The 115,343-nt window shown below is 52.6% G+C and carries 106 protein-coding genes, 3 tRNA genes and 1 rRNA gene (1 of these 110 cut by a window edge); 49 read left to right on the top strand and 61 right to left on the bottom strand.

Annotation, left to right across the window (positions count from 1 at the left end; genetic code table 11):
* The 12 genes from mtr to OGW16_RS19010 all read right to left on the bottom strand — a co-directional run.
* On the bottom strand, positions 1–314 hold the 5' end (the start) of the coding sequence (gene mtr / locus OGW16_RS19065; RefSeq protein ID WP_043017782.1) for a tryptophan permease. It extends 931 nt beyond the left edge of the window; only the first 314 of its 1,245 coding nucleotides appear in the window; its start codon is at positions 312–314; its stop codon lies beyond the left edge, outside the window.
* A 269-nt stretch (positions 315–583) separates the two neighbouring features.
* Complete coding sequence (locus OGW16_RS19060; RefSeq protein WP_003828643.1) at positions 584–2,512, bottom strand: DEAD/DEAH family ATP-dependent RNA helicase; 1,929 nt, start codon at positions 2,510–2,512, stop codon at positions 584–586.
* On the bottom strand, positions 2,505–2,585 hold the full coding sequence (yrbN, locus tag OGW16_RS19055; protein ID WP_010723222.1) for a protein YrbN: 81 nt from the start codon (positions 2,583–2,585) through the stop codon (positions 2,505–2,507). The genes OGW16_RS19060 and yrbN overlap by 8 nt, the downstream gene beginning before the upstream one ends.
* A 106-nt stretch (positions 2,586–2,691) precedes the next feature.
* Positions 2,692–3,576 carry a lipoprotein NlpI gene (nlpI, locus tag OGW16_RS19050; RefSeq protein WP_003024982.1) on the bottom strand — a complete coding sequence of 295 codons (885 nt, stop codon included), beginning with the start codon at positions 3,574–3,576 and terminating at the stop codon, positions 2,692–2,694.
* Positions 3,577–3,685: 109 nt separating this feature from the next.
* The gene (pnp, locus tag OGW16_RS19045) at positions 3,686–5,818 is read right to left on the bottom strand and encodes a polyribonucleotide nucleotidyltransferase (RefSeq protein ID WP_008785911.1); all 2,133 of its coding nucleotides are present in this window, start codon (positions 5,816–5,818) and stop codon (positions 3,686–3,688) included.
* A 246-nt stretch (positions 5,819–6,064) separates the two neighbouring features.
* Positions 6,065–6,334 (bottom strand): 30S ribosomal protein S15, encoded by a 270-nt coding sequence (rpsO, locus tag OGW16_RS19040; RefSeq protein WP_000059465.1) that lies wholly within the window; start codon positions 6,332–6,334, stop codon positions 6,065–6,067.
* Between the two features lie 273 nt (positions 6,335–6,607).
* A complete protein-coding gene (gene truB / locus OGW16_RS19035) occupies positions 6,608–7,552 on the bottom strand; it encodes a tRNA pseudouridine(55) synthase TruB (RefSeq protein WP_043017783.1) in 945 nt (314 codons plus the stop codon).
* Positions 7,552–7,956, bottom strand: a complete 405-nt coding sequence (gene rbfA / locus OGW16_RS19030; protein ID WP_003024988.1) for a 30S ribosome-binding factor RbfA — start codon at positions 7,954–7,956, stop codon at positions 7,552–7,554. Before rbfA ends, truB begins: the two co-directional genes overlap by 1 nt.
* A gap of 146 nt (positions 7,957–8,102) precedes the next feature.
* A complete protein-coding gene (gene infB / locus OGW16_RS19025; protein ID WP_032945099.1) occupies positions 8,103–10,793 on the bottom strand; it encodes a translation initiation factor IF-2 in 2,691 nt (896 codons plus the stop codon).
* Positions 10,794–10,817: 24 nt separating this feature from the next.
* Positions 10,818–12,305 (bottom strand): transcription termination factor NusA, encoded by a 1,488-nt coding sequence (nusA, locus tag OGW16_RS19020; RefSeq protein WP_043017784.1) that lies wholly within the window; start codon positions 12,303–12,305, stop codon positions 10,818–10,820.
* A gap of 28 nt (positions 12,306–12,333) precedes the next feature.
* Entirely contained in the window at positions 12,334–12,786 is a 453-nt protein-coding gene (rimP, locus tag OGW16_RS19015) for a ribosome maturation factor RimP (RefSeq protein ID WP_003024996.1), read from the bottom strand.
* 207 nt (positions 12,787–12,993) lie between these two features.
* Positions 12,994–13,070: transfer RNA gene (locus OGW16_RS19010), tRNA-Met, on the bottom strand.
* Positions 13,071–13,404: 334 nt separating this feature from the next.
* On the opposite strand from OGW16_RS19010, the gene argG reads away from it, so the two are divergent.
* Positions 13,405–14,748: an argininosuccinate synthase gene (argG, locus tag OGW16_RS19005; RefSeq protein WP_087052960.1), complete on the top strand. Its 1,344-nt coding sequence runs from the start codon at positions 13,405–13,407 to the stop codon at positions 14,746–14,748.
* Between the two features lie 196 nt (positions 14,749–14,944).
* Here the strand turns inward: argG and OGW16_RS19000 are convergent.
* The 3 genes from OGW16_RS19000 to OGW16_RS18990 all read right to left on the bottom strand — a co-directional run bounded on the left by OGW16_RS19000 (position 14,945) and on the right by OGW16_RS18990 (position 16,434).
* Positions 14,945–15,031: transfer RNA gene (locus tag OGW16_RS19000), tRNA-Leu, on the bottom strand.
* Between the two features lie 9 nt (positions 15,032–15,040).
* On the bottom strand, positions 15,041–15,373 hold the full coding sequence (gene secG / locus OGW16_RS18995) for a preprotein translocase subunit SecG (protein ID WP_003025000.1): 333 nt from the start codon (positions 15,371–15,373) through the stop codon (positions 15,041–15,043).
* A 167-nt stretch (positions 15,374–15,540) separates the two neighbouring features.
* On the bottom strand, positions 15,541–16,434 hold the full coding sequence (locus tag OGW16_RS18990; RefSeq protein WP_043017786.1) for a LysR family transcriptional regulator: 894 nt from the start codon (positions 16,432–16,434) through the stop codon (positions 15,541–15,543).
* 148 nt (positions 16,435–16,582) lie between these two features.
* Between OGW16_RS18990 and iadA the strand changes: the two genes are divergently transcribed.
* Positions 16,583–17,716: a beta-aspartyl-peptidase gene (gene iadA, locus OGW16_RS18985; RefSeq protein WP_221922884.1), complete on the top strand. Its 1,134-nt coding sequence runs from the start codon at positions 16,583–16,585 to the stop codon at positions 17,714–17,716.
* Between the two features lie 10 nt (positions 17,717–17,726).
* Positions 17,727–19,193 (top strand): C4-dicarboxylate transporter DcuC, encoded by a 1,467-nt coding sequence (dcuC, locus tag OGW16_RS18980; RefSeq protein WP_286518692.1) that lies wholly within the window; start codon positions 17,727–17,729, stop codon positions 19,191–19,193.
* A 46-nt stretch (positions 19,194–19,239) separates the two neighbouring features.
* On the opposite strand, the gene glmM is transcribed toward dcuC (OGW16_RS18980), so the two are convergent.
* From glmM to rlmE, 4 genes are all read right to left on the bottom strand, one after another.
* Entirely contained in the window at positions 19,240–20,577 is a 1,338-nt protein-coding gene (gene glmM / locus OGW16_RS18975) for a phosphoglucosamine mutase (protein ID WP_043017789.1), read from the bottom strand.
* Positions 20,570–21,418, bottom strand: a complete 849-nt coding sequence (gene folP / locus OGW16_RS18970; RefSeq protein ID WP_042311280.1) for a dihydropteroate synthase — start codon at positions 21,416–21,418, stop codon at positions 20,570–20,572. Before folP ends, glmM begins: the two co-directional genes overlap by 8 nt.
* A 98-nt stretch (positions 21,419–21,516) precedes the next feature.
* Complete coding sequence (gene ftsH / locus OGW16_RS18965) at positions 21,517–23,451, bottom strand: ATP-dependent zinc metalloprotease FtsH (RefSeq protein WP_043017790.1); 1,935 nt, start codon at positions 23,449–23,451, stop codon at positions 21,517–21,519.
* Between the two features lie 99 nt (positions 23,452–23,550).
* Positions 23,551–24,180: a 23S rRNA (uridine(2552)-2'-O)-methyltransferase RlmE gene (gene rlmE / locus OGW16_RS18960; RefSeq protein WP_003025015.1), complete on the bottom strand. Its 630-nt coding sequence runs from the start codon at positions 24,178–24,180 to the stop codon at positions 23,551–23,553.
* Between the two features lie 125 nt (positions 24,181–24,305).
* On the opposite strand from rlmE, the gene yhbY reads away from it, so the two are divergent.
* Positions 24,306–24,599, top strand: a complete 294-nt coding sequence (gene yhbY, locus OGW16_RS18955; protein ID WP_003025016.1) for a ribosome assembly RNA-binding protein YhbY — start codon at positions 24,306–24,308, stop codon at positions 24,597–24,599.
* A gap of 153 nt (positions 24,600–24,752) precedes the next feature.
* Here yhbY and greA read toward each other — a convergent pair whose 3' ends face one another.
* Positions 24,753–25,229 (bottom strand): transcription elongation factor GreA, encoded by a 477-nt coding sequence (gene greA, locus OGW16_RS18950; RefSeq protein ID WP_016154674.1) that lies wholly within the window; start codon positions 25,227–25,229, stop codon positions 24,753–24,755.
* A gap of 248 nt (positions 25,230–25,477) precedes the next feature.
* Between greA and dacB the strand changes: the two genes are divergently transcribed.
* The gene (dacB, locus tag OGW16_RS18945) at positions 25,478–26,911 is read left to right on the top strand and encodes a serine-type D-Ala-D-Ala carboxypeptidase (RefSeq protein WP_047408339.1); all 1,434 of its coding nucleotides are present in this window, start codon (positions 25,478–25,480) and stop codon (positions 26,909–26,911) included.
* Between the two features lie 105 nt (positions 26,912–27,016).
* Here the strand turns inward: dacB and cgtA are convergent, their stop codons facing one another.
* From cgtA to rplU, 4 genes are all read right to left on the bottom strand, one after another.
* Positions 27,017–28,189: an Obg family GTPase CgtA gene (cgtA, locus tag OGW16_RS18940; RefSeq protein ID WP_043017792.1), complete on the bottom strand. Its 1,173-nt coding sequence runs from the start codon at positions 28,187–28,189 to the stop codon at positions 27,017–27,019.
* Between the two features lie 15 nt (positions 28,190–28,204).
* Positions 28,205–29,170, bottom strand: coding sequence for a DMT family transporter (locus tag OGW16_RS18935; RefSeq protein WP_043017793.1), 966 nt, complete (start codon positions 29,168–29,170; stop codon positions 28,205–28,207).
* A 127-nt stretch (positions 29,171–29,297) separates the two neighbouring features.
* Positions 29,298–29,555 (bottom strand): 50S ribosomal protein L27, encoded by a 258-nt coding sequence (gene rpmA, locus OGW16_RS18930; RefSeq protein WP_003025030.1) that lies wholly within the window; start codon positions 29,553–29,555, stop codon positions 29,298–29,300.
* Positions 29,556–29,574: 19 nt separating this feature from the next.
* Positions 29,575–29,886, bottom strand: coding sequence for a 50S ribosomal protein L21 (rplU, locus tag OGW16_RS18925; RefSeq protein ID WP_042325074.1), 312 nt, complete (start codon positions 29,884–29,886; stop codon positions 29,575–29,577).
* 258 nt (positions 29,887–30,144) lie between these two features.
* Between rplU and ispB the strand changes: the two genes are divergently transcribed.
* Together ispB and sfsB are read left to right on the top strand one after the other, a co-directional pair.
* Entirely contained in the window at positions 30,145–31,116 is a 972-nt protein-coding gene (gene ispB / locus OGW16_RS18920; protein WP_043017794.1) for an octaprenyl diphosphate synthase, read from the top strand.
* Between the two features lie 221 nt (positions 31,117–31,337).
* Positions 31,338–31,622, top strand: coding sequence for a DNA-binding transcriptional regulator SfsB (gene sfsB / locus OGW16_RS18915; RefSeq protein ID WP_043017795.1), 285 nt, complete (start codon positions 31,338–31,340; stop codon positions 31,620–31,622).
* Positions 31,623–31,681: 59 nt separating this feature from the next.
* Here sfsB and murA read toward each other — a convergent pair whose 3' ends face one another.
* The 7 genes from murA to mlaF form a co-directional block, all read right to left on the bottom strand.
* Positions 31,682–32,941, bottom strand: coding sequence for a UDP-N-acetylglucosamine 1-carboxyvinyltransferase (gene murA, locus OGW16_RS18910; RefSeq protein WP_003839949.1), 1,260 nt, complete (start codon positions 32,939–32,941; stop codon positions 31,682–31,684).
* A gap of 53 nt (positions 32,942–32,994) precedes the next feature.
* Positions 32,995–33,249: a BolA family iron metabolism protein IbaG gene (gene ibaG, locus OGW16_RS18905; protein ID WP_003025040.1), complete on the bottom strand. Its 255-nt coding sequence runs from the start codon at positions 33,247–33,249 to the stop codon at positions 32,995–32,997.
* A gap of 169 nt (positions 33,250–33,418) precedes the next feature.
* The gene (gene mlaB, locus OGW16_RS18900) at positions 33,419–33,712 is read right to left on the bottom strand and encodes a lipid asymmetry maintenance protein MlaB (RefSeq protein WP_005121315.1); all 294 of its coding nucleotides are present in this window, start codon (positions 33,710–33,712) and stop codon (positions 33,419–33,421) included.
* Positions 33,712–34,347: a phospholipid-binding protein MlaC gene (mlaC, locus tag OGW16_RS18895; RefSeq protein ID WP_043017796.1), complete on the bottom strand. Its 636-nt coding sequence runs from the start codon at positions 34,345–34,347 to the stop codon at positions 33,712–33,714. The genes mlaB and mlaC overlap by 1 nt, the downstream gene beginning before the upstream one ends.
* Positions 34,348–34,365: 18 nt before the next feature.
* Positions 34,366–34,923, bottom strand: coding sequence for an outer membrane lipid asymmetry maintenance protein MlaD (gene mlaD / locus OGW16_RS18890; RefSeq protein ID WP_003025050.1), 558 nt, complete (start codon positions 34,921–34,923; stop codon positions 34,366–34,368).
* 4 nt (positions 34,924–34,927) lie between these two features.
* Positions 34,928–35,710 carry a lipid asymmetry maintenance ABC transporter permease subunit MlaE gene (gene mlaE / locus OGW16_RS18885; protein ID WP_003025053.1) on the bottom strand — a complete coding sequence of 261 codons (783 nt, stop codon included), beginning with the start codon at positions 35,708–35,710 and terminating at the stop codon, positions 34,928–34,930.
* A gap of 7 nt (positions 35,711–35,717) precedes the next feature.
* A complete protein-coding gene (mlaF, locus tag OGW16_RS18880; RefSeq protein WP_006687865.1) occupies positions 35,718–36,530 on the bottom strand; it encodes a phospholipid ABC transporter ATP-binding protein MlaF in 813 nt (270 codons plus the stop codon).
* 214 nt (positions 36,531–36,744) lie between these two features.
* On the opposite strand from mlaF, the gene OGW16_RS18875 reads away from it, so the two are divergent.
* The 11 genes from OGW16_RS18875 (at position 36,745) to npr (ending at position 44,664) form a co-directional block, all read left to right on the top strand.
* Positions 36,745–37,722, top strand: a complete 978-nt coding sequence (locus OGW16_RS18875; RefSeq protein ID WP_043017797.1) for a calcium/sodium antiporter — start codon at positions 36,745–36,747, stop codon at positions 37,720–37,722.
* Between the two features lie 13 nt (positions 37,723–37,735).
* Positions 37,736–38,722: an arabinose-5-phosphate isomerase KdsD gene (gene kdsD, locus OGW16_RS18870; RefSeq protein WP_043017798.1), complete on the top strand. Its 987-nt coding sequence runs from the start codon at positions 37,736–37,738 to the stop codon at positions 38,720–38,722.
* A gap of 20 nt (positions 38,723–38,742) precedes the next feature.
* Positions 38,743–39,309 carry a 3-deoxy-manno-octulosonate-8-phosphatase KdsC gene (gene kdsC / locus OGW16_RS18865; RefSeq protein ID WP_047408330.1) on the top strand — a complete coding sequence of 189 codons (567 nt, stop codon included), beginning with the start codon at positions 38,743–38,745 and terminating at the stop codon, positions 39,307–39,309.
* On the top strand, positions 39,306–39,881 hold the full coding sequence (gene lptC / locus OGW16_RS18860) for an LPS export ABC transporter periplasmic protein LptC (protein ID WP_043017800.1): 576 nt from the start codon (positions 39,306–39,308) through the stop codon (positions 39,879–39,881). Before kdsC ends, lptC begins: the two co-directional genes overlap by 4 nt.
* On the top strand, positions 39,850–40,398 hold the full coding sequence (gene lptA / locus OGW16_RS18855; RefSeq protein WP_032945118.1) for a lipopolysaccharide ABC transporter substrate-binding protein LptA: 549 nt from the start codon (positions 39,850–39,852) through the stop codon (positions 40,396–40,398). The genes lptC and lptA overlap by 32 nt, the downstream gene beginning before the upstream one ends.
* A 6-nt stretch (positions 40,399–40,404) precedes the next feature.
* Entirely contained in the window at positions 40,405–41,130 is a 726-nt protein-coding gene (gene lptB / locus OGW16_RS18850; RefSeq protein ID WP_003828761.1) for an LPS export ABC transporter ATP-binding protein, read from the top strand.
* Between the two features lie 46 nt (positions 41,131–41,176).
* Entirely contained in the window at positions 41,177–42,610 is a 1,434-nt protein-coding gene (rpoN, locus tag OGW16_RS18845; RefSeq protein WP_043017801.1) for an RNA polymerase factor sigma-54, read from the top strand.
* 22 nt (positions 42,611–42,632) lie between these two features.
* Positions 42,633–42,920, top strand: a complete 288-nt coding sequence (gene hpf / locus OGW16_RS18840) for a ribosome hibernation promoting factor (RefSeq protein WP_003025078.1) — start codon at positions 42,633–42,635, stop codon at positions 42,918–42,920.
* Positions 42,921–43,003: 83 nt separating this feature from the next.
* A complete protein-coding gene (gene ptsN / locus OGW16_RS18835; RefSeq protein ID WP_006687857.1) occupies positions 43,004–43,495 on the top strand; it encodes a PTS IIA-like nitrogen regulatory protein PtsN in 492 nt (163 codons plus the stop codon).
* 45 nt (positions 43,496–43,540) lie between these two features.
* On the top strand, positions 43,541–44,395 hold the full coding sequence (gene rapZ, locus OGW16_RS18830; RefSeq protein ID WP_003025085.1) for an RNase adapter RapZ: 855 nt from the start codon (positions 43,541–43,543) through the stop codon (positions 44,393–44,395).
* On the top strand, positions 44,392–44,664 hold the full coding sequence (npr, locus tag OGW16_RS18825) for a PTS phosphocarrier protein NPr (RefSeq protein ID WP_003828770.1): 273 nt from the start codon (positions 44,392–44,394) through the stop codon (positions 44,662–44,664). The genes rapZ and npr overlap by 4 nt, the downstream gene beginning before the upstream one ends.
* A 66-nt stretch (positions 44,665–44,730) precedes the next feature.
* Here the strand turns inward: npr and mtgA are convergent, their stop codons facing one another.
* The 4 genes from mtgA to mnmL all read right to left on the bottom strand — a co-directional run bounded on the left by mtgA (position 44,731) and on the right by mnmL (position 49,800).
* Entirely contained in the window at positions 44,731–45,450 is a 720-nt protein-coding gene (mtgA, locus tag OGW16_RS18820) for a monofunctional biosynthetic peptidoglycan transglycosylase (protein ID WP_286518691.1), read from the bottom strand.
* The gene (elbB, locus tag OGW16_RS18815) at positions 45,447–46,100 is read right to left on the bottom strand and encodes an isoprenoid biosynthesis glyoxalase ElbB (RefSeq protein ID WP_043017803.1); all 654 of its coding nucleotides are present in this window, start codon (positions 46,098–46,100) and stop codon (positions 45,447–45,449) included. Before elbB ends, mtgA begins: the two co-directional genes overlap by 4 nt.
* Before the next feature lie 230 nt (positions 46,101–46,330).
* The gene (arcB, locus tag OGW16_RS18810) at positions 46,331–48,667 is read right to left on the bottom strand and encodes an aerobic respiration two-component sensor histidine kinase ArcB (protein WP_286518690.1); all 2,337 of its coding nucleotides are present in this window, start codon (positions 48,665–48,667) and stop codon (positions 46,331–46,333) included.
* A gap of 203 nt (positions 48,668–48,870) precedes the next feature.
* Positions 48,871–49,800 (bottom strand): tRNA modification radical SAM protein MnmL/YtqA, encoded by a 930-nt coding sequence (mnmL, locus tag OGW16_RS18805; protein ID WP_100194892.1) that lies wholly within the window; start codon positions 49,798–49,800, stop codon positions 48,871–48,873.
* A gap of 684 nt (positions 49,801–50,484) precedes the next feature.
* On the opposite strand from mnmL, the gene gltB reads away from it, so the two are divergent.
* The 4 genes from gltB to OGW16_RS18785 all read left to right on the top strand — a co-directional run bounded on the left by gltB (position 50,485) and on the right by OGW16_RS18785 (position 59,168).
* Positions 50,485–54,945 (top strand): glutamate synthase large subunit, encoded by a 4,461-nt coding sequence (gltB, locus tag OGW16_RS18800; protein WP_123915741.1) that lies wholly within the window; start codon positions 50,485–50,487, stop codon positions 54,943–54,945.
* Between the two features lie 12 nt (positions 54,946–54,957).
* Positions 54,958–56,376, top strand: a complete 1,419-nt coding sequence (locus tag OGW16_RS18795; protein ID WP_003828781.1) for a glutamate synthase small subunit — start codon at positions 54,958–54,960, stop codon at positions 56,374–56,376.
* Between the two features lie 271 nt (positions 56,377–56,647).
* Positions 56,648–57,898 carry a cytosine permease gene (codB, locus tag OGW16_RS18790; RefSeq protein ID WP_043017806.1) on the top strand — a complete coding sequence of 417 codons (1,251 nt, stop codon included), beginning with the start codon at positions 56,648–56,650 and terminating at the stop codon, positions 57,896–57,898.
* Positions 57,888–59,168 carry a cytosine deaminase gene (locus OGW16_RS18785; protein ID WP_286518689.1) on the top strand — a complete coding sequence of 427 codons (1,281 nt, stop codon included), beginning with the start codon at positions 57,888–57,890 and terminating at the stop codon, positions 59,166–59,168. The genes codB and OGW16_RS18785 overlap by 11 nt, the downstream gene beginning before the upstream one ends.
* 58 nt (positions 59,169–59,226) lie before the next feature.
* On the opposite strand, the gene nanQ is transcribed toward OGW16_RS18785, so the two are convergent.
* The 5 genes from nanQ to nanR all read right to left on the bottom strand — a co-directional run bounded on the left by nanQ (position 59,227) and on the right by nanR (position 64,216).
* Entirely contained in the window at positions 59,227–59,694 is a 468-nt protein-coding gene (gene nanQ / locus OGW16_RS18780) for an N-acetylneuraminate anomerase (RefSeq protein ID WP_047408316.1), read from the bottom strand.
* 2 nt (positions 59,695–59,696) lie between these two features.
* Positions 59,697–60,566, bottom strand: coding sequence for an N-acetylmannosamine kinase (gene nanK, locus OGW16_RS18775; RefSeq protein WP_286518688.1), 870 nt, complete (start codon positions 60,564–60,566; stop codon positions 59,697–59,699).
* A 105-nt stretch (positions 60,567–60,671) separates the two neighbouring features.
* Complete coding sequence (locus OGW16_RS18770; RefSeq protein ID WP_043017810.1) at positions 60,672–62,162, bottom strand: MFS transporter; 1,491 nt, start codon at positions 62,160–62,162, stop codon at positions 60,672–60,674.
* A 110-nt stretch (positions 62,163–62,272) separates the two neighbouring features.
* Positions 62,273–63,166: an N-acetylneuraminate lyase gene (gene nanA, locus OGW16_RS18765; RefSeq protein WP_047408311.1), complete on the bottom strand. Its 894-nt coding sequence runs from the start codon at positions 63,164–63,166 to the stop codon at positions 62,273–62,275.
* A 258-nt stretch (positions 63,167–63,424) separates the two neighbouring features.
* Positions 63,425–64,216, bottom strand: a complete 792-nt coding sequence (nanR, locus tag OGW16_RS18760) for a transcriptional regulator NanR (protein WP_075145571.1) — start codon at positions 64,214–64,216, stop codon at positions 63,425–63,427.
* 359 nt (positions 64,217–64,575) lie between these two features.
* On the opposite strand from nanR, the gene dcuC (OGW16_RS18755) reads away from it, so the two are divergent.
* Positions 64,576–65,943, top strand: coding sequence for an anaerobic C4-dicarboxylate transporter DcuC (gene dcuC / locus OGW16_RS18755; protein ID WP_075145570.1), 1,368 nt, complete (start codon positions 64,576–64,578; stop codon positions 65,941–65,943).
* Positions 65,944–65,986: 43 nt separating this feature from the next.
* Here the strand turns inward: dcuC (OGW16_RS18755) and sspB are convergent, their stop codons facing one another.
* The 5 genes from sspB to zapE form a co-directional block, all read right to left on the bottom strand.
* Complete coding sequence (gene sspB, locus OGW16_RS18750) at positions 65,987–66,490, bottom strand: ClpXP protease specificity-enhancing factor (protein WP_043017814.1); 504 nt, start codon at positions 66,488–66,490, stop codon at positions 65,987–65,989.
* Between the two features lie 5 nt (positions 66,491–66,495).
* Positions 66,496–67,134, bottom strand: a complete 639-nt coding sequence (sspA, locus tag OGW16_RS18745) for a stringent starvation protein SspA (protein WP_003025132.1) — start codon at positions 67,132–67,134, stop codon at positions 66,496–66,498.
* A gap of 315 nt (positions 67,135–67,449) precedes the next feature.
* Complete coding sequence (gene rpsI / locus OGW16_RS18740) at positions 67,450–67,842, bottom strand: 30S ribosomal protein S9 (protein WP_003025138.1); 393 nt, start codon at positions 67,840–67,842, stop codon at positions 67,450–67,452.
* Positions 67,843–67,857: 15 nt separating this feature from the next.
* A complete protein-coding gene (gene rplM / locus OGW16_RS18735; protein WP_003025141.1) occupies positions 67,858–68,286 on the bottom strand; it encodes a 50S ribosomal protein L13 in 429 nt (142 codons plus the stop codon).
* Positions 68,287–68,504: 218 nt separating this feature from the next.
* The gene (zapE, locus tag OGW16_RS18730; RefSeq protein ID WP_043017815.1) at positions 68,505–69,632 is read right to left on the bottom strand and encodes a cell division protein ZapE; all 1,128 of its coding nucleotides are present in this window, start codon (positions 69,630–69,632) and stop codon (positions 68,505–68,507) included.
* 192 nt (positions 69,633–69,824) lie between these two features.
* On the opposite strand from zapE, the gene zapG reads away from it, so the two are divergent.
* The 3 genes from zapG (at position 69,825) to degS (ending at position 72,916) form a co-directional block, all read left to right on the top strand.
* The gene (gene zapG / locus OGW16_RS18725; RefSeq protein WP_003025147.1) at positions 69,825–70,223 is read left to right on the top strand and encodes a Z-ring associated protein ZapG; all 399 of its coding nucleotides are present in this window, start codon (positions 69,825–69,827) and stop codon (positions 70,221–70,223) included.
* Between the two features lie 168 nt (positions 70,224–70,391).
* A complete protein-coding gene (gene degQ / locus OGW16_RS18720) occupies positions 70,392–71,759 on the top strand; it encodes a serine endoprotease DegQ (RefSeq protein WP_043017816.1) in 1,368 nt (455 codons plus the stop codon).
* A gap of 89 nt (positions 71,760–71,848) precedes the next feature.
* Positions 71,849–72,916: an outer membrane-stress sensor serine endopeptidase DegS gene (gene degS / locus OGW16_RS18715; protein ID WP_003025154.1), complete on the top strand. Its 1,068-nt coding sequence runs from the start codon at positions 71,849–71,851 to the stop codon at positions 72,914–72,916.
* A 146-nt stretch (positions 72,917–73,062) separates the two neighbouring features.
* Here degS and mdh read toward each other — a convergent pair whose 3' ends face one another.
* Positions 73,063–73,998, bottom strand: a complete 936-nt coding sequence (gene mdh / locus OGW16_RS18710; protein WP_003025158.1) for a malate dehydrogenase — start codon at positions 73,996–73,998, stop codon at positions 73,063–73,065.
* A gap of 436 nt (positions 73,999–74,434) precedes the next feature.
* Between mdh and argR the strand changes: the two genes are divergently transcribed.
* Complete coding sequence (argR, locus tag OGW16_RS18705) at positions 74,435–74,905, top strand: transcriptional regulator ArgR (protein ID WP_003025162.1); 471 nt, start codon at positions 74,435–74,437, stop codon at positions 74,903–74,905.
* 375 nt (positions 74,906–75,280) lie between these two features.
* Positions 75,281–75,547: a peroxide/acid stress response protein YhcN gene (yhcN, locus tag OGW16_RS18700; protein WP_003025165.1), complete on the top strand. Its 267-nt coding sequence runs from the start codon at positions 75,281–75,283 to the stop codon at positions 75,545–75,547.
* Positions 75,548–75,604: 57 nt separating this feature from the next.
* Here yhcN and OGW16_RS18695 read toward each other — a convergent pair whose 3' ends face one another.
* From OGW16_RS18695 to aaeX, 4 genes are all read right to left on the bottom strand, one after another.
* Positions 75,605–75,883, bottom strand: a complete 279-nt coding sequence (locus tag OGW16_RS18695) for a barstar family protein (protein WP_043017817.1) — start codon at positions 75,881–75,883, stop codon at positions 75,605–75,607.
* 119 nt (positions 75,884–76,002) lie between these two features.
* Positions 76,003–77,970, bottom strand: a complete 1,968-nt coding sequence (aaeB, locus tag OGW16_RS18690; protein ID WP_075145567.1) for a p-hydroxybenzoic acid efflux pump subunit AaeB — start codon at positions 77,968–77,970, stop codon at positions 76,003–76,005.
* 5 nt (positions 77,971–77,975) lie between these two features.
* Positions 77,976–78,908, bottom strand: coding sequence for a p-hydroxybenzoic acid efflux pump subunit AaeA (aaeA, locus tag OGW16_RS18685; protein ID WP_220772097.1), 933 nt, complete (start codon positions 78,906–78,908; stop codon positions 77,976–77,978).
* Between the two features lie 7 nt (positions 78,909–78,915).
* The gene (gene aaeX / locus OGW16_RS18680) at positions 78,916–79,119 is read right to left on the bottom strand and encodes a p-hydroxybenzoic acid efflux pump operon protein AaeX (RefSeq protein ID WP_003025177.1); all 204 of its coding nucleotides are present in this window, start codon (positions 79,117–79,119) and stop codon (positions 78,916–78,918) included.
* 184 nt (positions 79,120–79,303) lie between these two features.
* Here aaeX and aaeR point away from each other — a divergent pair, with 184 nt between their 5' ends.
* Positions 79,304–80,218, top strand: coding sequence for an HTH-type transcriptional activator AaeR (aaeR, locus tag OGW16_RS18675; RefSeq protein ID WP_043017820.1), 915 nt, complete (start codon positions 79,304–79,306; stop codon positions 80,216–80,218).
* A gap of 228 nt (positions 80,219–80,446) precedes the next feature.
* The gene (locus OGW16_RS18670) at positions 80,447–81,061 is read left to right on the top strand and encodes a YagU family protein (protein WP_080626035.1); all 615 of its coding nucleotides are present in this window, start codon (positions 80,447–80,449) and stop codon (positions 81,059–81,061) included.
* A 48-nt stretch (positions 81,062–81,109) separates the two neighbouring features.
* Here the strand turns inward: OGW16_RS18670 and tldD are convergent, their stop codons facing one another.
* The 8 genes from tldD to csrD form a co-directional block, all read right to left on the bottom strand.
* A complete protein-coding gene (gene tldD, locus OGW16_RS18665) occupies positions 81,110–82,555 on the bottom strand; it encodes a metalloprotease TldD (RefSeq protein WP_003828819.1) in 1,446 nt (481 codons plus the stop codon).
* 163 nt (positions 82,556–82,718) lie between these two features.
* Positions 82,719–86,519 (bottom strand): AsmA2 domain-containing protein YhdP, encoded by a 3,801-nt coding sequence (yhdP, locus tag OGW16_RS18660; RefSeq protein ID WP_286518687.1) that lies wholly within the window; start codon positions 86,517–86,519, stop codon positions 82,719–82,721.
* 114 nt (positions 86,520–86,633) lie between these two features.
* A complete protein-coding gene (gene rng / locus OGW16_RS18655) occupies positions 86,634–88,103 on the bottom strand; it encodes a ribonuclease G (protein WP_003025190.1) in 1,470 nt (489 codons plus the stop codon).
* Positions 88,093–88,686 (bottom strand): Maf family protein, encoded by a 594-nt coding sequence (locus OGW16_RS18650; protein ID WP_080626033.1) that lies wholly within the window; start codon positions 88,684–88,686, stop codon positions 88,093–88,095. Before OGW16_RS18650 ends, rng begins: the two co-directional genes overlap by 11 nt.
* A 7-nt stretch (positions 88,687–88,693) precedes the next feature.
* Positions 88,694–89,182 carry a rod shape-determining protein MreD gene (mreD, locus tag OGW16_RS18645; RefSeq protein WP_003025196.1) on the bottom strand — a complete coding sequence of 163 codons (489 nt, stop codon included), beginning with the start codon at positions 89,180–89,182 and terminating at the stop codon, positions 88,694–88,696.
* A complete protein-coding gene (gene mreC / locus OGW16_RS18640) occupies positions 89,183–90,205 on the bottom strand; it encodes a rod shape-determining protein MreC (protein WP_047408294.1) in 1,023 nt (340 codons plus the stop codon).
* A 64-nt stretch (positions 90,206–90,269) separates the two neighbouring features.
* Positions 90,270–91,313 carry a rod shape-determining protein MreB gene (mreB, locus tag OGW16_RS18635; RefSeq protein ID WP_000913396.1) on the bottom strand — a complete coding sequence of 348 codons (1,044 nt, stop codon included), beginning with the start codon at positions 91,311–91,313 and terminating at the stop codon, positions 90,270–90,272.
* A gap of 306 nt (positions 91,314–91,619) precedes the next feature.
* Complete coding sequence (gene csrD, locus OGW16_RS18630; protein WP_043017825.1) at positions 91,620–93,560, bottom strand: RNase E specificity factor CsrD; 1,941 nt, start codon at positions 93,558–93,560, stop codon at positions 91,620–91,622.
* A 225-nt stretch (positions 93,561–93,785) separates the two neighbouring features.
* On the opposite strand from csrD, the gene acuI reads away from it, so the two are divergent.
* The 12 genes from acuI to OGW16_RS18570 all read left to right on the top strand — a co-directional run bounded on the left by acuI (position 93,786) and on the right by OGW16_RS18570 (position 104,259).
* Positions 93,786–94,760 (top strand): acrylyl-CoA reductase (NADPH), encoded by a 975-nt coding sequence (acuI, locus tag OGW16_RS18625; protein ID WP_043017826.1) that lies wholly within the window; start codon positions 93,786–93,788, stop codon positions 94,758–94,760.
* Between the two features lie 119 nt (positions 94,761–94,879).
* Entirely contained in the window at positions 94,880–95,884 is a 1,005-nt protein-coding gene (msrP, locus tag OGW16_RS18620; RefSeq protein WP_043017827.1) for a protein-methionine-sulfoxide reductase catalytic subunit MsrP, read from the top strand.
* A complete protein-coding gene (gene msrQ / locus OGW16_RS18615) occupies positions 95,885–96,484 on the top strand; it encodes a protein-methionine-sulfoxide reductase heme-binding subunit MsrQ (protein WP_286518686.1) in 600 nt (199 codons plus the stop codon).
* A gap of 392 nt (positions 96,485–96,876) precedes the next feature.
* On the top strand, positions 96,877–97,347 hold the full coding sequence (accB, locus tag OGW16_RS18610; protein WP_003025210.1) for an acetyl-CoA carboxylase biotin carboxyl carrier protein: 471 nt from the start codon (positions 96,877–96,879) through the stop codon (positions 97,345–97,347).
* 10 nt (positions 97,348–97,357) lie between these two features.
* A complete protein-coding gene (gene accC, locus OGW16_RS18605; protein ID WP_043017829.1) occupies positions 97,358–98,707 on the top strand; it encodes an acetyl-CoA carboxylase biotin carboxylase subunit in 1,350 nt (449 codons plus the stop codon).
* 107 nt (positions 98,708–98,814) lie between these two features.
* On the top strand, positions 98,815–99,057 hold the full coding sequence (locus OGW16_RS18600; protein WP_047408285.1) for a YhdT family protein: 243 nt from the start codon (positions 98,815–98,817) through the stop codon (positions 99,055–99,057).
* Positions 99,047–100,498 (top strand): sodium/pantothenate symporter, encoded by a 1,452-nt coding sequence (gene panF, locus OGW16_RS18595; RefSeq protein ID WP_047408282.1) that lies wholly within the window; start codon positions 99,047–99,049, stop codon positions 100,496–100,498. The genes OGW16_RS18600 and panF overlap by 11 nt, the downstream gene beginning before the upstream one ends.
* A gap of 11 nt (positions 100,499–100,509) precedes the next feature.
* Positions 100,510–101,391, top strand: coding sequence for a 50S ribosomal protein L11 methyltransferase (gene prmA, locus OGW16_RS18590; RefSeq protein WP_043017832.1), 882 nt, complete (start codon positions 100,510–100,512; stop codon positions 101,389–101,391).
* A 360-nt stretch (positions 101,392–101,751) separates the two neighbouring features.
* Positions 101,752–102,717: a tRNA dihydrouridine synthase DusB gene (dusB, locus tag OGW16_RS18585; protein ID WP_008785970.1), complete on the top strand. Its 966-nt coding sequence runs from the start codon at positions 101,752–101,754 to the stop codon at positions 102,715–102,717.
* A 25-nt stretch (positions 102,718–102,742) separates the two neighbouring features.
* On the top strand, positions 102,743–103,039 hold the full coding sequence (gene fis, locus OGW16_RS18580) for a DNA-binding transcriptional regulator Fis (RefSeq protein ID WP_000462905.1): 297 nt from the start codon (positions 102,743–102,745) through the stop codon (positions 103,037–103,039).
* A gap of 88 nt (positions 103,040–103,127) precedes the next feature.
* Entirely contained in the window at positions 103,128–104,012 is an 885-nt protein-coding gene (gene yhdJ, locus OGW16_RS18575) for an adenine-specific DNA-methyltransferase (RefSeq protein WP_286518685.1), read from the top strand.
* 82 nt (positions 104,013–104,094) lie between these two features.
* On the top strand, positions 104,095–104,259 hold the full coding sequence (locus OGW16_RS18570) for a DUF2556 family protein (protein WP_003025279.1): 165 nt from the start codon (positions 104,095–104,097) through the stop codon (positions 104,257–104,259).
* Positions 104,260–104,305: 46 nt separating this feature from the next.
* Here OGW16_RS18570 and envR read toward each other — a convergent pair whose 3' ends face one another.
* Complete coding sequence (gene envR, locus OGW16_RS18565) at positions 104,306–104,962, bottom strand: acrEF/envCD operon transcriptional regulator (RefSeq protein WP_286518684.1); 657 nt, start codon at positions 104,960–104,962, stop codon at positions 104,306–104,308.
* 413 nt (positions 104,963–105,375) lie between these two features.
* On the opposite strand from envR, the gene OGW16_RS18560 reads away from it, so the two are divergent.
* From OGW16_RS18560 to OGW16_RS18530, 7 genes are all read left to right on the top strand, one after another.
* On the top strand, positions 105,376–106,536 hold the full coding sequence (locus tag OGW16_RS18560; RefSeq protein ID WP_043017837.1) for an efflux RND transporter periplasmic adaptor subunit: 1,161 nt from the start codon (positions 105,376–105,378) through the stop codon (positions 106,534–106,536).
* 11 nt (positions 106,537–106,547) lie between these two features.
* Positions 106,548–109,661: an efflux RND transporter permease subunit gene (locus tag OGW16_RS18555; RefSeq protein ID WP_043017838.1), complete on the top strand. Its 3,114-nt coding sequence runs from the start codon at positions 106,548–106,550 to the stop codon at positions 109,659–109,661.
* Between the two features lie 271 nt (positions 109,662–109,932).
* A complete protein-coding gene (locus OGW16_RS18550) occupies positions 109,933–110,154 on the top strand; it encodes a lipoprotein (RefSeq protein ID WP_043017839.1) in 222 nt (73 codons plus the stop codon).
* 461 nt (positions 110,155–110,615) lie between these two features.
* Positions 110,616–111,641 carry an amino acid ABC transporter substrate-binding protein gene (locus OGW16_RS18545; RefSeq protein ID WP_047408269.1) on the top strand — a complete coding sequence of 342 codons (1,026 nt, stop codon included), beginning with the start codon at positions 110,616–110,618 and terminating at the stop codon, positions 111,639–111,641.
* Positions 111,642–111,710: 69 nt separating this feature from the next.
* Positions 111,711–112,892, top strand: coding sequence for an amino acid ABC transporter permease (locus OGW16_RS18540; protein ID WP_286518683.1), 1,182 nt, complete (start codon positions 111,711–111,713; stop codon positions 112,890–112,892).
* 9 nt (positions 112,893–112,901) lie between these two features.
* A complete protein-coding gene (locus OGW16_RS18535) occupies positions 112,902–114,005 on the top strand; it encodes an amino acid ABC transporter permease (RefSeq protein ID WP_047408263.1) in 1,104 nt (367 codons plus the stop codon).
* Positions 114,006–114,012: 7 nt separating this feature from the next.
* Entirely contained in the window at positions 114,013–114,771 is a 759-nt protein-coding gene (locus OGW16_RS18530; RefSeq protein ID WP_047408260.1) for an amino acid ABC transporter ATP-binding protein, read from the top strand.
* A 256-nt stretch (positions 114,772–115,027) separates the two neighbouring features.
* Here the strand turns inward: OGW16_RS18530 and rrf are convergent.
* Together rrf and OGW16_RS18520 are read right to left on the bottom strand one after the other, a co-directional pair.
* Positions 115,028–115,143, bottom strand: a 5S ribosomal RNA gene (gene rrf / locus OGW16_RS18525).
* Between the two features lie 38 nt (positions 115,144–115,181).
* Positions 115,182–115,257: transfer RNA gene (locus tag OGW16_RS18520), tRNA-Thr, on the bottom strand.
* Positions 115,258–115,343: the final 86 nt, after the last annotated feature.

The raw sequence follows: 115,343 nt of genomic DNA, 5'->3' as shown, positions 1-115,343 counted from the left end.
GCGTAGGTCAGGATATAGAGAACGAAGGCGATCGAGATGCCGTTCACAACGTTCCAGCCTTTGCCCAGCAGATCTTTCGTGATGGTGTCGAAGCTCGAACCAATGCGGTAATTGAGGTTAGCTTCGAGGATCATCAGCCCGGAGTGCAGCATGCAGAACCAGGTGAAGATCAGTGCCGCCATTGACCAGAAGAACCACGCCCCGGACATGACCACAGGCAGAGAAAACATCCCCGCGCCAATAATGGTGCCGCCGATGATCACCACGCCACCGAGCAGCGAAGGTGACGTTTGGGTGGTGGTTAGTGTTGCCATTTAGCCATCTCTCCAGTGTATTTCCCCGTCATATTTCAAGCTGTAGATGCGTTGGCTGCACTCCGCCATCCCAGTCACTTACTTAAGTAAGCTCCCGGAATGTCCTCGTTTGCCGCCTTCCTACAACTCGAATTATTTAGGGTAACAATTAGCTAATACAGTTTAATGTGCTGCACTGTACCAGTACACGAGTACAAATGAAATAAAAAAAGCCCCAATCATTTCGATCGGGGCTGTATATATTACTTTACGCTGTTAAACCGTGAGGTTTATGCGTCACCGCCGAAACGACGACGACCAGCAGAGTCATCACGACGCGGAGCAGAAGAATCGTCACGACGCGGGCCACGGTTGCCTTCACGACGTTCGCCGCTGAAACGACGACCATCGCCACGACCGCCTTCACGACGTTCGCCGCTAAAGTTACGACCTTCACCGCGACCGCCTTCACGACGCTCACCGCTGAAACGGCCACCGCCACGACGCTCGCCACCGGTGTGCGGAACTGCATCGCCAACCAGCTGCATGTTCATCGGCTTGTTCAGGATGCGAGTACGGGTAAAGTGCTGCAGCACGTCGCCCGGCATACCTTTCGGCAGTTCGATGGTGGAGTGGGAAGCAAACAGCTTGATGTTACCGATGTAACGGCTGCTGATATCGCCTTCGTTAGCAATCGCACCAACGATATGACGAACTTCAACACCGTCATCACGACCCACTTCAATGCGGTACAGCTGCATATCGCCAACGTCACGACGTTCACGACGCGGACGGTCTTCACCACCACGGTCATTACGGTCACGCGGGCCACGATCGTTGCGGTCACGCGGGCCACGGTCATCACGGTCGCGGAATTCGCGTTTCGGACGCATCGGCGCATCTGGCGGCAGGATCAGCGGACGTTCGCCCTGAGCCATCTTCAGCAGTGCTGCTGCCAGGGTTTCGATATCCAGCTCTTCTTCCGGCTGCATTTTCGCCAGCAGAGCACGGTACTGATCCAGATCGCTGCTTTCCAGCTGCTGCTGTACTTTAGCAGCGAATTTTTCCAGACGGCGTTTGCCCAGCAGGTCTGCGTTCGGCAGTTCTACTTCCGGAATAGTCAGCTTCATGGTGCGTTCGATGTTACGCAGCAGACGACGCTCGCGGTTCTCAACGAACAGCAGCGCACGACCCGCACGACCCGCACGACCGGTACGGCCGATACGGTGAACGTAAGACTCGGAATCCATCGGGATGTCGTAGTTAACAACCAGGCTGATACGCTCAACGTCCAGGCCACGGGCTGCAACGTCGGTTGCAATCAGAATATCCAGACGGCCATCTTTCAGACGCTCCAGAGTCTGCTCACGCAGAGACTGGTTCATGTCGCCGTTCAGTGCAGCGCTGCTATAACCGCTACGCTCCAGCGCTTCTGCCACTTCCAGGGTCGCATTTTTGGTACGAACGAAGATAATCGCCGCATCAAAATCTTCTGCTTCCAGGAAACGCACCAGCGCTTCATTTTTACGCATGCCCCATACAGTCCAGTAGCTCTGGCTGATGTCAGGACGGGTAGTAACGCTGGACTGGATGCGTACTTCCTGCGGCTCTTTCATAAAGCGGCGGGTAATACGACGAATCGCTTCCGGCATAGTCGCGGAGAACAGAGCGGTCTGATGACCTTCCGGGATCTGCGCCATGATGGTTTCAACGTCTTCGATGAAGCCCATACGCAGCATTTCGTCAGCTTCGTCCAGCACCAGACCGCTCAGTTTGGAGAGGTCCAGAGTACCGCGCTTCAGGTGATCCAGCAGACGACCCGGCGTACCGACGACGATCTGTGGTCCCTGACGCAGGGCACGTAATTGCACGTCATAACGCTGGCCGCCGTACAGGGCAACCACGTTCACGCCGCGCATGTGTTTAGAGAAATCCGTCATGGCTTCTGCAACCTGAACCGCCAGTTCGCGGGTCGGTGCCAGCACCAGAATCTGAGGTGCCTTCAGCTCAGGATCAAGATTGTTGAGCAGCGGTAAAGAGAACGCTGCAGTTTTGCCGCTACCCGTCTGGGCCATACCCAGAACATCGCGGCCGCCCAGCAGATGCGGAATGCACTCTGCCTGGATTGGAGATGGTTTTTCGTAACCCAGATCGTTAAGGGCTTCAAGGATAGGAGCCTTCAGGCCCAGATCTGCAAAAGTGGTTTCGAATTCAGCCATGTAGTACGTGTGCCTCAAAATTAATGGCGGCCAGTCTACATAACTCATCATGAAATTGATCTGCAATTTTCATTGAAAAGTGTGAACCGGCTCAAAGTAGGTGTATTAACGAACAACAACGCCCTCACCCGTGAAGGTGATGGCAATCAAAAAAGATTACGGGCTGATGTGTACGTCAGCTATTGCTGGTCCGATTCTGCCAGGTCATCTTGGTCCTGGCCCAGGAGCGATAATTCCAACAATGCGTATCGGTGCTCAACAAAGTTATGAACGTTGTTAGCCACCGCCAGTTTGAACAATGCCGTAGCGTTGTCCAAATCCCCCAGACTTAGGTAGTACTTACCTAAATAGAAGTTGGTTTCACTGAGATGCTCAGCGAGCGAGGTGTTATCCGTTGCGTCCGCCTTCAGGCGTTCCATCAGCGTTGCTTCGCTAATGTTGCCCAGGTAGAACTCGACAATGTTCCATCCCCATTGCTCTTTATCCGATTTCTCAAAGCGTTGCTTCAACGCTTCTTTAGCCTGCTTCTCATCGAGCTTCTGCTCGGCAAGATAAAGCCACAGACTACGGAAAGGATCATTGGGATCGTCTTGATAAAACGCTAGCAGATCATCTTGCGCTAACTTGTCGCGACCGCCGTAATACAATGCGATACCGCGATTTAAGTGCGCGTAGTTGTAAGTTGGATCAAGCTCAAGTACAGAATCAAACGCTTCATAGGCAGCATCAAAATTGCCTGCCTGCGTTAAATATATACCTAAGTAATTGAATACTTCAGGCATATCTGGTCGGATTGCCAGCGCTTGTGAAAAATCATTTCGCGCCAGTGCCCTCAGACCGAGACTATCATACAACACTCCGCGCTCATATAAAAGCTGTGCGCGTTCATCATCGGTTAAAGCCCGACTGGCAAGAATTTGTTCCATACGTGCCAGAATCACTTCCTGCTGCAAAGTCGGTTGCAATGGTACTGCGAGGACTTCACTCTTACGCCAGGCGGAATTACTGCATCCAGCCAGCGTGAGTGCTGTCGCAACGAAACACCAGCGCAAAAAAGGCTTCATTTCCCACTCCCGAAGACAACGATTGAATGAACGTCCAGGTTCCCCGGTTGCTAACAAGGCATCCTGCCGGGTTAAAAGCCCTCCGCTTTCACGGAGGGCAATGGCAACCTTACTCGCCCTGGCTTGCCGGAGCTTCCGGTTCGCCTGCAGGCTGAGACTGCTCAGTTGCTTCTTTAATGCTCAGACGTACACGGCCCTGGCGATCAACTTCCAGAACTTTGACCGGTACTTCCTGACCCATCTGCAGGTAGTCAGTCACTTTCTCTACGCGCTTGTCAGCGATCTGAGAGATGTGTACCAGACCTTCTTTACCGCCACCGATGGCAACGAATGCGCCAAAGTCAACGATACGGGTCACTTTACCATTGTAGATACGGCCTACTTCGATCTCTGCGGTGATTTCTTCGATACGACGGATAGCATATTTCGCTTTCTCGCCGTCGGTCGCAGCAATCTTCACAGTACCATCATCTTCGATTTCAATGGTGGTGCCGGTTTCTTCGGTCAGAGCACGGATAACAGAACCGCCTTTACCGATAACGTCTTTGATCTTGTCCGGGCTGATCTTGATAGTGTGGATACGCGGAGCGAACTGAGAAATGTCGCCACGCGGTGCGTTGATCGCTTGTTCCATCACACCCAGGATGTGCAGACGCGCACCTTTAGCCTGGTTCAGAGCAACCTGCATGATCTCTTTGGTGATACCTTCAATTTTGATATCCATCTGCAGTGCAGAGATACCGTCGCGGGAACCCGCCACTTTGAAGTCCATATCGCCCAGGTGGTCTTCGTCGCCCAGGATGTCAGACAGAACAACAAAGTTGTCGCCTTCTTTCACCAGACCCATCGCGATACCCGCAACGGCGGCTTTGATCGGCACGCCTGCGTCCATCAGCGCCAGGGAAGCGCCACACACGGAAGCCATAGAAGAAGAACCGTTAGATTCGGTGATTTCAGAAACCACACGCACGGTGTACGGGAATTTATCCAGTTCCGGCATTACTGCCAGTACGCCACGCTTCGCCAGACGACCGTGACCAATCTCACGACGCTTCGGAGAACCGACCATACCGGTTTCGCCTACGCAGTACGGAGGGAAGTTGTAGTGGAACAGGAAGTTGTCAGTACGCTCGCCCATCAGTTCGTCGAGGTTCTGTGCATCACGCGTGGTGCCCAGGGTCGCAGTAACCAGCGCCTGAGTTTCGCCACGGGTGAACAGTGCGGAACCGTGGGTACGCGGCAGAACGCCAGTACGCACGTCCAGGCCACGGATCATGTCTTTTTCACGGCCATCGATGCGCGGCTCGCCTGCCAGTACGCGGCTACGAACAACATTTTTCTCGATAGCGTGCAGGATTTCACCCAGTTCGTTAGCGTCCAGGGTTTCGTCTTCAGCCACCAGAGTCGCGATGGTTTCAGATTTGATCACGTCAACCTGAGCATAACGCTCTTGTTTGTCGGTGATACGGTAAGCATCGCTCAGGCGAGCTTCTGCCAGTGCGGCAACGCGAGCATTCAGCGCTTCGTTGACGGCTTCTGGCTGCCAGTCCCAACGCGGTTTGCCGGCTTCTTTCGCCAGCTCGTTGATAGCCTGAATAACAACCTGCTGCTGTTCGTGACCGAATACTACAGCGCCCAGCATCTGGTCTTCGCTCAGCAGTTCAGCTTCGGATTCAACCATCAGTACGGCAGCTTCAGTACCCGCAACAACCAGGTCCAGCTTGCTTTCTTTCAGTTCGTCCTGAGTCGGGTTCAGTACGTACTGGTCATTGATGTAACCAACACGTGCAGCACCGATCGGGCCGTTGAATGGGATACCAGACAGAGTCAGCGCAGCAGATGCGCCAATCATTGCTACGATGTCCGGGTTAACCTGCGGGTTAACGGAAACAACGGTCGCGATAACCTGAACTTCGTTAACGAAACCTTCAGGGAACAGCGGGCGAACCGGGCGGTCAATCAGACGCGCGATCAGGGTTTCGCCTTCGCTCGGACGGCCTTCACGACGGAAGAAGCTACCCGGGATACGGCCAGCAGCGTAGGTACGCTCCTGATAGTTAACGGTCAGCGGGAAAAAGTCCTGGCCTGGTTTCGCTTTTTTCTGGCCAACAACGGTAACGAATACCGCGGTGTCATCCATGCTAACCATAACAGCGGCAGTCGCCTGACGCGCCATCATGCCGGTTTCCAGCGTAACGGTATGCTGACCGTACTGGAATTTACGAACGATCGGATTAAGCAAAATAATATCCTTTCTCTATTTTTTTGACGGCACATTTTGCGCCATCGTTAATACCCGATCTTCTGCGCATCCTCGCGACTAATGACAACCCTAACCCATAAGCATGAGTAAAGCCTCTCATTAGCCGCGCGAACCTCTGCAACGGAAGATCATTCATAGCAACAATACATTAGTTTCCAGCGAATTGCTGCCATCTGCTGGAAAAAAGGGGCCATGAAGGCCCCCTCTTTCTGAAACTCGAAAGAATTAGCGACGCAGACCCAGACGCTCGATCAGCGCGGTGTAACGTGCAACATCTTTACGTTTCAGGTAGTCGAGCAGTTTACGACGCTGAGAAACCATGCGCAGCAGACCACGACGGCTGTGGTGATCTTTTTTGTGCTCTGCAAAGTGGCCCTGCAGGTGGTTAATCTGTGCAGTCAACAGTGCAACCTGAACATCGGTAGAACCGGTGTCGTTTGCATCACGACCAAACTCAGAAACGATTTTAGCGGTAGCTTCAGTACTTAGAGACATTTTAAAACTCCAAAGTGTTAAGAATGAAAGGATGCCGATCTCTAATTCAGCTATCCCAGTGTATACACTTTATCCTTCAAACTGACTCTGCGTTGGCTGCGTCTGCTCACCTCAGTCACTTACCTAAGTAAGCTCCTGAGGATTCTCAGACTTGCCGCCTTGATGCAGCTCGAATGATTTTGTGTATACGTCGCCTAGATTGTTAAACAATTTACGCGACGTTAAGCGGCAGTATTCTACTCGCAGCGCCCTTTTATCGCAAGACAGAGAGCGCTATGCAGGATACTCAACCACCAGGCGACGGGGGGCGACACGACCTTCATCGTCCATCTCCCCCATGCCGATAAACTTGCCGTCATCGCCTTCCGTCACGCGCACCAGTCCTTCCAGCGGCGCGCCTGACGTCCGTACCGGGTTACCATTTTTAAAGTAAACCGAGGATGTTAAAGGCAAATTAACAACAGGATAGTCCGATGCTGGACTGTCCATTGGCATCAGCAAAGGATCAAGCAGCTGTGCCGCCGGAATGTTCTGCTGCTCGGCCTGTTCAACCAGGTCACGCAGATGTTCCAGCGTCACCATTCGATCCACCGGATACTTGCTGACCGTCAAACGACGCAGATACGTGACGTGCGCGCCGCAACCCAACTTCTCACCGAGATCGTCAACAATGGTGCGAATATAGGTGCCTTTGGAACAGTGAACTTCCAGTTCCAGTTCGTTACCTTCATGGCGAATAAACAGCAGCTCATAGACGGTAATCGGGCGCGCTTCACGCGGCACTTCAATGCCCTGACGCGCATATTCGTACAGCTTCTTACCCTGATACTTCAGCGCCGAATACATCGACGGAATCTGCTCGATATCGCCGCGGAAAGTCTCCAGCGCGTTTGCAAGCTGCTCTGCGGTGAAGGTTACCGGGCGCTCCTGCACGATTTGCCCATCGGCATCGGAGGTATCAGTACGCTGGCCCAGACGGGCAACCACACGATAGCGTTTGTCGGAATCCAGTAAATACTGTGAAAACTTAGTCGCTTCACCGAGGCAGATAGGCAGCATGCCTGTCGCCAGCGGATCCAACGCGCCGGTATGTCCCGCGCGGTTGGCATTGTAGATGCGCTTTACTTTTTGCAGTACATCATTGCTGGACATGCCCTGCGGTTTATCCAGCAGCAGAACTCCGTGAATATCGCGACCACGACGACGAGGACGACTCATCAGTCCTCCTTGCTGTCGTCCGCTGGGTTCACACGACGCTCATCGTCATGTTTCACCACGCTGGTCACCAGATTGGACATGCGCATCCCTTCAACCAACGAGTTGTCGTAGAAGAAGGTCAGCTCAGGCACGATGCGCAGGCGCATTGCTTTACCCAGCAGAGAGCGGATAAAACCAGAGGCTTCCTGCAGTGCCTTAATGCCGTTTTTCACGGCAGCTTCGTCCTGATCGTTCAGGAAAGTCACGAATACTTTGGCATAAGCCAGGTCACGGGACATCTCAACGCCCGATACGGTGGTCATCATACCAACACGCGGGTCTTTGATTTCGCGTTGCAGGATGAGTGCGATCTCTTTCTGCATCTCTTGCGCGACACGCTGCGGGCGACCAAATTCTTTCGCCATAATAAATTCTCCAGAATAAAGACAAAAAAGGGGCCATAAGCCCCTTTTTAAATTTCTTGCCGGGTGGCGCTTCGCTTACCCGGCCTACACCTAATCATCTTCTAAGAATTTTGGGCTGCAAATTGCGGCCCAAAAAACGACGAAGATTAAGCGATGGTACGTTTGATCTCGATGATCTCGAACACTTCGATCATATCGCCAACGCGAACGTCGTTGTAGTTCTTCACGCCGATACCACATTCCATACCGTTACGGACTTCGTTGACGTCATCTTTGAAGCGGCGCAGGGATTCCAGCTCGCCTTCATAGATAACCACGTTGTCGCGCAGTACGCGGATTGGGTTGTGACGTTTAATCGTGCCTTCGGTAACCATACAGCCTGCGATAGCGCCGAATTTCGGTGATTTGAACACATCACGAACTTCAGCCAGACCAATGATCTGCTGTTTCAGTTCCGGAGACAGCATGCCGCTCATCGCTGCTTTCACTTCGTCGATCAGATGATAGATGACGGAGTAGTAACGCAGATCCAGGCTTTCTGATTCGATAACTTTACGTGCAGAGGCATCAGCACGTACGTTGAAGCCAACCAGAATCGCGTTGGATGCCGCAGCCAGGGTCGCGTCGGTTTCGGTGATACCACCTACGCCAGAACCGATGATCTTCACTTTTACTTCGTCGGTAGACAGTTTCAGTAAAGAGTCGGAAATCGCTTCTACAGAACCCTGAACGTCGGCCTTCAGGACGATGTTCACTTCGTGAACTTCGCCTTCGGTCATGTTAGCGAACATGTTCTCGAGTTTAGATTTCTGCTGACGAGCCAGTTTAACTTCACGGAATTTGCCCTGACGGTACAGTGCAACTTCACGGGCTTTCTTCTCGTCACGAACAACGGTAACTTCGTCACCCGCAGCCGGAACACCGGACAGACCGAGGATTTCCACCGGAATGGACGGACCCGCTTCCAGTACTTCCTGACCCAGTTCGTTACGCATCGCACGAACGCGGCCGTATTCGAAACCACACAGAACGATATCGCCCTTGTTCAGGGTACCTTCGCGAACCAGGACGGTAGCAACCGGGCCACGACCTTTATCCAGGAAGGATTCGATAACCGCGCCGCTCGCCATACCTTTACGGATAGCTTTCAGTTCCAGTACTTCGGCCTGCAGCAGGATAGCATCCAGCAGTTCGTCGATACCGGTACCCGCTTTCGCAGAAACGTGAACGAACTGGCTCTCGCCGCCCCACTCTTCCGGCATGATGCCGTACTGGGACAGTTCGTTTTTAACGCGATCTGGATCCGCTTCCGGTTTATCGATTTTGTTGACTGCAACAACAACCGGCACACCTGCCGCTTTCGCGTGCTGGATAGCTTCGATAGTCTGCGGCATCACGCCGTCGTCTGCTGCAACAACCAGAACAACGATATCCGTTGCCTGAGCACCACGAGCACGCATGGAGGTAAACGCGGCGTGACCTGGGGTATCCAGGAAGGTGATCATACCGTTGTCAGTTTCAACGTGGTACGCACCGATGTGCTGAGTAATGCCGCCCGCTTCGCCAGAGGCCACTTTCGTGGAACGAATGTAGTCCAGCAGAGACGTTTTACCGTGGTCAACGTGACCCATGATGGTCACTACCGGAGCGCGCGGTTCAGCCGCAGCGCCAGTGTCACGGTCGCTCATTACCGCTTCTTCCAGCTCGTTTTCACGACGCAGGATAACTTTGTGGCCCATCTCTTCGGCAACCAGCTGCGCGGTTTCCTGGTCGATGACCTGGTTGATGGTCGCCATTGCGCCCAGCTTCATCATCGCTTTGATGACCTGAGAGCCTTTGACCGCCATCTTGTTCGCCAGATCGCCAACGGTGATGGTTTCGCCGATCACAACGTCACGGTTAACGGCCTGAGCTGGCTTCTGGAAGCCCTGCTGCAGAGCGGAACCTTTACGCTGCTTACCGCCTTTACCACCGCGAACCGCTGCACGCGCTTCTTCACGGTCAGCTTTAGATTCAGCGTGTTTGTTGCCTTTCTTCGCCGGACGCGCTGCTTTAGTGCTGCGAGTACGACCACGACCGCCTTCAACTTCACGATCGTTCTCGTCTTCAGCCTGGCGAGCATGCTGGGAAGTGGTGACGTGATAATCGCTGGTATCTTCAACAGGTTCAGCGTTATTCACACCATTTTTCTCGTTTTCTTCCGCCATACGGCGAGCTTCTTCCGCTACGCGGCGCGCTTCTTCTTCAAGCTTGCGACGTGCTTCTTCTTCCGCTTTACGCTTCAGTTCTGCGGCTTCATTTTCACGGCGGGCTTTTTCGGCCTGGGCGGTTTTAGTCATATCGTCGGTCTGTTGATTGCTCACTTTGTCTTTTTCCGCAGCTTCACGTTTCGCTTTATCAGCGGCTTCACGCTTAGCTTGTTCTGCGGCCTCACGTTCGGCTTTTTGTTGCGCCTCGCGTTTGGCAGCTTCTTCTGCCTCACGACGGGCTTGCTCTTCCGCTTCACGCTGCGCCTGCTCTTCCGCGGCAAGGCGTTCAGCCTCTTGCGGATCGCGTTTCACAAAGGTGCGTGTCTTGCGGACTTCGATTTGTACCGATTTACTTTTTCCACCGGTACCTGGAATATTGAGAGTACTGCGCGTTTTACGCTGCAATGTCAACTTATCCGGCGCTGAGCCGTTCTCACGGTTCAGATGCGCCAGTAAGGTTTGTTTCTCTTGTGCGGACACAGAGTCGTCAGCAGACTTCGGGATACCAGCATCAGCAAATTGCTGTACCAGGCGATCCACGGAGGTCTGTATCTCTGCAGCCAGCGTTTTTACGGTTACATCTGTCATACTGTTCCTTCCTGCTACAGTTTATTACGCTTCGTCGCCGAACCAGCAAATATTACGGGCAGCCATAATCAGCTCACCGGCTTTTTCGTCGGTCAACCCTTCGATATCAGCCAGATCATCAATGCCCTGTTCAGCGAGATCTTCCAGCGTACAAACACCACGGGCAGCCAGTTTGAAGGCCATCTCACGATCCAATCCTTCCAGATTCAGCAGATCGTCAGCCGGTTTGTTATCACCGAGGCTTTCTTCCTGGGCCAGTGCCAGAGTGGTCAGTGCGTTTTTAGCACGCTCGCGCAGCGCTTCAACGGTCTGTTCATCCAGGCCGTCAATTTCCAGCAGCTCTTTCATTGGCACGTAGGCCAGTTCTTCCAGCGTCGCAAAACCTTCTTCAACCAGAACTGTCGCGAAATCTTCATCGATATCGAGATATTTGGTGAAGGTATCAATGGCTGCATGTGCTTCAGCCTGATGCTTCGCCTGCAGGTCATCAACGGTCATTACGTTGAGTTCCCAACCGCTCAGTTGTGAAGCCAGACGGACGTTCTGACCATTACGTCCAATCGCCTGAGCCAAGTTACCGGCTTCAACCGCGATATCCATGGTGTGTTTGTCTTCATCCACCACGATAGAAGCGACGTCTGCTGGCGCCATTGCGTTAATCACGAACTGCGCCGGGTTATCATCCCACAGGACGATATCGATACGCTCGCCGCCCAGTTCGGTAGAAACCGCCTGAACGCGCGCACCGCGCATACCAACACACGCGCCGACCGGATCAATACGCTTGTCGTTGGTCTTAACGGCGATTTTCGCACGCGATCCCGGATCGCGAGCAGCCGCTTTAATTTCGATCACTTCTTCGCCAATTTCCGGCACTTCGATGCGGAACAGCTCAACCAGCATTTCCGGTTTGGAACGGGTTACGAACAGCTGCGCACCGCGCGCTTCCGGGCGAACAGAATACAGAACGCCACGAATACGGTCGCCTGGACGGAAGTTTTCACGCGGCAGCATGTCTTCACGCAGGATCACGGCTTCAGCATTGCTGCCCAGATCCAGAGAGATGTTGTCGCGGTTTACTTTCTTCACCACACCGGTGACGATTTCACCTTCGTGTTCGCGGAACTGATCAACAACCATTGCGCGTTCAGCTTCACGTACTTTCTGTACGATAACCTGCTTCGCGGTCTGGGTGGTGATACGGTCGAAGGTGACAGATTCAATCTGATCTTCAACATATTCGCCCACGTTCAGGCTTTCGTCTTCGAAGCGTGCCGCTTCCAGGGTAATTTCTTTGGTCGGCTGAGTAACTTCTTCTACGATTACCCAACGACGGAAGGTATCGAAATCACCGCTTTTACGATCGATTTCTACGCGAACGTCGATCTCTTGCTCATATTTTTTCTTTGTTGCTGTAGCCAGCGCACTTTCCAGCGCTTCAAAAATTTTCTCGCGTGGCAGCGCTTTTTCGTTGGATACGGCTTCAACAACAGCCAAAATTTCTTTGTTCATCGCGGGCTTTTCACCTCAATCCAGACTGTTAAAAGTGGGGAACCAGGTTCGCCTTCTGGATATTACTCAGCGCGAACACTTCATCTTTGCCTTCGACTGTGACCGTGATCATCTCACCGTCCACCGCTTTGATAACGCCCTGCCATTTACGACGGTTTTGTACCGCCATACGAAGAACCAGCGTGACTTCTTCACCCAGGAAACGCACGTAGTGTTCAGCTGTGAACAGAGGACGGTCGAGACCCGGAGAGGAAACTTCCAGGTTATAGGCAACGGTGATTGGGTCTTCGACATCCATCACGGCGCTTACCTGATGGCTCACATCAGCACAATCATCAACATTGATGCCATCTTCACTATCAATATAGATGCGCAGTGTGGATGTGCGACCACGAATAAATTCGATGCCGACCAATTCGTAGCCCAGGGCTTCAACTGGCGCTGTAATCATCTCTGTTAATTTTTGCTCTAATGTGGACAAGCCCACCCCCAAGACATAAAAAAAGGGCCTAAAGCCCAGTTATTCTGTAGTCAGATAACAAAAAACCCCGATAAATCGGGGCTTTAGATAACTGAACCCTATAACCGCACCTGCGGTTCGGAGAACCTTCCGAAAGAATTTTTTTCAAATCCAGCTACGAAGGCCTAAGTCTTCACAGTATATTTGAAAAAGAACTCTAAGGGAAAGTGGTTGCGGGGGCCGGATTTGAACCGACGACCTTCGGGTTATGAGCCCGACGAGCTACCAGGCTGCTCCACCCCGCGCCTGAAACGTGGCAAATTTTACTCGTTTTGGGTAAAAAATGCAAATACTGCTGGGATTTGGTACCGAGGACGGGACGTAAAATCTGCGCACAGTATATTGATTCACTATGCGTTATGTCAACCTTGTTACGACTATGCAAATCAATGAATGCTGACCAGCGCTTGTTCAGCAAGATAAATGTGCCACCCACGCCGTTATTTAACGAAATTATCACTAAACTCTTCCTGTCATCCAGAAAAGATGATTAAATGAAAACTCATTTATTTTGCATAAAAATGCAATTAGCATAATAAGCCGACCTCTTCACCAGTCTATCAAGCAGGGTTTTATTTTATGACGACGATTCTCAAGCATCTCCCGGTAGGTCAACGTATTGGTATCGCTTTTTCCGGCGGCCTGGACACCAGTGCAGCACTGCTGTGGATGCGACAAAAAGGGGCTGTCCCATATGCATATACTGCGAATTTGGGCCAGCCGGATGAGGATGACTATGACGCCATTCCTCGCCGTGCAATGGAATATGGTGCTGAGAATGCTCGCCTGGTAGATTGCCGTAAGCAGCTGGTTGCCGAAGGGATCGCTGCCATTCAGTGCGGTGCATTCCACAATACCACCGGCGGGCTAACCTACTTCAATACCACCCCGTTGGGCCGTGCAGTCACCGGCACCATGCTGGTTGCCGCCATGAAAGAAGATGGCGTGAACATCTGGGGTGACGGTAGCACCTACAAAGGTAACGATATTGAACGTTTTTATCGTTACGGTCTGCTGACCAACGCCGAATTGCAGATTTACAAACCATGGCTGGATACCGATTTTATCGATGAACTCGGCGGTCGCCATGAGATGTCCGAATTTATGATTGCCTGTGGTTTCGACTACAAAATGTCCGTTGAGAAAGCGTACTCCACAGACTCCAATATGCTCGGCGCGACCCACGAAGCTAAAGACCTCGAGTTCCTGAACTCCAGCGTCAAAATCGTCAACCCGATTATGGGCGTGAAATTCTGGGATGAGAGCGTGAAGATCCCGGCAGAAGAAGTTACCGTGCGTTTTGAGCAGGGTCATCCGGTTGCGCTGAACGGTAAAACCTTCAGCGACGACGTTGAGATGATGCTGGAAGCCAACCGTATCGGCGGCCGTCACGGTTTGGGTATGAGCGATCAGATTGAAAACCGTATCATTGAAGCAAAGAGCCGTGGCATCTACGAAGCCCCGGGGATGGCATTGCTGCATATAGCCTATGAGCGTCTGCTGACCGGTATTCATAACGAAGACACCATCGAGCAGTATCACGCGCACGGTCGCCAGCTGGGTCGTCTGCTGTATCAGGGCCGTTGGTTCGACTCTCAGGCACTGATGCTGCGTGACGGTCTGCAGCGCTGGGTTGCCAGCCAGATCACCGGTGAAGTGACGCTGGAACTGCGTCGCGGTAATGACTACTCAATCCTCAACACCGTGTCTGACAATCTGACTTATAAACCAGAACGTCTGACGATGGAAAAAGGCGAGTCAGTATTCTCACCTGACGACCGTATCGGTCAGTTGACCATGCGTAATCTGGACATTACCGATACCCGCGAGAAGCTGTTCGGCTATGCGCAGTCTGGCCTGCTGACCGCCTCTTCCACAACCGGCCTGCCGCAGGTTGAGAATCTGGAAAATAAGTCGAAGTAAAGATTCGCCATCTTAAGGCCGCGAAAGCGGCCTTTTTTATGCGCGGAATATAAGGTGTCTGTAGGCCTGATAAGCGTAGTGCCATCAGGCGTTGTAATAATGTCGGATGGCGGCGTTAACGCCTTATCCGACCTACAGGATAGCCACAAATAACAGACGAAAAAAAGACGCTTTTCAGCGTCTTTTTTTTGGAATTTGGTACCGAGGATGGGACTCGAACCCACAAGCCCGTTAGGGCACTACCACCTCAAGGTAGCGTGTCTACCAATTCCACCACCTCGGTACAGAATACTTAGCGTGGGATATCGCTGGTCGGCTGAGCCGGAGCAGCTGGCTGAGTTTGCTCGGTTTTTGCCGGTGCGCTCAGATTTTCCCACTCACTTCCTTTATTGGTCTTGTTGCTGTTCATGTTACCCAGCACCAGACTGATGATGAAGAACAAGGTTCCCAATACAGCTGTCATACGGGTCATGAAGTTACCAGAACCACTTGAACCAAACAGAGTACCAGAAGCGCCTGCGCCAAAAGAGGCTCCCATATCAGCGCCTTTGCCTTGCTGCAGCATGATCAAGCCTACCAGGCCAATTGCCACAATAAGGAAAACTACTAAAAGAGCTTCGTGCATAATCAACCTGTTCCTTGCGGAGTTGCCGCGTACAATGCTTCGACCATTAAAGCGGGAATATTTACTGTTTCCCACTGAAGCGGGTGTGAATACTAACCAAAGCGAATAACCTTCGCAAGGGCAATTTGTTAGCATTGTATCAACTGCGGAAAAAATCGCCATATCAATCAAAAACGCAGCAACTTCTCCCAGCATCTCTGCATAACGGCGCGTTGATCTTCAAGATTCGCCCATACCACAACGGGGATTTCACAAATCAGGTCTGTGTTTTCTGGCCAGCAATGAATAATTTGCTGGTTCACCAGCTCTTCCGCCACCATCGATTCGGGTAACCACGCCATTCCCATATGGCGCAGCACCATTTCTCGTATCGTTTCGCTTAAACCACTCTCAAACACTTTTTTCAGACGCGGGCGGACGCGTTGTTCTGCCGTCTCAATAATGCGTCTGACAAAGGTGTAGTCGCTGTAGCATAGCCACGGAATCGGCGCATGCGGATCGGTAAGCGCATCAGCCAGTTGGGCAGAAATAACCGGTATAAATCGCTCATACCGCCATAGTGAACGTTTCAACCCTCCGGCTATCTCCAACCCCGGCTGCGCAGAGGGTAAATCGTAGGTCACCAGTAGATCGATTTGCCGGTCTATCAGGGCGTTAAAGTGGTTGTCTATCCCCTGAATACTGGCATTTACCGTAAAATTTAGCTGCGGTTCACTTTGTCGCAGATAGCTGATCATATCCGGCAGGATATTCACCGACAGCGTATGCAGGCTGACCATCACCAGCGTGTTATCCGTTGCTGGCGTCATCGCCGATAATTCGTGGCGCGCCTCTGTTAACGTACTAAGGACGTGTCGGGCATAGGGTTCAAAGCGTTCACCATAGCGCGTCAGCGTAACGGGAGTCGTGGTCCTGTCAAACAGCGGCACCCCCAGCACCTCTTCCAGCGCCTTTATACGCCGACTGAGTGCTGGTTGAGTAATATGCCGCTGCGCCGCCGCCAGGGAGTAGTTTCCATGCTGGCTCAATGCCAGAAAGTCCTCCAGCCACTTACAATCCACGTTGAATTCTCCACCATGCCATAACCGCATCCTCCAATAACAAATCGGTAATAGTCATAATTATAGTAATGGCTTTATGGTGACCATCATAACAACAATATTCCGTTTCACCTGCCGACTCTCACCCTCGACGTTTGACAGGACCGATATGTTTACTTTATTGACCAATGCCCGTGTTTTTTCTCCTGAGGATTTAGGCCTCTGCTCCCTGCTCATTCATGCCGACCGAATTGTGGCGGTAGAAAAAGATATTTCTCTGTTTGATGGCGTCGACGAGGTCATCGATTGTCGGGGCAAATGGGTTATCCCAGGCATCATCGATCAGCATGTGCATCTAACCGGTGGCGGTGGCGAAGCCGGGTTTGCCAGCCGAACGCCAGCCGTCAAGCTGCGCGATCTGATTCAGGCAGGCATTACCACAGTTGTCGGCGTATTAGGCACCGATGCCATCTCTCGTTCGCCCAAAGATCTCTACGCCAAAATGCAGTCTCTCAATCTTGAGGGATTGCGCGCGTTTATGCATACGGGAGCCTACGCCGTTCCCAGCCCAACCATTACGCGATCCATCCGCGATGATATGGCCTTCATTCCGGCGATCCTTGGCGTAAAAATAGCCCTCGCCGATCACCGTGGTTCTTACCCCTCTTTCCAGGAATTGCTGCGAATAGTCAGCGATATCCGCGTGTCTTCCCTGCTGGCAGGGAAAAAAGGGTTGCTGCATGTCCACCTGGGGAATCTACCGGAAGGGATGTCACCGCTTTTTGAGCTGTGTGATGCAGGCATTCCGATCCACCACATTTCACCGACCCACGTTGCGAGAACAGAGTCCTTGTTCGAACAGGCAATTGCTTTCGCTCATCGTGGGGGCCATATCGACGTTACGTCTGGTGGTAGTCGCTTTATGCCTCAGGAGCAGGCGATCCTCCACGCCCTGGAAGCCCAGGTGCCGGCCGATCGCATCACGATAAGCTCTGATGGTAATGGCAGCGTTCCGCGCTTTAACGCTCAGGGGATTGTGGAAGGCCTAAGCGCGGCACCGGTCGCAGGTAACCTTAATCTGCTTCCTCGCCTGATTGATGTTGGTATTCCGGCGCCACAGGCAATTGCGATGTTGACGGCAAACGTGGCGCGCTCGTTGGGTATTTCCGGCGGCGTGCTCTGCGCCGGGGAACGTGCCGATATCTGTGTACTCAATGATGACCTCTCGCTGGCCCATCTGTTTGCTGCGGGTAAGCCGTTGCTGCGAGATGGCGAATGCCTGGTTACCGGCAACTTCGAGTAAGGGGGCCAAAATGTCATTATTACTGGCGCTACTCGCCATCATTTTTGCCGGACGTCTGATCCTCAAAAAATATCACCCCCAATCGGTACTGTTATTGACCGGGATTGTGCTGTTGCTTATCGCACATTTTAGCGGGATGACCTCACTCAGTAGCCTGGTGAAAAAGAGCACCGGATTTGGCCCTTTTGACGTCTTTGAGTTTATTCGCGATACCCTGAGCGTGCGTCTCGGCGGCCTCGGACTGCAAATTATGCTGATTGGTGGTTTCGCCACGTATATGTCGGCCATTGGCGCAAGCCAGGTGCTGGTTCGGGTGACGTCTCGCCCTTTGCAACGCCTGAACTCACCGTATCTACTGCTGGGGCTGGCGCTGTTGCTGGGGCAATTCCTGTCGCTGTTTATCAGCAGCGCCACCGGGTTAGGTCTGCTGTTGATGGCGACGCTGTACCCGCTGCTAACCCGCCTTGGCTGTAGCCGTGCCGCCGTTGCCGCCGTTATCGCCAGCACCTGTGCGGTTGAATTCGGCCCGGGTTCTGGTAACTCGGTTCTCGCCGCTAAAACCGCAGGTATCGAGGTGGTGAACTATTTCGTGCAGGATCAATTGCCGATCGTCGTGCCCGTCATTCTGTTCATCGCCCTGCTGCATATTGTTGTGCAACGCTTTTTCGACCGTCGGGAAAGTGGTGACAATGTGGCTCAGCAGATGCAGACATTAACGTCTACCGATGAAGCCGACGCACCTATCGCCTGGCTGTTTTTACCCATGCTGCCGCTGGTGTTGATGCTGGTGTGCAGTGATTTAGTATTCAGTTCACTCAAGATTACGCTGGATACCGCCGTACTGATAAGCCTTGCCATTACCCTGGTATGTGAATACTGCCGTCATCGTAAGGCGCGCGAGGTGATGGCTGGCGTACAAAAAGTCTTCGACAGCATGGGTAGCGTTTTTGCCACAGTCGTGACGTTGATTATCGCCGGTGAAGTCTTTTCAGCCGGACTGAAAGCCATTGGCGCCGTTGACGCGCTGCTGTCGCTTTCCGGTGAATTTGGCCTCAGCGCCGCCTCGATTATCTTGCTGATGACGCTTATCACCTTTGCAATTTCAGCGCTAATGGGCTCCGGGAACGCGGCCTTTTTCTCCTTCGCCCCAATGGTGCCGGACATCAGTCGTCATATCGGAAGCGATATCGCAGTCATGATGCTGCCTATCCAGATCTCGGCGGGTATTGGTCGTACGTTATCGCCCATTGCTGGCGTCATCATTGCTATCGCGGGAATTGCAGACGTCTCGCCTGTGGATATTGTTAAGCGTACCGCGATTCCGATGCTGGGCGGTTGGTTACTGATGATTGCGCTGACCTTTGCCCGGTCTGGGCATCTGCTGGCGGTTCTGCCGTGGCTGGCAGTCCTTGTACTACTGATGGTCGGCGGTTACGTCTGGCAGCGCCGACGTAAACAGCCGCTTGCCGTACAGTAAAAAAAAAGCCGGAGTCTCAGACTCCGGCTTTCACTGTCTGAGGTGATTACACCGCTTTCACAGCATCGGCAATACGGTGAGCGAATTCAGTCACCTGCGCTTCATCTTCACCTTCAACCATCACGCGAATTAACGGTTCGGTACCAGATTTACGCAGCAGAACGCGTCCACGGTTACCCAGCGCCGCTTCAACCTCAGCCATCACCGCTTTCACGTTTTCATGTTCCAGCGGATCGCCGCTACCTGCGGTATAACGTACGTTAACCAACAGCTGTGGGAACATTTTCATGCCGCTGCACAGGTCGTGCAAACTCATATGATTGCGCACCATCGCCGCCAGTACCTGCAGACCTGCCACGATGCCGTCACCGGTGGTGGTTTTGTCCAGCAGGATCACATGGCCTGAGTTTTCAGCACCGATACGCCAGCCTTTTTCCTGCATTTTTTCCAGTACGTAGCGGTCGCCGACTTTCGCACGGGCAAACGGAATACCCAGCTGTTTCAACGCCAGTTCGAGGCCCATGTTGCTCATCAACGTGCCTACCGCGCCACCGCGCAGCTGCCCCTGACGCAGGGCTTCACGGGCGATGATGTACATGATCTGATCGCCATCGACCTTATTGCCTTCGTGGTCAACCATAATGACGCGATCGCCGTCGCCGTCCAGCGCAATACCCAGATCGGCTTTTTCTGCGATTACGCGGGCCTGCAGGGCACGGACGTCTGTGGCGCCGACTTCTTCATTGATGTTCACGCCGTTTGGCTCACAGCCAATGGCAATCACGTTTGCGCCCAGCTCACGCAGTACATTTGGCGCAATGTGGTAGGTCGCGCCGTTAGCACAATCCACTACGATTTTAAGCTCGCTCAGGCTTAGCTCATTCGGGAAGGTGCCTTTGCAAAACTCGATATAGCGACCGGCAGCATCAACGATACGGGTAGCCTTACCCAGTTCCGCCGAGTCCACGCAGGTAATCGCTTTTTCCATTTCGGCTTCGATAGCTTCTTCAACCGCATCCGGCAGTTTGGTCCCGTCGATGGAGAAGAATTTAATCCCATTGTCATAGTACGGGTTGTGCGAGGCGGAGATAACAATCCCAGCTTCAGCGCGGAAGGCGCGCGTCAGATACGCAACGGCGGGTGTTGGCATTGGGCCCGTAAAAGAAGCCGACAGTCCGGCGGCAGCCAGACCCGCTTCCAGCGCGGACTCCAGCATATAGCCGGAAATACGCGTATCTTTACCAATAATAATTTTACGTGAACCATGACGTGCCAGCACTTTACCTGCCGCCCAACCCAGCTTGAGCACAAAATCAGGGGTAATTGGGGCGTCGCCTACGCGACCACGGATCCCATCGGTGCCAAAATATTTACGATTACTCATAGCGTTTATTTTCCTTTGCAGACAATGTGGCTTCCACCACACGCATCGCTTCTACGGTTTCTTTGACGTCATGGACACGAACGATCTGCGCCCCCTGCATTGCGGCAATGACCGCACACGCAAGGCTACCGCTCAGGCGTTCGGATGGCCCCACATTCAGCAACTGACCAACCATTGATTTTCGTGACATTCCAACCAGCAGCGGCAGATCAAAATGATGAAACTCAGCCAGGCGCGCCAGTAATGTGTAGTTGTGGGTGAGATTTTTACCGAATCCGAATCCCGGGTCGAGCAACAATTTATCTTTTGTGATTCCGGCCCGCTCGCAGCGTGCTATTTGCTCAACAAAGTAACGATTTACCTCAGCGAACACATCCTCGTACTTTGGCGCTTCCTGCATGGTTTTCGGCTGCCCCTGCATATGCATCAGACAAACCGGCAATCCAGTTTCTGCTGCAGCCTCCAGCGCCCCAGGCTCCGAGAGTGAGCGAATGTCATTAATGATATGTGCGCCGACTCTCGCGCATTCGCGAATCACTTCTGGTTTTGAGGTATCGACCGAAATCCACACTTCAAAGCGCTGAGCAATCGCCTCCACCACCGGGATCACTCGCTGCAACTCTTCTTCCACGCTCACATCGGCCGCGCCTGGGCGCGTGGATTCACCACCCACATCAATGATAGTCGCCCCGGCGTTAATCATCAGGTTTGCGTGTTTTACCGCCTCAACCAGAGAGTTGTGCGCCCCGCCATCGGAAAAAGAGTCTGGCGTGACGTTCAAAATCCCCATGACGTGTGGATGGCTGAGATCCAGTGAAGAACCCTGAGCAAAGAGTTTCATAGTTTTATCCCTGGTAAAATCTTGAATATGCAGATAAGAAAAACCCCGGAGCAAGCCCCAGGGTTTTCAATTAGAACACGGTCATCATCAACGATAACTTATTTGTCGCCCAGTTGCTCTGACATGGTGCCAGAGTCCGGCGCACGCGGTTCATCAACCGGACGCGGCGCGCTCGGCTTGCCGGTGCTGCCAGAGTTGTTGTTAGAAGAACCCGGTTCTTCCCAACCCGCTGGTGGACGCACGTCGCGGCGAGCCATCAGATCGTCAATCTGCGGCGCATCGATGGTCTCATATTTCATGAGCGCATCTTTCATCGAGTGCAGAATGTCCATGTTTTCGTTCAGCAGACGACGTGCACGGTCATAGTTACGCTCAATCAGCAGTTTAACTTCCTGATCAATAATGCGAGCCGTTTCGTCGGACATATGTTTAGCTTTCGCCACAGAACGTCCCAGGAACACTTCGCCTTCTTCTTCAGCGTACAGCAACGGACCGAGTTTCTCGGAGAAGCCCCACTGAGTAACCATGTTGCGCGCCAGGTTAGTCGCGACTTTAATGTCATTCGACGCACCGGTAGAAACATGTTCAACACCGTAGATGATCTCTTCAGCCAGACGACCGCCGTACAGCGTGGAGATCTGACTTTCCAGTTTCTGACGGCTGGCGCTGATTGCGTCGCCTTCAGGCAGGAAGAAGGTCACACCCAGCGCACGACCGCGTGGGATAATCGTCACTTTATGCACCGGATCGTGTTCCGGCACCAGGCGACCGATAATCGCGTGGCCTGCTTCGTGGTACGCGGTAGATTCTTTCTGCGCTTCCGTCATCACCATGGAGCGACGTTCCGCACCCATCATGATTTTGTCTTTCGCCTTCTCAAACTCAACCATCGATACCACGCGCTTGTTGCCGCGAGCAGCAAACAGCGCCGCTTCGTTCACCAGGTTCGCGAGATCCGCACCGGAGAAGCCAGGCGTACCACGTGCAATGATTGCCGCATCGATATCCGGAGACAGCGGTACGCGACGCATATGCACTTTCAGGATCTGTTCACGACCGCGAACGTCCGGCAGGCCAACCACAACCTGGCGGTCGAAACGGCCTGGACGCAACAGCGCAGGGTCAAGAACGTCCGGACGGTTAGTTGCTGCGATAACGATAATACCTTCGTTACCTTCAAAGCCGTCCATCTCAACCAGCATCTGGTTCAGCGTTTGCTCACGTTCATCGTGACCACCACCCAGACCAGCGCCACGCTGGCGGCCTACGGCATCGATTTCATCGATGAAGATGATGCACGGTGCCGCTTTCTTGGCTTGTTCGAACATGTCACGCACACGAGATGCACCAACACCTACGAACATTTCCACGAAATCAGAACCGGAAATTGTGAAGAAAGGAACCTTCGCTTCACCTGCAATAGCTTTCGCCAACAGGGTTTTACCCGTACCCGGAGGACCGACCATCAGGACGCCTTTCGGGATTTTACCGCCCAGCTTCTGGAAACGGCTCGGTTCGCGAAGATACTCAACCAGTTCAGCAACTTCTTCTTTTGCTTCGTCGCAACCGGCGACGTCAGCAAAAGTGGTTTTGATCTGATCTTCCGTCAGCATGCGCGCTTTGCTCTTACCGAACGACATGGCACCTTTGCCACCACCGCCCTGCATTTGACGCATGAAGAAGATCCAGACACCAATCAGCAGCAGCATTGGGAACCAGGAAATGAAGATAGAAGCCAGCAGGCTCGGCTCTTCAGGCGGCTCGCCAACAACCTTGACGTTTTTGGTCAGCAGGTTATCAAGCAGCTTCGGATCGTTAACCGGAATGTAGGTCGTGTAACGGTTACTATCTTTCTTGGTAACGTTAATCTCACGTCCGTTGATCTTCGCTTCACGAACCTGGTCCTGATTGACCTCTTGCAGGAAGGTAGAGTAATCAACCTTACGGCCATTAGACTCGCTGGGCCCAAAGCTCTGGAATACTGACATCAGCACAACGGCAATGACCAGCCAGAGAATTAGGTTTTTCGCCATGTCACTCAAGGGATTAACCTCATATTACAACTGTGTTAAAAACAGCGTCAGGATACTCTATATCCAGTTTCTTTCAAACTTTCGTTTGAAATCTACCGGTTATGGTTTACGCCCGGTCGCTACAATATACACTTCACGCGAACGGGCGCGGGAAGAGTCCGGCTTACGAACTTTGACCTTCGTAAACAGGGAGCGAATCTCTCTTAGATACTCATCGAAGCCTTCGCCCTGGAACACCTTCACTACAAAACTACCACCTGGCGCTAATACATCACGAGCCATTCCAAGCGCCAGCTCTACCAGATACATGGCCCGGGGAATATCCACCGCCGGTGTTCCACACATATTTGGCGCCATATCAGACATGACAACTTGTACTTTACTGTCACCTACGCGCTCAAGTAACGCTTTCAGGACTAATTCATCACGAAAGTCGCCCTGAAGGAAGTCCACACCAACGATTGGATCCATAGGTAAAAGATCGCAAGCGATAATGCGGCCAGTGTTGCCGATCTGCGTAACCGCATATTGCGACCAACCACCGGGTGCAGCACCGAGATCAACAATCGTCATCCCCGGTTTAAAAATTTTGTCACTTTGCTGTATTTCATCAAGTTTAAACCAGGCACGGGAACGTAACCCCTTTTTCTGCGCCTGTTGAACATATTTATCGCTAAAGTGTTCCTGAAGCCAGCGACTCGAGCTGGCAGAACGCTTTTTACCTGTCATTTCACATTCCCAAAGGGCAGTTCATCGTAACCAATGGTGTAAATTTCTACACAGCTATTTGGTGATATATGGGAGATGGCGGTAGAATGACCCGTTTTCAATCCCAACGTAAGCAAAAATATACGATGAATCTGAGTACTAAACAAAAACAGCACCTGAAAGGTCTGGCACATCCGCTCAAGCCTGTAGTTATGCTTGGCAATAATGGTTTGACCGAAGGGGTACTGGCCGAGATTGAACAAGCGTTAGAGCACCATGAACTTATCAAGGTGAAAATCGCCTCGGAAGATCGCGATACTAAAACCTTGATCGTGGAAGCTATCGTACGCGAAACCGGCGCCTGTAATGTACAGGTCATCGGCAAAACGCTGGTACTGTATCGCCCGACTAAAGAACGTAAAATCTCGCTGCCGCGCTAAGAATATCCCAAAGTTGCACACGAAGTTTGTGTAAAACGCGGGATTTTCCGCTAGCAGGAGAGCAAAATGCCACGCTCTCTTCGTTGATAAAAGGCCGCTATGCGGCCTTTTTCCTTTCTTTACAATGTATCAACATCTTAACCAAGATGCGAATTACAGGTATTCTACCTTCGTTACTTCATATTCCACTTCGCCGCCCGGCGTTTTAATAACCACCACATCATCCTGCTCTTTACCGATCAGGCCGCGAGCGATAGGCGAATTCACCGAAATCAGGTTCTGTTTAAAATCGGCTTCATCATCACCGACAATACGCCAGGTCTGCTCTTCGTCGTTATCGAGATTCAGCACGGTCACCGTCGCGCCGAAAACTACACGACCATTGTTTGGCATTTTAGTGACGTCGATAACCTGCGCGTTGGACAGTTTAGCTTCAATATCTTTAATGCGTCCTTCGCAGAAACCCTGCTGTTCGCGCGCCGCGTGGTACTCCGCATTTTCTTTCAGGTCACCATGCTCGCGCGCATCTGCGATAGCGGCAATAATTTCAGGACGGCGCACAGATTTCAGAAAATCCAGCTCTTCGCGCAGTTTTTCAGCACCACGTAAGGTCATCGGGATAGCTTGCATTTGTTATACCTCTTGAACATTCCTGTAGGGGGTGGTTGCTCTCACCCCGGCTGCTAAGCCCACTCTGGCATACGCCATGCCAGAGTCAGAAGCAAAAAAATACCGACCCGGGGCTCAGGGTCCCAGGTCAGCTACAATTCTCTATTTGATGATCATTTTACCCTGGAGTTCCCTATGGGTCATCGTTTACTTTTTGGGGCGTTGCGCCGTAGTATGACGGCCTGTTTCCAGGTTGTTAGCGCGAGATTATGCGATTTTCCAGATTTACCATCGGATTGACTGCCAGTATAGCGTTCAGCGTTCAGGCTGCGAACGTCGACGAGTATATCAATCAGCTCCCTGCCGGGGCCAACCTCGCCCTTATGGTACAGAAGGTTGGCGCACCTGCACCCGCTATTGATTTTCATAGCCAGCAGATGGCGCTGCCGGCCAGTACCCAGAAAGTGATCACCGCGCTGGCGGCATTGATTCAGCTCGGGCCTGACTTTCGTTTTACCACCACGCTTGAGACTAAAGGCAACGTGGAAGGCGGAGTATTGAAAGGTGACTTAGTGGCGCGATTTGGTGCCGATCCGACGCTAAAACGCCAGGATATTCGCAATATGGTGGCGACCCTGAAAAAATCAGGCGTGACACAAATTGCCGGAAATGTTCTGATCGACACCTCTATTTTTGCCAGTCATGATAAAGCGCCAGGTTGGCCCTGGAACGACATGACGCAGTGTTTTAGCGCACCGCCCGCAGCGGCCATTGTCGATCGTAACTGTTTCTCAGTGTCACTTTACAGCGCGCAAAAACCCAACGATCTCGCTTTTATCCGCGTGGCCTCTTACTACCCGGTCACCATGTTCAGCCAGGTGCGTACTCTCGCGCGTGGCTCTGCCGAAGCGCAATATTGTGAACTGGATGTGGTTCCCGGCGATCTCAACCGCTATACGCTGACCGGATGCCTGCCCCAACGTGCCGATCCCCTGCCGCTGGCGTTCGCCATTCAGGATGGCGCCAGCTATGCCGGAGCGATTATTAAAGATGAGCTAAAACAAGCAGGTATAACTTACAGCGGTACTCTGCTGCGCCAGACGCTGGTGAACGAGCCGGGAACCATAGTCGCCAGTAAGCAGTCGGCACCGCTGCATGATCTGCTTAAGATTATGCTGAAAAAATCGGACAATATGATTGCCGATACCGTTTTCCGTATGATTGGCCATGCGCGATTTAACGTGCCAGGCACATGGCGAGCAGGTTCTGATGCTGTGCGCCAGATTTTGCGTCAGCAGGCAGGCGTTGATATCGGCAACACCATTATTGCCGACGGTTCTGGTCTCTCCCGCCATAACCTGATTGCCCCGGCGACCATGATGCAGGTGCTGCAATACATCGCTCAGCACGATAACGAGCTGAACTTTATCACTATGCTGCCGCTGGCGGGCCACGACGGCTCCCTGCAATACCGTGCGGGTCTGCATCAGGCTGGTGTGGATGGCAAAGTATCGGCGAAGACAGGCTCGCTGCAGGGGGTCTATAACCTTGCTGGCTTCATCACCACGGCAAGCGGCCAACGCATGGCATTTGTGCAGTATTTGTCTGGTTATGCGGTAGAGCCGGCTGACCAGCGTAATCGCCGTATTCCTCTGGTACGCTTCGAGAGCCGGTTGTACAAGGATATTTATCAGAACAATTAGATGGGGTGTTTGATTGCCGGATGGCGGCACTAACGTGCCTTATCCGGCCTACAGAGAGACCTGGAAACAACAACCCCGGCAACATGGCCGGGGTTTTTAATGCGATTAACGCTTGTAGATGAACTCAACGCCTTCGTCGTCTTCTTCATCCCAATCATCATCCCAGTCATCTTCCGCTTCGTCTTCGACTTCAGCGAGCTGCTGGCGGTGATAATCATCCCACATAAACTCAACTTTCTCTGGCTGCTTCGCTTCTTCAGCCTGAACAATCGGGTTCTCGATGATAAAGGTCATCACATCCCAGCAGAGATCTTTCACGCCCAACTGGCTGGCGGCGGAAATCAGGTAATATTTACCTTCCCAACCCAACGCTTCGGCGATCGCTTTCGCTTTCTCTTCCGCTTCAGCCTTGTCCAGCAAATCAATTTTGTTGAACACTAACCAGCGCGGTTTAGATGCCAGATCCTGACTGTATTTTTCCAGTTCGCCAATAATGATACGGGCGTTTTCTACCGGATCGGAACCGTCAATCGGATCGATATCAATGAGGTGCAGCAGCACGCGGCAGCGTTCCAGGTGTTTCAGGAAGCGGATACCCAGGCCTGCGCCTTCAGCCGCGCCTTCAATCAGTCCCGGAATGTCGGCAACAACGAAGCTCTTTTCGTTGTCCATACGCACCACACCCAGGCTCGGTACCAGAGTGGTAAACGGATAATCAGCGACTTTCGGCTTCGCCGCGGACACTGCACGAATAAAGGTCGATTTACCGGCGTTTGGCATGCCCAGCATACCCACGTCCGCCAGCAGCATCAGCTCCAGCATCAGATCGCGCTTATCGCCCGGCGTACCCATCGTTTTCTGACGCGGAGTACGGTTGACCGAGGATTTGAAACGGGTGTTACCCAGACCGTGCCAGCCGCCTTTAGCGACCATCAGACGCTGACCGTGCTTGGTCATGTCGCCCATGGTTTCGCCCGTGCCCTGATCGATAACACGCGTACCGACAGGCACTTTAATCGTGACGTCTTTACCACGCTTGCCGGTGCAATCACGGCTTGCGCCATTCTGACCACGTTCCGCACGGAATGATTTTTCAAAACGGTAATCGATCAGCGTGTTCAGGTTTTCGTCGGCTTCCAGCCAAACGTCACCACCATCACCACCGTCACCACCGTCCGGACCGCCTTTTGGGATGTACTTTTCACGGCGGAAGCTGACGCAACCATTACCGCCATCACCTGCAACGACCAGAATCGATGCTTCATCAACAAACTTCATTTTACTCTCCGTAAATCATTCGCCTGAGCGGGGTTGCGAAACCACCGTTTCATGCTTACGTAAACCGCCCCAAATTCGATGACCAATGGCGGAATACATCGCGCCCGCAACCACGATAAACGCACCGAGATAACCTAATAGGTTTAGCATCGGTCTGGCGAAGAAATCGGGCCAGGCCAGTGATAATAAATCTGAAAATAACAACGTAAACAGCGGTGTGAGCGTGATAATGGCGCTCACCTGCGCCGCCTGCCAACGCGCCATCGCTTCCGCGAGAGCGCCATATCCTACCAGCGTATTCAGGCCGCAGAATACCAGGCATGCCAACTGCCAGTCGCTGAGCTGCGTGATGACACCGGGTTTTGCCAGCGGCAACAACGCAATCGTACATAAAGTGTACAGTAAAAACAGGATCTGCGGTGATGCCAGTCGGCGCAATAACACCTTTTGCGCGACCCCATAGCTCACCCAGACCATCGCCGCACCAACACCAAAGATAACGCCCCAGGTGTAATCGGTGAGTCGGGTAAAAATTTCGATCAGACTGGTATTAAAAAACAGGACCAGACCGCTCAGAAGCATAACGGCGCCAATAACCTGCGTGCCGCGCATCTTTTCTTTCAGGATAAAGACGCTGGCTACCATCATACCAACCGGTGACAGCTGACCGATAACCTGCGAAGCCGTTGGGCTCAAGTATTGCAAGGATGAACTAAACAGAATGAAGTTACCGAACAGCCCACCGGTAGCGATAGCCAACAGTATCAACCAACGCGCTTTGCGAAAAATACGCAACGGAGGGAGCTTTTTTTTAACCGCAAGAATAGCGCCAAGGCCAATACTTGCCATTAAAAAACGGTAGAACACCACGGTAGGAGGCTCCATCACCTCCAGCACTTGCTTCATTGCTATTGGCAAAGCGCCCCAACATACTGCCGTTGTGAGTGCTAACAGAATACCAATGCCTGCCTGCTGCTTCATGCCGTATTCCCTGCAAGGGCTCGTTTCCGGGTTGTCACGGCGCGACGAGCGTATTTACCGGCCGTCGAATGTAAAAAGCCCCGCAACGTGTTGCGGGGCTTTTATCCGTTACCGGGACGCGAAAAACTTATTCAGCAACGATGCTGATGAACTTACGGTTTTTCGGGCCTTTCACTTCAAATTTCACTTTACCGTCTGCTTTAGCAAACAGAGTGTGGTCTTTGCCGCAACCAACGTTGGAGCCAGCGTGGAATTTAGTACCACGTTGACGAACGATGATGCTACCAGCCAGAACTGTTTCACCGCCGAAGCGTTTTACGCCCAGACGTTTAGCTTCTGAATCGCGACCGTTACGAGTCGAGCCGCCAGCCTTTTTATGTGCCATTTAATCTGCTCCCCTTAACTTAAGCGCTGATGCCAGTGATTTTCACATCAGTGAACCACTGACGATGGCCCTGCTGCTTACGGTAGTGTTTACGACGACGAAACTTAACAATTTTAACTTTCTCGCCACGACCGTGAGCAACAACTTCAGCTTTGATAACGCCGCCATCAACGAAAGGAACGCCGATTTTGACTTCTTCACCGTTTGCGATCATCAGAACTTCAGCGAATTCAATAGATTCGCCAGTTGCGATGTCCAGCTTTTCCAGGCGAACGGTCTGACCTTCGCTTACTCGGTGTTGTTTACCACCACTTTGGAAAACCGCGTACATAAAAAACTCCGCTTCCGCGCACACCTTTTTGATGATTCAGAGTGCGCTATAAATATTCACAATAGGGCGCGAATATTACGCAAAACGCGAGCCTTTGACAAGTGCTACCGTCAATACATGAAGAAAAAAAACACAACATGTACGGTAACGTTTATCTACGGCGTTTTTTCAGTACAATCAGCATATATTTATAACCCTAAACCCGACGTTACCTTCTCATACAGTAAGGTAATCGGGGCGAGAAGCCCGGCTTTTGCGATGAATTTAGAAAAAATCAATGAGTTAACCGCGCAAGATATGGCGGGGGTCAATGCGACAATCCTTGAACAGCTCAATTCCGACGTTCAGTTGATCAATCAACTGGGGTACTACATCGTTAGCGGCGGCGGCAAACGCATTCGCCCAATGATCGCCGTACTCGCAGCGCGTGCCGTTGGTTACCAGGATAATGCGCACGTTACGATTGCGGCTCTCATCGAGTTTATCCACACCGCGACCCTGTTGCACGACGATGTTGTGGATGAGTCCGACATGCGCCGCGGGAAAGCCACGGCGAATGCAGCCTTTGGCAATGCGGCCAGCGTGCTGGTCGGCGATTTTATCTATACCCGCGCTTTTCAAATGATGACCAGCCTCGGTTCGCTGAAAGTACTGGAAGTCATGTCGAAAGCGGTCAACGTCATCGCCGAAGGTGAAGTCTTGCAGTTGATGAACGTCAACGATCCGGACATCACCGAAGAAAACTATATGCGCGTTATCTACAGTAAGACCGCGCGTTTGTTTGAAGCGGCGGCCCAATGTTCTGGCATTCTGGCAGGTTGCAGCGAAGAACAAGAGAAAGGGTTGCAGGATTATGGCCGTTATCTTGGTACCGCTTTCCAGTTAATTGACGATTTGCTGGATTACAGCGCAGATGGCGAGCAACTGGGTAAAAACGTCGGCGATGACCTCAACGAAGGTAAACCAACGCTGCCGCTGCTGCATGCCATGCGCCACGGCTCGCCGGAGCAAGCGCAAATGATCCGCCAGGCCATTGAGCAAGGTAATGGTCGTCACCTTCTGGAGCCAGTTTTGGATGCAATGAACGCCTGTGGTTCTCTGGAGTGGACTCGCCAACGTGCAGAAGAAGAGGCTGATAAGGCCATCGCTGCGCTGCAGGTGCTGCCTGATACGCCATGGCGAGAAGCGCTGATTGGTCTGGCGCATATCGCCGTACAGCGCGACCGTTAATTCCTTTCAGCGTCCTCCCTCATCCCGTGCTCTGCGCGGGATGTTCTTATAAGCTCTAATAACAACTTTCAAATTTCCCACAAACAAGCCATAACCTTGGCATATTCTGAATATACTTACACTTTACGTGAACATTTTAGAACATTCGTTCTCCGGGCGTTATAGTGTCGCCACAACCTATCGTGGAACCGTACGTCGTTAACCAAAGGAGAGATGAGTGTATGGAAAGCAAGCTGATTGACTGGCATCCGGCCGATATCATCGCCGGACTGCGCAAGAAAGGGACCTCAATGGCCGCTGAATCACGCAAAAATGGATTAAGTTCATCAACGCTGGCCAATGCGTTAACCCGACCATGGCCAAAAGGGGAATTGATTATCGCCCGGGCGCTGGGAACCGATCCCTGGGTGATTTGGCCGTCACGCTACCATGACGCAAAAACGCATGAATTCATCGACAGAACACGAATGATGCGAGGACGCAGAGAGAAACAGAGTTCTGAATGAACACCGATGAGGAGTACCCCCCAGCCCACAGAACTGGGGGTTACAAGCGATGTTGACGGTTACTCGCCTTTCACGCGCTCAATGTTTGCGCCCAGCGCGCGCAGTTTATCTTCGATGCGCTCATAGCCGCGATCGATGTGATAAATACGATCGACTACCGTCGTACCTTCAGCAATACACCCTGCCAGCACCAGGCTTGCGGATGCGCGCAGATCGGTCGCCATAACCTGTGCGCCAGAGAGCGTTTCCACACCGTGACAAATCACGGTATTGCTTTCGATTTCTGCATGAGCGCCCATACGGCTCAGCTCAGGCACATGCATAAAGCGGTTCTCAAACACGGTTTCCGTGATGAAGCCCGTCCCTTCTGCCACCAGGTTCAGCAGCGTGAACTGGGCCTGCATATCGGTCGGGAACGCCGGGTGCGGCGCAGTGCGCACATTGACCGCTTTCGGACGTTTGCCGTGCATGTCGAGGCTAATCCAGTCGTCGCCGACTTCGATATCCGCACCCGCATCACGCAGCTTCGCCAGAACGGCATCCAGCGTATCTGGCTGTGCATTACGGCAGATAATTTTACCGCGAGAAATTGCCGCTGCGACCAGGAAAGTACCGGTTTCGATACGGTCTGGCAAAACGCGATAGACACCGCCGCCGAGGCGCTCAACGCCTTCGATGGTAATACGATCGGTACCCTGCCCCGTGATTTTTGCGCCCAGCGCAATCAGGAAGTTCGCGGTATCCACGATCTCCGGCTCGCGCGCGGCGTTTTCGATGATGGTAGTGCCTTCGGCAAGCGTTGCTGCGCACATGATAGTGACCGTCGCGCCGACGCTCACTTTGTCCATGACGATATGCGCACCTTTCAGACGGCCATCAACGGACGCCTTCACATAGCCTTCTTCCAGCTTAATTGTCGCGCCTAACTGCTCCAGACCAGTAATGTGCAGGTCAACCGGACGCGCGCCAATGGTACAGCCACCCGGCAGTGAAACCTGGCCCTGACCAAAGCGGGCAACCAGCGGCCCGAGCGCCCAGATGGACGCACGCATGGTTTTCACCAGATCGTACGGTGCACAGAAGACGTTCACGTCACGCGCATCAATGTGCACGGAACCATTACGCTCAACTTTCGCACCCAGCTGGCTCAGCAGCTTCATTGAGGTGTCAACGTCCTTCAGTTTCGGGACGTTTTGGATCTCTACAGGTTCTTCAGCCAGCAGCGCCGCGAAAAGGATCGGCAGTGCGGCGTTTTTAGCGCCTGAAATTGTGACTTCGCCCTGGAGCTTGGTTGGCCCCTGAACACGAAATTTATCCATTATTCTGTTCTCTGTTAAGAATTTATCTTCGCTACCGGCACGTCACCCGTAGCTCAAAAACCGTTAAGTTTGCGATCGCGTGCCCATTCCGCTGGGGTAAACGCCTTAATCGACACGGCATGAATGCGGTTGTCCGCAATGTACTCCATCAACGGGCCATAGACCGATTGCTGCTTCTTGACCCGGCTCATGCCTTCAAACATCTCACCCACGGCAATAACCTGAAAGTGACTGCCGTCGCCAGAAACGTGGACTTCCTGGAGGGAGAGTGCATTCATCAGCACGCTCTGAATTTCATTATTTTCCATGGGATCTTCATTCGTCAGATAGTGAAAACAGCCCAACATCTTAGAGCAAAGTGGCGCTGTCATAAATAAGCAAAAAGCCCCGCTGATAAATCAGACAAGGCTTTAGTGGCAGATACCCCGCAAAGGGGTTGCCGGATAGCATTACAAGACCTTATCCGGCTTACAAAAATTAACGCGGAAGAACGTCGTCAGGCAAATTGTAAAGCTGCGCCAGCGTATACACTTTATCGTTAACGCCAGCGAGCGAAACGCTGTTCCCCTGCTGCTTGCCCTGGTTAATCAGGTGCAGCAGTAATGCCAGACCACCGGTGTCCACCCGGGATACCTGGTTCAGGTCGATGCAGGATACCCCTTTCATCGCCTCAACTCGCGCATCCCATAATGGGTTTAACACGTCCTGATCCAGTTCTCCCACCAGCACCAGCTTGTCGCCTTCACGCGTCCAGGTGAGTGACTGCGTCATTATTTTTTCTCTTCCAGGGTGATTTTCTGCTGAGAAATAGATTTCAGCTGTGCCGTCAGGCCATCAATACCTTTCGTACGCAGCAGGTCGCTCCACTCATTCTGTTTAGTGGTGATCATACTTACGCCTTCGGCAATCATGTCATACGCCTGCCAGTTACCGGTCTGGGAGTTTTTACGCCACTGGAAATCCAGACGTACCGGAGGACGACCGTTTGGATCGATGATGGTTACGCGGATAGGCACGATGGTCGCATCACCCAGCGGCTGCTCAGGGGCAATCTGATAGGTCTGCCCGTGGTACATCGCCAGCGCCTGACCGTAAGCCTGCTTCAGATATTCACGGAAGGCAGCGAAATAGGCGTCACGCTGAGCCGGTGTCGCATCTTTGTAGTAACGGCCGAGCACCAGCGCACCGGCATACTTAACCTGCACATAAGGCAGCAGTTCCTGATCGACCACCTGACGCAGATAATCCGGATTGGAACGGATTTTGGGTTGCTCGTTCTTCAGACGGTCAAAGGTCTTCTGCGCCGCCTCATTCATCAGTTTGTACGGGTTCGTCTGGTCGGCTGCGGTTGCCGCGCTAAGTGGGGCAATCACCAGCATAGCCACCATCATCAATCGTTTAAACATACGTCGATTCTCCTGAGATTATTTCGTTGCGCCCGCAGGCGTAGTGGCTTCATTATTGCCTTCCGTTGCGGCTGGCGCATCGCCAGAATTCTTATTGTCATCACCTTTACTGTTGCTGTTGTAAAGGAACTGACCAATCATGTCTTCCAGCACCATCGCGGATTTCGTGTCCTGAATCGTACCGCCATCTTTGAGGATAGACGTTCCCAGCTCAGGATCTTCAAAACCCACATTCAGCGCCAGATACTGTTCGCCCAGCAGACCGGACGTACGGATGCTCAGAGAACTGGTGTCAGGAATATGGTTAAAACGCGATTCGATTTCCAGCGTCACGCGCGGCAGGTACGTTTTCGGATCTAACGAGATGTCCGATACGCGTCCAACTACCACCCCGCCAATCCGCACCGGAGAACGCTCTCTCAGGCCACCGATATTATCAAAGGTCGCATAAATCGTATAAGTCGGCTCAGTACGCATTGAGGTAACGTTCGCCGCCTTCAGGCAGACAAACAGCGCAGCCAGCAGCGCAACCAGCAGGAATAACCCGACCCAAATTTCATTTTTTTTCGTTTGCATGAACTCAATTCCCAAACATCAGTGCGGTCAGCACAAAATCCAGCCCCAGAACGGCAAGAGAGGCGTGCACTACGGTGCGTGTCGTTGCCCGGCTAATCCCGGCAGAGGTCGGGATCGCATCATAACCATTGAACAATGCAATCCAGGTGACCGTAATGGCGAACACCACGCTCTTAATCAGACAGTTGACCAGATCCAGACGCCAGTCGACGGCATTTTGCATCGCCGACCAGAAAAAGCCGGCATCAATACCTTTCCAGCTTACGCCAACCAGCGAACCACCCCAGATCCCCACCGCAACGAATATAATCGTCAGCAGCGGCAAAGAAATGACACCGGCCCAAAAACGCGGGGAGATAACCCGGCGCAGAGGATCGACGGCCATCATTTCCAGGCTGGAAAGCTGTTCGGTCGCCCGCATCAAGCCAATCTCTGCGGTTAAGGCCGACCCCGCCCGCCCGGCAAACAGCAGCGCCGCAACAACCGGTCCTAGCTCACGTAACAATGACAGTGCCACCAGCATACCGAGGCTGGTTTCCGCGCTGTAGGTCGTCAGCACCAGGTATCCCTGCAACCCCAGCACCATACCGATGAACACGCCAGAAACAATAATGATCAGCATCGATAAGACACCGACATTATAGAGCTGGCGTATCAGCAGCGGCGCATGTTTGCGAAACTCCGGCTTGCCGACAACCGCATTGAACAACATTAATCCGGCTCGCCCGAACGTCCTGAGGGTTTTTATTCCCCGATGCCCGAGTGATGCCAGCGCATTTAACAACATGGGTGGCTTAACTCCCTGTTTTGAGTAAATCGATGTGGTAGTCGCCCGCCGGATAACGGAACGGAACCGGCCCATCGGCAATACCATCGAGGAACTGACGCACTCGCGGATCGGCATTTTCTTGCAGCGCCTGAGCACTACCGTAGGCCACTATTTTTTTATCCGCCATAATATAGGCGTAATCCGCAATACTCAGCACCTCTGGCACGTCATGGGAAACTACCACGCAGGTGACGCCCAGCGCGCTGTTCAGTTCTGAAATCAGCTTTACCAGCACGCCCATGGTGATGGGATCCTGGCCGACGAACGGTTCATCAAACATGATGAGGTCTGGCTCCAGCGCGATAGCACGAGCTAACGCGGCGCGACGCGCCATCCCACCGGATAATTCAGAAGGCATTAATTTAGCCGCGCCCCGCAGGCCCACGGCCTCAAGCTTCATCATTACCGTGCTTTTCAGTAGCGGCGCAGGCAGCGTTGTATGCTCACGCAACGGGTATGCGACGTTGTCAAACACGTTCATGTCGGTAAACAGCGCACCGGACTGAAACAGCATGCTCATGCGCTTACGCACGGTAAATAAACGCGAACGGGACATGGCGGGGACGTTTTCGCCGTCAAACAGGATCTCGCCCTTATCCGGGGAGATTTGTCCGCCAATCAGACGCAACAGCGTTGTCTTGCCAATGCCTGATGGCCCCATGATCGCCGTTACCTTACCTCGCGGCACCGTCAGGGAAATATTATCAAAGATGCAGCGGTCGCCTCGGGAAAAGCTGACATCGCGCATATCGACTAGATTCGCCACAGACTGACCCATTGATTCATCCTTTACTATTGCCTCGTTAATCGAAGAGTTTGGCGCTCAATTTAGCCCTGAACCCAACATATTTACAGATTATTGCCTGTCCTGGTTAGCGAAAGCTGGCATTTGTTTTACTTTTTAGCCGCATAAAGTCAAAATTAAGAATTCGTTACGGCTTCCAGAAATCCTTCAAGTGGACCGGCGAGTATACCTGAAGAAAGGACTTTAGATGCTTTTAGCGACGGCGCTGTTAATAATTGGTTTACTTCTGGTGGTCTACGGTGCCGACCGTCTGGTGTTCGCCGCATCCATTTTATGTCGAAACTTCGGTATTCCCCCCATTATCATCGGGATGACCGTGGTCAGCATGGGGACATCGTTACCCGAGATAATTGTCTCGGTTGCCGCATCAATAAATGGACAACTCGATTTAGCCGTCGGTACCGCCATCGGCTCTAACATTACCAACATCCTGCTTATTTTAGGCCTGTCGGCGCTGATTCATCCTTTTACCGTGCATTCTGATGTTCTGCGTCGTGAATTACCGCTAATGTTGCTGGTAAGTATTTTAGCCGCATCTGTCCTGTATGACGGGCAGTTGAGCCGCAGCGATGGATTCTTTCTTCTGCTTCTGGCCGTGCTATGGCTGCTATTCATTGTTAAAATCGCCCGCCTGGCCGAGCGACAAGGCAACGACAGCCTGACCCGCGAGCAGATTGCGGAGTTACCGCGCGAAGGCGGGTTACCGGTCGCATTTTTGTGGTTGGGCATTGCGCTGATTATTATGCCAATGGCAACGCGTATGGTGGTAGATAACGCAACCGTACTGGCGAACTACTTCGCCATGAGCGAACTCACCATCGGGCTAACGGTGGTCGCCATTGGTACCAGCCTGCCGGAGCTGGCAACGGCGATTGCGGGTCTGCGTAAAGGTGAGAACGATATTGCCGTCGGTAACATCATCGGCGCGAACATTTTTAATATTGTTATCGTCCTCGGGCTACCGGCGCTAATTACGCCGGGTGAAGTCAACCCGATGGCCTTCACCCGTGACTATAGCGTCATGCTGCTGGTGAGCGTAATTTTTGCACTACTCTGCTGGCGACGCCCGCGCCAAATTGGTCGCGGCGCGGGTGCGCTACTGACCGGCGGTTTTATCATATGGCTGGCGATGTTGTATTGGTTATCGCCACTTCTCGTTGGATAACTGGAAACGCATTATGTCGCACTTAGAGTTGCAACCGGGTTTTGACTTTCAGCAAGCAGGCAAGGAAGTCCTGGCAATTGAACGTGAAGGCCTGGCGGAGCTTGATCAGTACATCAACCAAAATTTTACTCTCGCATGCGAAAAAATATTCAGCTGCCCGGGCAAAGTCGTGGTGATGGGGATGGGGAAATCAGGACATATAGGACGGAAGATGGCGGCCACATTTGCCAGCACCGGTACCCCCTCATTTTTCGTACATCCTGGCGAAGCCGCACATGGCGATCTGGGTATGGTCTCGCCGCAGGATGTGGTTATCGCCATCTCTAACTCCGGTGAATCCAATGAGATAGCAGCGTTGATCCCGGTATTAAAACGTCTTCATGTACCGCTTATCTGCATGACCGGTCGTCCGGAAAGCAGCATGGCGCGTGCGGCAGATGTGCATCTGTGTGTTAAAGTGCCCAAGGAAGCTTGTCCGTTAGGCCTGGCGCCGACCAGCAGCACAACCGCCACGCTGGTAATGGGCGATGCGCTTGCCGTGGCATTATTAAAAGCGCGTGGTTTTACCGCGGAAGATTTTGCATTATCTCATCCCGGCGGCGCACTGGGCCGTAAGCTTTTGCTGCGCGTTAACGATATTATGCATACGGGAGATGAGATCCCGCATGTGACTAAAAGCGCCAGCCTGCGTGACGCCTTACTTGAGATCACGCGTAAAAATCTCGGCATGACCGTCATTTGCGATGATGCCATGAAGATTGACGGTATTTTCACCGATGGCGATTTACGTCGCGTTTTCGATATGGGCGTTGATGTACGCCAGTTAGGCATTGCCGATGTGATGACCCCTGGAGGCATTCGCGTGCGTCCGGGTATTCTTGCCGTCGATGCCCTGAACTTAATGCAGTCCCGCCATATCACTTCGGTAATGGTTGCTGATGGCGACCAGTTACTCGGTGTGTTACATATGCATGATCTGCTGCGTGCAGGTGTAGTGTAAGAAACTCAAGGATAACGAAAATGAGTAAAGCAGGTGCGTCGCTTGCGACCTGTTATGGACCCGTCAGCGCAGACGTTATCACCCGGGCAGAGAACATCCGTTTGCTGATCCTGGATGTGGATGGCGTACTGTCTGATGGTCTGATTTATATGGGCAACAACGGTGAAGAGCTGAAGGCTTTTAACGTCCGCGATGGTTACGGAATTCGCTGTGCGCTCACTTCCGGTATCGAGGTTGCCATTATTACCGGACGAAAGGCTAAACTTGTAGAAGATCGCTGTGCCACATTGGGGATCACGCATTTGTATCAGGGGCAGTCAGACAAACTGGTCGCCTTTAACGATCTCCTTAGCAAACTGGCAGTCGCGCCTGAAAATGTCGCGTACGTTGGTGATGACCTGATCGACTGGCCGGTGATGGCGCAAGTGGGATTAAGCGTGGCGGTGGCGGATGCGCATCCTCTGCTGATCCCACGCGCCGATTACGTTACCCGCATCGATGGGGGACGTGGCGCGGTGCGTGAAGTCTGCGATTTATTACTCCTGGCGCAGGGCAAACTGGACGAGGCCAAAGGGCAATCGATATGAGCAAAACCAGACGTTGGGTTATCATTCTACTGTCGCTGGCTGTCCTTGTGATGATTGGTATTAATCTGGCTGACAAAGACGACGCCGCTCAGGTCGTCGTCAATAACAACGAGCCAACCTATAAGAGCGAACATACTGATACCGTTGTGTATAGTCCGGAAGGCGCACTGAGCTATCACTTGATCGCGCAAAACGTTGAATATTATTCGGAACAAGCGGTTTCGTGGTTTACTCAACCAGTATTAACCACGTTTGATAAAGATAAAGTACCGACCTGGACGATCAAGGCTGATAAAGCCAAATTGACCAACGATCGGATGCTGTATTTGTACGGCCATGTTGAGGTCAACGCCCTGGTGCCCGACTCTCAACTACGCAGAATTACCACCGATAACGCGCAGATTAACCTGGTGACACAAGATGTCACTTCCGATGATCTCGTCACGTTATATGGCACAACATTTAACTCCAGCGGACTGAAGATGCGCGGCAACTTACGCAGCAAGAACGCCGAGCTGATTGAAAAGGTTAGAACCTCATATGAAATCCAAAACAAACAAACTCAGCCTTAATCTTGTGCTTGCCAGCTCACTTCTGGCCGCCAGCATCCCGGCACTGGCCGTTACCGGCGATACCGAGCAGCCGATTCACATTGAGTCGGACCAGCAGTCCCTGGATATGCAGGGCAACGTGGTGACGTTTACTGGTAACGTGATTGTGACTCAGGGCACCATTAAAATTAACGCCGATAAAGTCGTCGTAACCCGCCCTGGCGGTGAAGACGGTAAAGAAGTGATTGATGGTTACGGTGATCCCGCCACCTTTTACCAGATGCAGGACAACGGTAAGCCGGTGAAAGGCCGCGCCTCACACATGCACTATGAACTGGCGAAAGACTTCGTCGTTCTTACCGGTAAGGCTTACCTGGAACAGCTCGATAGCAACATCACGGGCGATAAGATCACCTATCTGGTAAAAGAGCAGAAAATGCAGGCCTTCAGCGATAAAGGCAAACGCGTCACCACCGTTCTGGTTCCGTCGCAGTTGCAGGACAAAAACAAGGCTCCGGCAGAGAAAAAAGGTAACTGATTCGTTATGGCAACATTAACTGCAAAGAACCTTGCAAAAGCCTATAAGGGCCGCCGTGTAGTGGAAGATGTCAGTCTGACCGTCAACTCCGGGGAGATTGTCGGTTTGCTCGGTCCTAACGGTGCGGGTAAGACAACGACCTTTTACATGGTAGTCGGCATTGTCCCGCGCGATGCGGGCAACATTATCATTGATGACGAAGACATCAGCCTGCTGCCTCTGCATGCGCGCGCGCGTCGCGGCATCGGCTATTTGCCGCAGGAAGCGTCTATTTTCCGTCGCCTGAGCGTGTTTGATAACCTGATGGCGGTGCTGCAAATTCGCGACGATCTGACCAGCGAGCAGCGCGAAGATCGCGCTAACGAGCTGATGGAAGAATTCCACATCGAACACCTGCGCGACAGCTTAGGTCAGTCGCTCTCCGGTGGTGAACGACGCCGCGTGGAGATCGCCCGGGCACTGGCGGCTAATCCGAAATTTATCCTGCTGGATGAACCGTTTGCCGGTGTTGACCCGATTTCCGTTATTGATATCAAACGGATCATCGAACACCTGCGCGACAGCGGGCTTGGGGTGCTGATTACCGACCATAACGTTCGCGAAACGCTGGCAGTGTGTGAGCGCGCCTATATCGTGAGTCAGGGCCACCTGATCGCGCACGGCACGCCAACAGAAATACTGCAGGATGAGCACGTTAAGCGCGTATACCTTGGGGAAGACTTCAGACTCTGATAGGGTAGAAGACTTCACGTCACCGCAGGAGAGAACAACTCTGAACATGAAGCAAGGTTTGCAACTCAGGCTTAGCCAACAACTGGCGATGACGCCTCAGCTACAACAGGCTATCCGTCTGTTGCAGCTGTCCACGCTGGAACTTCAGCAAGAACTTCAGCAAGCGCTGGAAAGTAACCCACTGCTCGAGCAAACCGATCTTCACGACGAAATTGATACCCAGGAAAAACAGGACAGCGAATCCCTCGACACCGCAGATGCTCTCGAACAAAAAGAGATGCCAGAGGAACTACCGCTTGACGCCAGTTGGGATGAAATTTACACCGCCGGTACGCCTTCTGGCACCAGCGGAGATTACATCGACGACGAACTGCCTGTGTACCAGGGTGAGACCACGCAATCGCTGCAGGATTACCTGATGTGGCAAGTGGAGCTGACCCCGTTCTCGGATACCGATCGCGCCATTGCGACATCCATCGTTGATGCGGTAGACGAAACCGGTTATCTCACCGTAACCCTGGACGATATTCTCGAAAGCATGGGCGATGACGACGTCGGTATGGACGAAATCGAAGCCGTGCTTAAACGCGTTCAGCGTTTTGATCCCGTGGGTGTAGCGGCCAAAGATCTCCGCGACTGCTTACTGATTCAACTTTCACAGTTTGATAAAGCCACGCCGTGGCTGGAAGAAGCGCGCCTGATCATCAGCGATCATCTCGATCTGTTAGCCAATCATGACTTCCGCACGCTGATGCGCGTGACCCGGCTGAAAGAAGATGTGCTGAAAGAAGCCGTCAACCTCATCCAGTCGCTCGATCCCCGCCCAGGACAGTCGATCCAAACCGGCGAACCGGAATACGTCATCCCGGATGTGCTGGTGCGTAAGCATAACGATCGCTGGGTGGTCGAACTCAACGGCGACAGTATTCCACGGCTGCAGATTAACCAGCATTACGCCGCCATGTGCAACAGCGCGCGCAACGATGCTGACAGCCAGTTTATTCGTAGCAATCTGCAGGATGCGAAGTGGCTGATTAAAAGCCTGGAAAGTCGCAATGATACGCTGCTGCGCGTCAGTCGCTGCATCGTTGAACAGCAGCAAGCCTTCTTTGAGCAAGGCGAAGAGTTTATGAAACCGATGGTGCTGGCGGATATCGCCCAGGCCGTCGAGATGCACGAATCGACCATTTCCCGAGTGACCACGCAAAAGTATCTGCACAGTCCGCGCGGCATTTTTGAATTGAAGTATTTCTTTTCCAGTCACGTTAACACTGAAGGCGGAGGCGAAGCCTCGTCCACAGCTATCCGTGCGCTGGTGAAGAAATTAATTGCTGCGGAAAACCCCGCGAAACCGCTGAGTGACAGCAAGTTAACCTCTATGCTGTCAGAACAGGGTATCATGGTGGCACGCCGCACCGTTGCGAAGTACCGAGAGTCTTTATCCATTCCGCCGTCTAACCAGCGCAAACAGCTGGTCTGACCCAACCGATAAGGAAGACACTATGCAGCTCAACATCACTGGAAACAACGTCGAAATCACGGAAGCCCTGCGCGATTTTGTGAATACAAAATTCGCCAAGCTTGAACAATATTTCGACCGAATTAATCAGGTCTATATTGTGTTGAAAGTGGAGAAGGTTACACATATCTCGGACGCAACACTGCATGTGAACGGTGGCGAAATTCATGCCAGCGCGGAAGGTCAGGATATGTACGCCGCCATTGACGGTTTAATTGATAAACTGGCTCGGCAGTTAACAAAACATAAAGATAAACTGAAACAGCACTAACTTGTCCGGGCAGTTAGCGGGTGCAGGACGGCCTGTTGTGTAGCACAACAGGCCATTTGTACAGTTAGCGCTTAGGTGAAATTATGACAAATAACGATACGACTCTACAACTGAGCAATGTTCTTAACCAGGAATGTACACGCGCGGCCGTTCACTGCCAAAGCAAAAAACGCGCACTGGAAATCATCAGTGAACTGGCGGCAAAACAGCTCAGCTTGCCCTCTCAGGTGGTATTTGAAGCCATTCTGACGCGTGAAAAAATGGGCAGTACCGGCATCGGTAATGGTATTGCTATTCCGCACGGAAAGCTGGAAGAAGACACGATGCGCGCGGTTGGCGTGTTTGTGCAACTTGAAACGCCTATTGCTTTCGACGCCATTGATAATCAACCCGTCGATCTGCTTTTTGCTCTACTGGTTCCGGCAGACCAAACCAAGACGCATTTGCATACGTTGTCACTGGTCGCCAAACGTCTGGCAGATAAAACCATCTGCCGCCGCCTGCGCGCCGCACAGAGTGACCAGGAGTTGTATCAAATCATCACGGACACCGAAGGTGGACAGGATGAGGCATAACAACCCAATGGCATCCTTTTTTGTCGTTGTGAGGAGAAACAGTACATGGTACTGATGATCGTCAGCGGTCGTTCGGGGTCAGGTAAATCTGTCGCCCTGCGTGCGCTGGAAGATATGGGTTTTTACTGCGTGGATAACCTTCCCGTAGTGCTGTTGCCCGATCTGGCTCGTACTCTGGCCGATCGCCAGATTTCTGCGGCCGTCAGCATTGATGTGCGCAACATGCCTGAGTCCCCGGAAATTTTCGAGCAGGCGATGAACAACCTGCCTGAAGGCTTCTCACCGCAGTTGCTGTTCCTTGACGCCGATCGCAACACCCTGATTCGCCGCTACAGCGACACCCGTCGCCTGCATCCGCTTTCCAGCAAGAACTTATCTCTGGAAAGTGCTATCGATAAGGAAAGCGATTTGCTGGAGCCCCTGCGCTCTCGTGCTGACCTGATCGTTGATACCTCCGAAATGTCCGTGCACGAACTGGCGGAAATGTTACGTACCCGACTGCTGGGCAAGCGTGAACGCGAATTGACGATGGTATTCGAATCCTTTGGTTTCAAACACGGTATCCCGATTGACGCGGATTACGTCTTTGACGTGCGCTTCCTGCCTAACCCGCACTGGGATCCGAAGCTGCGCCCGATGACCGGTCTTGACCGCCCCGTCGCTGCCTTCCTCGACAGGCACACAGAAGTTCACAATTTTATCTACCAGACTCGCAGTTATCTTGAGCTATGGTTACCCATGCTGGAAACCAACAACCGCAGCTACCTCACCGTAGCCATCGGCTGTACCGGCGGGAAGCACCGTTCGGTGTATATTGCAGAGCAGCTGGCAGACTACTTCCGCTCACGCGGTAAAAACGTGCAGTCACGCCATCGCACGCTGGAAAAACGTAAATCATGACCGTGAAGCAAACCGTTGAAATCACGAATAAGCTGGGTATGCATGCCCGCCCAGCCATGAAACTGTTTGAATTGATGCAGGGCTTCGAAGCAGAAGTGTTGCTGCGTAATGATGAAGGAACGGAAGCTGAGGCCAACAGCGTTATCGCTCTGCTGATGCTGGATTCCGCCAAAGGGCGTCAGATAGAAGTTGAAGCCACGGGTCCACAGGAAGTTGAAGCCCTGGCAGCGGTAATTGCCCTGTTTAACTCAGGCTTTGACGAAGATTAATCGAGTACACAGAACGTAGCCAGTGGGCCGGATAAGGCGTTTACGCCGCATCCGGCAATAACTCCGCTAATACAGCTTATGTTCCCGCATAAACGACTCACCGCCTAACTGGCGCATTTGGCGCATAATCCACGCCTGACGACTACGTACATAACCAGAAGGCGCATCCGCCTTAAAACGCATAGGATTGGGTAACACCGCCGCCAGTAAGGCCGCTTCAGACAAACTCAGCCGGCTGGCTGGCTTATGGAAATAGTGCTGCGCAGCGGCCTCCACGCCAAAAATTCCATCGCCAAACTCCGCAACGTTCAGATAGACGGTCAGAATACGTTTCTTGCTCCAGACAGTTTCCATACCCAGCGTCAGCCCAGCTTCAAGGCCCTTACGCACCCAGCTACGTCCATCCCACAGAAAGAGGTTTTTCGCCGTCTGTTGCGATAACGTCGACGCCCCGCGAATACGGTTCTCATTACGTTCGTTGTGCGCCAGCGCTTTCTCTATGGCGGAGACATCAAATCCCCAGTGCTCGGGAAACTTCTGGTCCTCTGCGGCAATCACCGCCAGCCCCATCCACACAGAGATCTCATCCATGCTCACCCAGTCCGAGTGCGCCACATAACCGAAATCACCAGACAGCCATGCACCCAGTTGCCGCTCGACCATTACCGCCGAGAACGGCACCGGCATCACGCTGAAAAGTGCGATGCCCCCGCCCCAGAATACAGCGAGGACAACGACCGTCCGCAGAAAGATACGCCGCAGAAAAGCGGTAACGCCTTTTCTCATTCAGCCAGCACCAGTACACGCGATACCAGTTTATCGATACCACTCGCAGCCTGAGCGATATCCTGCGCCAGCATATAGGCAGGCGTAGTGACAATTTTGTTGTCTTCATCGACGACAATGTCATCAACCGGACAAGGCACATGCTCAGCGCCCATCTCTTCCAGCACCTCTGCCGTATCGATATCAGTACCGATGGTCAGACGCAGCGGAAAATCAAAAATTTTAGGTAACATGGCGGGCGCAATGCACATAAATCCCAGTGGCTTACCCGCCTGATGCATAGCCAGCGCCAGCGCAGCTAAATCACTGTCAACCCGGCATTCACTGCCCTGACTGGCAAAATTGCTCAGATTTTTAGCCGCGCCAAACCCGCCAGGCACTATCAACGCGTCCAGTTCCGTTGAGACTGCCTGAGCCAGCGGGCGAATCTCGCCGCGTGTAATACGTGCGGCTTCAATCAGCACATTACGCGTTTCCTGCATCGGCTCGCCGGTCAGATGATTAATCACATCCGCTTGTTGTTTATCCGGTGCGAAACAGACAGCCTGAGCGCCGTTGCGGGCAATGGCCAGAAGCGTGAGAACCGTTTCATGGATCTCTGCGCCGTCATACACGCCGCATCCGCTGAGCACTACACCCACTTTTTTCATCGCGATACTCCTTTTCTAAGCTGGCTGAAACATATTAGTTATTATGATTTAAATGCTACGCTTCACACATTTAACTGATTCATGTAACAAATTATTTAAGATTTGCTATCTTAACTGCGTGCGGCCTGAAAATTAGGGCTGCGCCCTTGTAAATAATGATAATAATTTACGGCGCAGCCACGATTTCCCTGGTGTTGGCGCAGTATTCGCGCACCCCGGTTAAGCCGGGGTCATTTTTTTTCCACGCTCGCCACCCAGGCCTTCAATACCGCCACATCGTGCTGCCACTCCTGCTTCATCTCTTCAATCCATTCAGCAACATTATCTTCCCAGGCAGGAAGATCCGGCGACTGGATCTGCTGGCCTAACTGTTGCAGGTGGCGCAGCCCAACAGAACCTGCCGCGCCTTTAATTTTATGGCCTTCCTCAACAACGCCTTTTTTGTCCCGAGCGGTCAGATTTGACTCCAGCACGCTCAAATATCCCGGCATCATCTTCTCAAACACCGCCAGCCCGTCGGTAATTAACTTCGGTCCCACCAGCTCGAGGTATTGTTCCAACATAGGAATATCTAACAGCGCTTGCGATTTACTGCTCTCTTCAGATGTCACAGTGCTCTCCTCTTTGTTTCGGGTATCCCAGTATTTTTTAATCATGGCGGTTAACGCTGGAACCGACAGCGGCTTACTCAGCACGTCGTCCATTCCCGCGTCCAGATACTCTTTTTTATCTTTCAGGACGTTGGCGGTAAGCGCAACCAGCGGCGGCAGGTCCTCACGGGCATATTTTTGCGTCAGCTCGCGCGAGATATCCAGGCCGGTCATATCCGGTAGCTGAATATCCAGCAGCACCAGGTCATATTCGCCCGGCGTGAACATTTCCAGCGCGGCTTTCCCGGTCATGGCGACATCCACGCTGTTGCCCAGTTTTTCCAGCACTGAACGTGCGACAATAACGTTCAGTTCAATGTCTTCCACCAGCAGCACATTCAGGGCGGGCAGCGGCATGTCATCGTCTTCAAAAGCGTCTTCAATCTCTTCCGCTACCGCAAGCGCATGCACGGTCAGCGTAAAAATGGAACCTTTGCCAGCCTGGCTTGAGACCGTAATATCACCGCCCATGTTTTTCGCCAGACGCTTCGATACGGCCAGCCCAATCCCGGTTCCCGTTGCCGGTTTGCCGCCGTTGCTGTCCTTAACCTGATAATACATGGCAAAGATTTTATCCTGCTCATCCTGCGGAATGCCGATCCCGGAATCTTCAACCTCGAAATGCAGCATGTTCCCCTGGTCATAGCGCGCACGCACGGTCACCTGCCCCTGCTGGGTAAATTTCACGGCGTTGCTGATAAGATTCCACAGAATCTGGCGCAAACGCGTGCCGTCGGTAATGACCTTATGCGGCAGCGGCAACGTTGGTTCAAGCACAAAACGCAGCCCTTTTTGCTGCGCCTGCAGGCCAGAGAGGTTTTCCAGATCCGCCATAAAACTGGTGAAATCAACAGGCTGGTTATCGAGCTGGACTTTACGTCGCTCCATTTTATCCATATCGATAATATCGTTGAAAATATTCCCCAGCGTCACGGCAGAGACGTGGATAGTTTTCAGGTATTTTTCCTGCTCAGCGGTCAGGTCCGTATCCAACAAGATCCGGCTTAAGCCGACAATACCGTTAAGCGGGGTGCGCAGCTCGTGACTGATAGTTGAAATGAAGGTGGTCTTATCGCGGCTGGCGCGCTCAAGCGCGTCCTGATAACGCTTACGCTCGGTAATATCACGCCCAAAGCCCATCAGGCCATGTCGCTTACCTACGCGGTCATAGTAAGGCACCTTGCGAATTTCAAAGCAGGCTTTGCGTCCGTCCGGGTAGTCCAGCCACTGTTCGTAGGTGAGCGAAACGTTATGACGGAATACCTTCTCGTCGGTTTCAATAACCTTTTCAGCCGCCTCAGGGGAGTAAACATCAGCAGGTTTTAAATTCACCAATTGCTTTTCGCTTTTGCCGGTCAGCAGCTCCATGGCGCGGTTACAGCCGGAAAATTCTTTATCTTCATTACGATAAAAAACCAGATCCGGCGAGGCATCGAGGAAAGAGCGTAAGAAGGAAGACTGTTGCTCAAGCTGGATCTGCGCTTCCTCACGCTCTTTAATTTCGACCTTCAGCTGCTCGAACGTTTCCTGGCGCTCCGCTTCGGCTTTTTCGCGCTCAACAATTTCCTGATTGAGCTGGGCAATATTGTCTTTCAACTGCACATTGAGCTTGAGATCGCGCTCGCGCATCTCTTCCAGCTTTTGTACCAGTCGTGACAGGCGCTGCCGGGACTCTTCCAGTTGCTCCACCACCACTGACAGGAAATAGACGGCCCAGGGAGTAATTAACAGACCAAAAAAGATAGAGCGGATAACATCAATGCTTTCTACCTGGCCATGCAGCACCATGGTGACAGCCATCTGCACCACAATTGCCAACACGACCAGAGCCAGCGCCAATAGCAGCGAAAAGCGCACCAGACCCAACTTCATCATCAGGTCGACGTAATATTGCGCCAGCATACGGATTTGCTTCATAGAGAGTTCCTTCACGACAACTTGGCACAATAATACTCAATTCTCGGCGTGACGTTGAAGATTGTGCAAGAAATGCGGAGGTTATCGGTGAAATGACCGGGGAGTGGTTCATCGTAGGCCTGATAAGCGAAGCGCCATCAGGCAAGCAGACGCAGATTGCCGGATGCCGGATTTGCCTTATCCGGCGTCCGACCTACAGAAGATTAGCTCTCCGGCTGCACCCACGGCGTACCCAGCGCCGAGCCTTGCACGCCATGCTCGTTAAGGTATTTGTCCAGTTCGACCATCCCGGTCCAACGGTTTTCGCACCAGAGCGGCGCCAACAGCGTTGGGCGGCGCGCGCTGGCAGAAATGCGATGATAAATCACCTCTGGCGGCGTATGGCGGATCATCTCCCCGGCGGTAACCGTATAGTCGTCCAGCTCAATTCCGTTCAGTCGCCCGGCCTCCCAGGCTTTCGCCATCGTACTGCCTTTCACAATATGCAGCGGATGCAGCTTAATACCGTCAACGCCCGTCTCCACCACACGCTCCATGGTTTGCAGACATTCCGCCTGCCCCTCTCCCGGCAGACCAACAATCAAGTGTGAGCAGACCTTCAGCCCGCGCTCGCGCGCCAGCCGCGTGGTGTTCTGGTAGCAAGCGAAATCATGGCCGCGATTAATGCGGTGCAGGGTTTTGTCATGCGCAGTTTGCAGACCGAGCTCCAGCCAAACCTCATAGCCGAGGTCTTTATACTCGCAAAGCAGGTCGAGTACCGCATCCGGCACGCAGTCGGGACGTGTGCCAACGCATAACCCGACAATGTTGGCCTGGCTGATCGCCTGTTGATACATCGAACGCAGTACCTGCACTTCAGCAAAGGTGCTGGTATAGGCCTGGAAATAGGCCAAATAGCGTTTCGCGCGATTGACCAGATGTGCCTGATGCTCAAGCTGCTCAGCAATGGAATGGTGCTGCTGCGCTTCATCAGCAAATGAGGCCACATTACAGAAAGTGCATCCGCCGCGACCGATGGTGCCATCGCGATTTGGACAGCTAAAACCGCCGTGTAGCGTGAGTTTATGAACCTTTTGCCCATAACGGCGAGAAAGATCCCCACCAAACATATTGACTAATTTCTGTAACTGCATAATCTGGTAGACCGCGCCTTGAAAAGAGGCCAAAGCCTGCCATTTTTTACCCCAGTCGGCGATGACCTGGATCAATCGCCCTGGCGAGCCTTTATTTATTGCATAACAAATCAAAATAATCGGAATTTCATTCACTCGAAATATAATTACTTTTCCTTATATCCGGCAGTTTTTTTTATCTTCTTATACTCTCAGCGTAAAAACAGTATCTTTAAGACGCCAAAACTTTAAAAACCAGCATAAAATGCCAAGCATCTCGATAAACAAAGGCAGGACGAGAGATATCCGGCCTTTCTGACAGTGAGACAGATCACACTTCCCAGGGCATTCCCCTCAGGTTAAATCAATGTAAAAAACCCTTTTATTTCAATAAATTCATAAATTTAATTACCCCATAGCACATTTTTGCATAAATAAGATTGCCATTTGACCTGTGTGTGGATTCCCGATAACTTGGAAATCCGCTGGAAGCTTTCTGGATGAGCAGTCTGCTCATCATATTTATGCAGTAATTGAGATTCCCTCTGAAGCAAGTCCTCAAACTTGTTTGACCTGTGCGAAAAGGATAAAGAGGGCGAATGCGAGGTAAGCGTATGACACGCAAACCCCGTCGCCATGCTCTTGGTGTGCCCGTGCGCAACGGTCCAGATGGGAATCCCGCAGAGCCTGGGGAGGTTCACTGATATGTTGTACGATAAATCCCTTGAGAGGGATAACTGTGGTTTCGGCCTGATCGCCCACATAGAAGGCGAACCTAGCCACAAGGTAGTGCGTACCGCCATACACGCACTGGCCCGTATGCAGCACCGTGGCGCAATTCTTGCCGATGGAAAAACCGGCGATGGTTGCGGCCTGCTGTTACAAAAACCGGACCGCTTTTTCCGCATCGTGGCGCAAGAGCGAGGCTGGCGTTTAGCCAAAAACTACGCCGTCGGCATGATCTTTTTAAATAAAGACGCTGAGCTGGCCGCGGCTTCTCGTCGCATTGTTGAAGAAGAATTACAGCAGGAGACCCTGTCGATTGTCGGCTGGCGTGACGTGCCGACCAACGAAGGTGTTCTCGGTGAAATTGCGCTCTCCTCCCTGCCTCGTATCGAGCAAATTTTTGTCAACGCCCCTGCGGGCTGGCGCCCGCGTGATATGGAACGCCGCCTGTTCATCGCGCGCCGTCGTATTGAAAAACGTCTCCAGGAAGATAAAGACTTTTACGTCTGTAGCTTGTCGAACCTGGTCAATATCTATAAAGGTCTGTGTATGCCGGCGGATCTGCCGCGCTTTTACCTGGACCTCGCGGACCTGCGTCTGGAATCGGCCATCTGCCTGTTCCACCAGCGTTTCTCCACTAACACCGTACCACGTTGGCCGCTGGCGCAGCCGTTCCGCTACCTGGCGCACAACGGTGAAATCAACACCATCACCGGCAACCGCCAGTGGGCACGCGCACGTACCTATAAATTCCAGACGCCTTTGATCCCGGATCTGCACGACGCTGCGCCGTTCGTTAACGAAACCGGCTCCGACTCAAGTTCAATGGATAACATGCTGGAACTGCTGCTGGCAGGCGGGATGGACATCATCCGTGCCATGCGCTTACTGGTGCCGCCGGCCTGGCAGAACAACCCGGATATGGATCCGGAGCTGCGCGCATTCTTTGACTTTAACTCCATGCACATGGAGCCGTGGGATGGCCCGGCTGGCATCGTCATGTCCGACGGTCGCTTTGCCGCCTGTAACCTCGACCGAAACGGCCTGCGTCCGGCGCGCTACGTCATCACCAAAGACAAGCTGATTACCTGCGCTTCTGAAGTTGGGATCTGGGATTATCAACCGGATGAAGTGGTTGAGAAAGGCCGTGTCGGCCCTGGCGAGCTGATGGTTATCGATACCCGCAGCGGGCGCATTCTGCACTCTGCCGAAACCGATGACGATTTGAAAAGTCGTCATCCGTACAAAGAGTGGATGGAGAAGAACGTCCGCCGTCTGGTGCCGTTCGAAGATCTGGCTGACGATCAGGTCGGCAGCCGTGAACTGGACGATGACACCCTCGCCAGCTACCAAAAACAGTTTAACTACAGCGCCGAAGAGCTGGATTCCGTAATCCGCGTGCTCGGCGAAAATGGTCAGGAAGCGGTCGGTTCAATGGGTGATGATACCCCGTTTGCCGTGCTCTCCAGCCAGCCGCGCATCATTTATGACTACTTCCGCCAGCAGTTCGCGCAGGTGACTAACCCGCCGATCGACCCGCTGCGTGAAGCGCACGTTATGTCGCTGGCCACCAGCATCGGTCGTGAGATGAATGTCTTCTGCGAAGCCGAAGGCCAGGCACACCGCCTGAGCTTTAAATCGCCGATCCTGCTGTACTCCGATTTCACCCAGCTGACGACCATGAAAGAGGAGCATTATCGCGCCGATCGACTGGATATTACCTTTGACGTGACCGAAACCACGCTCGAAGAGACCGTCAAAGCCCTGTGTGATAAAGCCGAACAGATGGTGCGTAACGGCACCGTACTGCTGGTGCTCTCTGACCGTAACATCGCCAAAAACCGCCTGCCGGTTCCGGCGCCGATGGCCGTGGGCGCAGTGCAAACGCGTCTGGTTGAACAAAGCCTGCGTTGCGATGCCAACATCATCGTTGAAACCGCCAGTGCCCGCGACCCGCACCATTTTGCCGTCCTGCTCGGCTTTGGCGCGACGGCCATTTATCCGTATCTCGCGTATGAAACGCTGGGACGGTTGATCGACACTCAGGCGATTGCCAAAGATTACCGGACTGTGATGCTGAACTACCGTAACGGCATCAACAAAGGTCTGTACAAAATCATGTCCAAGATGGGCATCTCGACCATCGCCTCTTACCGCTGCTCGAAGCTGTTTGAAGCCGTTGGTCTGCATGATGATGTCGTTGCGCTGTGTTTCCAGGGCGTGGTCAGCCGCATCAGCGGCGCAGGGTTTACCGACTTCCAGCAGGATCTGCTGAATCTTTCCAAACATGCATGGCTGGCGCGTAAACCCATCAGCCAGGGCGGTTTGCTGAAATACGTCCACGGGGGCGAATACCACGCCTACAATCCGGACGTGGTACGCACGCTGCAACAGGCGGTACAAAGCGGTGAATACAGCGACTATCAGGAATATGCCCGGCTGGTCAATGAGCGTCCAGCGGCCACGCTGCGCGATCTGCTGGCGATTACGCCTGGCGATGAAGCCGTAAGCATTAACGAAGTCGAACCTGCAACCGAACTGTTTAAACGCTTTGATACCGCAGCCATGTCCATCGGCGCATTAAGCCCGGAAGCACACGAAGCGCTGGCCGAAGCTATGAACAGCATCGGCGGTAACTCGAACTCCGGTGAAGGCGGCGAAGACCCGGCGCGCTACGGCACTAACAAGGTGTCGCGGATTAAGCAGGTTGCTTCTGGTCGCTTTGGCGTAACCCCGGCGTATCTGGTCAACGCCGATGTTATTCAGATTAAAGTCGCTCAGGGCGCGAAGCCTGGCGAAGGCGGTCAGTTACCAGGTGATAAAGTCACCCCGTACATCGCCAAACTGCGCTATTCGGTGCCGGGGGTGACGCTGATCTCCCCGCCGCCGCACCACGATATCTACTCTATCGAGGACTTAGCGCAGCTGATTTTCGACCTCAAACAGGTCAACCCGAAAGCGATGATCTCGGTGAAGCTAGTTTCCGAACCGGGCGTTGGCACCATCGCCACTGGCGTGGCGAAAGCCTATGCGGACCTTATCACCATTGCTGGCTACGACGGCGGCACCGGCGCAAGCCCGCTCTCCTCCGTGAAATATGCGGGCTGCCCGTGGGAACTGGGTCTGGTGGAAACCCAGCAGGCGCTGGTGGCTAACGGCCTGCGTCACAAGATTCGTCTGCAGGTCGATGGCGGTCTGAAAACCGGCGTCGATATCATTAAAGCGGCGATTCTGGGTGCGGAAAGCTTCGGTTTCGGCACCGGTCCGATGGTGGCGTTGGGCTGTAAATACCTGCGTATTTGCCACCTGAACAACTGTGCAACCGGCGTGGCGACTCAGGACGACAAACTGCGTAAGAACCACTATCACGGCCTACCGTTCAAAGTGACCAACTACTTTGAATTTATCGCCCGCGAAGTGCGCGAGCTGATGGCCGAGCTGGGCGTGAAACGTCTGGTGGATCTTATTGGTCGTACCGACCTGCTCAAAGAGCTGGAAGGATTTACCGCCAAACAGCAGAAGCTGGAGCTGTATCGTCTGCTGGAAACCGCTGAACCACATCCGGGTAAAGCGCTGCATTGCACCGAGAACAACCCGCCGTTTGATAACGGCGTACTGAACGCCCAACTGTTACAGCAGGCGAAACCGTATGTCGACGAGCGCCAGAGTAAAACCTTCTGGTTCGATATCCGCAACACCGACCGTTCAGTTGGCGCGTCGCTGTCGGGCTATATCGCTCAAACGCATGGCGATCAGGGGCTGGCATCTGACCCGATCAAAGCGCACTTCAGCGGTACCGCAGGCCAGAGCTTCGGCGTGTGGAACGCAGGCGGCGTGGAGCTGTATCTGACCGGCGATGCCAACGACTATGTCGGTAAAGGCATGGCGGGCGGCCTGCTGGCAGTGCGTCCTCCGGTTGGCTCCGCTTTCCGTAGCCATGAGGCGAGCATCATTGGTAACACCTGTCTGTACGGCGCCACCGGTGGCCGCCTGTTTGCCGCGGGTCGTGCGGGTGAGCGTTTTGCAGTACGTAACTCCGGGGCTATCACCGTGGTTGAAGGTATTGGCGACAACGGCTGCGAATATATGACCGGCGGCATCGTCTGTATTCTCGGCAAAACGGGCGTCAACTTCGGGGCCGGTATGACGGGCGGATTCGCCTACGTGCTCGACGAAGACGGTGAATTCCGCAAACGCGTGAACCCGGAACTGGTAGAAGTGCTGAGCGTGGACTCGCTGGCTATCCACGAGGAACACCTGCGCGGTCTGATTACCGAGCACGTCCAGCATACCGGCTCTTCACACGGCGAAGAGATCCTGGCTAACTGGCCAGCATTCTCTGCGAAATTCGCGCTGGTAAAACCAAAATCCAGTGATGTGAAAGCACTGTTGGGTCACCGTAGTCGTAGCGCAGCAGAGCTGCGTGTGCAGGCGCAGTAAGGGGTAGCAGCAATGAGTCAGAACGTATACCAATTTATCGACCTGCAGCGTGTTGATCCGCCGAAGAAGCCGCTGAAGATCCGTAAGATCGAATTTATCGAGATCTACGAGCCGTTTTCTGAAGGTCAGGCCAAAGCACAGGCAGACCGTTGCCTGTCTTGCGGCAACCCGTACTGCGAGTGGAAATGCCCGGTGCATAACTACATCCCGAACTGGCTGAAGCTGGCAAATGAGGGACGTATCTTTGAAGCGGCAGAACTGTCGCACCAGACCAACACCCTGCCGGAAGTCTGTGGTCGTGTGTGCCCGCAGGACCGGCTGTGCGAAGGATCCTGTACGCTGAACGATGAGTTCGGCGCAGTGACCATCGGCAACATCGAGCGCTATATCAACGATAAAGCGTTCGAAATGGGCTGGCGTCCGGATATGACCGGCGTGCGCCAGACTGACAAGCGCGTAGCGATCATCGGTGCGGGTCCGGCGGGTCTGGCCTGTGCCGACGTGTTGACCCGCAACGGCGTGAAGGCGGTGGTATTTGACCGTCACCCGGAAATCGGCGGCCTGCTGACCTTCGGTATCCCGGCCTTCAAGCTGGAAAAAGAGGTCATGACCCGTCGTCGTGAAATCTTCACCGACATGGGCATCGAGTTCAAACTGAACGTGGAAGTGGGCCGCGATGTGCAGCTCGACTCCCTGCTGAAGGATTACGACGCCGTGTTCCTTGGCGTAGGTACCTATCAGTCGATGCGCGGTGGGCTGGAAAACGAAGACGCTTCCGGCGTATTTGATGCCCTGCCGTTCCTGATCGCCAATACTAAACAGTTGATGGGCTTTGGCGAAAGCAGCGATGAGCCGTACATCAGCATGGAAGGCAAACGCGTCGTCGTTCTCGGCGGTGGCGATACCGCGATGGACTGCGTGCGGACCTCGGTTCGCCAGAACGCAGCACACGTCATCTGCGCCTATCGTCGTGACGAAGAGAACATGCCGGGTTCTAAGCGCGAAGTGAAAAACGCGCGCGAAGAAGGTGTGGAGTTCCAGTTCAACGTCCAGCCGTTAGGCGTGGAAGTGAATGCCAACGGTAAAGTATGCGGCGTGAAAATGGCGCGTACCGAAATGGGCGAACCGGATGCGAAGGGCCGTCGCCGCGCGGAGATCGTCGCCGGTTCCGAGCACGTTGTTCCGGCTGATGCGGTGCTACTGGCGTTTGGCTTCCGCCCGCACAGTATGGAGTGGCTGAAAGAGCACAGCGTCGAACTGGATTCTCAGGGTCGTATTATTGCGCCGGAACGCAGCGATAACGCCTTCCAGACCAGCAACCCGAAAATCTTCGCCGGTGGCGACATCGTGCGTGGTTCGGATCTGGTAGTTACCGCGATTGCCGAAGGTCGAAAAGCGGCGGACGGTATCCTGAACTACCTGGAAGTGTAATACTTCTGGCTCCCCTGCCACAGCCTGACGCTGATGGATGGGGAGCCAATATTTCTCCGCAAAATACATGCGGAATCATTCTTCGAAAACCGCTCGCAAACCATACTGGAAACTCAACTCGCACGCGGTGGTTCACTGACGACGGAGAAAAACCAGCGAACCATTAACCCCACAAATAATTATCAAGAAAACATCACACGGAAACGTTTGCTTTATTCTGAGAACTGTATATTATGCGGCGGATTTTTTGGGCAAAATTCATGGAGGCGTTGTGTCGCAGGACAACAATTATAGCCAGGGCCCCGTCCCTCTGGCGGCGCGGAAAGGCGTGATTCCACTAACATTTGTCATGTTGGGGCTCACATTTTTTTCCGCCAGTATGTGGACCGGTGGCACACTCGGTACCGGTCTTTCTTATAATGATTTCTTCCTGGCAGTTCTCTTCGGTAATCTTCTCCTCGGTATTTACACTGCATTTCTCGGCTTTATCGGCGCAAAAACAGGTCTCTCAACCCACCTTCTGGCGCGTTACTCATTTGGTTTGAAAGGTTCATGGCTTCCTTCACTGCTGTTAGGCGGCACACAGGTGGGCTGGTTTGGCGTGGGTGTAGCCATGTTTGCTATCCCGGTCGGCAAAGCGACGGGGCTTGACGTCAATATCCTGATTGCGGTTTCCGGTCTGTTGATGACCCTGACCATCTTTTTTGGTATTTCGGCCCTGACCGTTTTATCTATCATCGCCGTACCTGCCATCGTCATTCTTGGCAGCTACTCCGTCTGGCTGGCGGTGAGCGATGTTGGCGGTTTAGATCATTTAAAAGCGATAGTGCCGCAGACACCGCTTAATTTCTCCACCGCGCTGGCGCTGGTGGTCGGCTCGTTTGTCAGCGCAGGGACGTTAACTGCCGACTTTGTTCGCTTTGGCCGCAACGCCAAAGGCGCGGTGCTGATTGCCATGGTGGCGTTTTTCCTTGGCAATTCGCTGATGTTTATTTTCGGCGCAGCGGGTGCCGCCGCTGTTGGACAGGCAGATATCTCTGACGTGATGATTGCCCAGGGACTGCTGCTGCCCGCAATTGTGGTGCTTGGCCTGAATATCTGGACCACCAACGACAATGCGCTATACGCCTCAGGCCTTGGATTTGCCAATATTACCGGCCTTTCCAGCCGTACGCTGTCAGTGGCTAACGGAATTATCGGCACACTGTGCGCGCTGTGGCTTTACAATAACTTTGTCGGCTGGCTGACATTTCTGTCGGCAGCAATTCCCCCAATTGGCGGGGTGATTATCGCCGACTATCTGCTGAACCATCGCCGGTATGCCGACTTCAGCAAAGCGCAATTTATTTCCGTAAACTGGATAGCTATCCTGTCCGTTGCACTGGGCATTGCCGCCGGCCACTATATCCCCGGCATCGTGCCCGTCAACGCCGTACTCGGCGGCGTATTCAGCTATATCCTGCTGAATCCCCTTTTCAATCGCAGCCTTGTTAAATCACCAGAGGTCAGCCATGCAGAATAATAACATCACCATTCGTCAGGCGCGTTTACAGGGACGCGAAGGATTGTGGCAGCTCACGATTGAAGACGGGCGCTTCAGCCGGATTGAGCCTCAGGACGCAGCTACGTTGCCACAGGGTGAAGTGCTTGATGCCGAAGGTGGTCTGGCAATTCCCCCGTTTGTTGAGCCACATATCCATCTCGACACCACGCAAACCGCGGGGGAGCCGAGCTGGAACCAGTCTGGTACCTTGTTTGAAGGCATTGAGCGCTGGGCCGAACGTAAGGCAATGCTCACTCACGAAGACGTCAAAGCGCGCGCCATGCAGACCCTGAAGTGGCAAATGGCCAACGGCATTCAGTATGTCCGTACTCACGTTGACGTTTCCGACCCTACGTTGACGGCGCTAAAAGCCATGCTGGAGGTGAAGCAAGAAGTCGCTCCGTGGGTAGAACTGCAGATTGTGGCGTTCCCGCAAGAGGGTATTCTTTCTTACCCCAACGGTGAGGCGTTATTAGAGGAAGCCGTGCGTCTGGGTGCCGATGTCATTGGCGCGATCCCCCACTTCGAATTCACGCGTGAATATGGCGTGGAGTCGCTGCACAAAATTTTCGCCCTCGCGCAAAAATACGACAGGCTTATCGACGTGCACTGCGACGAAATTGACGATGAGCAATCACGCTTTGTTGAAACCGTCGCGGCGCTGGCGCATCGCTGCAATATGGGCGAACGCGTGACCGCCAGCCATACCACGGCAATGCACTCCTATAACGGCGCGTATGCTTCCCGTCTTTTCCGCCTGTTGAAAATGTCGGGCATTAACTTTGTCGCCAATCCACTGGTGAATATTCACCTGCAAGGGCGCTTTGACACTTATCCTAAACGCCGCGGCGTAACGCGCGTCAAAGAGATGCTGGAGGCGGAGATCAACGTCTGCTTCGGTCATGATGACGTCTTCGACCCGTGGTATCCGCTGGGTACCGCGAATATGCTGCAGGTACTGCATATGGGGTTACACGTGTGCCAGTTGATGGGGTACGGGCAGATTAACGATGGGCTGAACCTGGTCACCACCCACAGCGCGAAAACCCTGCACCTGCAGGACTACGGTCTGAACGTGGGGAATTCCGCGAATCTGGTGATTCTACCGGCAGAGAATGGATTTGATGCAATTCGTCGCCAGACGCCTGCCCGTTATTCCATTCGTCACGGGCGAGTCATTGCCGAGACTGTGCCAGCCCGGACTACGCTGCATCTGACCCAGCCAGAAGCGGTGACGTTTAAACGCTAGGTCGTTATATTCCATGTTGGATGGCGCAAGCCTTGCCATCCGACACGGTCTCTCATCGTCAGGCTTGTAATAAGCTGGCGCGCACCTTGATCACCACCTTTTTGATATCCATCGGGGCCTGCGCCACACAACCCGGTTTATGCGGCTCGCCTGGCATAAAAATCACAAATCTTCCCGGCTTCAGTACCATAGCCTGCTCATCGGCAATCTGGCTGCACAGCTGATAATCATCCTCAACGTGCATCTCTTCGCACTGACGAGCAGAATCGGCCATCCCAAACAGAATACGTTCTTCGCCGGATAGCAGCACCTGAATGTCAATGTACTGCTGATGCAGCTCCGCTTTCTTGTGCTCTGGGCTCTGCGTTGCAAATTGCATGACATTCATAAAAATATTATCGCCCTGCAACTCGTAGCGCCCAGGCGTCTTCTCCTGCGGATTCGCCGCAACGGCAAGCGTTAATGCCTGCTGCAAGACCGGATGTAATCCGGCAGAAGGCAGTGAACGCAACTCATCTGACATCATAATCAATCTCCCTGGGCCAACAGCGCGGCCCCCAGTAATCCAGCGTCATGACGGTAATGCGCCGCCAGTAATTCCACGTGATAGGCCAAAGGCTCTTGTGCCAGATAATGTTCCACCAGCGCCAGATACCCTTCAGCCAACCCAACGCTGCCGCCAATCACCACGATCTGGCAATCGGTCGTGGCCTTAACATCGGTGACAAGCCTTGCCAGGGTCCGCGCTGAACGATGGATCAACCGGCTTGCCTGCTCATCCCCCTGCCCGGCGCGGCTAAAAATGGTTTTGGCGTCGCATCCAGCAAGCTCGCCTTCGGCTGCCGCCGCTATTCCACGTCCGGAAGCGATCGCCTCAACGCAGCCCACACGCCCGCAGCCGCAAACAGGCCCATGCGGATCAGCCAGCGTATGTCCCAGATGCCCGGCCAGACCGCCGCTGCCGGTCAGCAGTTTTCCTTCGCTGACCACCCCACCGCCCACGCCGGTGGAAACGGTAATAAACACCATATCGCGGTACTCGCCGCCAAGCGCATGATACTCAGCCCATGCCGCTGCCTGGGCATCATTGACTGCCAGCGTCGGCAACGCGGTAAGATCTTTTAGCGTTTGTACCAAAGGAAAATGCAGTAGCCCGCCGAGATTGTACGGATTCAGCGCCAGTAGAGAACCTTCGCGGATAATCCCCGTCGAAGCGATCGCCACCCGCGTTGCCTGCCCCTGTAACGGCGCAATCAGAGCATATAACGCGGCGCGCAGTGCATCCGGCGTTTTGCTGGCAGGCGTTGGCAATTCACGCCGCTCGCGGATTTGCAGATTACTGTCTGTCAGCGCGGCAGCCAGTTTGGTGCCGCCGATATCAATCGCCAGCGTGGTCATGACACAGCCTTCTGCATCGCGGTGATAATCTTTTTATCCTGTTGCTCAAATAGCGACATCGTTCTTCCCTTACGTCATTGCCCGGTTTAGCGCCGGGCAACCCGATTAACTTTTGGATTTCACCATGGTGCTTTTGTCACCGCCGAACGGCACGGCCCCGCTAAACGGTCGACCATCAATGGCATCATGCGTACGCAACGCTTCAGGGCGCAGCCAGCGCTGTACGCGGGACGGCATATCGAGACCAATCAGCAGGATCACCACAAATGTCAGACCGAAAGAGAGCGAGCCCAGCGCGGTACCGAGATCCAGACGTTGGGCAATCAGCGCGCCGATGATCGGCGCCAGTGCCCCGCCCAGTGCGCCCACGTTGTAGGTGAAGCCCAGGCCCGCCGCACGCTGGTCGGTATCGAAATAGCCACCGATCAGTTTTGGTAAGATCCCGGAGATCCCTTGACCAAGCATTTGCTGGAAAAACAACAATAAACCCAGTACCCAGACGTTTGAGCCGCCAATCGCGAACACTGGAATAATCAGCAGTTGCGAAGCCAGTAGACTGCAGACATAAGCTTTACGCGTGCCCAGCCAGTCACCGAGAAAACCACCGACGCAACAACCGACCGCCGCGCCAAAGCCGCTAAAGAAGAGCACTCTGGCAACCGTTGAGGGGTCATACATGAGTTCGGTTTTCAGATATGTAGGCAGCAGCGCCTGAATCGGCCACGAGTACAAGAAGGCGAATAGCACGACCACCATCAGCATGACGCCCGTCGGCCAGCGTTTCCCGCTGCTTTGCACCATAAAGCTAATGAAGATAAACGCGCAGATCAGTCCAAGAACCGCCACGATAGCCGCATTTTGCAGGTTGCCAGCAAAGCAGAACCACAGCGCGGTTGCGGCGGCGAGCGTCATCAGAATATTAATTACCCGATGCTCACCCCGGTAGAGAATGTCCACCATCGTGCGTACCGGCGCTTTGCCTTCGTGTTTCTCTTTCCAGTCTTCCGCTTCCGGAATATTTTTACGCAGCCAGAGGGCGAAGATAATGGGCAAAATGCCGATGAAGAACAGCGCGCGCCACCCCCAGATCGGGACCACCAGGCTGTAAACCTGGGCGGCGATAACTGCGCCAACGGAGAAGCCGGAAATCAGGAAGCCGCTGGCTTTGTTTCGCAGGTGTTTTGGCCAGCTTTCAATAACATAGGTTGCGCTGGAGCCGTACTCACCCGCCATTCCCATACCGATAACCAGGCGGGCGATAAACATGGTGGTGTAGCCCGGCGCGAAGCCGCAGGCCAGCGTCCCCACGGAGAACAGAATGATGCTGGTGACCATCGCCAGGCGGCGTCCGTAACGATCGCCCATGGCCCCCAGCATTAATCCGCCAAACCAACGGGAGATAAAGGCGGCCGAGATCAGGCTGGCAGCCTGCACCGTCGTCAGTCCGAATTCACCTTGTACTTCAGTTAGCACAAGGGCGATTAATACAAAATCAAAACCATCAAGTAAATATCCCAGCCAGGCGGCGGAAAATGCCCGCCATTGCGCCCGATTGAGATGGCGATACCACGGGATGCTCTGGGTAGAAGTACTCATTTTACTCTCCCGACGATTTTTGTTGTTGTGCCGGACGGCGGCTTTGCCCTATCCGGCCTAAAGTCGAAAAATCCAGGCCGGGCAAGCGAAGCGCCCCCGGCGACCCGCGATTACGCCTTTTCCGCCAGCAGTTGGTTTGCCAGCGCTTTCAGTTCCGGCAGATATTGTTCATCTACCGGGGCAAATGGTTTACGGCACAGTGGGACAGAAACCACATCCATATAGTGCAGTACCGTTTTCAGGCCGCGGAACACGCCAACCTTAATAAGCAGATCGATAACTTTATTGCACTCGGTTTGCAGCTTTTGCGCCGTCCGGATGTCGCCTTCTTTGAGCGCTTTAACAATTCCCTGATAACGCCATCCCATGATGTTGTAAGTGCTACCGATACCGCCATCTGCCCCCGCAAGCAGACCAGAAGCGAAGATCTCGTCATAGCCGTTATAAAGCACCAGATCGGGGTGAGCGCGGCGGATCTGTTCCATCTGATAGAGATCGCCTGAAGTTTGCTTCAGCGCACCAACGCCCGGCAACGTCACCAGCGTGTTGATCTGATCCAGCGTCAATTTCACACCGCTCAGCGCCGGAATGTTATAGACCACCATCGGTAAACCATCAGCGGAATCAATAATCGCGCGATAGTGATCGCAATGCTCTTCAAAGCTGAACGGATAGTAAAACGGCGTGACGGCCGAAACCGCATCAAAGCCGTAGCGATGCGCGGCGCTCGCCAGCTGTTGGCTCTCTTCGGTGCTTACCGTGCCAACGTGGGCGATAAGCGTCACCTTGCCTTTCGCTTCTTCGGCAACAATTTCCAGTACCTGCTCTCTTTCAACGCGGTTTTGAACAAAGGCCTCACCCGTTGAGCCACCGACATAGAGCCCATCTACACCTTGACCAATGTTGAAACGAACCAGGCGGCGCAAACTCTCGATGTCCAGTCGCTGTTGATTATCGAATGGGGTTAACAATGCTGGCATTACGCCTTTTAAATCTCTTGCCATAACGACCTCTGACGATGATTAGTGTTATCTGACTGCATACCTTTATACCTGTTATACCAGATCAAATAAGCAGCAATACAATACAGAACGCTTATAGTGCGATCTACTTCACTAAACACTTCATTCTTCAAGCCGCCTCTGCGTAGCTGCGTTCGCTCACCCCTGTCACATAGTTACCTATGCTCCAGGGGGCTCGCTCTCTTGCCGCCTTGATGCAACTTGAATGATTTTGTGTTTAAACGATCGTCAGGATCGCGATCACTTACGCAATTTTTTACTTTTGCTGAAGGCGTGCCAGGTCGCGGAAACGCTGTTGAGGTGTTCTTGCAGTGCGCGGTCCGCTTCTTCAGGATCGCGCTGGCGAATTGCGTCGACAATAGCTATATGCTGCTGATAACTCACGTTATTGTGCTCATACAACTCTTGATCGGCGACGGCCGGACGAGCTGCAATCAGCCAGTCTAACAGCGCAACATGGATGGCCATAAAGATGGGGTTGCCCGGGATCTCCGCCAGCACACGGTGAAAATCAACGTCCGAGCGAATGAACAACGCATTGTCATCGAGCGACTGGCTGTTGATCTCCAGCGCTTTCGCCAGTCTGTCGATTTGCTCGTCCGTCGCATGTTCGGCGGCGTATCGGACCAGGCTTGATTCAAAGAACAGTCGCAACTGTTCGAAGTGGGCAATGCCGCCGGGATGCGCGAGGAAATCTTTCGCCATACCGGACAGCTCGCTGATAATAGTATCAGCCGAAGGACGCGAAACGCGGGCGCGCTCGCCGTTGTTGATTTGTACCAGACCTTTGCGTTTTAACGCTGCCAGCGCCTCTCGTACAGAAGGACGGCCCACGTTAAAGAAGGCCATCAGCTCCCGCTCAGACGGCAACTGTTCGCCCTCGCCAAATTCCCGACGACGAATCATCTGCTCCAGTTCTTCTTCAACCATCTCAGACAGTTTTTTACGCGCCAGCGGGCGATTGCGTAAGCTACGGCCAATGGTGGATGGAGAGTCTTCAGCTTGCGAATCAAATGCGTTCATAGGGTCCATTCAGCTAAGTCGTGGTGACAAACAACAGCAGGTTTATCCTAACACAGGATCGAAAGCAGGGTGAAATGATGGTCAATCGGGCTGGGCGACTTATTGGTAATATCTATCTTCAGGATATTTTATTATGTTTAAGCATTACGCTTTTCTTTAATTAAACAGCATCATATTCGCTTCATGAAATTTATGAATATGAACGTGATAAATTATCATAACCATCTATTTTATAACGATAAATAATTTAAACATCGAATTAAAAATAAGATATTCACTCCATAAAAAGCACCCGAAAAAATATAACATCCGTTTTGACAACAGCATTATTACCGGATTTATCTTCTTCTCTGGCATGGAGTGAAACAATGTTCGGCATCATTATCTCTGTCATCGTTTTATTAACGATGGGTTACCTGATCCTCAAAAACTACAAGCCGCAGGTCGTGCTGGCCGCCGCCGGGATCTTCCTGATGATCTGCGGCGTCTGGCTGGGCTACGGCGCGCTGGTTGCTGACGACAAGAGCAGCGGCTATCTGCTGGTCGATATTTACAACGAAATTCTGCGGATGCTTTCCACCCGGGCGGCCGGACTGGGGTTATCAATCATGGCGGTCGGCGGTTATGCCCGTTATATGGACAAGATGGGAGCCAGCAGAGCGATGGTTAGCCTGTTAAGCCGCCCATTAAAGCTAATCCGCTCACCTTATGTTGTTCTTGCTGCCACCTATGTGATTGGTCAGATCATGGCTCAGTTCATTACCAGCGCTTCCGGGTTAGGCATGCTGCTGATGGTGACGCTGTTCCCGACACTGGTCAGTCTTGGCGTTAGTCGTTTATCCGCGGTGGCGGTCATTGCCACCTCGATGTCAATTGAGTGGGGCATCCTGGAAACCAACTCAATTTTTGCCGCGCAGGTCGCAGGCATGAAAATCGCTACCTACTTCTTTCAGTATCAGTTACCCGTCGCATCGTGCGTGATCGTTGCTGTCGCTATTGCGCATTTTTTCGTTCAGCGGCAGTTTGATAAAAAAGCATTCCCGGAAAGCAACGGATTCGCTGAACAAAAGACGCTGGAAAACGTACCTCCACTCTATTACGCCATTCTCCCCGTTATGCCGTTGCTTCTGATGCTGGGATCGCTTGCCCTTGCACATATGGGGCTAATGAAAGCAGAGCTGAATCTGGTGGTGGTGATGCTGATGAGCATGACGCTGACCATGTTTGTAGAATTCCTGCATAAACATAATCTGCGCGAAACGATGGATGATGTGCAGGCTTTTTTTGACGGCATGGGGACGCAGTTTGCCAACGTTGTCACGCTGGTGGTCGCCGGTGAGATCTTTGCGAAAGGGTTGACGACTATCGGGACTGTCGACGCCGTAATAAAAGGCGCAGAGCATTCCGGTCTCGGCGGCATCGGCGTGATGATCATCATGGCCGTGGTTATTGCCGCTTGTGCGATCGTTATGGGGTCAGGCAACGCGCCGTTTATGTCTTTTGCCAGCCTGATTCCGGATATAGCCGCCGGACTACATATTCCTGCGGTAGTGATGATTATGCCGATGCATTTTGCTACTACGCTGGCCCGGGCGGTGTCACCCATTACTGCGGTAATTGTAGTGACATCGGGTATTGCCGGCGTATCGCCCTTTGAGGTGGTAAAACGTACGGCTATCCCGATGGCGGTGGGATTTGTGGTGAATATGATAGCCACCATCGCACTGTTTTACTGACCCCGAAGCCAGAAAACAGAACAGGCCCCAAAGGGCCTGTTTTTTATTTCACTACGCGTAGCGCTGGGCGCCCACCGCGAGGCGGCGGCGGCGTGTCATCCGGATCGTTGTCGTCGCCATTATCAGGCTTATCGCCATCAATGACCGACATAACCGGTTCACTCTCAAAACCAGGCGCGTCGTTGTCGTCATCATTTAAGCTGGCGACATCTTCGTCGTAGGCGGCTTCCGGTTCAAACATAGTACCGGCACCATTTTCACGAGCATAAATTGCCAGAACTGCCGCCAGCGGTACAGAAACCTGACGCGGCACACCACCGAAGCGCGCGTTAAAACGCACTTCATCGTTAGCCAGCTCCAGGTTACCCACCGCACGCGGTGCAATGTTCAGAACAATTTGCCCGTCACGCGCATATTCCATCGGAACCTGCACGTCCTGAAGCGTCACATCCACCACCAGATGCGGCGTGAGCTGGTTGTCTAACAACCACTCATAGAATGCGCGCAGCAGATACGGACGGCGTGGTGTTAGCTGTGGCAAATCCATACAGGTTAACCCCGGCCCAGACGCATTTCACGTTCAGGCTCAGTCAGAGAAGCCAGGAAAGAGTCACGCTCAAAGACGCGAGTCATGTACCCTTTCAGTTCTTTCGAACCTGCACCGTTGAATTCAATACCCAACTGCGGTAAACGCCACAGCAGCGGCGCCAGGTAGCAGTCTACCAGGCTGAACTCATCGCTCAGGAAGTAAGGTTTCTGGCCAAATACTGGCGCAATTGCCAGCAGTTCTTCGCGCAGACGCTTACGCGCGACTTCGGCTTCAGAAGCAGAACCGTTCACGATGACGTTCATCAGCGTGTACCAGTCTTTTTCAATACGCTGCATGTACAGGCGGCTTTCACCACGCGCAACCGGGTAAACCGGCATCAGCGGCGGATGCGGGAAGCGCTCATCCAGGTATTCCATAATGATGCGAGATTCCCACAGGGTCAGCTCACGATCCACCAGTGTCGGTACGCTCTGATTCGGGTTGAGGTCGATCAGATCCTGAGGTGGATTGTCCTTCTCCACATGCTCAATCTCGAAACTAACACCTTTCTCAGCCAGCACAATGCGGACCTGATGGCTATAGATGTCAGTAGGACCAGAAAACAGCGTCATTACCGAACGTTTGTTGGCAGCGACAGCCATGAAAACCTCCAGGTATATTCAGAATTTTTACTGCTACCAGCCACTCAGTGGCCAGCCAGAAGTGATGTCACCCAGATTCGGAAAAGCCATTACTGTTCAAAATACAAACAAAAAATGAACGATACCGAACATTTGGGCAGAAAATTGGATGATAGTTTACCAGATTTTGTGACCTTTGTGGTGAGTCGATTCTTGAAATGGGGAAAAAGAGGTGGCAATCAGCGGATTACCGTGGATCTACGGGGAGAAAAACGATAAAAAAACCCGCCGAAGCGGGTTTTTTCGCAAATTGTTGTCTGCCGAAGCAGAGTACAATTAACGTTTGGAGAACTGAGGACGACGACGTGCTTTACGCAGACCGACTTTCTTACGTTCAACCTGACGAGCATCACGAGTAACGAAGCCAGCTTTACGCAGTTCGCCACGCAGGGATTCGTCGTACTCCATCAGAGCGCGGGTGATACCGTGACGGATCGCACCAGCCTGACCAGAGATACCACCACCTTTAACAGTGATGTACAGATCCAGTTTCTCAACCATGTCGACCAGTTCCAGCGGCTGACGAACTACCATGCGGGCAGTTTCACGACCGAAGTACTGTTCCAGAGAACGTTGGTTGATTACGATTTTACCACTGCCCGGTTTGATGAAAACGCGAGCTGCGGAACTTTTGCGGCGACCAGTGCCGTAGTATTGATTTTCAGCCATTGCCTATAATCCCGATTAGATGTCAAGAACTTGCGGTTGCTGTGCCGCGTGGTTGTGCTCGTTGCCAGCGTAAACTTTCAGTTTACGGAACATAGCACGACCCAGCGGGCCTTTTGGCAGCATGCCTTTAACCGCGATTTCAAGCACACGCTCAGGACGGCGAGCAATCATCTCTTCAAAGGTCGCTTGTTTGATACCACCGATGTGACCGGTGTGGTGATAGTACACTTTGTCAGTACGCTTGTTGCCGGTTACAGCAACTTTGTCAGCGTTCAGAACGATGATGTAATCACCGGTATCTACGTGCGGAGTGTATTCCGCTTTGTGCTTACCGCGCAGGCGCAGAGCCAGTTCGGAAGCCAGACGGCCCAGAGTTTTACCGGTCGCGTCAACAACATACCAGTCGCGTTTTACGGTTTCTGGTTTAGCTGTAAAAGTTTTCATTAAAAGCTTACCCAAATAAATAAGTTACACGTTGGTGAACACCCAAACGTTTTGTCAGTTGAGGTTCACACGACATTGTCCAGCAAACCTACCCCTTCGAATAGCCTATGCCGGCGCATAGAAAGTTTTGGGAAAAAAACTCTCTCGTAACGTGGGGTCGCAAGATTATAGAGAAGTCAGGGTCAAAGATCGACCCCTTTATGTGATTTGCGGCAGGTTTAACCGGCTAAATGTTCCCGCTTCAGGTACTCTTCGCTTTGCATCTCCTGCAAACGCGACAAACAGCGCTGAAATTCAAACTTCAGACGCTCGCCCTGATAAATTTCATAGAGTGGTGATGCCGCACTGATCACCAGCTTGACGTGGCGCTCATAGAACTCATCCACCAGCGCGATAAAACGCCGCGCTTCGCTTTCCATCAGCGAGGTCATGACCGGCACATCAAACAACAGCACCGTGTGAAACAGACGCGACAGCGCAATGTAGTCATGTTGGCTACGCGCATCGACACAGAGTGTAGTAAACGACACCGCCAGCGTTTGGTTTTCGACGGCCAGCGTCTGCATCGGACGATGATTGATCTCCAGCGTCGGCGCATGTTCACCTTTGGTTCCCGCTAATGCCAGCCAGAGTTTATCCATCTGCTGGCGGGTTTCCTCATTCAGTGGCGACAGCCACAAATGCGCCTGCGTTAAGGTGCGCAGACGATAATCGACCCCAGCATCAACATTCATGATGTCGCAATGCTGTTTGATGGCATCAATGGCAGGAAGAAAGCGCGTGCGTTGCAAACCGTTACGATACAGATCATCTGGCGGAATATTGGAGGTCGCCACCAGCGTAATACCACGGGCAAAGAGCGCTTTCATCAAGCCGCCGAGCAGCATGGCATCGGTGATATCGGAAACAAAAAATTCGTCAAAGCACAGCACGTCGGTTTCGGCCTTAAAACGGTCGGCAATAATTTCCAACGGATCGCTCTGCCCCTGTAAGGCAGTAAGCTCTTCATGGACGCGCAGCATAAAACGGTGGAAGTGCAAACGCTGTTTACGTTCGCCCGGCAGGCTATGGTAGAACAGATCCATCAGCCAGGTTTTTCCGCGCCCAACCCCGCCCCACATATACAAACCACGCACCGGCGCGTTGGTCGGTGACTCACGCTTGCCCAGCAATTTGCCAAAACGCGCCATCAGTCCGCTCTCCTGCGGTGCAGGACGTGTCGGCGTCGTAAGCGCCTGGAAAATTGTTTCCAGTCGATTCACGGCTTCTAGTTGTACGTTGTCGGGTTGATGACTGCCGTCTTTGAGGGCTTGCTGGTAACGCGATGTCGGGGAAAGGCTTTGCATGATGTTATTGTTATTCCTTGAGAATCGATGTGCCGTCGCTCACGGTTGACGAAAAAAAGGCCGTTCTACATTACGTGATATAAACACGGGATTCCACTTCTACGGGATTAGCGGTTATAGTGGCATAATCAGGCGCGGGCATGGAGCCTAAAGCCAACACCCTACGGAAACACAAGACAACGGGAGATGTTCATGACCTGGGAATATGCGCTAATTGGGTTAGTCGTCGGTATCATTATTGGTGCTGTAGCCATGCGTTTTGGTAATCGTAAATTACGCCAACAGCAGGCATTGCAGTACGAACTGGAAAAAAATAAAGCTGAGCTGGAAGAGTACCGCGAAGAGCTGGTGAGCCACTTTGCCCGCAGCGCTGAATTGCTGGATAACATGGCGGACGATTATCGTCAGATCTACCAGCATATGGCGAAAAGCTCCAGCAACCTGCTGCCGGGTATGTCGCCAGAAAACAACCCGTTCCGTAATCGTCTGGCAGAGTCCGAAGCAGGCAACGATCAGGCGCCGGTTCAGATGCCGCGTGACTATTCTGAAGGGGCATCAGGCCTGCTGCGTAGCGGCGCAAAGCGCGACTAACCGCACATCGTTAAGAAATTTATTGGGCGCAGCAATTGCGCCCTCCGCTTCTCTTCCCGTCCCAGCTATTATTTAGTCGTTAGCCTCATTGTGACCAAACCGAAAATTCAATAACATCAAACTGTTTTGAATCATCTTCCGTTTACTCAAGGTACGAGAGCAGGATCCATGAAAAAACAAACCCAGCTGTTGAGTGCATTAGCGTTAAGTGTCGGGTTAACTCTCTCGGCGCCATTCCCGGCCGCAGCGTCAATTCCCGGCCAGGTTCCCGGTCAGGCTGCGCTTCCCAGCCTCGCCCCGATGCTGGAGAAAGTGTTACCTGCCGTGGTGAGCGTAAGGGTCGAAGGCACCGCCACTCAGGGACAGAAAGTCCCGGAAGAGTTCAAAAAGTTTTTTGGTGATGAACTTCCCGATCAACCTTCTCAACCTTTTGAAGGGCTGGGTTCAGGGGTCATTATTGATGCTGCCAAAGGCTACGTCCTGACCAATAACCACGTCATTAACCAGGCGCAAAAAATCAGCGTTCAGCTTAATGATGGCCGTGAGTTCGACGCTAAGCTTATCGGCAGCGACGATCAGAGCGATATCGCTCTGCTGCAAATTCAACATCCCAGCAACCTGACACAAATTGCTATTGCCGACTCCGACAAACTCCGCGTGGGTGATTTCGCGGTGGCCGTGGGTAACCCGTTTGGTTTGGGGCAAACAGCCACCTCCGGCATCGTATCGGCGTTGGGTCGCAGCGGGTTGAACCTGGAAGGTCTGGAGAACTTTATTCAGACCGACGCCTCCATCAACCGGGGCAACTCCGGCGGCGCGCTGCTTAACCTCAACGGTGAGCTGATTGGAATTAACACCGCGATTCTGGCCCCGGGCGGCGGCAGTATCGGCATTGGCTTTGCAATCCCGAGCAACATGGCGCGCACGCTGGCGCAGCAGCTGATGCAGTTTGGTGAAATTAAACGTGGCCTGTTGGGCATTAAAGGTACCGAAATGACCTCCGACATCGCCAAAGCGTTCAAACTGGACGTGCAGCGCGGCGCGTTTGTCAGCGAGGTTCTGCCTAACTCCGGTTCCGCAAAAGCAGGAGTAAAGTCCGGCGACGTCATTACCAGTCTCAACGGCAAACCGCTCAACAGCTTCGCCGAACTGCGTTCACGCATTGCGACAACCGAACCAGGGACCAAAGTCAAACTGGGTCTGCTGCGTAACGGTAAACCGCTGGAGGTTGAAGTCACCCTGGATACCAGTACATCATCGTCCGCCAGTGCGGAGATGATTGCACCTGCGTTACAAGGGGCTACGCTCAGCGATGGTCAGCTAAAAGACGGCACCAAAGGCATCAAAATTGATAACGTTGAAAAAAGCAGTCCAGCCGCGCAGGCCGGTTTGCATAAAGATGACGTTATTATTGGCGTTAACCGCGATCGCGTAAACTCGATCGCCGAAATGCGCAAAGTGCTGGAAGCGAAACCGTCGATCATTGCTCTGCAGGTGGTTCGCGGAAACGAAACTATCTACCTGCTCCTGCGTTAACGCCTGCAACCGGACATCAGCCCCCCGTGTGATGTCCGGTAAACTCGTGATATGCTGCTGCCGTTCCCTTTATTAATGACGCCGCCATCATGTTTGTGAAGCTTTTACGTTCGGTCGCGATTGGTTTAATCGTCGGCGCTATTCTGCTGGCCGCGATGCCCTCTCTGCGCAAAATAAATACACTTACCGCACCGCAGTTCGACAGTGCAGATGAAACACCCGCCAGCTATAACCCGGCGGTTCGCCGTGCAGCGCCTGCCGTCGTGAACGTTTATAACCGCAGTATGAACAGTACCGCGCACAACCAGCTTGAGATCCGCACGCTCGGCTCAGGCGTTATCATGGATCAGCGCGGCTATATCATTACCAATAAGCACGTCATTAATGATGCCGACCAAATCATCGTCGCACTGCAGGATGGACGTGTATTTGAAGCACTGCTCGTGGGTTCTGATACGTTAACCGACCTTGCGGTGCTGAAAATCAACGCCACTGGCGGCCTGCCGACAATCCCAATTAATAATAAACGCGTGCCGCACATCGGCGATGTGGTTCTCGCCATTGGTAACCCGTACAACCTTGGGCAAACCATCACTCAGGGGATTATCAGCGCCACCGGCCGTATTGGCCTGAACCCGACTGGGCGGCAAAACTTCCTGCAAACCGATGCCTCCATCAACCACGGTAACTCTGGCGGCGCGTTGGTTAACTCGCTGGGCGAGTTAATGGGTATTAACACGCTGTCATTTGATAAGAGCAACGATGGCGAAACCCCGGAAGGGATCGGCTTTGCCATTCCGTTTCAGTTGGCGACTAAAATCATGGATAAGCTGATTCGTGACGGGCGCGTGATTCGCGGCTACATCGGCATCAGCGGTCGTGAAATTGCCCCACTGCACGCTCAGGGTGGCGGAATGGATCAAATTCAGGGGATTGTGGTTAACGAAGTAGCACCGGACGGTCCGGCGGCACAGGCAGGCATTCAGGTTAACGACCTGATTATCTCGGTCAATAACAAACCGGCGGTATCTGCGCTGGAAACGATGGACCAGGTGGCAGAGATTCGCCCTGGTTCGGTTATCTCCGTCGTCGTGATGCGTGATGACAAACAGCTGACGCTGCAGGTAACGATTCAGGAATACCCGGCTACCAATTAACGTCACGTCTGGCTGTCCACTTACCATAAAAAAACCGGAGCACATTGGCTCCGGTTTTTATTAGGCGATATCGTAGGGAGTTAGCACGTAATGCCTGATGGCGCGCAGCTTTCAGGCCAACAAATACACGCAGGCCTCTCTTCGGCTTACTTAACGAACTCTTCGCCCAGAGTGATATCTTTCTTCAGCGTATCCAGCATACCTTCCAGCGCAGCTTGTTCAAACGCGCTCAGCTTGCCGATAGACTGACGTTCTTCTACGCCGTTTTTGCCCAGCAGCAGCGGCTGAGAGAAGAAGCGAGCATACTGACCGTCGCCTTCAACGTAAGCACATTCAACCACACCTTTTTCGCCGCTCAGTGCGCGAACCAGTGACAGGCCGAAACGAGCTGCAGCCTGACCCATAGACAGGGTTGCAGATCCGCCACCAGCTTTAGCTTCCACAACTTCAGTACCCGCATTCTGGATACGTTTGGTCAGGTCAGCGGCTTCTTGCTCGGTGAAGCTTACGCCAGGAATTTGTGACAGCAGCGGCAGAATGGTCACGCCAGAGTGGCCGCCAATAACCGGGACTTCAACGTCGCCAGGCTGCTTGCCTTTCAGTTCCGCAACAAAGGTGTTGGAGCGGATGATGTCCAGCGTGGTCACGCCAAACAGTTTGTTCTTATCGTATACGCCTGCTTTTTTCAGCACTTCTGCAGCGATAGCGACGGTCGTGTTTACCGGGTTGGTGATGATACCGATACACGCTTTCGGACAGGTTTTAGCAACCTGCTGCACCAGGTTCTTCACGATACCCGCGTTGACGTTGAACAGGTCGGAACGATCCATACCCGGTTTACGTGCGACACCCGCAGAGATCAGTACCACATCAGCACCTTCCAGCGCAGGGGTAGCGTCTTCGCCGCTGAAGCCTTTGATTTTCACAGCAGTAGGGATATGGCTCAAATCAACGGCCACACCAGGCGTTACTGGAGCGATGTCGTACAGGGAGAGTTCTGAACCTGAAGGCAGTTGGGTTTTTAACAGTAATGCTAGCGCCTGACCGATACCACCAGCAGCGCCGAGGACTGCAACTTTCATCCTAAACTCCTTATTATATTGATAAGCAAAGTGTCTATTGCTCCGCGGCGGCGACCTTAATTCACAAATCCAACGAATACAACAACCACGCGTCAAGAATGCGTAGTCACGCAAATTTGGCTTTTATGCATTTAACTTACGTAAAATAAAACCTAAGTTACGTAATTCAAAACCACCCGCACAGTAGAGCAACTTTCCAACAGGTGCTGACAATATACCCTACCCACCTCTCAAAACAACATCAATTTGATAACATTTAGTTTACTTTTAAGCTTATTTGCGAGCCGTGACACAGGCATGTTTCTTGATAACGAAATTTGATAAAATTCCGCTCTTTCATAACATTATTTCAGCCTTGAACAAGGCAGACTGTTTGCATAAAAATTCATCTGTATGCACAATAATGTTGTTTCTACCGCCATATTACGGGTGACTTATGCGAAGCTCGGCAAAACAAGAAGAATTAGTAAAGGCGTTTAAAGCGCTGCTTAAAGAAGAAAAGTTCAGCTCTCAGGGCGAAATCGTCCTCGCGTTGCAGGATCAGGGCTTTGATAATATCAATCAGTCCAAGGTTTCTCGCATGCTGACCAAGTTTGGCGCCGTGCGTACCCGCAATGCGAAAATGGAAATGGTGTACTGCCTGCCGGCAGAGTTAGGAGTACCTACTACCTCCAGCCCGCTGAAAAATCTGGTGCTGGATATCGACTATAACGATGCGGTCGTGGTTATTCATACCAGCCCTGGCGCTGCTCAGTTGATCGCACGTCTGCTGGATTCATTGGGTAAAGCGGAAGGTATTCTGGGTACGATTGCCGGTGACGATACCATCTTCACCACCCCAGCTAAGGGCTTTACGGTAAAAGATTTGTACGAAGCCATTCTGGAACTGTTCGAACAAGAGCTGTAATGTCTCCTCCCCGTCGCTTCGCGGCGGGGAAAAACCTCTGATTCCTCCCTCCTTCCTCTACTTTCCACTGTCATTCATTTAACAAATGGTGCGTTTAACCGTCAAAAGTCATTCACGTAGTGAATGTGCATGTTCAAAAGCGCACATTTTGCAAAATTTTATATCTGCATGATTTTATTGCATTTACTCAACAACCGGCGTTTATAACTCTCTTTTTAATTCTATTTGGTTATAAAAAATATTTTTCTTAACACTTAATACGCCGGGAAACAATTAGCGTGGTATTAATTTATCGCGTGATTAGTGTATACTTGATTTTGTGATGAGGGTCACGAAACGCAGACCCCTATAAAAGAATTCGACGAGGTAAATATCATGAAAATCAAAACTACTATTGCAACCTTAAGCCTTCTTTCTGTTCTCTCTTTCGGCGCAAGCGCCGCGGTTACTCAGGTGAACTCACAAGAAGCACAGAACCTGCAATCCATGGGCAGCATCTCCGTATCTCAGATCGGTAGCTCACCAATGGATATGCGTCAGGCCATCGCCGCTAAAGCTGAAAAAGCGGGCGCCAGCAGCTATCGCGTCACCGAACTCCGTGAAGGCGCTCACTGGCACGCAACTGCAGAACTCTACAAATAAACCCTCGTCGTCTAAGTCCGACGACTTGCCCCCGCCTGCCGGGGGCTTTTTTATGCCTTACGTTGAGTGGCGAACGTTAAAGCGCAGCTGTCCTTCCAGCTCTTCTTCCGCTTCATCGAACAGTAAAATCAGCGCGCCGTATCGCCTGCGCAGCTTGTCCGGTAAATGGACAAATTCAATCTCCAGCGGCAGCGGTAAAACTTCCCCGATAACCACCTCCCACAGAGAATCTAAATCAACCACCTTTTCCCGGGCGAGACCGAACGTGCGCGTAAACTCGCGATAGAAATCACCCTGGTCTTCTATCTCGTCAAAATCAAATGTATAGATGTTCATCTATAGCCACCATCCCGACGCCAGCCACTCTACAGACCGCCAATATGCAAGGGTCTCTCGTATTTTCAGGTAAGTATAGCCATAAAAAAACCGACGCTTTTAGCGTCGGTTTTCAACTCTTAATTACTGACCAGCGCATGCTGATATTTATGCAGCATCCCACTGAGCCGTTTTACCGGTTCGGTCACCTGCGGTGGAGCTTGCCAGATGATTAATTTTTCCTGGTAGATATCAAGCTCCTCCAGCAACTGGCTAAAATAGCGTCGGCGCTTGTCGTCGTTTCCTGCGGAAATCACGCGATCGGCAGTACGGCGAAGCTGACGGTGGAATGCGGATAAATCCTCGTTCACCGGTACCGGCGCATCGCGCAGGCGCTGATGTGCGATGATCATTGTCAGCGCCAGGCGAAACTTCGGCAGATCGCCAGGAAATTTGTTCATCAGTAAAAACAGCTGCTGATAAAGCGCCGGGAGGTGGTTTTCTTTACGACGTACCACGTTGGTGGTCATTGCTGAAACCGCCGCCGAGACAAACTGGTTGAGCAACACACGCCCCGTTCTGTCACGAGAGTTATCGCGCACCAACATAATGACAATAAACGCCAGCACACAGCCAACAATCTGCCCCAACGCACTGTCAAGGAACTGGCTAAAGTGGAAGGTCATCGGGTTATCCAGCACAATGATATTAATGGTGCTGGCCAGCGCTCCCATCGAACCCAGTCGTCGTTTCTGTACCTCAATCCCCAGAAAGAATCCCAGCACCGCCAGGCTCAGGCACAGTAACAGCATACTTTGCTGCGTATTGGGGATAATCACCAGGAAATAGAGCGCCCCAAGCGGTAACGCCGCCAACGTACCGTAAATAAAGTCTATCGCCACCATGCGAGGATTGGGCAAACGCATTGCCAGCGAGGTGACAACCGCAATCATCACCATTGCACCGCTGCCAGAGGTCCAGCCGGTCCACAGCCAGAATAAGGTTCCCAGCACACAAGAAAGCGTGGTGCGCCAGAAGTTGACCATTGCATGATGGCGCTCGGCAGACTCCACTTTCACCACCGGCTCGCCTTGCAGGATCTCTTCTTCCGTAGCGCTAATCCTGGTATTACTCACCACACCGCGTTTGAGCAGCAGGTAGCGCGTCGCAGCGCCTGCCCAACTATATATCGTAACCGGCGTTTCGCGCTCGCCGGTCCAGGCAATCACACGACGCATCCGCTTCAGCTGTTTATGGACATCCTGCACCGTTTCAACCGGTGTATCGAACAACTCGCGGAAGGTGTCAGTGATCAGTTCCGGTCGGGTGTTCTGAATAAGATAGGTTTCGCAGGACTGCGTGATAAGCGTGAGCGACAGCGTGTTCAATGCTTTCAGTCTGCGGTTAGCGCGCACCCAGCGTGAGGACTCCATGTTCAGGTTACTGCGCATACCTTCCAGCGCCGCCGTACGCCGGACTAAATCGCCCCACGCTTTGTCAACTTCCTCACTGTCGCCATGCTTTATGCACAACTGCATAAGTTGATACTGCGCCACCAGCAGACTGTCCAGTTCAACATCAATCTCTTGTTTCACCGAACGGGGCGAAAAGAGCAGATCGGCCACAATGGCGCAGACAATCCCCATCACAATTTCACTACAGCGTTCGAGCGCAAATTGTGGCGTCAGCAGCGGTTCAGCCTGGATAGTAATGACGATGATCAGCGCCGTATAGCCCGAAAGCCCCCATGCGTAGGAGTTTTCGATCTTCACTAGCGATGAGATCCAGGTACAAAACCCGGCCCAGATACAACACACCAGGATCATCAATAACGGGGCGCGGATCATGCTGATGATAATGATCAGTGCGGCAATACAGCCAATAAATGTCCCGACAATACGCAGCATGCCGCGATAGCGGATAGCGCCTGAATAAGGTTCTCCGCCGGCGGCAAAAGCCGGGCCCGCCGCCACAATAGCTGCGGTCAGCACCGCCCAGCGCGGGGTCTCAAGTTGGAAGTGAAAACCAACGAACAGCGCCAGTACAATCGCGCACGCCAGTTTTACCGCAAAGCGGATATGCTGGTTGGCAATGGAGAAAATACCCATCGCGATTAACCAAACTCGCGCAGGCGGTGCGCCATTTTACGGAAGAAGGATTCCTGGCTTGCATCGCGATCCTGCTTGCCGGTAATAACGACGGTAGCCGTAGTCCCGGCAGGCCACAGGGTTCCCTGCTGCTCATCAAGACGAATTCGCACCGGCACACGCTGTGCCAGACGCACCCATTCAAGATTGGAATCAATGGTTGCCATACCCTTTGCATCCCGCGTACTGCTGGCATTCGTTACGCCAGCCGCCACGCTATCAACGGTGCCCTTCAGTACATTATTACTGCCAAGCGGGGTGATCTCGGCGCGATACCCAGGGCGAACGCCTTCCAGTTTGGTTTCTTCCATATAGGCCAGCACATAGAAAGAATGCTGTTTGACCAACGCCACCGCCGTGGAGCCACGCGTAATAAATTCGCCGCTATAGACATTCAGGTTAGTCACCCAGCCATCTGCTGGCGCGCGAATCACGGTACGTTCCAGATCTAATTTTGCCAGATCGCGGGTCGCCTGCGCCTTCGCAAGCTGGTGTAATACGGTTTGCAGGACGTTGTTTGACTGGTCAATCTCTTCACGAGACATGGCCTGTACGCCCAGCCGGTTACGACGACTGGCCTCCTGGCGTTTTTCCTGCGCCAGAACCTGGTAATAAGAGACATCAGCTTCAGCCTGCTCAAGGGCTTTTTTATAACGAGGCTGATCGATAGTGAACAGGATCTGATCCTTTTTCACCAGTTGGTTATCATGGATGTTAACGTTGGTAATAAGACCCGCCACGTCCGGCGCAATGGCAACGACATCGGCGCTGAATCGGGCGTCACGCGTCCACGGCGACTCGGTGTAGAACACCCATGCGCGGAAAATGGCAATGAAGGCCAGAATGACCAGTACGAGAGTCGTGGCCGTACGGGAGAGTTTTTTTGTTAGTGTTTTCACTTCAACCTCAAACGAACAGGCGCGTTATTAAATAGAACAGACAGCAATACAGCGCGGTGTTAAACAGAGCCGGATGCCAGACAAAATCATAGATGCCAGTCGGAACCAGTACCCGGCGCACCAGCCAGAAAATCGCCAGTGACAAAAGTAATTCGAAAAAAATCGGTGGGAAGGACAGACCAAACACCACGATAACGGGAAACAGACTCATGTTGACCTTGGTAGCTTAAGAGAGTGCAGATGATAGATTTTCTAGCGTATGTCACCGCAGAGAAGGGCAAGGATGAGCCAGGCGAGAGCGACATAGCTGTTATTTGAATAATAATATATTAACGTAACTGTTATGCTGTTATCTATATTATGTGATCTAAATCACTTTTAAGCCAGAGTGAACAATGGAACGATTAAAACGTATGTCGGTGTTTGCCAAAGTTGTCGAACTAGGCTCCTTCACCGCCGCCGCAAGACAGCTACAAATGAGCGTATCATCGATAAGCCAGACGGTCTCTAAACTGGAAGATGAGCTACAGGTCAAGCTGCTAAACCGCAGCACACGCAGCATTGGGCTAACCGAAGCTGGAAAAATTTATTATCAGGGCTGCCGCCGAATGCTGCACGAAGCACAGGATGTTCACGAGCAGCTTTATGCCTTTAACAACACCCCCATCGGCACCCTGCGCATTGGCTGTTCTTCAACCATGGCACAAAATGTCCTCGCTGGGTTGACCTCAAAGATGCTGAAAGAGTATCCAGGATTGACCGTAAATCTGGTAACCGGCATCCCGGCACCGGATTTAATCGCCGATGGTCTGGACGTGGTTATTCGCGTCGGCGCGTTGCAGGACTCCAGCCTGTTTTCACGTCGCCTGGGTGCTATGCCGATGGTGGTCTGCGCCGCTAAAAGCTATCTCGCGCAGTTTGGCGTCCCGGAGAAGCCCGCCGATCTCAGCAACCACTCGTGGCTGGAGTACAGCGTGCGCCCGGATAATGAGTTCGAGCTTATTGCTCCGGAGGGGATCTCTACCCGGCTGATCCCAGAGGGGCGATTCGTGACTAACGATCCGATGACGCTGGTTCGCTGGCTGGCCGCAGGCGCGGGCATCGCCTATGTGCCGTTGATGTGGGTGATCAATGAGATCAATCGTGGCGAAGTGGAGATCCTGCTTCCCCGCTATCAGTCGGATCCGCGTCCGGTCTATGCGCTGTATACCGAAAAAGACAAACTGCCGCTCAAGGTCCAGGTGGTGATTAACTACCTGTCGGATTATTTTGTCGATGTGGTCGGCGTTTTTCAGGGCGTCCGAGGATGACGAAAGGAATAATTAAAACATCCCGAGAAGAATATTTCTCATGAATATTTCCTGGATTGTCCTCTGACAATTCAGAATTCACTCCAGCACCCTATCAAAAATAGATAATTGACACCACCGCCACTCACCATTTACCGTGTAAGTGGCCTGACATACAGGCAGTTATTTTATTGTTAGCAGCATGAATAATAATATATTTTTCAGGATGTCTTAAAGCAAGGATCAGAAATGAATCTATTTGAACAAACACAACCTTCGCGCAGGCGCTACGGGCTCGCCGCGTTTATTGGCTTGATTGCAGGGATCGTCTCCTCTTTCGTCAAATGGGGAGCAGAGGTTCCACTTCCTCCACGCAGCCCTACTGATTTATTCACCGGCGCATGCGGACCGGAACAATTAATAAGAGTGGCCAGCCAGATTGATTGCTCACGCAACTTCTTAAATCCTCCCTATATATTTTTACGCGACTGGTTGGGCGTTGTCGATCCTAACGCCGCTGTATATACATTTGCCGGGCATATATTTAACTGGGTTGGCGTGACGCATATTATTTTCTCTATCGTCTTTGCCGTAGGTTATTGCATCGTTGCAGAAGTCTTCCCTAAAATTAAGCTTTGGCAGGGTTTGCTGGCTGGCGCGTTAGCTCAGCTTTTTGTCCATATGATCTCGTTCCCGCTGATGGGGCTGACGCCTCCGCTCTTTGAACTGCCGTGGTACGAGCACGTATCTGAAATCGCAGGGCATCTTATCTGGTTCTGGTCGATCGAAATTATTCGTCGTGATTTGCGTAACCGCATCACTCACGAACCAGACCCTGAAATTCCGCTGGGCAATATACGCTAAAAAAAATGGCGCTACCCAAGAGTAGCGCCATTTTCATACCCTTTCAGTTCAGGCGGTGCCACCTACGGTCAGGTTATCCACCTTCAGCGTCGGCTGGCCCACGCCCACTGGCAAGCTCTGCCCTTCTTTACCGCAAACGCCAACCCCGTTATCCAGTTTCAGGTCGTTACCCACCATCGAAATTTGCTGCATCGCTTCGATACCGGAGCCGATCAGCGTCGCGCCTTTCACTGGTTTGGTCACTTTACCGTTTTCAATCAGATACGCTTCGGACGTCGAAAACACAAATTTCCCGGAGGTGATATCCACCTGGCCGCCGCCAAAGTTAGGCGCATAAATACCGTATTCAACAGATTCGATGATTTCCTGCGGCGTAGACTTCCCTGGCAACATATAGGTGTTGGTCATACGCGGCATCGGCAGATGCGCGTAAGATTCACGGCGTCCATTCCCCGTTGGCGCCACGCCCATCAGGCGCGCATTCAGTTTGTCCTGCATGTAGCCTTTCAGAATACCGTTTTCGATCAGCACGTTGTACTGACCCGGCGTACCTTCGTCATCAATAGCCACGGAACCACGACGGTCCGCCATGGTGCCATCATCCACAACGGTACACAGTTCTGACGCGACCAGCTCACCCATATGACCGCTGAATACCGAGGTGCCACGACGGTTAAAGTCACCTTCCAGACCATGACCGACCGCTTCATGCAGCAAAACGCCAGGCCAGCCAGCGCCGAGTACCACCGGCAGCGTACCCGCAGGGGCTGCAACTGCAGACAGATTGACTAACGCCATGCGTACGGCCTCTTTTGCCCACGCGTCGGCACGAACCTCACCATCAAGGTCACCAAGGAAATAGTCATAGCCAAAACGACCACCGCCGCCGCTGGCGCCGCGCTCACGCTTACCATCCTCTTCGACCTGTACGCTTACGGACAGGCGTACCAGCGGGCGGACGTCAGCGGCCAGCGTACCGTCAGTCGCTGCCACCAGGATCAGTTCATAAACACCGGTCAGGCTGGCGGTCACTTCCTGGACGCGTTTGTCGGCGGCGCGGGCCACGCTGTCTACGCGGCGCAGAATATCCAGTTTCTCTTCACGGCTCATGCTCTGTAACGGATCAACCGAGGTGTAAAGCGCCTGATGCTCTACCGCCCCCAGCGTTTTTACTTTGCCGTCACCGTTATCACGAACGATAGTTCGCGCGGCATGGGCGCTTTGCTCCAGCGCCAGCAGGCTAATCTGGTCTGCATAAGCAAACCCTGTTTTTTCGCCGCTGATGGCGCGCACGCCAACGCCCTGATCGATATTGTAAGAACCGTCTTTAATGATGCGGTCTTCTAAAACCCAGGATTCGTGATAGCTCGACTGAAAATAGAGATCGCCGTAATCAAGACGGCGTTCGGCCAGTTGGCCCAGAATGGCAAACAGATCCTGATGTTTCAGGCCATTCGCCGCTAGCAATTGTTCACTTACCAGGTTCAGACTCATCGTTTTGGTACTCATTAGTTTCTGTTGTAGGCCTGATAAGACGCGCCAGCGTCGCCATCAGGCACTTCAATGCCGGATGGCGGCGTGAACGCCTTTTCCGGCCTACGGACTGCGGTAGAAGATCACTGTACTGAGATTGGGGCAATTACTCGCCCCCGTCAAATCATTGCTGGCTTTCTTTGCGCGGCTGACGCAGAACTTCGTTAATCTGCGGCTTATCGACCGGACCGCTGATGCGATAACGCAGAATCGAGACTTTGCTCCACAGCGGTCCCAGAACCTTACTGGCGGCAAACACCGCCGCACCCACAATCGGGTTGACGGCAAACGCGGCGGCAACCCCTACGGTAGCTGAGATTTCTGGTGCGACGATGGCTTCCATATCCAGCTCCCGGCGCACCAGGTTCACTGAGCCTTTCATCGCAATGTCGGCTTCCAGACCGTCCACCAGCGTGTCATCGGTATGCATCACGCCATCTTTGATCCACGCCGTGCTGCGAATCGAGTCGAAATAGAAGCCTTCACTGAAGGTGTCGCTGAAATCAAAACGCAGTTTACGCAACAACGCATCAAAGCTCAGCAGGCGTAATAGCTGCCCCGCATGTCCGGTACTGAGTTCGGTTATCTCACCTTTACCCAACCGGGCACGCAAAATGCCATTCAGCGAGGCTTCATCTGGCTCCCACGGCGGGTTACGCCAGTGCAGATCGTACTCCACGTTGAACGAAGAATTGCGAATCGGCGTTGATACGCCAAAGAAGCCGGCCGCGGAGTCAATTTTACTGCCGCTCAGTTTACCTTTCAGCGACGTCCGCTCCTTGCCCGGCGTATTCACCCATACGCCGTCGGTGGTCAGTCTGGCAAAACCGGTATCCAACAGACCGTTATTCAAGGTGAGCGTGTCGCCTTTAATCGCTACATCGGCGTCAATGCGCCCGTATTTCTGTCCCCACATCCAGCATTCTGCACAGCGTAGCTGAAGGTCCGGCCAGCCACGGAAGCTGACGTTGTCGATGGCGGAGAACGGCGAGGCAGGCGTGCTATTCGGTGACGGTTTTGCCGCGCTTGGGTTGTAATAAAGATACTTAATATTGGCCAGCCACGGCGCATTATTGCGCATCGCCAGCGTGGCGTTAATTTCACGACCCTGCGCCTGCACGATGGAACCGTTGCTCGCAGGCTCAGAGACGATACTCAAATTATTCCACTGCTGACCACCCAGGGATAACGATGGCGTCCGCACCGTGATCCGTTGAGGGAAGTTGGCGTTGGTACCAACATTATCTGCAGCGCCTTTCTGGAACAACGCCAGCCACTGCGCGCCATCCATAGGGGGAAGGTTAAGCTCAATGCCTTGCTGATCGGGTAACGCGGGCACGGTGCGGCTTTCCGACGTCCAGATTGCGCGGTCAAGCGTCAGTTTCTGATTCAGTAGCCAGCGGCTGTTAAAGTGATTCTTACTGCCAGCGTTGCCGGTCAGATCAAAGCTGCGCAGATTGCCCCTGGCCTTAACGTTCACCGGCAACGCCTCACCGGTAGCTTTATTCAGCGGAGCAGGTAAGTGACTACTTACATTCTTAAGGTCGCCCTTTAGCTCAATGTCGTAGGTCGGCCCGGCATGATACGGAAGATCGATTCCCACTTTGCCATTCCACGCCATGCTTCCGCTCAACGCGTCGTTGACCTGCGCCGGCAAAATCCCCATGTGGGTTGGCTGCCAGTCACCTTGTAGATTCACGGCGACCTGGTAGGCTTTCGCTCCTTCGGTCGTAGAAAAGTCGACGTTCAGCGGCTGATTAAACCAGTTCGCCGTCATCGGCTCACTTTGCAGATCGCCGTTGATAAAGCTGAATTTGCCGTTCAAATTCTTCAGCGTGCTGTCGAGCGGTTTAATAAACAAGCTGTTATTACGCAGGTTGACGTCGCCTTTAGCGGTAACCAGCGAGCCGTCCAGCGGAATATCAAGATGTAAGCGAGCATTCACATCGCCGTCAATTTGCAACTGCTCGAGCGTGGCGCCGAGAGAATCCTTTAATGGCGTCTCATCAAAATAAGGTCCGACCGCCTTGCCCGGCCCGTTGATATCGGCATCAATCAGCAGTTTTTCTTTTGCATAGTCGGGGATGTTGGCCGTCAGATTACTGGCCTTCACACCACCCAGATTAACGCTATCCGTCTTCATCCACAGACCGTCGTTAATGAAGTTCAGTTCAATATTGAGGTCAGTCAGCGCGGGCCAGTCGGGCTGGAAAGCAAACTTCGCATTGCGAAGCGGCACCAGGACCTGAAACTGCCCTTCATTATGGAGATAGGGGAACAGATGCGGGTTGCCGCCATACACCAGCGTGGCGTTATCCGCTTCGCCGCCCTGAATAGCGCCACTGAGATAGTCAACCAGCTCTTTGCCCATCAGGTTTTCCGGGAAATAACGCCAGGCCTGAGAGCCATCGTCGGTGCTGATGCCTGCCAGAATGCCCAACCATGGCTCATCACCGGCGGGCTGCAGATAGCGAAAACCGCCGCGCGCGCGTACCGCTTTCGCTTTAACATCGATGTTGCGTCCATCTAACTGAAAGCCTTTATCATTTTTCAGCCAGCTTAGCGTCGCCACGCCGTTCTCTATTTCCAGCGGTGCGCGAAAGACGGTTTCATACGGCATTTTGGCTTGCGTCATGGAAGCGGTTAGCGCCCCATCTTCAACGCTTCCCGCAAGCGTACCGGAGAAGTGTTCTGCCCCTGGCAGCAGCTTCCACTGTTTCCAGGCCAGATCGGTCCACGAGGACTGGAAGCGGGTTTTTTCTGTCGCCTGTAACGGGATATCCAGCGCCAGCACATCTATCTTGCCGCTCGGCTGCGTAGCTCGCCAGATATCCCCCAGCGCAGGCGATAGCCTGGATGCCATCGGACGCAGCCCTTCTAACCCGGCCAGATCCAGATTGCTGGCACGAATGCGAAGCTCGTCGCTGCGTTTGTTATTCTCACCACCGACTTCCTGTTCTGGTATCCAGGCCAGCGTTAACGCCCCGCTCGGCCAGGGTTTATCATCCATGGTGATACGGGTATCGGGAATAGAGAATTGCCAGCCCGGCCCTTCATGGCTGATGTGCGCCGTCAGATTATCGACGGCGAGCGTGTGCGTACGATTTTCACCCAGCCAGCTTGCCCCGCCTTTTTTCAGCCAGACATCGCCGCCGGAAACCACGCCTTTGCTGATCGTCATCCATGCTTCCAGGCTAAAACGCGCGGTCTGCAGCGCAACGTTATCCTGCATCCATTTATTCAGCCACGGCTTGACGTCGATGTCGTCGGCCTGTAGCCAGACCCGACCGTTATTCAATAGTCCGTTGTCGTCACGCAGATCCATACGCACCTGCATAACGCCGTGCTGCCCGGTCAGACTGGAGAGACTGACCTGCCCCTCAGCGCGATGCCGGTTTTTACCGTTCAGCCAGGTAAGCTGTGGGATCGCCAGTTCAGCACGCTGGCCTGAGAGGGTTAAAAAGCTAATCTGACTGTCGCGCAGATCGAAATGATCAAACTGGCGCAGGAAGAGATCGCTGAGGTGATCGGCTTCAATTCCATCACCGCTTTCGCTGCGCTGGATGGGGGTATTGGTGCGCAGTTGTAACTGCCAGAAGGTGAGATCACGAAACTGCCAGCGCATGTGTAGCAAGCTTTGCCAGACATCCAGCGCTAACGTGACGCGCTTGACCGAAAATTCCCCACCGTCTTTCAGCTGCGCATGGATATCGCGCGCTTCAAGCGTAGGACCGAAATTTTGCCAGTTAGCGGAAAGTTGGCTGGCGGAAACGGGCAGGCCAGTGGCGGATTCAATCTTGCCAAGGATCGCCGGGCGCCAGCTATCAAGATGAGGTAGCGCAAGGCGCAGTCCACTGACCAGCAGCGCTGCGATGACAACGAATGCGGCTCCAGTGAGCAGTAATATCCCCGGCAATCGCCTCACGCGCCTCTCCTTGTCTACCAAAAAATGTGACTCACAAAACCGTCTTGCCGGATGGCGGCGTGAACGCCTTCTCCGGCCTGCAAAGTATCGCCATTTGGCGTCTACCAGGCCAGATTACATCATAACGACGTCGAACTGCTCCTGGTTATACAGCGGTTCAATTTGTACTTTGACCTGTTTGCCGACAAAGATTTCGACTTCCGCCAGCGCATGTGACTCTTCACCTTTCAGGGTCTCAGCTACTGCCGGTGAAGCATAGACCAGGAAACGATCGGAATCATATGCATGGTGTACCCGCACGATTTCGCGCATGATTTCATAGCATACGGTTTCCACCGTTTTCACCGTACCACGCCCGTGGCAGGTCGGACACTCGTTGCACAGCACATGCTCCACGCTTTCACGCGTGCGTTTGCGCGTCATCTCTACCAGACCCAGCTGTGAAAAACCGTTGATACTGGTTTTAACGCGATCCTTGCTCAGAGCCTGTTCCAGAGAATGCAGCACCCGGCGACGGTGATCTTCATTATTCATGTCGATAAAATCGATAATGATAATGCCGCCGAGGTTTCGCAGACGCAGCTGACGAGCGATAGCCTGCGTTGCTTCAATATTAGTATTAAAGATAGTGTCGTCGAGATTACGATGCCCAACAAACGCGCCGGTGTTGATATCGACGGTGGTCATCGCTTCGGTTTGATCGATGATCAGATAACCGCCGGACTTCAGCTCTACTTTGCGTTCCAGCGCGCGCTGGATTTCATTCTCAACGTCAAAGAGATCAAATATGGGCTGGCGTCCGCTGTAATGTTCCAGCTTGCTGGTCATTTCGGGGATATATTCCGCCGTAAATTCCAGTAACGCTTCATAGGTCAAACGGGAGTCGACGCGGATCCGGTCAAGCTGCGCATCGGCAAAATCACGCAACACACGCTGCGCCAGCGCCAGTTCGCCATACATCTGATAGCGCGTTTGCGGGCGCTTTTTACGCTCCATGACTTTCGTCCAGACGCGCTTCAGGTAGGCAGCATCCGAGGCCAGATCCTCTTCACAGACGCCTTCCGCCGCGGTACGAATAATGAATCCGCCCTGCTCATCGCAGTAATCCGCTACCACTTTTTTAAGGCGCTCGCGTTCGGTTTCGCTTTCAATACGTTGGGACACGCCGACGTGCGAAGCACCCGGCATAAAGACGAGATAACGGGAAGGAAGCGTGATGTCCGTCGTCAGACGTGCGCCCTTAGTACCCAACGGATCTTTTACCACCTGCACCATGAGATCCTGGCCCTGGCGCACCAGTTCAGATATGTCGCGCACGGTGAACTGTTTTTGTTCTTCACCCGCCACGCATTCAGTGTGCGGCATGATGTCTGAAGCGTGAAGAAATGCGGCTTTATCCAGCCCAATATCTACAAAAGCCGCCTGCATACCCGGAAGTACACGACTTACACGACCTTTGTAGATATTGCCTACGATTCCGCGTCGCGCCTCACGTTCAATATGAATTTCCTGCAGAATACCGCCATCAATGTAAGCCACCCGAGTTTCCGATGGCGTTACGTTTACCAACAATTCAGCCGTCATGTTTATCCCTTTTCTCACGCAGTGCGTTAAAATTGGTCAGCAACTCATACGTTTCTACCAGCGGTAAGCCGACTACGGCGTGATAGCTGCCATTTATCTTCCTGACAAAACAGCCACCCAACCCTTGAATACCGTATGCACCTGCTTTATCCATTGGTTCACCGCTGGCAACATAGCCCGCGATGTCCTCATCGGTTAGTGCTCTGAACGTCACTTCCGTCACCACCAGACAGTCCAGACTGTGCTGGCGGTCGGCCAATGCCACAGCGGTCATGACCTGATGCGTTTTGCCCGACAGTTTGCGCAGCATGGCTGCAGCATGAGCGGCGTCGCGGGGTTTTTCCAGCACTTCGCCATTAAGGATAACAATGGTATCCGCCCCCAATACCGGCAAATCGCGCTGGGCCAGCGCCACACCAGCCTGCGCTTTTTCGCACGCCAGACGCGAAACGTACTGCTGCGCGCTTTCCTGCGGGTGCCGCTGCTCTTCAATCCCAGGCACCAGTCGTTCAAAAGTAACACCAAGCTGAGCGAGCAGCTCCTGACGACGTGGAGAACCTGAAGCAAGATACAGAGTATTCATATCAACCTTATTGCACCGCAAACTGCTGACGGACTTTACGCATCAGTAAGAATAGCCATGGCCAAAGCACACCATTCACTACACTACTCCAGAACACTTCGGGTCTGAAAGAGACATTGATCACTAAAAACTCGGCCCAGAAAACAATAATATCCACGACCAGTGATAACAACATGACCACCAACGCCTGCTGCCAGAGCGCGAGGTTGCGGAATAGCTGGAATTTCAGCGCGACCAGATAAGCAATGATACTCATAGACAATGCGCGCACGCCAAGCGTAGAGCCGCTGATGAGATCCAGTATGGCACCCACCACAAACCCTGTACCCACATTTACGCGATGCGGCAGCGCCAGGATCCAGTACAACAAGATGAGCAGCACCCAGTTTGGCCGGAAAACCAGAATGTCGTCCGGCCAGGGCATGACCTGCAGCAACAGTGCAATAAGGAACGAGAGCCAAATCACCCAACGTCCCTGGCTACGATAGCTTGCCACTTACTGTCCTCCCGGCTTACGCGGAGCAGATTGTGGCGAGGTGGTATCCGCAGGCGCTGGAGTCACGCCTGTTGCGGGAGCTGGCACTGGCGCAGGCGGCCCCATGGCATCTGGTGCCGGCAGAACTTGCGGCATCATTTGCATCAGACGTTCATTGGCAACGCGGTGCACTTCTTCTGGCGTCATCGGATTTGCGCCATTACGATCGGCGCCCCACAACAGCAGCAGATAGCGCAGACGTTGCAGACCCGCGGTCGGGCGTGCCTGAATCACAGTATAAGCGCGCTGAGTATCCAGCTTAACGGAAGAAACAACAGCAACCGGATAACCCTCAGGGAAACGGCCACCCAGGCCCGAGGTAACCAGCACATCGCCAACGCGAATGTCGGTATTGGCCGGCAGGTGTTCGAGCTGAAGATCGTCGGTGCAACCGTTACCGGCAGCGATCACGCGAATATCGTTACGCAGTACCTGAATAGGCAACGCATGTGTTGCATCGCAAATCAGCAGCACACGGCTGGTCAGTTTAGCCACCGCAACGACCTGACCTACTACGCCTTTGTCGCTAATAACCGGCTGACCTTCGTAGACGCCGTTAACGCTCCCTTTGTCGATAACCACCTGATCGCTGTAAGGGTCATTAACCGTTGAGATGACCTGCGTCACCATCTTTTGTTCGTCCTGGCGCAGCGGCGATCCCAGCAGCTCACGCAAACGCGCGTTCTCCTGTTTATATTGCCCCAGCATCAGCAGTTCGCTATTTTTCAGCAGCAGTTCCTGACGCAACGCCCGGTTTTCAAGTTCGAGTTGGTCACGCGAAGCCAGCGTTTGCGAAACGCCGTCGAGTAATTCACGGGGACCATTTGAGATAAAGTAGAAAGGACTGACGGCGGTATCCATGTACGTTCGGATTTGACTGAACGTCCCCAGGCGGCTGTCGGCAATAATAACGCCGAGCGCCACCAGCACCGCCAGAATAAGGCGAATCTGTAGCGACGGGCCACGGCTAAAAATTGGCTTCATAGTCTATGCGTATTCTCGTATCAGAGCGGAAGGGTAACCCGCTGGCTACCCTACCTGCATCCGATTACTCTTCGCTGAACAGGTCGCCGCCGTGCATATCGATCATTTCCAGTGCCTTGCCGCCACCACGCGCCACGCAGGTCAGCGGATCTTCAGCAACAACAACTGGAATACCGGTTTCTTCCATTAACAGACGGTCAAGATTACGCAGCAGCGCGCCGCCACCGGTCAGTACCATGCCGCGTTCGGAGATGTCAGACGCCAGCTCTGGCGGGCACTGTTCCAGTGCAACCATGACTGCGCTCACAATACCGGTCAGCGGTTCCTGCAGAGCTTCCAGAATCTCGTTGGAGTTCAGGGTAAAGCCGCGCGGAACACCTTCAGCCAGGTTACGACCGCGAACTTCAATTTCGCGCACTTCGTCACCCGGATAAGCGGAACCGATCTCGTGTTTGATACGTTCTGCGGTAGCTTCACCGATCAGAGAACCGTAGTTACGACGAACATAATTAATGATCGCTTCGTCGAAGCGGTCGCCGCCAATACGTACAGAAGAAGAGTAAACCACGCCGTTCAGAGAGATAACGGCAACTTCAGTAGTACCACCACCGATATCCACAACCATAGAACCGGTTGCTTCAGAAACTGGCAAACCCGCACCGATCGCAGCCGCCATCGGCTCTTCAATCAGGAAGACTTCACGGGCGCCTGCGCCCTGAGCGGATTCACGGATCGCACGGCGCTCAACCTGAGTTGCTCCAACCGGTACACACACCAGTACGCGCGGGCTTGGGCGCATGAAGCTATTGCTGTGCACTTGTTTGATAAAGTGCTGGAGCATTTTTTCAGTCACGAAGAAGTCAGCGATAACGCCGTCTTTCATTGGGCGAATTGCAGCGATATTGCCCGGTGTACGACCCAGCATCTGCTTCGCATCATGACCTACTGCAGCCACGCTTTTCGGCGAACCGGCACGATCCTGACGAATGGCCACAACAGAAGGCTCATTCAATACGATGCCTTGTCCTTTTACATAAATAAGGGTATTCGCGGTACCCAGGTCAATGGACAGGTCATTGGAAAACATGCCACGAAATTTTTTCAACATACTAAGGGATAATCCTGAAAGCTGGGGCGGAAAACAAAATCCGCTTACTTTACCAACCACACGCAGCAGCGACAAGGCGCAAAAATCATCTGCTACGGTGAAAATTAGTGCAGTTCGTTTCCTTTGTTACAAAACCGGCCTGAGTCCATCAGGGCTGAATAAATCAGCAGCATTCCTCGCTTTTGTTTGCAACCTGTCAAAGGTCATTCACCTGCATGTTTGCTGTTACAACCTGGCGAGCAGACAAGCACACCCCCAGAAGGCACAGCGCGCGTTATTCTACGTGAAAACAAATTAAACGGCAGGTTAAACCGAGTATCTTTGCGAATATTTTTTCACGTTAGTGTCAAGTGGCTGTGATGCGGCAAAAAAATCCCCTTGCCCACCCGCAACTCCGCGTTCCGTCAGCGTATGCCACTCGCTACGCGAACGAACGCCCGTGGCGTAAACCTGCGTTGGTGTTCCAGAACAGGCTTCCACCAGGCTTTGAACCAGGAGCTGGTTTTCAGTCCGCTTTTCAATATTCCTCACCAGGCTTGGATGGAGCTTCAATAACTCAACGTTAAGCTCTTTGATCCAACTGGTGCTCACCAGCGTTAAACCCGCCTGCGTAACGGCAATTCGCACACCCAGCGCATTCATCAATCTGATGACAGGCTGTAACCGGCTGATATGTTGACAGACATCTGCCTCCGCAAGTTCAATAATTATGCGTTTACGTAATGATTTTTCGCACTGCATCAGCGTATCACGTAGCCAGCGCTGAAAACGTGGGCGAATTAGCGATTCAACCGTTGTCTGCATCGCCAGGTTTTCCTGCGGCCAGTAGCCCAACAGTAGGATCAGACGGCTGATTTGCAGGCGGTCATACTCTTCAGCCAGGCCAAACTGCAGCACCATCGGCATATATTCCGCCGAGATGACCTCTTCGCTGCCATCAAAAATCCGGCACATCAGCTCCCGATGGTGTACCCGACCTTCGCGTGTTACCGCAGGCTTTTGATAAATTCTTGGTCCGCCCCGGCTGAGCATCTGTTCGATCAGCGTTCGCCAGCGTACGTTTCCCCGCCCTTTTTCCGGCAGTGAGTCATCATAGACCGACCAACTGTTTCCGCCCTGCAATACCGAATTCCGCGTAGCCGCTTCGGCGTGATCCATTACTTGTTCCGTCGACTGTCCGCTGCGGCAAACGCAAATACCGATATGAACCATATCGGCACGATCGATCATTTTATTAGCCGGAAGCGCATCTACCGCTTTTAATAATTGCCCGGCGATGCTTTCCGCCTCCTTCAGCGTGCGGTGTGGCAGCAGGATGGCAAAATCGCTACGGTGGTAGCGTGCCAGCAACGCGCCCGGATAGCGCGTCATGAAAGTCGACAACAAATTAATTAACGTCGAAATTTGTTCTTCCGCGAGGGTGATTCCCCAGCTATCGCGCAGCAGAGTAAAGTCCGGCAGACGCACCATCATCACGACGCCATGCGATCCCACTTTTTCCTGATCTTCCAGCAGCGTTGCCAGTTGGTTATCAAAGAACAGGCGGTTGCTCAGTCCGGTTTTTGTATCCTGCGCCACATAGGAGCGAATCAGCGTATCGAGGCGGCTGCGTTGTTCGCGAGCATTTTGAATTTCGGTCAGTAACATATCGAGTGCGCTACTGGTACGCGCTGGCCATTCATAGACTGTTCCCCGCACGTTCGGTCCACGTTCGCCATTCAGAATGCGCGTGGAACGAATCTCCAGCAGTTCCTGACCTGAAAGTTGACGCTGAAGCCAGCGCACCGACAAAAAGAGCATCAGTATAATGAAAGCAATCGCCAGCGTGAGTGGCGCGGTGGTCATCAGCGAATGGAAATAGTTGCCCATCGGATCCTGATAAACCAGACGCAGCGACATGCCAGGATGTTTGACCAGCGGGACGGTGATGTCACGATACAGATTGTTCGTCCCCGCCGGGCGATAACTGCTGGTACGGGAGTGGTCATACACCACGTTTTCGCCCTGTAGCAGTTCAACGCGCACGATATCAGCAGAAACCATCAGTTCATCTATTTGCGGGGTTAACGCCACAACATCGCGGGAAACAAGGTGCGTATCAATTGCCGTCGCCACCGCCTGAACACGGGTAGTGAACTTATATTGAATCGCGTTATAGAAACTCAGCGAGCAGCCGATCAGAGTCACGAAGATCGTTAACCCAGTAAGCAGCGTGACAAAAGCTGAAAATTTCGTCGTTAATCGCATCCTTGTGTTAACTCCGACAGTTATGAAACGGGCATGAAAGTGATATAGCGACCCAAAAATGCAAAACTGAACGCAAAATCCGTCCATTTATACAAACAGTGTGGGCATACTACCAAATCAGGTATATCTGGCAATTTATTGCGCAGAATCGGCATCATGTTTTGATTAGCGAGTATAGTCTTCATTAATAATTTTCCAATCCACTATACGAATTGAGGACAGGTTATGCAGGCTTTGATCTTAGAACAGCAGGACGGAAAAACCCTCGCATCCGTTCAACCCCTCGACGAAAATCAGCTACCTGAAGGCGATGTGACGGTGGATGTCCACTGGTCGAGCCTGAACTATAAAGACGCTCTGGCTATCACTGGCAAGGGTAAAATCATTCGTAATTTTCCGATGATTCCTGGTATCGATTTCGCCGGTACCGTGCGTGCAAGCGAAGATCCCCGTTTTCATGCGGGTCAGGAAGTGTTACTGACCGGTTGGGGCGTGGGTGAAAATCATTGGGGTGGACTGGCAGAACGCGCACGCGTGAAAGGCGACTGGCTGGTTGCCCTGCCAAAAGGACTGGATGGGCGTAAAGCCATGGTCATCGGCACCGCCGGCTTTACCGCTATGCTGTGCGTAATGGCGCTTGAGGATGCAGGTATTCGCCCGCAAGACGGTGAAATTGTCGTCACCGGCGCCAGCGGCGGCGTGGGCAGCACAGCCGTTGCGTTACTGCATAAGCTGGGTTATCAGGTTGCGGCGGTTTCGGGCCGTGAAAGTACCCACGACTACCTGAAGAGCCTGGGCGCCAGCCGTATTCTTGGTCGCGATGAGTTTGCAGAATCACGCCCGCTGGAAAAACAGCTGTGGGCTGGCGCGGTTGATACCGTTGGCGACAAAGTTCTGGCAAAAGTTCTGGCGCAGATGAACTACGGCGGCTGCGTTGCCGCCTGCGGCCTGGCTGGCGGTTTCGCTCTGCCAACCACGGTGATGCCATTCATTCTGCGTAACGTTCGTTTGCAAGGAGTGGACTCGGTGATGACCCCGCCAGCACGCCGGGCAGAGGCCTGGGCGCGTCTGGTTAAGGATCTGCCGGAATCTTTCTATGCTCAGGCCGCCACGGAGATTACGCTGGCGGATGCGCCGAAGTTCGCCGATGCCATCATCAATAACCAGGTGCAAGGCCGTACGCTGGTGAAGGTGAAGTAACAGGCGCTGGCGCAGATATTTACACTTAATTAACGAAATTTCGCGGCATATTTCCAGACTCCCTGCCATATTAACTACGCGTCCCCTGTCAGTTATGACGCGTAAGCCGGGAGTCTGTTATGAAGAAACTACGTCCATTTACAGAAGCCGACGTCACTGACGAGTCGGCTTTTTTTATGCAGCGTCGCCAGGTACTGAAAGCATTAGGGATCAGCGCTGCCGCATTGTCCTTGCCCCACTCTGCGCAGGCTGACCTTCTTAGCTGGTTTAAAGGGAACGACCGCCCACCCGCGCCCGCAGGTAAGCCACTTGATTTCAGTAAACCCGCCGCCTGGCAAAATTCGCTTCCTTTAACGCCAGCGGATAAAGTTTCTGGCTACAACAACTTCTATGAGTTCGGTCTCGATAAGGCAGATCCGGCAGCCAACGCAGGTAGCCTGAAAACCGATCCGTGGACGTTGCAAATCAGTGGCGAAGTGGCAAAACCACTCACCCTCGATCACGATGCGCTGACCGCCCGTTTCCCGCTGGAAGAACGGATTTACCGGATGCGTTGTGTGGAAGCCTGGTCAATGGTTGTGCCGTGGATTGGCTTTCCGTTATATAAACTGCTGGCACAGGTTGAACCCACCAGCAACGCAAAGTATGTCGCGTTCGAAACGCGCTACGCGCCGGATGAGATGCCAGGACAAAAGGATCGTTTTATTGGCGGCGGGCTGAAGTATCCCTATGTTGAAGGCCTGCGTCTGGACGAAGCGATGCATCCACTCACGTTGCTTACCGTGGGGGTTTATGGAAAAGCCCTCCCGCCACAAAATGGCGCGCCCATTCGTTTAATTGTGCCGTGGAAATACGGATTTAAAGGCATTAAGTCGATTGTGAGTATCAAACTCACCCGCGAACGCCCGCCGACCACCTGGAACCTGGCCGCCCCCAATGAATATGGGTTTTATGCCAACGTGAATCCGCATGTCGATCACCCCCGTTGGTCCCAGGCCACCGAGCGTTTCATTGGCGCTGGCGGTATTCTGGACGTTCAACGCCAACCCACGCTGCTGTTTAACGGTTACGCCGATGAGGTTGCATCACTGTACCGTGGTCTTAACCTGCAGGAGAATTTTTAGGTGCGTCTGACTGCGAAACACATTACCGGGCTGAAAGTTTGCCTGCATCTTGCCGGCTTTTTGCCGTTTGTCTGGCTATTTTGGGCGGTAAATAACGGCGGCCTGAGCGCCGACCCGATCAAAGATATCCAGCACTTTACCGGTAGGACAGCTCTGAAATTCTTACTGGCGACCTTGCTGGTCTCTCCTCTTGCGCGCTACGCTAAACAGCCATTATTGATACGCACGCGTCGCCTGTTAGGGCTATGGTGTTTCGCCTGGGCAACGCTGCATTTAACCAGCTACGCGCTTCTGGAACTGGGTATTAATAATCTGGCGCTGTTAGGACGCGAATTAATCACACGACCTTATTTGATGCTGGGCATTGTCAGTTGGGTCATATTATTCGCCCTCACATTAACATCCACGCAGTTGGCGCAGCGAAAGCTGGGTAAAAATTGGCAGTATCTGCACAACTTCGTCTATCTTGTGGCGATCCTGGCACCCATACATTATCTGTGGTCGGTAAAAATTATCTCCCCGCAACCGATCATTTATGCCGCACTCGCTGCGGTGCTGTTAGCCTGCCGATACAAGAAGTTTCGCCAGTGGTGGCGGTAGTTTCACGATATGTGCAGTACGTTGCAAAATGCGGACGATCCGATTTTCTTTACATGTTAACGGTTGATTATCTTCCCTGATAAGACCAGTATTTAGCTGCCAATTGCTACGAAATAGTTATAATGTGCGACTTTGCTATCCCCGGTAGCGTTTTTAGAGCGCGGAAAGGGTGACATTCGCATGTTGAAGGTATATTTTGTCTTTTACCCGAAAATGGCAGAAGATAGCCGCACAATGACTAACAAGTCTGGCAATCTCACTTAATGGCAACCGCACCCAGTGCAACGCCTGAGATGCGTGGCATCTTGTCACTCACTGTTATAAAAATGCTATACAGACGGCGGTAAAACGCTTGTCACAATCTCACTAAACAAAGAGTACGGAACCCACTCATGGATATTCGTAAGATTAAAAAACTGATCGAGCTGGTTGAAGAATCAGGCATCTCCGAACTGGAAATTTCTGAAGGCGAAGAATCTGTACGCATCAGCCGTGCGGCGCCAGCTGCAAGTTTTCCAATGATGCAACAGGCTTATGCTGCACCAGTGATGCAGCAGCCAGCTCTGTCTAACGCTGTCGCACAAACTGCCTCTCCAAGTATGGAAGCTCCGGCAGCAGCGGAAATCAGTGGTCACATCGTACGCTCCCCAATGGTTGGTACGTTCTACCGCACCCCGAGCCCGGATGCGAAAGCGTTCATCGAAATCGGCCAGAAAGTGAATGCGGGCGATACCCTGTGCATCGTTGAAGCCATGAAAATGATGAACCAGATCGAAGCCGACAAATCCGGTGTCGTTAAAGCGATTCTGGTAGAAAGCGGTCAACCGGTAGAATTTGACGAGCCGCTGGTCGTCATCGAATAACGAGGCGAACATGTTGGATAAAATTGTTATCGCCAACCGTGGTGAGATTGCCCTGCGTATTCTTCGTGCCTGTAAAGAACTGGGCATCAAGACTGTCGCGGTGCACTCAAGCGCGGATCGCGATTTAAAACACGTATTGCTGGCGGATGAGACGGTTTGTATTGGCCCGGCTCAGTCCGTAAAAAGCTATCTGAACATCCCGGCTATCATTAGCGCTGCTGAAATCACCGGCGCGGTGGCAATTCACCCGGGCTATGGCTTCCTTTCTGAGAACGCCAACTTTGCTGAGCAGGTAGAGCGTTCCGGCTTTATCTTCATCGGCCCGAAAGCCGACACTATCCGCCTGATGGGCGACAAAGTGTCCGCAATCACCGCGATGAAGAAAGCTGGCGTACCGACAGTCCCTGGCTCTGACGGCCCGCTGGGCGATGACATGGACGCTAACCGCGCTCATGCTAAACGCATCGGCTACCCGGTTATCATCAAAGCCTCCGGCGGCGGCGGCGGTCGCGGTATGCGCGTCGTGCGCAGCGATGCCGAGCTGGCGCAATCCATCTCCATGACCAAAGCGGAAGCGAAAGCGGCTTTCAACAACGACATGGTCTACATGGAGAAGTACCTGGAAAACCCACGCCACATCGAAATTCAGGTGCTGGCAGACGGTCAGGGTAACGCGATTTATCTGGCAGAACGTGACTGCTCCATGCAGCGTCGTCACCAGAAAGTCGTCGAAGAAGCACCAGCGCCGGGCATTACACCGGAACTGCGTCGCTACATCGGCGAGCGTTGCGCCAAAGCATGCGTTGATATCGGCTATCGCGGGGCGGGTACTTTTGAGTTCCTGTTTGAAAACGGCGAGTTCTACTTCATTGAGATGAACACCCGTATTCAGGTTGAACACCCGGTAACCGAAATGATCACCGGCGTTGACCTGATCAAAGAGCAACTGCGCATCGCAGCGGGACAACCGCTGTCCATCAAGCAGGACGAAGTTGTGGTTAAAGGCCATGCGGTAGAATGCCGTATCAACGCCGAAGACCCGAACACCTTCCTGCCAAGCCCGGGCAAAATCACGCGTTTCCACGCGCCGGGTGGCTTTGGTGTGCGTTGGGAGTCCCATATTTACGCAGGCTACACTGTACCTCCGTACTATGACTCAATGATCGGTAAGCTGATCTGCTATGGCGAAAACCGCGACGTAGCGATCGCCCGTATGAAAAACGCATTGCAGGAACTGATCATCGACGGTATCAAAACCAACGTTGATCTGCAGATCCGCATCATGAATGACGAGCATTTCCAGCACGGTGGAACCAATATCCACTATCTGGAGAAAAAACTCGGACTTCAGGAAAAGTAAGCGTGCGTTAACCGAAAAGGCCGGAAATTCCGGCCTTTTGTTTTTCTCCCCTCCCGCACGTGCCATAAGGTACAATCCCCGCTTTCTTTATCCACAAGGGACAAAAAATGGACGCTCGTTTTGTTCAGGCCCATAAAGAGGCGCGCTGGGCGCTGTGGCTGACCCTTTTATATCTTGCCACATGGTTAGTGGCCGCTTACTTACCAGATTCTACACTCGGTATTACCGGCTTACCGCACTGGTTTGAAATGGCCTGTCTGCTAACGCCACTGGTTTTCATCTTACTGTGCTGGGCGATGGTGAAGTTTGTCTATCGCGACATTCCGTTGGAGGATGACGATGCAGCTTGAAGTTATTTTGCCGCTGGTCGCCTACCTACTGGTGGTCTTCGGTCTTTCTGTTTACGCCATGCGTAAGAGAGTGACCGGTACTTTCCTGAATGAATATTTCCTCGGCAGCCGCTCCATGGGCGGGGTCGTGTTAGCCATGACGCTAACGGCAACCTATATTAGCGCCAGCTCATTTATTGGTGGTCCTGGCGCCGCTTACAAATACGGGCTGGGATGGGTGCTGCTGGCGATGATCCAGTTGCCTGCGGTATGGCTCTCTTTGGGGATTCTTGGTAAGAAATTCGCCATTCTGGCGCGCCGCTATAATGCCGTTACCCTCAACGATATGCTGTTTGCGCGCTACCAGAGCCGCCTGCTGGTGTGGCTGGCGAGCCTCAGCTTACTGGTCGCGTTTGTCGGGGCGATGACCGTACAGTTTATTGGCGGCGCACGTTTGCTGGAAACCGCTGCGGGTATCCCTTACGAAACGGGTCTGCTGATTTTTGGCGTCAGTATCGCTTTATATACGGCATTCGGCGGTTTTCGCGCCAGCGTACTGAACGACACCATGCAGGGCATGGTGATGCTGATTGGTACTATCGTTCTGCTGGTCGGCGTCGTTCACGCTGCCGGCGGCCTCAGCAACGCGGTAGTAACCCTGCAAACCATCGATCCTAAACTGGTTTCGCCGCAGGGTGCTGATGACATTCTGTCACCCACTTTCATGACCTCATTCTGGGTACTGGTGTGCTTTGGCGTCATTGGCCTGCCGCACACGGCGGTACGCTGCATCTCTTATAAAGATAGTAAAGCAGTGCACCGCGGCATTATCATCGGCACCATCGTGGTGGCAATCCTGATGTTTGGTATGCATCTGGCGGGGGCGTTGGGACGTGCGGTGATCCCTGACCTCACGGTACCGGATCTGGTTATCCCTACGCTGATGGTCAAAGTGTTGCCGCCGATAGCTGCCGGGATCTTCCTCGCGGCCCCGATGGCCGCGATCATGTCGACGATCAATGCCCAATTGCTGCAAAGTTCCGCTACGATCATTAAGGATTTGTACCTGAACCTTCGTCCGGAACAGCTGAAAAACGAAACCCGGCTGAAGCGTATGTCGGCAGTCATTACCCTGCTGCTCGGCGCATTACTGCTGCTGGCCGCCTGGAAACCGCCAGAGATGATTATCTGGCTTAACCTGCTGGCGTTTGGCGGGCTGGAAGCCGTTTTCCTGTGGCCGCTGGTGCTGGGCCTGTACTGGGAGCGGGCAAACGCGGCTGGCGCATTGAGCGCGATGATTGTCGGCGGCGTACTTTATGCCGTCCTCGCTACCTTTAACGTTCAGTACCTGGGCTTCCACCCGATTGTGCCCTCGTTACTGATAAGTTTGCTGGCTTTCCTGATTGGCAACCGTTTCGGTTCCGCCGTCCCGCAAGCCGCCATATTGACTACTGATAAATAAAGAGTTTTGCCATGCCATGGATCCAACTGAAACTGAACACGACCGGCGCCAACGCTGAAGAATTGAGCGATGCGCTGATGGAAGCGGGCTCCGTTTCCATTACTTTCCAGGATACGCATGATACGCCGGTGTTTGAACCTCTGCCCGGCGAGACTCGCCTGTGGGGAGATACCGATGTGATCGGCTTGTTCGATGCAGAAACCGACATGAAAGAAGTGGTTGCCATCCTGGAGCAACATCCGCTGTTGGGCGAAGGCTTCGCGCATAAAATCGAACAGCTCGAAGACAAAGACTGGGAACGCGAATGGATGGATAACTTCCACCCGATGCGCTTTGGCGAACGTCTGTGGATTTGCCCGAGCTGGCGCGATGTCCCGGATGAGAATGCCGTCAACGTGATGCTGGATCCGGGTCTGGCATTTGGCACAGGTACTCACCCCACCACCTCTCTGTGCCTGCAATGGCTGGACGGTCTCGATCTCAACGGCAAAACGGTTATCGACTTTGGCTGCGGCTCCGGCATTCTTGCCATTGCGGCGCTGAAACTGGGCGCAGCGAAAGCTATCGGCGTGGATATCGATCCGCAAGCGATTCAAGCCAGCCGGGATAACGCCGAGCGCAATGGCGTTTCCGAGCGTCTGGAGTTGTACCTGCCAAAAGACCAGCCAGAAGCGATGAAAGCCGACGTGGTGGTCGCTAACATTCTTGCCGGCCCATTACGTGAGCTGGCGCCGCTAATCAGCGTACTGCCCGTTGAGGGCGGTTTACTGGGGCTTTCTGGTATTCTTGCCAGCCAGGCGGAAAGCGTTTGCGAAGCCTATGCCGATCTCTTTACGCTCGATCCGGTTATCGAGAAAGAAGAGTGGTGCCGCATCACCGGTCAGAAAAAATAATCCCTTCTCGTTACCGTTGGTAACGCAATAATCGCTCTTTTTTTCGCAAAAGGATTTGCGGAAATGGGAGCGAGATCGCATTACAAAGTCACTATTTGCTCACAAAAACAGCTTTTTATCCTGATAACTTGAGTCTGGCCGTAATAAAAAAAGAGAAGTTTTTGGAATTTATAAACGGATGAAAAATTAGCACAACATCGTATCCAAATGATTATTAAAGATTTTAATTTGAAACTGTGTACTTAACCAGCAATTCATTGATCCACCTCAGTGGATTGGTCAAAGTTTGGCCTTTCATCTCGTGCGAAAAATGCGTAATATACGCCGCCTTGCAGTCACAGTATGGTCATTTCTTAACTCATGCGCATCGGACAATATCAGCTCAGAAATCGCCTGATCGCAGCACCTATGGCTGGCATCACTGACAGACCATTCAGGACGCTGTGCTATGAGATGGGAGCCGGATTGACGGTATCCGAGATGATGTCTTCTAACCCGCAGGTTTGGGAAAGTGACAAGTCTCGTTTACGGATGGTGCACGTTGATGAGCCAGGAATTCGCACGGTGCAAATTGCCGGTAGCGACCCTGTTGAGATGGCCGATGCCGCACGTATTAACGTGGAAAGCGGCGCCCAGATTATTGATATCAATATGGGGTGTCCGGCTAAAAAAGTGAATCGTAAGCTCGCAGGTTCAGCCCTCTTGCAGTACCCGGACTTAGTGAAATCAATACTAACCGAGGTCGTCAATGCAGTGGACGTTCCTGTCACACTCAAGATTCGCACCGGCTGGGCTCCGGAACACCGTAACTGCGTAGAGATTGCCCAACTGGCTGAAGACTGTGGCATTCAGGCTCTGACCATTCATGGACGCACCCGCGCCTGTTTGTTCAATGGAGATGCTGAGTACGACAGTATTCGGGCAGTTAAGCAGAAAGTTTCCATTCCGATTATCGCGAATGGCGACATTACTGACCCGCATAAAGCCAGAGCTGTACTCGACTATACGGGGGCGGATGCCCTGATGATAGGACGTGCAGCTCAGGGAAGACCCTGGATCTTTCGGGAAATCCAGCATTATCTGGACACTGGGGAGCTGCTGCCCCCGCTGCCTCTGGCAGAGGTGAAGCGCTTGCTTTGTGCGCACATTCGGGAACTGCACGACTTTTACGGTCAGGCAAAAGGGTACCGAATTGCGCGTAAACACGTATCCTGGTATCTCCAGGAACACGCTCCGGATGACCAGTTTCGGCGCACATTCAACGCCATTGAAGATTCCAGCGAACAGCTGGCGGCGTTGGAGGCATACTTCGAAAATTTTGCGTAAACAGAAATAAAGAGCTGACAGAACTATGTTCGAACAACGCGTAAATTCTGACGTACTGACCGTTTCTACCGTTAACTCTCAGGACCAGGTAACTCAAAAACCCCTGCGTGACTCGGTTAAACAGGCACTGAAGAACTATTTTGCTCAATTGAATGGTCAGGATGTTAACGATCTCTATGAGCTGGTACTGGCTGAAGTAGAACAGCCCCTGTTGGACATGGTGATGCAATACACCCGCGGTAACCAGACCCGTGCTGCCCTGATGATGGGCATCAACCGTGGTACGCTGCGTAAAAAACTGAAAAAATACGGCATGAACTGATACTAATCAGCGAAATGTTTGTTTTAAAAGGCGCTACTCGGCATGGGGAAGCGCCTTTTTTATTAACGTCACACGGGAGGCTTTGGCGATGAACGCAAGATGTGAACCTGTCTATTTTGGCGATGAGTCTAAAAAGATAATCCTGGGTGATGCGCTGACCGAACTGAAAAAGCTGCCGTCTGAAAGCATCGATCTCATTTTTGCCGACCCACCTTATAACATCGGTAAAGACTTTGACGGGATGGTGGAATCCTGGGATGAAGAGGCTTTTCTGGCGTGGCTCTTTGAGTGCATTGACGAATGCCACCGCATTCTCAAACCGCACGGCACCATGTACATCATGAACAGTACGGAGAACATGCCGTACATCGACCTCAAATGCCGCCAGATCTTTACCATCAAGAGCCGTATCGTGTGGTCATACGATAGCTCCGGCGTACAGGCTAAAAAGCACTTTGGGTCGATGTATGAACCGATCCTGATGATGGTAAAAGATCAGAAAAACTACACGTTTAATCGTGATGATATTCTGGTGGAAGCTAAAACAGGCGCTCAACGCGCGCTGATAGACTACAGAAAGAACCCGCCTCAACCTTACAACCAGAAAAAAGTGCCGGGCAATGTCTGGGAGTTTCCACGCGTTCGTTATCTGATGGACGAATATGAAAATCATCCGACGCAAAAGCCCAAAGCCCTCCTTGAACGCATCATTCTGGCTTCCTCCTGCCCAGATGACAGCGTGCTGGATCCGTTTGCCGGTAGTTTCACCACCGGTGCCACCGCCGTGGACTTAGGCCGCAAGTTTGTCGGGATTGAAATCAATGCCGAGTACGTAAAAATGGGACTCAGAAGAATGAGTATTGGCTCTCATTTTTCAGAGATTGAGCTTGCAAAGGTAAAAAAGCGGAAGACAAAAAACCTGTCTAAAAAGAGTCGATTAACGGCAAAGAACGGCGATCTTTCAGCAAAGTAAAAGCATTGTAAGTCTGCTTTTCAGCCTACAGATTTCGTGTATATTCCCTGCACGCTTGGGCATGAATACACAGGGCTTGGTAATGATTCGCAAGTATTGGTGGCTGGTTGTTTTTGCGGTCTTCGTTTTTCTTTTTGATGCGCTGCTCATTCAGTGGATAGAACTGATGACAACGGAACACGACAAGTGCCGGAATATGAATTCAGTGAACCCTCTTAAGCTTGTCAACTGCGTCGATCTCGAATAGCACGACGGGAAACACTTCGGCAGTCGTCAGGCCCTGGCGGCCAACTCTACCCAGGCTGATTTTCACTCTGCTTTAATTGCATTACGCAGCCGTCCGGGCTTAACATTTTTAATACGTTATCAACTAATACTGGCGCTTGCCCATACAAATCATAACTCACTGGATTCATTAACCAGTTTTTTATTATTCCGCTAAAGCTACCGTGCAAAATAATGATGATGACATCTAAATCCAGACTGGTGGCAATCAGATTTTCATCCACGCACTTCTGCAGAGCGTCACGAATGCTTTGATGACTGAGACCTATTTTATCGCGAATAGCCTGCTCTGATATCATATCATTATGGAATTCACATTTATGATATAAAATCTGCATTAATGCCTGCTGGCGAGGATTCTGTGCAATATATTGTAATCCCACCACAAACTTTTCACGCAGTCGCTGTAAAGGATTATCCCCCCAACGTCCAATAAGCTGGTCCTGAATAAGATCGCGCAATGGAGGTTGTTGTAACCATAGCTCATTAAACAGTTGCGTCTTGTTTTCGAAATGCCAATACAGCGCCCCCCGCGTCACGCTGGCGGCATCCGCAATGTCGTTTAACGTCGTATTGCTAACGCCGCGCGCGGCAAACTGCACAATCGCTGTATCTATCAGGTGCTGTCGTGTTTTGAGAGCATCAGCTTTCGTTTTTCTGGCCATGGTTTCGACTGTCTGGGGTAGAGTAGAGAATGATTAACTTTCTTATCTAATATTTGCTATACGGAACAAATGTATCACTTAGCATTTATTTAAACGAGGTCTAAACGCGTTAATTGCAGACATTACACACAAATAAACAAAACAAATAACAACCATCAATATATTCACCAATTCAATATCTATTTCAATATGTGTTTATGCGCATCATAGCATTGCTATTAACGCCATAATGAAACGGCAGTAGATTAATCTTTTTTTGTTTTTACGTGCCGTGTATTGCGCTTATAAATAAGTATTGCTTACATCGCAAGCTAATAATTTGTAGGATAGCCAACTATTATTTTTTCTTGTGCGCGTTATCGCCTCTGCGTTACCCGGTTAATAACGAGCGTTCGGTTTTTTAAGGAATAGAAATGACGAAAAATGCCAGGTTTTCACTCCTGCCCTCATTCATCATCATCTCCGCAGCATTACTCGCCGGTTGTAACGATCAGGGAGAAACACAAGCTCATCCCGCAGAGCCACAGGTGACTGTTCATGTCGTCGAAAAGGCGCCTTTAGCTGTGACGACTGAATTACCTGGACGCACAACGGCATTTCGTATTGCTGAGGTCCGTCCTCAGGTCAGCGGGATTGTTCTTAAACGGAATTTTACCGAGGGGAGCGATGTTGAAGCCGGTCAGTCGCTTTATCAGATCGATCCCGCGACTTACCAGGCGGACTATGACAGCGCCAAAGGCGAACTGGCAAAGAGTGAAGCGGCTGCCGCTATCGCGCATTTAACGGTAAAACGCTATGTCCCGCTGGTTGGCACCAAGTACATCAGCCAGCAAGAGTACGATCAGGCGATTGCTGATGCCCGCCAGGCCGATGCCTCCGTAATCGCGGCAAAAGCGGCGGTCGAAAGCGCACGTATCAACCTGGCCTACACCAAAGTGACATCGCCCATTAGCGGACGTATCGGTAAATCTAACGTCACCGAAGGCGCATTAGTCACGAATGGTCAGGCAACTGAGCTTGCTACCGTGCAACAGCTTGATCCTATTTACGTCGACGTAACACAGTCCAGTAATGACTTTATGCGCCTCAAGCAATCCGTTGAGCAAGGAAGCCTGCATAAAGACAGCGCCAGCAGTACCGTCGAACTGGTGATGGAAAATGGTCAGTCGTACCCGCTGAAAGGCTCATTGCAATTTTCTGACGTGACGGTTGATGAAAGCACCGGATCCATCACCCTCAGGGCCGTATTCCCTAACCCGCAGCACACGCTGCTGCCGGGCATGTTTGTGCGCGCGCGCATTGATGAAGGCGTCCAGCCAAATGCCATTCTCGTTCCGCAACAGGGTGTGACGCGCACGCCTCGCGGCGATGCCACCGTGATGGTCGTTAACGACAAGAGTCAGGTTGAGTCTCGCGCAGTCGTCGCCGCACAAGCCATTGGCGACAAGTGGCTCATCAGCGAAGGTCTGCAACCGGGTGACAAAGTTATCGTGAGCGGCTTACAAAAAGCACGCCCTGGCGTTCAGGTTAAAGCAACTGCCGATACCGAAACCCCTGCCACGAAAGCCCAATAAGGTAACCGGACATGGCTAACTTTTTTATCAGGCGTCCTATCTTTGCCTGGGTGCTGGCTATCATTCTGATGATGGCGGGCGCTCTGGCAATCATGCAACTGCCTGTGGCGCAATACCCAACTATCGCCCCCCCTGCGGTCGCCATTTCCGCCACCTACCCAGGTGCGGATGCACAGACGGTACAGGACACCGTTACGCAGGTTATCGAACAGAACATGAACGGTATCGATAACCTGATGTATATGTCCTCCACCAGCGATTCCGCGGGGAGCGTGACCATCACGCTGACCTTCCAATCCGGTACCGACCCCGATATCGCGCAGGTTCAGGTACAAAACAAACTGCAGCTCGCCACGCCACTCCTGCCGCAAGAAGTTCAGCAACAGGGGATTAGCGTCGAGAAATCCAGCAGCAGCTTTTTAATGGTTGCGGGTTTTGTTTCTGATAACCCACAAACCACGCAGGATGACATTTCCGACTACGTCGCCTCGAACGTGAAAGACTCAATCAGCCGTCTTAATGGCGTAGGTGACGTGCAGTTGTTTGGTGCGCAGTACGCCATGCGCATCTGGCTGGATGCAAACTTGTTGAATAAGTACCAGCTCACGCCGGTTGATGTGATCAACCAGTTGAAGGTGCAGAACGATCAGATTGCCGCAGGTCAATTAGGGGGTACGCCCGCATTACCAAATCAGCAGCTTAACGCCTCTATCATTGCGCAAACGCGACTGAAGGACCCTGAAGAGTTCGGCAAAGTGACTTTACGTGTGAACAGCGATGGTTCAGTTGTTCACCTGAAGGACGTTGCACGGATCGAATTGGGTGGTGAGAACTACAACGTCGTGGCGCGTATTAACGGTAAGCCTGCTTCCGGCCTCGGTATTAAGCTGGCAACCGGGGCAAACGCGCTGGATACCGCTAACGCCATCAAAGCTAAGCTGGTTGAGCTGCAGCCGTTCTTCCCTCAGGGAATGAAGGTAGTCTATCCGTACGACACGACGCCGTTTGTAACCATCTCGATTCATGAAGTGGTAAAAACGCTGTTTGAGGCGATCGTACTGGTGTTCCTGGTCATGTATTTGTTCCTGCAAAACATCCGGGCGACGCTCATTCCAACCATCGCTGTCCCCGTCGTATTGTTGGGCACATTCGCCGTACTTGCCGCGTTTGGCTACTCGATAAACACCCTGACGATGTTCGGGATGGTGCTCGCCATCGGTCTATTGGTCGATGATGCGATAGTGGTGGTGGAGAACGTGGAACGCGTGATGATGGAAGATCATCTGCCGCCTAAAGAGGCGACGGAAAAGTCCATGTCACAAATTCAGGGGGCGCTGGTCGGTATCGCCATGGTGCTGTCTGCGGTCTTTATCCCCATGGCCTTTTTTGGCGGCTCAACCGGGGCTATCTATCGGCAGTTCTCCATTACCATCGTTTCCGCCATGGCGCTTTCTGTACTGGTCGCGCTGATCCTGACTCCTGCACTTTGTGCAACGCTGTTGAAGCCGGTATCGGCTGAGCATCACGAGAAAAAAAGCGGTTTCTTTGGCTGGTTTAATGCCAAATTCGATCACAGCGTTAATCACTATACCAATAGCGTCAGCGGTATTGTGCGTAAAACCGGGCGTTACCTTGTCGTCTATCTGATCATCGTGATCGGAATGGCGGTTCTGTTTATGCGCCTGCCGACCTCCTTCCTGCCAGAGGAGGATCAGGGTGTGTTTATGACAATGATTCAACTTCCGGCAGGAGCGACGCAAGAGCGCACCCAGAAAGTACTGGATCAGGTTACTCAGTACTACCTGACCAAGGAGAAAGCTAACGTCGAAAGCGTCTTCACGGTTAACGGTTTTAGCTTCAGCGGTCAGGGGCAAAACTCAGGTCTGGCATTCGTTAGCCTCAAGCCCTGGGATGAACGTAGCGGTGAGGAAAATAGTGTTGAAGCGGTCATTGCACGCGCTACACGCGCGTTCAGCCAGATCCGCGATGGGTTAGTCTTCCCCTTCAATATGCCCGCTATTGTTGAACTGGGTACCGCAACCGGCTTCGATTTTGAACTGATCGATCAGGGCGGTCTGGGGCATACGGCGTTGACGCAAGCGCGTAACCAACTGCTGGGGATGGTGGCTAAACACCCCGATCTGTTGGTTCGCGTTCGTCCTAACGGACTTGAAGATACTCCGCAGTTTAAGCTGGATGTTGATCAGGAGAAAGCACAGGCACTGGGGGTATCGCTGTCGGATATCAACGAAACTATCTCCGCATCACTGGGCGGCTATTACGTTAACGACTTTATTGACCGTGGCCGCGTGAAGAAAGTTTACGTCCAGGGGGATGCCAAATACCGCATGCTGCCAGCGGACATCAATAATCTGTATATCCGCAGCGCCAATGGCGAAATGGTTCCGTTTTCCGCGTTCAGTGCATCACATTGGATTTATGGTTCACCGCGCCTGGAACGTTACAACGGTATGCCATCCATGGAAATACTGGGCGAAGCGGCACCAGGGCGAAGCACTGGTGAAGCAATGGCGCTGATGGAAAGCCTGGCGGAAAAACTGCCAAACGGTATTGGTCATGACTGGACGGGTATGTCCTATCAGGAACGACTGTCGGGTAACCAGGCGCCAGCGCTGTATGCCATCTCGCTAATTGTCGTTTTCCTTTGCCTTGCAGCACTGTATGAGAGCTGGTCGATCCCCTTCTCGGTCATGCTAGTTGTGCCGCTTGGCGTGGTTGGCGCGCTGTTAGCAGCGTCGCTACGTGGGATGAATAACGACGTCTACTTCCAGGTGGGCCTGTTAACCACTATTGGCCTCTCGGCTAAGAACGCCATCCTGATCGTCGAATTTGCCAAAGACCTGATGGATAAAGAAGGCAAGGGCTTGATTGAAGCTACTCTGGAAGCGTCACGCATGCGTCTTCGTCCAATCCTGATGACATCTCTGGCGTTTATTCTGGGGGTTATGCCTCTGGTTATCAGCCACGGTGCCGGGAGTGGTGCGCAAAATGCGGTCGGAACAGGCGTAATGGGAGGCATGCTGACCGCGACACTGTTGGCAATCTTCTTCGTCCCCGTCTTCTTCGTTGTCGTCAGACGGCGTTTTAATCGGCACAACGATTAATTTGTAAAATAAAGGCGTCTTCGGACGCCTTTTTCACCGATGATGCCCCTCTTTATTTATTAATAAGATAGCTATTTATTTGTTTTTGACCTCTCCTGAAAACCCGCCCGCCACCTTTCTTTTTATCCATTATTTTTACAATCCACATGAATTGAGATTATTCCTCATGTCAGTCTTTTTTTAAGAGGTGGTAAAATAATCCCCGAGTTCGCAGATGGCTTAGCGTTTGTCTTTGCTCGATTAGCGAAACGCTTATATTTGAGGTAACACCATGAAAAGATTAATATCCGTTGCATTGCTTACCGCATTGCTGGCCGGCTGTGCACACGATTCTCCTTGCGTACCTGTATACGACGATCAGGGACGCCTGGTTCATACCAATACCTGTATGAAAGGCACCACTCAGGATAACTGGGAAACAGCCGGTGCCATCGCCGGTGGCGCAGCAGCCGTTGCCGGGCTGACGCTTGGGATAGTTGCCCTGACCAAATAAATCTTCATAAAAGCGCGGTGGGTACCGCGCTTTTTGCAATAAGAATTAAATCTTCATATAAGACAAAACGTTGGTATATAGCACTCAACGTATAATAAAATTATTATAGATTCCCCTCACATATCCACGATTTGAAATTAGCATTTTTTCGGTTCTTCGTAACACCGTGTTTTCTTTTCATTATTCTCACGCCATCAATATTAACGTACGAAATCGTTATCACGCGTTCGGTTTGAATTTTAAATTTTTTGCGCCGAAATGTGGCTTACGTTTCAATTTTGCACCACTTCAGGGCGCTGCATTTATTTATTCCTGTCTACACTCTGCATATTGCGTCGAATAATCGTGCGCAAAAAACCTGGCACTACCTTTGCTTAAAAGAGTATGGCCATCGCCACAGACAGGTAAAAGACGTTTTAAGAACGTTTCCATAACAATAATTCCTCCACACAGGATGCTCTATGAAAAAGATGATAATAGCCAGCCTGGCTGCGGCCGGCGTGCTGCTTGCGGTTACAAATCAGGCACATGCCGGCGCAACACTTGATGCCGTAAAGAAAAAAGGTTTTGTGCAGTGTGGGATCAGTGACGGGTTGCCTGGCTTTTCTTACGCCGATGCAAGCGGTAAGTTTTCAGGTATTGATGTCGACGTATGTCGTGGCGTTGCCTCCGCCGTATTTGGCGATGATAGCAAAGTAAAATATACCCCGCTTACCGCTAAGGAACGCTTCACCGCGTTACAATCTGGTGAAGTCGACATGCTCTCTCGTAATACCACATGGACCTCTTCTCGTGATGCCGGTATGGGTATGTCTTTCACGGGCGTGACGTATTACGACGGCATTGGTTTTCTTACCCACAATAAAGCAGGTCTGAAGAGCGCTAAAGAGCTGGATGGCGCAACGGTTTGTATTCAGGCAGGAACAGATACCGAACTGAACGTGGCTGACTACTTTAAAGCCAACAACATGAAGTACACCCCCGTCACTTTTGACCGCTCGGATGAATCCGCTAAAGCTCTGGAATCTGGACGTTGCGACACTCTGGCTTCCGACCAGTCTCAACTGTACGCCCTGCGAATCAAGCTGAGTAATCCGGCTGAGTGGATTGTCCTGCCAGAAGTTATTTCTAAAGAACCGCTGGGACCTGTCGTGCGTCGTGGGGACGATGAGTGGTTCTCCATTGTTCGCTGGACGCTGTTCGCCATGTTGAATGCGGAAGAAATGGGTGTTAACTCGAAAAACGTTGATGAAAAAGCGGCTAATCCTGCAACGCCGGATATGGCACACCTGTTAGGTAAAGAAGGGGATTATGGCAAGGATCTGAAGCTTGATAACAAATGGGCTTACAACATTATCAAGCAGGTTGGTAACTACTCGGAGATCTTTGAGCGTAACGTTGGATCGGAAAGCCCACTGAAGATCAAACGTGGACAGAACAACCTCTGGAATAACGGCGGCATTCAGTATGCGCCACCGGTGCGCTAATGCGTAGTGATGTAACGGGCGCCGCAACTGCGGCGCTCAGCCCAGAGTCATAGTTACTGAGGTTTTCTTATGTTCCATCGCCGCTCAACCGTAAAAGGATCGTTATCCTTTTCTAACCCTGCGGTCCGCGCCTGGTTATTTCAAATACTCGCCGTCATTGCGGTTATCAGCATTGCGGTGTATCTCATTCATAACACGATAAATAACCTGAACAATAGCGGTATTACCTCGGGATTTTCTTTTCTCGATCGCAGCGCCGGATTTGGTATTGTCCAGCATCTGATTGATTACGAGCAAGGCGATACGTATGGCCGTGTCTTTATCGTTGGCCTGCTCAATACACTATTAGTTTCAGCACTGTGCATTGTTTTCGCATCAATTCTCGGTTTCTTTCTCGGACTGGCACGCCTGTCAGATAACTGGTTATTGCGAAAGCTCTCAACGATCTACATCGAAACGTTCCGCAATATACCGCCGCTGCTGCAGATCTTCTTCTGGTATTTCGCCGTATTACGTAACCTGCCAGGCCCACGTCAGGCCGTTAACGCGCTGGATTTGATGTTCCTGAGCAACCGGGGGCTCTATATTCCGGCACCGCAAATGGGAGAAGGTTTTTTTGCCTTTTGCGCCGCTGTCATTATCGCTATCGTCGTCACCATCGGGCTATTTCGCTACAACAGAATGTACCAGACCAAAACCGGTCAACTACGCCGGACCTGGCCTACGGCTCTGGCATTGATCGTGCTTTTACCGTTGATTGCACAGTGGATGTTTGGTGCTGCGCTTCACTGGGATATCCCCGCGCTTCGCGGTTTTAACTTCCGTGGCGGTATGGTGCTTATACCTGAACTGGCTGCCCTGACGCTGGCGCTTTCAGTGTATACCTCAGCGTTTATTGCAGAAATTATTCGGGCGGGAATTCAGGCTGTTCCATATGGCCAACATGAAGCCGCACGCTCGCTGGGTCTGCCAAATCCAGTGACGCTGCGTCAGGTGATCATCCCGCAGGCGCTGCGCGTCATCATTCCTCCATTAACCAGCCAGTATCTGAATATCGTCAAAAACTCCTCACTTGCGGCCGCCATTGGCTACCCGGATATGGTTTCACTGTTTGCCGGCACGGTACTTAATCAAACAGGGCAAGCCATTGAAACTATCGCCATCACGATGTCGGTGTACTTGATCATCAGCCTGAGCATTTCTTTATTGATGAATATTTATAACCGCCGTATTGCACTGATTGAGCGCTAAGGAGCCATGATGACAAAAGCACTGCTGTCTCACCCCTCGCGCCAGAGCAGTAACCCGGCAAGTCGCAGTCTACTCTGGATGCGTAAAAACCTGTTCTCCAGTTGGTCAAACAGCCTACTCACACTGCTGTGCGTCTGGCTGATTTGGTCATTTCTTCCGCCATTGTTGAACTGGGTATTCTTTCAGGCCAACTGGGTCGGTTCAACCCGAGCAGACTGCACCAAAGCCGGAGCCTGCTGGGTGTTCATTCATGAACGCTTTGGGCAATTCATGTATGGACTTTATCCCCACGATCAGCGCTGGCGCGTAAATCTGGCCCTGATAATTGGTTTGCTGTCTATCGTTCCCATGTTCTTGAAAACAATCCCGCATCGTGGCCGCTATATCGCCGTCTGGGCCGTCGTTTATCCAGTGGTGGTTTGGTGGTTGATGTACGGTGGTTTTTTCGGGCTGGAGCGCGTAGAAACCCGGCAGTGGGGTGGATTAACACTGACGCTTATCATCGCATCCGTGGGGATTGCGGGCGCGCTTCCGTGGGGCATTTTACTGGCGCTGGGACGTCGTTCTCATATGCCAGTCGTGCGGATTTTATCCGTCATTTTTATTGAGTTCTGGCGCGGTGTGCCGTTGATTACCGTTCTGTTTATGTCTTCGGTCATGCTTCCTCTGTTTATGTCCGAAGGGACCAGTATCGACAAACTTATCCGAGCGCTGGTCGGCGTTATTCTTTTCCAGTCAGCCTATGTCGCAGAAGTGGTTCGCGGAGGGTTACAGGCCCTACCTAAAGGTCAGTATGAAGCCGCTGAATCACTGGCATTAGGATACTGGAAAACGCAAGGGCTGGTCATTCTCCCGCAAGCCCTCAAGCTGGTTATCCCGGGTCTGGTTAACACGATTATCGCCTTATTCAAGGATACCAGTCTGGTCATCATCATCGGCTTATTTGATCTCTTTAGTAGCGTGCAGCAGGCCACTGTGGACCCCGCGTGGTTGGGTATGTCGACGGAAGGATATGTTTTCGCCGCACTGATTTACTGGATCTTCTGTTTCAGCATGTCGCGTTATAGCCAACATCTGGAAAAACGTTTTAACACCGGGCGTACACCGCACTGAGGAATTTATGAGTCAATTATTAATGCAATCTACTGACGCGATGATCACGCTGGAAAACGTCAACAAATGGTACGGACAGTTTCATGTCCTGAAAAACATCAACCTGAAGGTAAAACAGGGCGAGCGCATCGTATTGTGCGGTCCTTCCGGTTCGGGTAAATCAACAACTATTCGCTGTATCAACCATCTGGAAGAGCATCAGCAAGGACGTATTGTGGTGGATGGGATAGAACTCAATGAAGACATCCGCAATATTGAGCGCGTCAGACAGGAAGTTGGCATGGTCTTTCAGCACTTTAATCTCTTTCCTCATTTGACGGTCCTGCAAAATTGCACGCTGGCGCCAATCTGGGTGCAAAAGATGCCGAAAAAAGAGGCTGAGGTACTGGCAATGCACTACCTTGAGCGAGTTCGCATTGCGGAACATGCGCATAAATATCCCGGGCAAATCTCTGGTGGACAGCAACAGCGTGTAGCTATTGCTCGCTCGCTGTGTATGAAGCCCAAAATCATGTTGTTTGATGAGCCCACATCAGCGTTAGATCCTGAAATGGTAAAAGAAGTGCTGGATACCATGATAGGTCTGGCGCAATCAGGCATGACCATGTTGTGTGTTACTCATGAGATGGGCTTTGCCCGCACAGTGGCCGACCGGGTGATCTTTATGGATCTTGGCGAGATTGTGGAACAGGCACCACCGGATGAGTTTTTTGCTCACCCCAAATCCGAACGCACCCGCGCGTTTTTATCGCAGGTTATTCATTAAAGCCACACGCCGGATACAGTTCCGGCTTTTTCCCACGTATAAACGTGAAAAGGCCATCCTGACGGATGGCCTTTTCACTTATTTGATGTCTGGCAGTTTATGGCGGGCGTCCTGCCCGCCACCCTCCGGGCCGTTGCTGCGCAACGTTCAAATCCGCTCCCGGCGGATTTGTCCTACTCAGGAGAGCGCTCACCGACAGACCACAGATAAAACAAAAGGCCCAGTCTTTCGACTGAGCCTTTCGCTTTTATTTGATGTCTGGCAGTTCCCTACTCTCGCATGGGGAGACCCCACACTACCATCGGCGCTACGGCGTTTCACTTCTGAGTTCGGCATGGGGTCAGGTGGGACCACCGCGCTACAGCCGCCAGACAAATTCTTTTCTAAGTGCCGAACTTTAACCGAAAAACTGGTGCTGATACCCAGAGTCGAACTGGGGACCTCACCCTTACCAAGGGTGCGCTCTACCAACTGAGCCATATCAGCACACTAAATTTGATGCCTGGCAGTTCCCTACTCTCGCATGGGGAGACCCCACACTACCATCGGCGCTACGGCGTTTCACTTCTGAG

Origin of the sequence: Citrobacter sp. Ce104, from assembly GCF_030334595.1 — a bacterium.
GTDB classification, from domain to species: domain Bacteria; phylum Pseudomonadota; class Gammaproteobacteria; order Enterobacterales; family Enterobacteriaceae; genus Citrobacter; species Citrobacter europaeus.
This window is presented reverse-complemented; position numbering and strand designations above follow the sequence as displayed.

Excerpts from the sequence above, each read along its gene's own strand:
- sspA (WP_003025132.1), bottom strand. The coding sequence starts at position 67,134 with ATGGCTGTCGCTGCCAACAAACGTTCGGTAATGACGCTGTTTTCTGGT.
- nanK (WP_286518688.1), bottom strand. The coding sequence starts at position 60,566 with ATGACCACGCTGGCGATTGATATCGGCGGCACCAAACTGGCTGCCGCG.
- accC (WP_043017829.1), top strand. The coding sequence starts at position 97,358 with ATGTTGGATAAAATTGTTATCGCCAACCGTGGTGAGATTGCCCTGCGT.
- panF (WP_047408282.1), top strand. The coding sequence starts at position 99,047 with ATGCAGCTTGAAGTTATTTTGCCGCTGGTCGCCTACCTACTGGTGGTC.
- dacB (WP_047408339.1), top strand. The coding sequence starts at position 25,478 with ATGCGATTTTCCAGATTTACCATCGGATTGACTGCCAGTATAGCGTTC.
- rpsI (WP_003025138.1), bottom strand. The coding sequence starts at position 67,842 with ATGGCTGAAAATCAATACTACGGCACTGGTCGCCGCAAAAGTTCCGCA.
- OGW16_RS18570 (WP_003025279.1), top strand. The coding sequence starts at position 104,095 with ATGATTCGCAAGTATTGGTGGCTGGTTGTTTTTGCGGTCTTCGTTTTT.
- mlaB (WP_005121315.1), bottom strand. The coding sequence starts at position 33,712 with ATGACGCAGTCACTCACCTGGACGCGTGAAGGCGACAAGCTGGTGCTG.
- OGW16_RS18540 (WP_286518683.1), top strand. The coding sequence starts at position 111,711 with ATGTTCCATCGCCGCTCAACCGTAAAAGGATCGTTATCCTTTTCTAAC.
- argR (WP_003025162.1), top strand. The coding sequence starts at position 74,435 with ATGCGAAGCTCGGCAAAACAAGAAGAATTAGTAAAGGCGTTTAAAGCG.
- aaeR (WP_043017820.1), top strand. The coding sequence starts at position 79,304 with ATGGAACGATTAAAACGTATGTCGGTGTTTGCCAAAGTTGTCGAACTA.
- OGW16_RS18530 (WP_047408260.1), top strand. The coding sequence starts at position 114,013 with ATGAGTCAATTATTAATGCAATCTACTGACGCGATGATCACGCTGGAA.
- OGW16_RS18770 (WP_043017810.1), bottom strand. The coding sequence starts at position 62,162 with ATGAGTACTTCTACCCAGAGCATCCCGTGGTATCGCCATCTCAATCGG.
- kdsC (WP_047408330.1), top strand. The coding sequence starts at position 38,743 with ATGAGTAAAGCAGGTGCGTCGCTTGCGACCTGTTATGGACCCGTCAGC.
- rpmA (WP_003025030.1), bottom strand. The coding sequence starts at position 29,555 with ATGGCACATAAAAAGGCTGGCGGCTCGACTCGTAACGGTCGCGATTCA.
- OGW16_RS18935 (WP_043017793.1), bottom strand. The coding sequence starts at position 29,170 with ATGAAGCAGCAGGCAGGCATTGGTATTCTGTTAGCACTCACAACGGCA.
- argG (WP_087052960.1), top strand. The coding sequence starts at position 13,405 with ATGACGACGATTCTCAAGCATCTCCCGGTAGGTCAACGTATTGGTATC.
- OGW16_RS18555 (WP_043017838.1), top strand. The coding sequence starts at position 106,548 with ATGGCTAACTTTTTTATCAGGCGTCCTATCTTTGCCTGGGTGCTGGCT.
- yrbN (WP_010723222.1), bottom strand. The coding sequence starts at position 2,585 with ATGAAAATTGCAGATCAATTTCATGATGAGTTATGTAGACTGGCCGCC.
- OGW16_RS18670 (WP_080626035.1), top strand. The coding sequence starts at position 80,447 with ATGAATCTATTTGAACAAACACAACCTTCGCGCAGGCGCTACGGGCTC.
- OGW16_RS18535 (WP_047408263.1), top strand. The coding sequence starts at position 112,902 with ATGACAAAAGCACTGCTGTCTCACCCCTCGCGCCAGAGCAGTAACCCG.
- dcuC (WP_286518692.1), top strand. The coding sequence starts at position 17,727 with ATGTCATTATTACTGGCGCTACTCGCCATCATTTTTGCCGGACGTCTG.
- murA (WP_003839949.1), bottom strand. The coding sequence starts at position 32,941 with ATGGATAAATTTCGTGTTCAGGGGCCAACCAAGCTCCAGGGCGAAGTC.
- sfsB (WP_043017795.1), top strand. The coding sequence starts at position 31,338 with ATGGAAAGCAAGCTGATTGACTGGCATCCGGCCGATATCATCGCCGGA.
- aaeB (WP_075145567.1), bottom strand. The coding sequence starts at position 77,970 with ATGGGTATTTTCTCCATTGCCAACCAGCATATCCGCTTTGCGGTAAAA.
- cgtA (WP_043017792.1), bottom strand. The coding sequence starts at position 28,189 with ATGAAGTTTGTTGATGAAGCATCGATTCTGGTCGTTGCAGGTGATGGC.
- rng (WP_003025190.1), bottom strand. The coding sequence starts at position 88,103 with ATGACGGCTGAATTGTTGGTAAACGTAACGCCATCGGAAACTCGGGTG.
- OGW16_RS18875 (WP_043017797.1), top strand. The coding sequence starts at position 36,745 with ATGCTTTTAGCGACGGCGCTGTTAATAATTGGTTTACTTCTGGTGGTC.
- rpsO (WP_000059465.1), bottom strand. The coding sequence starts at position 6,334 with ATGTCTCTAAGTACTGAAGCTACCGCTAAAATCGTTTCTGAGTTTGGT.
- yhcN (WP_003025165.1), top strand. The coding sequence starts at position 75,281 with ATGAAAATCAAAACTACTATTGCAACCTTAAGCCTTCTTTCTGTTCTC.
- ftsH (WP_043017790.1), bottom strand. The coding sequence starts at position 23,451 with ATGGCGAAAAACCTAATTCTCTGGCTGGTCATTGCCGTTGTGCTGATG.
- aaeX (WP_003025177.1), bottom strand. The coding sequence starts at position 79,119 with ATGAGTCTGTTTCCCGTTATCGTGGTGTTTGGTCTGTCCTTCCCACCG.
- yhdJ (WP_286518685.1), top strand. The coding sequence starts at position 103,128 with ATGAACGCAAGATGTGAACCTGTCTATTTTGGCGATGAGTCTAAAAAG.
- mreC (WP_047408294.1), bottom strand. The coding sequence starts at position 90,205 with ATGAAGCCAATTTTTAGCCGTGGCCCGTCGCTACAGATTCGCCTTATT.
- rpoN (WP_043017801.1), top strand. The coding sequence starts at position 41,177 with ATGAAGCAAGGTTTGCAACTCAGGCTTAGCCAACAACTGGCGATGACG.
- iadA (WP_221922884.1), top strand. The coding sequence starts at position 16,583 with ATGTTTACTTTATTGACCAATGCCCGTGTTTTTTCTCCTGAGGATTTA.
- prmA (WP_043017832.1), top strand. The coding sequence starts at position 100,510 with ATGCCATGGATCCAACTGAAACTGAACACGACCGGCGCCAACGCTGAA.
- hpf (WP_003025078.1), top strand. The coding sequence starts at position 42,633 with ATGCAGCTCAACATCACTGGAAACAACGTCGAAATCACGGAAGCCCTG.
- OGW16_RS18550 (WP_043017839.1), top strand. The coding sequence starts at position 109,933 with ATGAAAAGATTAATATCCGTTGCATTGCTTACCGCATTGCTGGCCGGC.
- rlmE (WP_003025015.1), bottom strand. The coding sequence starts at position 24,180 with ATGACAGGTAAAAAGCGTTCTGCCAGCTCGAGTCGCTGGCTTCAGGAA.
- mlaC (WP_043017796.1), bottom strand. The coding sequence starts at position 34,347 with ATGTTTAAACGATTGATGATGGTGGCTATGCTGGTGATTGCCCCACTT.
- yhbY (WP_003025016.1), top strand. The coding sequence starts at position 24,306 with ATGAATCTGAGTACTAAACAAAAACAGCACCTGAAAGGTCTGGCACAT.
- rplU (WP_042325074.1), bottom strand. The coding sequence starts at position 29,886 with ATGTACGCGGTTTTCCAAAGTGGTGGTAAACAACACCGAGTAAGCGAA.
- OGW16_RS18650 (WP_080626033.1), bottom strand. The coding sequence starts at position 88,686 with ATGAATACTCTGTATCTTGCTTCAGGTTCTCCACGTCGTCAGGAGCTG.
- rplM (WP_003025141.1), bottom strand. The coding sequence starts at position 68,286 with ATGAAAACTTTTACAGCTAAACCAGAAACCGTAAAACGCGACTGGTAT.
- OGW16_RS18795 (WP_003828781.1), top strand. The coding sequence starts at position 54,958 with ATGAGTCAGAACGTATACCAATTTATCGACCTGCAGCGTGTTGATCCG.
- OGW16_RS18785 (WP_286518689.1), top strand. The coding sequence starts at position 57,888 with ATGCAGAATAATAACATCACCATTCGTCAGGCGCGTTTACAGGGACGC.
- mtgA (WP_286518691.1), bottom strand. The coding sequence starts at position 45,450 with ATGAGAAAAGGCGTTACCGCTTTTCTGCGGCGTATCTTTCTGCGGACG.
- elbB (WP_043017803.1), bottom strand. The coding sequence starts at position 46,100 with ATGAAAAAAGTGGGTGTAGTGCTCAGCGGATGCGGCGTGTATGACGGC.
- nanA (WP_047408311.1), bottom strand. The coding sequence starts at position 63,166 with ATGGCAAGAGATTTAAAAGGCGTAATGCCAGCATTGTTAACCCCATTC.
- OGW16_RS18695 (WP_043017817.1), bottom strand. The coding sequence starts at position 75,883 with ATGAACATCTATACATTTGATTTTGACGAGATAGAAGACCAGGGTGAT.
- zapE (WP_043017815.1), bottom strand. The coding sequence starts at position 69,632 with ATGCAAAGCCTTTCCCCGACATCGCGTTACCAGCAAGCCCTCAAAGAC.
- lptC (WP_043017800.1), top strand. The coding sequence starts at position 39,306 with ATGAGCAAAACCAGACGTTGGGTTATCATTCTACTGTCGCTGGCTGTC.
- nlpI (WP_003024982.1), bottom strand. The coding sequence starts at position 3,576 with ATGAAGCCTTTTTTGCGCTGGTGTTTCGTTGCGACAGCACTCACGCTG.
- ptsN (WP_006687857.1), top strand. The coding sequence starts at position 43,004 with ATGACAAATAACGATACGACTCTACAACTGAGCAATGTTCTTAACCAG.
- OGW16_RS18545 (WP_047408269.1), top strand. The coding sequence starts at position 110,616 with ATGAAAAAGATGATAATAGCCAGCCTGGCTGCGGCCGGCGTGCTGCTT.
- csrD (WP_043017825.1), bottom strand. The coding sequence starts at position 93,560 with ATGCGATTAACGACGAAATTTTCAGCTTTTGTCACGCTGCTTACTGGG.
- acuI (WP_043017826.1), top strand. The coding sequence starts at position 93,786 with ATGCAGGCTTTGATCTTAGAACAGCAGGACGGAAAAACCCTCGCATCC.
- lptB (WP_003828761.1), top strand. The coding sequence starts at position 40,405 with ATGGCAACATTAACTGCAAAGAACCTTGCAAAAGCCTATAAGGGCCGC.
- rbfA (WP_003024988.1), bottom strand. The coding sequence starts at position 7,956 with ATGGCGAAAGAATTTGGTCGCCCGCAGCGTGTCGCGCAAGAGATGCAG.
- mnmL (WP_100194892.1), bottom strand. The coding sequence starts at position 49,800 with ATGCAGTTACAGAAATTAGTCAATATGTTTGGTGGGGATCTTTCTCGC.
- infB (WP_032945099.1), bottom strand. The coding sequence starts at position 10,793 with ATGACAGATGTAACCGTAAAAACGCTGGCTGCAGAGATACAGACCTCC.
- nanR (WP_075145571.1), bottom strand. The coding sequence starts at position 64,216 with ATGGACCCTATGAACGCATTTGATTCGCAAGCTGAAGACTCTCCATCC.
- OGW16_RS18600 (WP_047408285.1), top strand. The coding sequence starts at position 98,815 with ATGGACGCTCGTTTTGTTCAGGCCCATAAAGAGGCGCGCTGGGCGCTG.
- folP (WP_042311280.1), bottom strand. The coding sequence starts at position 21,418 with ATGAAACTCTTTGCTCAGGGTTCTTCACTGGATCTCAGCCATCCACAC.
- mlaE (WP_003025053.1), bottom strand. The coding sequence starts at position 35,710 with ATGTTGTTAAATGCGCTGGCATCACTCGGGCATCGGGGAATAAAAACC.
- gltB (WP_123915741.1), top strand. The coding sequence starts at position 50,485 with ATGTTGTACGATAAATCCCTTGAGAGGGATAACTGTGGTTTCGGCCTG.
- truB (WP_043017783.1), bottom strand. The coding sequence starts at position 7,552 with ATGAGTCGTCCTCGTCGTCGTGGTCGCGATATTCACGGAGTTCTGCTG.
- mreB (WP_000913396.1), bottom strand. The coding sequence starts at position 91,313 with ATGTTGAAAAAATTTCGTGGCATGTTTTCCAATGACCTGTCCATTGAC.
- npr (WP_003828770.1), top strand. The coding sequence starts at position 44,392 with ATGACCGTGAAGCAAACCGTTGAAATCACGAATAAGCTGGGTATGCAT.
- greA (WP_016154674.1), bottom strand. The coding sequence starts at position 25,229 with ATGCAAGCTATCCCGATGACCTTACGTGGTGCTGAAAAACTGCGCGAA.
- dusB (WP_008785970.1), top strand. The coding sequence starts at position 101,752 with ATGCGCATCGGACAATATCAGCTCAGAAATCGCCTGATCGCAGCACCT.
- tldD (WP_003828819.1), bottom strand. The coding sequence starts at position 82,555 with ATGAGTCTGAACCTGGTAAGTGAACAATTGCTAGCGGCGAATGGCCTG.
- ispB (WP_043017794.1), top strand. The coding sequence starts at position 30,145 with ATGAATTTAGAAAAAATCAATGAGTTAACCGCGCAAGATATGGCGGGG.
- arcB (WP_286518690.1), bottom strand. The coding sequence starts at position 48,667 with ATGAAGCAAATCCGTATGCTGGCGCAATATTACGTCGACCTGATGATG.
- mlaD (WP_003025050.1), bottom strand. The coding sequence starts at position 34,923 with ATGCAAACGAAAAAAAATGAAATTTGGGTCGGGTTATTCCTGCTGGTT.
- secG (WP_003025000.1), bottom strand. The coding sequence starts at position 15,373 with ATGCACGAAGCTCTTTTAGTAGTTTTCCTTATTGTGGCAATTGGCCTG.
- rapZ (WP_003025085.1), top strand. The coding sequence starts at position 43,541 with ATGGTACTGATGATCGTCAGCGGTCGTTCGGGGTCAGGTAAATCTGTC.
- glmM (WP_043017789.1), bottom strand. The coding sequence starts at position 20,577 with ATGAGTAATCGTAAATATTTTGGCACCGATGGGATCCGTGGTCGCGTA.
- nanQ (WP_047408316.1), bottom strand. The coding sequence starts at position 59,694 with ATGATGTCAGATGAGTTGCGTTCACTGCCTTCTGCCGGATTACATCCG.
- envR (WP_286518684.1), bottom strand. The coding sequence starts at position 104,962 with ATGGCCAGAAAAACGAAAGCTGATGCTCTCAAAACACGACAGCACCTG.
- OGW16_RS19060 (WP_003828643.1), bottom strand. The coding sequence starts at position 2,512 with ATGGCTGAATTCGAAACCACTTTTGCAGATCTGGGCCTGAAGGCTCCT.
- fis (WP_000462905.1), top strand. The coding sequence starts at position 102,743 with ATGTTCGAACAACGCGTAAATTCTGACGTACTGACCGTTTCTACCGTT.
- zapG (WP_003025147.1), top strand. The coding sequence starts at position 69,825 with ATGACCTGGGAATATGCGCTAATTGGGTTAGTCGTCGGTATCATTATT.
- mlaF (WP_006687865.1), bottom strand. The coding sequence starts at position 36,530 with ATGGGTCAGTCTGTGGCGAATCTAGTCGATATGCGCGATGTCAGCTTT.
- lptA (WP_032945118.1), top strand. The coding sequence starts at position 39,850 with ATGAAATCCAAAACAAACAAACTCAGCCTTAATCTTGTGCTTGCCAGC.
- mdh (WP_003025158.1), bottom strand. The coding sequence starts at position 73,998 with ATGAAAGTTGCAGTCCTCGGCGCTGCTGGTGGTATCGGTCAGGCGCTA.
- sspB (WP_043017814.1), bottom strand. The coding sequence starts at position 66,490 with ATGGATTTGCCACAGCTAACACCACGCCGTCCGTATCTGCTGCGCGCA.
- degQ (WP_043017816.1), top strand. The coding sequence starts at position 70,392 with ATGAAAAAACAAACCCAGCTGTTGAGTGCATTAGCGTTAAGTGTCGGG.
- ibaG (WP_003025040.1), bottom strand. The coding sequence starts at position 33,249 with ATGGAAAATAATGAAATTCAGAGCGTGCTGATGAATGCACTCTCCCTC.
- msrP (WP_043017827.1), top strand. The coding sequence starts at position 94,880 with ATGAAGAAACTACGTCCATTTACAGAAGCCGACGTCACTGACGAGTCG.
- degS (WP_003025154.1), top strand. The coding sequence starts at position 71,849 with ATGTTTGTGAAGCTTTTACGTTCGGTCGCGATTGGTTTAATCGTCGGC.
- kdsD (WP_043017798.1), top strand. The coding sequence starts at position 37,736 with ATGTCGCACTTAGAGTTGCAACCGGGTTTTGACTTTCAGCAAGCAGGC.
- OGW16_RS18560 (WP_043017837.1), top strand. The coding sequence starts at position 105,376 with ATGACGAAAAATGCCAGGTTTTCACTCCTGCCCTCATTCATCATCATC.
- accB (WP_003025210.1), top strand. The coding sequence starts at position 96,877 with ATGGATATTCGTAAGATTAAAAAACTGATCGAGCTGGTTGAAGAATCA.
- dcuC (WP_075145570.1), top strand. The coding sequence starts at position 64,576 with ATGTTCGGCATCATTATCTCTGTCATCGTTTTATTAACGATGGGTTAC.
- nusA (WP_043017784.1), bottom strand. The coding sequence starts at position 12,305 with ATGAACAAAGAAATTTTGGCTGTTGTTGAAGCCGTATCCAACGAAAAA.